The 115343-nt window shown below is 41.5% G+C and carries 107 protein-coding genes, 2 CRISPR repeat arrays and 1 riboswitch (2 of these 110 cut by a window edge); of the genes, 26 read left to right on the top strand and 81 right to left on the bottom strand.

Features of this window, described 5'->3' with window-relative positions; translation table 11 throughout:
* From BN1609_RS04415 to BN1609_RS04510, 20 genes are all read right to left on the bottom strand, one after another.
* Nucleotides 1-943 carry the 5' portion of a prolyl oligopeptidase family serine peptidase gene (locus tag BN1609_RS04415; RefSeq protein WP_088840551.1) on the bottom strand. The gene continues 293 nt to the left of window position 1, outside the view, so 943 of the gene's 1236 nt are visible here — the first part of the coding sequence; its start codon is at nt 941-943; its stop codon lies beyond the left edge, outside the window.
* Between the two features lie 354 nt (nt 944-1297).
* On the bottom strand, nt 1298-1528 hold the full coding sequence (locus BN1609_RS04420) for a KH domain-containing protein (protein WP_088809530.1): 231 nt from the start codon (nt 1526-1528) through the stop codon (nt 1298-1300).
* 15 nt (nt 1529-1543) lie between these two features.
* The gene (gene rpsP, locus BN1609_RS04425; protein ID WP_088809529.1) at nt 1544-1816 is read right to left on the bottom strand and encodes a 30S ribosomal protein S16; all 273 of its coding nucleotides are present in this window, start codon (nt 1814-1816) and stop codon (nt 1544-1546) included.
* Nucleotides 1817-1894: 78 nt separating this feature from the next.
* Nucleotides 1895-3532: a poly(glycerol-phosphate) alpha-glucosyltransferase gene (locus tag BN1609_RS04430; protein WP_088816137.1), complete on the bottom strand. Its 1638-nt coding sequence runs from the start codon at nt 3530-3532 to the stop codon at nt 1895-1897.
* 54 nt (nt 3533-3586) lie between these two features.
* Nucleotides 3587-6625, bottom strand: a complete 3039-nt coding sequence (locus tag BN1609_RS14050; RefSeq protein ID WP_369821882.1) for an Lmo1799 family Asp-Ala repeat surface protein — start codon at nt 6623-6625, stop codon at nt 3587-3589.
* Nucleotides 6626-7371: 746 nt separating this feature from the next.
* Nucleotides 7372-8730: a signal recognition particle protein gene (ffh, locus tag BN1609_RS04440; protein ID WP_088809526.1), complete on the bottom strand. Its 1359-nt coding sequence runs from the start codon at nt 8728-8730 to the stop codon at nt 7372-7374.
* A gap of 11 nt (nt 8731-8741) precedes the next feature.
* Nucleotides 8742-9074, bottom strand: coding sequence for a putative DNA-binding protein (locus BN1609_RS04445; protein ID WP_088809525.1), 333 nt, complete (start codon nt 9072-9074; stop codon nt 8742-8744).
* Nucleotides 9075-9173: 99 nt separating this feature from the next.
* Entirely contained in the window at nt 9174-10160 is a 987-nt protein-coding gene (gene ftsY / locus BN1609_RS04450; protein ID WP_208611162.1) for a signal recognition particle-docking protein FtsY, read from the bottom strand.
* A gap of 14 nt (nt 10161-10174) precedes the next feature.
* The gene (gene smc / locus BN1609_RS04455; protein ID WP_088825433.1) at nt 10175-13735 is read right to left on the bottom strand and encodes a chromosome segregation protein SMC; all 3561 of its coding nucleotides are present in this window, start codon (nt 13733-13735) and stop codon (nt 10175-10177) included.
* A gap of 16 nt (nt 13736-13751) precedes the next feature.
* Entirely contained in the window at nt 13752-14444 is a 693-nt protein-coding gene (gene rnc / locus BN1609_RS04460) for a ribonuclease III (protein WP_088809522.1), read from the bottom strand.
* Between the two features lie 214 nt (nt 14445-14658).
* Nucleotides 14659-14892 carry an acyl carrier protein gene (locus BN1609_RS04465; RefSeq protein ID WP_007476458.1) on the bottom strand — a complete coding sequence of 78 codons (234 nt, stop codon included), beginning with the start codon at nt 14890-14892 and terminating at the stop codon, nt 14659-14661.
* Between the two features lie 92 nt (nt 14893-14984).
* The gene (gene fabG / locus BN1609_RS04470) at nt 14985-15728 is read right to left on the bottom strand and encodes a 3-oxoacyl-[acyl-carrier-protein] reductase (protein WP_088809521.1); all 744 of its coding nucleotides are present in this window, start codon (nt 15726-15728) and stop codon (nt 14985-14987) included.
* Nucleotides 15725-16663: an ACP S-malonyltransferase gene (gene fabD, locus BN1609_RS04475; protein WP_088809520.1), complete on the bottom strand. Its 939-nt coding sequence runs from the start codon at nt 16661-16663 to the stop codon at nt 15725-15727. Before fabD ends, fabG begins: the two co-directional genes overlap by 4 nt.
* Nucleotides 16660-17667, bottom strand: a complete 1008-nt coding sequence (gene plsX, locus BN1609_RS04480) for a phosphate acyltransferase PlsX (RefSeq protein ID WP_088809519.1) — start codon at nt 17665-17667, stop codon at nt 16660-16662. The genes fabD and plsX overlap by 4 nt, the downstream gene beginning before the upstream one ends.
* Nucleotides 17668-17672: 5 nt before the next feature.
* Nucleotides 17673-18254 carry a transcription factor FapR gene (gene fapR, locus BN1609_RS04485; RefSeq protein ID WP_088809518.1) on the bottom strand — a complete coding sequence of 194 codons (582 nt, stop codon included), beginning with the start codon at nt 18252-18254 and terminating at the stop codon, nt 17673-17675.
* 154 nt (nt 18255-18408) lie between these two features.
* Nucleotides 18409-20457 carry an ATP-dependent DNA helicase RecG gene (gene recG / locus BN1609_RS04490; protein WP_088840552.1) on the bottom strand — a complete coding sequence of 683 codons (2049 nt, stop codon included), beginning with the start codon at nt 20455-20457 and terminating at the stop codon, nt 18409-18411.
* The gene (gene sdaAA / locus BN1609_RS04495) at nt 20450-21340 is read right to left on the bottom strand and encodes an L-serine ammonia-lyase, iron-sulfur-dependent, subunit alpha (protein ID WP_088809516.1); all 891 of its coding nucleotides are present in this window, start codon (nt 21338-21340) and stop codon (nt 20450-20452) included. Before sdaAA ends, recG begins: the two co-directional genes overlap by 8 nt.
* A 24-nt stretch (nt 21341-21364) precedes the next feature.
* Nucleotides 21365-22027: an L-serine ammonia-lyase, iron-sulfur-dependent subunit beta gene (sdaAB, locus tag BN1609_RS04500; protein ID WP_088809515.1), complete on the bottom strand. Its 663-nt coding sequence runs from the start codon at nt 22025-22027 to the stop codon at nt 21365-21367.
* 16 nt (nt 22028-22043) lie between these two features.
* Nucleotides 22044-23699 carry a DAK2 domain-containing protein gene (locus tag BN1609_RS04505; RefSeq protein ID WP_088809514.1) on the bottom strand — a complete coding sequence of 552 codons (1656 nt, stop codon included), beginning with the start codon at nt 23697-23699 and terminating at the stop codon, nt 22044-22046.
* A 15-nt stretch (nt 23700-23714) separates the two neighbouring features.
* Complete coding sequence (locus tag BN1609_RS04510; RefSeq protein WP_088809513.1) at nt 23715-24080, bottom strand: Asp23/Gls24 family envelope stress response protein; 366 nt, start codon at nt 24078-24080, stop codon at nt 23715-23717.
* Nucleotides 24081-24366: 286 nt separating this feature from the next.
* Here BN1609_RS04510 and rpmB point away from each other — a divergent pair, with 286 nt between their 5' ends.
* Nucleotides 24367-24555 carry a 50S ribosomal protein L28 gene (rpmB, locus tag BN1609_RS04515; RefSeq protein WP_036096174.1) on the top strand — a complete coding sequence of 63 codons (189 nt, stop codon included), beginning with the start codon at nt 24367-24369 and terminating at the stop codon, nt 24553-24555.
* Between the two features lie 175 nt (nt 24556-24730).
* On the opposite strand, the gene BN1609_RS04520 is transcribed toward rpmB, so the two are convergent.
* From BN1609_RS04520 to BN1609_RS04580, 13 genes are all read right to left on the bottom strand, one after another.
* Nucleotides 24731-25090, bottom strand: coding sequence for a hypothetical protein (locus BN1609_RS04520; RefSeq protein ID WP_088809512.1), 360 nt, complete (start codon nt 25088-25090; stop codon nt 24731-24733).
* A gap of 2 nt (nt 25091-25092) precedes the next feature.
* Nucleotides 25093-25740 carry a thiamine diphosphokinase gene (locus BN1609_RS04525; RefSeq protein ID WP_088816262.1) on the bottom strand — a complete coding sequence of 216 codons (648 nt, stop codon included), beginning with the start codon at nt 25738-25740 and terminating at the stop codon, nt 25093-25095.
* 58 nt (nt 25741-25798) lie between these two features.
* On the bottom strand, nt 25799-26455 hold the full coding sequence (gene rpe, locus BN1609_RS04530; RefSeq protein ID WP_088809510.1) for a ribulose-phosphate 3-epimerase: 657 nt from the start codon (nt 26453-26455) through the stop codon (nt 25799-25801).
* Nucleotides 26455-27330, bottom strand: a complete 876-nt coding sequence (rsgA, locus tag BN1609_RS04535; RefSeq protein WP_088816261.1) for a ribosome small subunit-dependent GTPase A — start codon at nt 27328-27330, stop codon at nt 26455-26457. The genes rpe and rsgA overlap by 1 nt, the downstream gene beginning before the upstream one ends.
* 14 nt (nt 27331-27344) lie before the next feature.
* Complete coding sequence (gene pknB, locus BN1609_RS04540; RefSeq protein ID WP_088838967.1) at nt 27345-29327, bottom strand: Stk1 family PASTA domain-containing Ser/Thr kinase; 1983 nt, start codon at nt 29325-29327, stop codon at nt 27345-27347.
* Nucleotides 29324-30082, bottom strand: a complete 759-nt coding sequence (locus BN1609_RS04545; protein WP_088809507.1) for a Stp1/IreP family PP2C-type Ser/Thr phosphatase — start codon at nt 30080-30082, stop codon at nt 29324-29326. Before BN1609_RS04545 ends, pknB begins: the two co-directional genes overlap by 4 nt.
* A gap of 17 nt (nt 30083-30099) precedes the next feature.
* Nucleotides 30100-31425 carry a 16S rRNA (cytosine(967)-C(5))-methyltransferase RsmB gene (gene rsmB, locus BN1609_RS04550; protein WP_088825429.1) on the bottom strand — a complete coding sequence of 442 codons (1326 nt, stop codon included), beginning with the start codon at nt 31423-31425 and terminating at the stop codon, nt 30100-30102.
* Nucleotides 31426-32367 (bottom strand): methionyl-tRNA formyltransferase, encoded by a 942-nt coding sequence (fmt, locus tag BN1609_RS04555; RefSeq protein WP_088809505.1) that lies wholly within the window; start codon nt 32365-32367, stop codon nt 31426-31428. It lies immediately after the preceding gene.
* Nucleotides 32368-32378: 11 nt separating this feature from the next.
* Entirely contained in the window at nt 32379-34781 is a 2403-nt protein-coding gene (gene priA / locus BN1609_RS04560) for a primosomal protein N' (protein ID WP_088840553.1), read from the bottom strand.
* A complete protein-coding gene (gene coaBC, locus BN1609_RS04565) occupies nt 34778-35983 on the bottom strand; it encodes a bifunctional phosphopantothenoylcysteine decarboxylase/phosphopantothenate--cysteine ligase CoaBC (RefSeq protein WP_088816257.1) in 1206 nt (401 codons plus the stop codon). The genes priA and coaBC overlap by 4 nt, the downstream gene beginning before the upstream one ends.
* 268 nt (nt 35984-36251) lie before the next feature.
* On the bottom strand, nt 36252-36455 hold the full coding sequence (gene rpoZ / locus BN1609_RS04570; protein WP_088809649.1) for a DNA-directed RNA polymerase subunit omega: 204 nt from the start codon (nt 36453-36455) through the stop codon (nt 36252-36254).
* Nucleotides 36456-36460: 5 nt separating this feature from the next.
* Complete coding sequence (gmk, locus tag BN1609_RS04575; RefSeq protein ID WP_088809502.1) at nt 36461-37075, bottom strand: guanylate kinase; 615 nt, start codon at nt 37073-37075, stop codon at nt 36461-36463.
* 21 nt (nt 37076-37096) lie between these two features.
* On the bottom strand, nt 37097-37972 hold the full coding sequence (locus BN1609_RS04580) for a YicC/YloC family endoribonuclease (protein ID WP_088809501.1): 876 nt from the start codon (nt 37970-37972) through the stop codon (nt 37097-37099).
* Between the two features lie 123 nt (nt 37973-38095).
* Between BN1609_RS04580 and BN1609_RS04585 the strand changes: the two genes are divergently transcribed.
* Nucleotides 38096-39808: an NFACT RNA binding domain-containing protein gene (locus BN1609_RS04585; RefSeq protein ID WP_088840554.1), complete on the top strand. Its 1713-nt coding sequence runs from the start codon at nt 38096-38098 to the stop codon at nt 39806-39808.
* 223 nt (nt 39809-40031) lie between these two features.
* A CRISPR array of direct repeats spans nt 40032-40520; the repeat unit is 30 nt; unit sequence GTTTTAATCTATGTATTGTGAAATGTAAAT.
* Between the two features lie 56 nt (nt 40521-40576).
* Here the strand turns inward: BN1609_RS04585 and BN1609_RS04590 are convergent.
* From BN1609_RS04590 to BN1609_RS04640, 11 genes are all read right to left on the bottom strand, one after another.
* Entirely contained in the window at nt 40577-41722 is a 1146-nt protein-coding gene (locus BN1609_RS04590; protein WP_255377310.1) for an ABC transporter permease, read from the bottom strand.
* A 1-nt stretch (nt 41723) separates the two neighbouring features.
* Nucleotides 41724-42830, bottom strand: coding sequence for an ABC transporter permease (locus BN1609_RS04595; RefSeq protein ID WP_088809498.1), 1107 nt, complete (start codon nt 42828-42830; stop codon nt 41724-41726).
* A 15-nt stretch (nt 42831-42845) separates the two neighbouring features.
* On the bottom strand, nt 42846-43784 hold the full coding sequence (locus BN1609_RS04600) for an ABC transporter ATP-binding protein (protein ID WP_088809497.1): 939 nt from the start codon (nt 43782-43784) through the stop codon (nt 42846-42848).
* Between the two features lie 83 nt (nt 43785-43867).
* Nucleotides 43868-44986: a sensor histidine kinase gene (locus tag BN1609_RS04605; protein ID WP_088809496.1), complete on the bottom strand. Its 1119-nt coding sequence runs from the start codon at nt 44984-44986 to the stop codon at nt 43868-43870.
* Nucleotides 44983-45630 (bottom strand): response regulator transcription factor, encoded by a 648-nt coding sequence (locus BN1609_RS04610; RefSeq protein ID WP_088816251.1) that lies wholly within the window; start codon nt 45628-45630, stop codon nt 44983-44985. Before BN1609_RS04610 ends, BN1609_RS04605 begins: the two co-directional genes overlap by 4 nt.
* A gap of 12 nt (nt 45631-45642) precedes the next feature.
* On the bottom strand, nt 45643-46815 hold the full coding sequence (locus BN1609_RS04615; protein WP_179946623.1) for an N-acetyldiaminopimelate deacetylase: 1173 nt from the start codon (nt 46813-46815) through the stop codon (nt 45643-45645).
* A 5-nt stretch (nt 46816-46820) separates the two neighbouring features.
* Nucleotides 46821-47531 carry a 2,3,4,5-tetrahydropyridine-2,6-dicarboxylate N-acetyltransferase gene (gene dapD / locus BN1609_RS04620; protein ID WP_088809493.1) on the bottom strand — a complete coding sequence of 237 codons (711 nt, stop codon included), beginning with the start codon at nt 47529-47531 and terminating at the stop codon, nt 46821-46823.
* A 38-nt stretch (nt 47532-47569) separates the two neighbouring features.
* On the bottom strand, nt 47570-48451 hold the full coding sequence (locus BN1609_RS04625) for a LysR family transcriptional regulator (protein ID WP_088809492.1): 882 nt from the start codon (nt 48449-48451) through the stop codon (nt 47570-47572).
* Entirely contained in the window at nt 48448-48900 is a 453-nt protein-coding gene (cbpB, locus tag BN1609_RS04630; RefSeq protein WP_088809491.1) for a cyclic-di-AMP-binding protein CbpB, read from the bottom strand. The genes BN1609_RS04625 and cbpB overlap by 4 nt, the downstream gene beginning before the upstream one ends.
* Nucleotides 48901-49054: 154 nt before the next feature.
* Nucleotides 49055-49285 carry a YkuJ family protein gene (locus BN1609_RS04635; RefSeq protein WP_088809490.1) on the bottom strand — a complete coding sequence of 77 codons (231 nt, stop codon included), beginning with the start codon at nt 49283-49285 and terminating at the stop codon, nt 49055-49057.
* A gap of 227 nt (nt 49286-49512) precedes the next feature.
* On the bottom strand, nt 49513-49734 hold the full coding sequence (locus BN1609_RS04640) for a hypothetical protein (protein WP_088809489.1): 222 nt from the start codon (nt 49732-49734) through the stop codon (nt 49513-49515).
* Nucleotides 49735-49944: 210 nt separating this feature from the next.
* Between BN1609_RS04640 and BN1609_RS04645 the strand changes: the two genes are divergently transcribed.
* The 3 genes from BN1609_RS04645 (at nt 49945) to BN1609_RS14055 (ending at nt 53123) form a co-directional block, all read left to right on the top strand.
* The gene (locus BN1609_RS04645) at nt 49945-50355 is read left to right on the top strand and encodes a YkyB family protein (protein WP_088809488.1); all 411 of its coding nucleotides are present in this window, start codon (nt 49945-49947) and stop codon (nt 50353-50355) included.
* A gap of 44 nt (nt 50356-50399) precedes the next feature.
* The gene (locus BN1609_RS04650; RefSeq protein WP_088840556.1) at nt 50400-51557 is read left to right on the top strand and encodes an aminotransferase class I/II-fold pyridoxal phosphate-dependent enzyme; all 1158 of its coding nucleotides are present in this window, start codon (nt 50400-50402) and stop codon (nt 51555-51557) included.
* 357 nt (nt 51558-51914) lie between these two features.
* Entirely contained in the window at nt 51915-53123 is a 1209-nt protein-coding gene (locus BN1609_RS14055; protein ID WP_240310304.1) for an immunoglobulin-like domain-containing protein, read from the top strand.
* A 63-nt stretch (nt 53124-53186) separates the two neighbouring features.
* On the opposite strand, the gene BN1609_RS04660 is transcribed toward BN1609_RS14055, so the two are convergent.
* Entirely contained in the window at nt 53187-54047 is an 861-nt protein-coding gene (locus BN1609_RS04660) for an NAD(P)-dependent oxidoreductase (RefSeq protein WP_088816249.1), read from the bottom strand.
* 13 nt (nt 54048-54060) lie between these two features.
* Nucleotides 54061-55092 carry a YdcF family protein gene (locus BN1609_RS04665; protein ID WP_088809485.1) on the bottom strand — a complete coding sequence of 344 codons (1032 nt, stop codon included), beginning with the start codon at nt 55090-55092 and terminating at the stop codon, nt 54061-54063.
* Between the two features lie 148 nt (nt 55093-55240).
* On the opposite strand from BN1609_RS04665, the gene BN1609_RS04670 reads away from it, so the two are divergent.
* On the top strand, nt 55241-55948 hold the full coding sequence (locus BN1609_RS04670; RefSeq protein WP_088809484.1) for a DNA alkylation repair protein: 708 nt from the start codon (nt 55241-55243) through the stop codon (nt 55946-55948).
* Between the two features lie 563 nt (nt 55949-56511).
* Nucleotides 56512-56940: direct repeats of the CRISPR family, unit length 30 nt; unit sequence ATTTACATTTCATAATACATAGATTAAAAC.
* Between the two features lie 189 nt (nt 56941-57129).
* On the opposite strand, the gene cas2 is transcribed toward BN1609_RS04670, so the two are convergent.
* The 9 genes from cas2 to BN1609_RS04715 all read right to left on the bottom strand — a co-directional run bounded on the left by cas2 (nt 57130) and on the right by BN1609_RS04715 (nt 66143).
* Nucleotides 57130-57408: a CRISPR-associated endonuclease Cas2 gene (gene cas2, locus BN1609_RS04675; protein ID WP_088816248.1), complete on the bottom strand. Its 279-nt coding sequence runs from the start codon at nt 57406-57408 to the stop codon at nt 57130-57132.
* A 4-nt stretch (nt 57409-57412) separates the two neighbouring features.
* Entirely contained in the window at nt 57413-57808 is a 396-nt protein-coding gene (locus BN1609_RS04680; protein ID WP_088816247.1) for a CRISPR-associated endonuclease Cas1, read from the bottom strand.
* Between the two features lie 23 nt (nt 57809-57831).
* Nucleotides 57832-59988 (bottom strand): CRISPR-associated helicase/endonuclease Cas3, encoded by a 2157-nt coding sequence (locus BN1609_RS04685; protein WP_088840557.1) that lies wholly within the window; start codon nt 59986-59988, stop codon nt 57832-57834.
* 55 nt (nt 59989-60043) lie between these two features.
* Nucleotides 60044-60799 carry a CRISPR-associated protein Cas5 gene (gene cas5 / locus BN1609_RS04690; RefSeq protein ID WP_205408885.1) on the bottom strand — a complete coding sequence of 252 codons (756 nt, stop codon included), beginning with the start codon at nt 60797-60799 and terminating at the stop codon, nt 60044-60046.
* A complete protein-coding gene (gene cas7i, locus BN1609_RS04695; protein ID WP_088840558.1) occupies nt 60777-61637 on the bottom strand; it encodes a type I-B CRISPR-associated protein Cas7/Cst2/DevR in 861 nt (286 codons plus the stop codon). The genes cas5 and cas7i overlap by 23 nt, the downstream gene beginning before the upstream one ends.
* The gene (gene cas8a1 / locus BN1609_RS04700) at nt 61634-63304 is read right to left on the bottom strand and encodes a type I-B CRISPR-associated protein Cas8b1/Cst1 (protein ID WP_088840559.1); all 1671 of its coding nucleotides are present in this window, start codon (nt 63302-63304) and stop codon (nt 61634-61636) included. The genes cas7i and cas8a1 overlap by 4 nt, the downstream gene beginning before the upstream one ends.
* 20 nt (nt 63305-63324) lie before the next feature.
* Nucleotides 63325-64044: a CRISPR-associated endoribonuclease Cas6 gene (gene cas6, locus BN1609_RS04705; protein WP_088840560.1), complete on the bottom strand. Its 720-nt coding sequence runs from the start codon at nt 64042-64044 to the stop codon at nt 63325-63327.
* Nucleotides 64045-64158: 114 nt separating this feature from the next.
* Entirely contained in the window at nt 64159-65877 is a 1719-nt protein-coding gene (gene ptsP / locus BN1609_RS04710; protein ID WP_088809476.1) for a phosphoenolpyruvate--protein phosphotransferase, read from the bottom strand.
* The gene (locus BN1609_RS04715) at nt 65877-66143 is read right to left on the bottom strand and encodes a phosphocarrier protein HPr (protein WP_007472257.1); all 267 of its coding nucleotides are present in this window, start codon (nt 66141-66143) and stop codon (nt 65877-65879) included. Before BN1609_RS04715 ends, ptsP begins: the two co-directional genes overlap by 1 nt.
* A gap of 391 nt (nt 66144-66534) precedes the next feature.
* Here BN1609_RS04715 and BN1609_RS04720 point away from each other — a divergent pair, with 391 nt between their 5' ends.
* Nucleotides 66535-66726 (top strand): DUF2187 family protein, encoded by a 192-nt coding sequence (locus BN1609_RS04720; protein WP_088809475.1) that lies wholly within the window; start codon nt 66535-66537, stop codon nt 66724-66726.
* 57 nt (nt 66727-66783) lie between these two features.
* On the top strand, nt 66784-68277 hold the full coding sequence (locus tag BN1609_RS04725) for an NAD(P)/FAD-dependent oxidoreductase (RefSeq protein ID WP_167373842.1): 1494 nt from the start codon (nt 66784-66786) through the stop codon (nt 68275-68277).
* 5 nt (nt 68278-68282) lie between these two features.
* Here BN1609_RS04725 and BN1609_RS04730 read toward each other — a convergent pair whose 3' ends face one another.
* The gene (locus BN1609_RS04730) at nt 68283-69080 is read right to left on the bottom strand and encodes a DUF422 domain-containing protein (protein ID WP_088816240.1); all 798 of its coding nucleotides are present in this window, start codon (nt 69078-69080) and stop codon (nt 68283-68285) included.
* Nucleotides 69081-69233: 153 nt separating this feature from the next.
* Between BN1609_RS04730 and BN1609_RS04735 the strand changes: the two genes are divergently transcribed.
* Both BN1609_RS04735 and BN1609_RS04740 read left to right on the top strand, forming a co-directional pair.
* Nucleotides 69234-69845 (top strand): CPBP family intramembrane glutamic endopeptidase, encoded by a 612-nt coding sequence (locus tag BN1609_RS04735; protein ID WP_088809472.1) that lies wholly within the window; start codon nt 69234-69236, stop codon nt 69843-69845.
* A gap of 186 nt (nt 69846-70031) precedes the next feature.
* Nucleotides 70032-72185 (top strand): ATP-dependent Clp protease ATP-binding subunit, encoded by a 2154-nt coding sequence (locus tag BN1609_RS04740; RefSeq protein ID WP_088838978.1) that lies wholly within the window; start codon nt 70032-70034, stop codon nt 72183-72185.
* A 38-nt stretch (nt 72186-72223) separates the two neighbouring features.
* Here BN1609_RS04740 and BN1609_RS04745 read toward each other — a convergent pair whose 3' ends face one another.
* The gene (locus BN1609_RS04745) at nt 72224-72706 is read right to left on the bottom strand and encodes a methylated-DNA--[protein]-cysteine S-methyltransferase (RefSeq protein ID WP_088825421.1); all 483 of its coding nucleotides are present in this window, start codon (nt 72704-72706) and stop codon (nt 72224-72226) included.
* A 123-nt stretch (nt 72707-72829) separates the two neighbouring features.
* On the opposite strand from BN1609_RS04745, the gene BN1609_RS04750 reads away from it, so the two are divergent.
* The 3 genes from BN1609_RS04750 to BN1609_RS04760 all read left to right on the top strand — a co-directional run bounded on the left by BN1609_RS04750 (nt 72830) and on the right by BN1609_RS04760 (nt 75510).
* Complete coding sequence (locus BN1609_RS04750) at nt 72830-73879, top strand: acyltransferase family protein (RefSeq protein WP_088838980.1); 1050 nt, start codon at nt 72830-72832, stop codon at nt 73877-73879.
* A gap of 28 nt (nt 73880-73907) precedes the next feature.
* Nucleotides 73908-74282: a DUF4064 domain-containing protein gene (locus BN1609_RS04755; RefSeq protein WP_088809468.1), complete on the top strand. Its 375-nt coding sequence runs from the start codon at nt 73908-73910 to the stop codon at nt 74280-74282.
* An 82-nt stretch (nt 74283-74364) separates the two neighbouring features.
* Complete coding sequence (locus BN1609_RS04760; protein WP_088840561.1) at nt 74365-75510, top strand: VanZ family protein; 1146 nt, start codon at nt 74365-74367, stop codon at nt 75508-75510.
* Nucleotides 75511-75548: 38 nt separating this feature from the next.
* Here the strand turns inward: BN1609_RS04760 and BN1609_RS04765 are convergent, their stop codons facing one another.
* From BN1609_RS04765 to BN1609_RS04790, 6 genes are all read right to left on the bottom strand, one after another.
* A complete protein-coding gene (locus tag BN1609_RS04765) occupies nt 75549-76874 on the bottom strand; it encodes a TrkH family potassium uptake protein (RefSeq protein ID WP_088809646.1) in 1326 nt (441 codons plus the stop codon).
* 43 nt (nt 76875-76917) lie between these two features.
* Nucleotides 76918-77697, bottom strand: coding sequence for a TerC family protein (locus tag BN1609_RS04770; protein WP_088809466.1), 780 nt, complete (start codon nt 77695-77697; stop codon nt 76918-76920).
* 99 nt (nt 77698-77796) lie between these two features.
* On the bottom strand, nt 77797-78564 hold the full coding sequence (locus BN1609_RS04775; RefSeq protein WP_088809465.1) for a TerC family protein: 768 nt from the start codon (nt 78562-78564) through the stop codon (nt 77797-77799).
* Between the two features lie 28 nt (nt 78565-78592).
* Nucleotides 78593-78747: riboswitch (yybP-ykoY riboswitch) on the bottom strand.
* Nucleotides 78748-78818: 71 nt separating this feature from the next.
* Entirely contained in the window at nt 78819-80387 is a 1569-nt protein-coding gene (locus BN1609_RS04780) for a peptide chain release factor 3 (protein WP_088809464.1), read from the bottom strand.
* A gap of 102 nt (nt 80388-80489) precedes the next feature.
* Nucleotides 80490-80960 (bottom strand): glutathione peroxidase, encoded by a 471-nt coding sequence (locus tag BN1609_RS04785; protein ID WP_088809463.1) that lies wholly within the window; start codon nt 80958-80960, stop codon nt 80490-80492.
* An 18-nt stretch (nt 80961-80978) separates the two neighbouring features.
* Nucleotides 80979-82031, bottom strand: coding sequence for a M42 family metallopeptidase (locus BN1609_RS04790; protein ID WP_088809462.1), 1053 nt, complete (start codon nt 82029-82031; stop codon nt 80979-80981).
* A 130-nt stretch (nt 82032-82161) separates the two neighbouring features.
* Between BN1609_RS04790 and BN1609_RS04795 the strand changes: the two genes are divergently transcribed.
* Nucleotides 82162-83637: an LM6179_1298 family efflux MFS transporter gene (locus tag BN1609_RS04795; protein WP_088809461.1), complete on the top strand. Its 1476-nt coding sequence runs from the start codon at nt 82162-82164 to the stop codon at nt 83635-83637.
* A 129-nt stretch (nt 83638-83766) separates the two neighbouring features.
* Here the strand turns inward: BN1609_RS04795 and BN1609_RS04800 are convergent, their stop codons facing one another.
* Nucleotides 83767-89658, bottom strand: coding sequence for an immunoglobulin-like domain-containing protein (locus tag BN1609_RS04800; RefSeq protein ID WP_255377314.1), 5892 nt, complete (start codon nt 89656-89658; stop codon nt 83767-83769).
* Nucleotides 89659-90011: 353 nt separating this feature from the next.
* Nucleotides 90012-90989 (bottom strand): phosphate acetyltransferase, encoded by a 978-nt coding sequence (gene pta / locus BN1609_RS04805; RefSeq protein WP_088810498.1) that lies wholly within the window; start codon nt 90987-90989, stop codon nt 90012-90014.
* Nucleotides 90990-91274: 285 nt separating this feature from the next.
* On the opposite strand from pta, the gene BN1609_RS04810 reads away from it, so the two are divergent.
* The 3 genes from BN1609_RS04810 to BN1609_RS14060 are packed head-to-tail and all read left to right on the top strand — an operon-like array spanning nt 91275 to nt 93667.
* Complete coding sequence (locus BN1609_RS04810; RefSeq protein WP_088810499.1) at nt 91275-91505, top strand: FeoA family protein; 231 nt, start codon at nt 91275-91277, stop codon at nt 91503-91505.
* Entirely contained in the window at nt 91498-93486 is a 1989-nt protein-coding gene (gene feoB, locus BN1609_RS04815; protein ID WP_088810500.1) for a ferrous iron transport protein B, read from the top strand. Before BN1609_RS04810 ends, feoB begins: the two co-directional genes overlap by 8 nt.
* Before the next feature lie 19 nt (nt 93487-93505).
* Nucleotides 93506-93667 (top strand): FeoB-associated Cys-rich membrane protein, encoded by a 162-nt coding sequence (locus BN1609_RS14060; RefSeq protein WP_088815722.1) that lies wholly within the window; start codon nt 93506-93508, stop codon nt 93665-93667.
* Nucleotides 93668-93759: 92 nt separating this feature from the next.
* Here the strand turns inward: BN1609_RS14060 and BN1609_RS04825 are convergent, their stop codons facing one another.
* Genes BN1609_RS04825 through BN1609_RS04835 form a run of 3 tightly spaced genes read right to left on the bottom strand, consistent with a single transcriptional unit; the run spans nt 93760 to nt 95527 of the window.
* The gene (locus BN1609_RS04825; protein ID WP_088810501.1) at nt 93760-94833 is read right to left on the bottom strand and encodes a low specificity L-threonine aldolase; all 1074 of its coding nucleotides are present in this window, start codon (nt 94831-94833) and stop codon (nt 93760-93762) included.
* A 27-nt stretch (nt 94834-94860) separates the two neighbouring features.
* A complete protein-coding gene (locus BN1609_RS04830) occupies nt 94861-95274 on the bottom strand; it encodes a hypothetical protein (protein ID WP_088810502.1) in 414 nt (137 codons plus the stop codon).
* A 16-nt stretch (nt 95275-95290) separates the two neighbouring features.
* A complete protein-coding gene (locus tag BN1609_RS04835; protein WP_088810616.1) occupies nt 95291-95527 on the bottom strand; it encodes a helix-turn-helix domain-containing protein in 237 nt (78 codons plus the stop codon).
* A 125-nt stretch (nt 95528-95652) separates the two neighbouring features.
* On the opposite strand from BN1609_RS04835, the gene BN1609_RS04840 reads away from it, so the two are divergent.
* The 3 genes from BN1609_RS04840 (at nt 95653) to hemQ (ending at nt 98265) form a co-directional block, all read left to right on the top strand.
* Complete coding sequence (locus tag BN1609_RS04840; protein ID WP_088810503.1) at nt 95653-96384, top strand: NADPH-dependent oxidoreductase; 732 nt, start codon at nt 95653-95655, stop codon at nt 96382-96384.
* A 63-nt stretch (nt 96385-96447) separates the two neighbouring features.
* Nucleotides 96448-97395: a mannose-6-phosphate isomerase, class I gene (manA, locus tag BN1609_RS04845; protein WP_088825416.1), complete on the top strand. Its 948-nt coding sequence runs from the start codon at nt 96448-96450 to the stop codon at nt 97393-97395.
* A 114-nt stretch (nt 97396-97509) separates the two neighbouring features.
* Nucleotides 97510-98265, top strand: coding sequence for a hydrogen peroxide-dependent heme synthase (gene hemQ, locus BN1609_RS04850; RefSeq protein WP_088840563.1), 756 nt, complete (start codon nt 97510-97512; stop codon nt 98263-98265).
* An 84-nt stretch (nt 98266-98349) separates the two neighbouring features.
* On the opposite strand, the gene BN1609_RS04855 is transcribed toward hemQ, so the two are convergent.
* The 3 genes from BN1609_RS04855 to BN1609_RS04865 all read right to left on the bottom strand — a co-directional run bounded on the left by BN1609_RS04855 (nt 98350) and on the right by BN1609_RS04865 (nt 102454).
* Nucleotides 98350-100767 (bottom strand): lectin like domain-containing protein, encoded by a 2418-nt coding sequence (locus BN1609_RS04855; protein ID WP_159458324.1) that lies wholly within the window; start codon nt 100765-100767, stop codon nt 98350-98352.
* Between the two features lie 215 nt (nt 100768-100982).
* Nucleotides 100983-101978, bottom strand: a complete 996-nt coding sequence (locus BN1609_RS04860) for an aldo/keto reductase (protein WP_088810507.1) — start codon at nt 101976-101978, stop codon at nt 100983-100985.
* 83 nt (nt 101979-102061) lie between these two features.
* Complete coding sequence (locus BN1609_RS04865) at nt 102062-102454, bottom strand: MerR family transcriptional regulator (RefSeq protein ID WP_088810508.1); 393 nt, start codon at nt 102452-102454, stop codon at nt 102062-102064.
* Between the two features lie 312 nt (nt 102455-102766).
* Between BN1609_RS04865 and BN1609_RS04870 the strand changes: the two genes are divergently transcribed.
* Complete coding sequence (locus BN1609_RS04870) at nt 102767-105772, top strand: Ig-like domain-containing protein (protein WP_088840565.1); 3006 nt, start codon at nt 102767-102769, stop codon at nt 105770-105772.
* A gap of 116 nt (nt 105773-105888) precedes the next feature.
* Nucleotides 105889-106020 carry a DUF2004 domain-containing protein gene (locus BN1609_RS14170; RefSeq protein WP_117612571.1) on the top strand — a complete coding sequence of 44 codons (132 nt, stop codon included), beginning with the start codon at nt 105889-105891 and terminating at the stop codon, nt 106018-106020.
* Between the two features lie 71 nt (nt 106021-106091).
* On the opposite strand, the gene BN1609_RS04875 is transcribed toward BN1609_RS14170, so the two are convergent.
* From BN1609_RS04875 to BN1609_RS04905, 7 genes are all read right to left on the bottom strand, one after another.
* The gene (locus BN1609_RS04875; protein WP_088810509.1) at nt 106092-106358 is read right to left on the bottom strand and encodes a hypothetical protein; all 267 of its coding nucleotides are present in this window, start codon (nt 106356-106358) and stop codon (nt 106092-106094) included.
* A 4-nt stretch (nt 106359-106362) separates the two neighbouring features.
* Complete coding sequence (locus BN1609_RS04880; protein ID WP_088840566.1) at nt 106363-106731, bottom strand: hypothetical protein; 369 nt, start codon at nt 106729-106731, stop codon at nt 106363-106365.
* A gap of 4 nt (nt 106732-106735) precedes the next feature.
* On the bottom strand, nt 106736-108001 hold the full coding sequence (locus BN1609_RS04885; RefSeq protein WP_088810511.1) for a hypothetical protein: 1266 nt from the start codon (nt 107999-108001) through the stop codon (nt 106736-106738).
* A 1-nt stretch (nt 108002) separates the two neighbouring features.
* Entirely contained in the window at nt 108003-108404 is a 402-nt protein-coding gene (locus BN1609_RS04890) for a DUF1310 family protein (RefSeq protein WP_088840567.1), read from the bottom strand.
* Between the two features lie 724 nt (nt 108405-109128).
* Nucleotides 109129-109512: a DUF423 domain-containing protein gene (locus tag BN1609_RS04895; protein WP_088815523.1), complete on the bottom strand. Its 384-nt coding sequence runs from the start codon at nt 109510-109512 to the stop codon at nt 109129-109131.
* Between the two features lie 12 nt (nt 109513-109524).
* On the bottom strand, nt 109525-109797 hold the full coding sequence (locus tag BN1609_RS04900) for a YwdI family protein (RefSeq protein ID WP_088815723.1): 273 nt from the start codon (nt 109795-109797) through the stop codon (nt 109525-109527).
* Nucleotides 109798-109800: 3 nt separating this feature from the next.
* Nucleotides 109801-110358 (bottom strand): maltose acetyltransferase domain-containing protein, encoded by a 558-nt coding sequence (locus BN1609_RS04905; protein WP_088840568.1) that lies wholly within the window; start codon nt 110356-110358, stop codon nt 109801-109803.
* A gap of 153 nt (nt 110359-110511) precedes the next feature.
* Here BN1609_RS04905 and BN1609_RS04910 point away from each other — a divergent pair, with 153 nt between their 5' ends.
* From BN1609_RS04910 to BN1609_RS04920, 3 genes are all read left to right on the top strand, one after another.
* Nucleotides 110512-111378 (top strand): Cof-type HAD-IIB family hydrolase, encoded by an 867-nt coding sequence (locus BN1609_RS04910; RefSeq protein WP_088815525.1) that lies wholly within the window; start codon nt 110512-110514, stop codon nt 111376-111378.
* Between the two features lie 17 nt (nt 111379-111395).
* Nucleotides 111396-112211, top strand: coding sequence for a pyridoxine/pyridoxal/pyridoxamine kinase (gene pdxK / locus BN1609_RS04915; protein ID WP_088810516.1), 816 nt, complete (start codon nt 111396-111398; stop codon nt 112209-112211).
* A gap of 159 nt (nt 112212-112370) precedes the next feature.
* Nucleotides 112371-112934 (top strand): DUF420 domain-containing protein, encoded by a 564-nt coding sequence (locus BN1609_RS04920; RefSeq protein WP_088810517.1) that lies wholly within the window; start codon nt 112371-112373, stop codon nt 112932-112934.
* Nucleotides 112935-112966: 32 nt separating this feature from the next.
* On the opposite strand, the gene BN1609_RS04925 is transcribed toward BN1609_RS04920, so the two are convergent.
* The 3 genes from BN1609_RS04925 to BN1609_RS04935 all read right to left on the bottom strand — a co-directional run bounded on the left by BN1609_RS04925 (nt 112967) and on the right by BN1609_RS04935 (nt 114945).
* Nucleotides 112967-113869 carry an alpha/beta hydrolase gene (locus BN1609_RS04925; RefSeq protein WP_088840569.1) on the bottom strand — a complete coding sequence of 301 codons (903 nt, stop codon included), beginning with the start codon at nt 113867-113869 and terminating at the stop codon, nt 112967-112969.
* A 78-nt stretch (nt 113870-113947) separates the two neighbouring features.
* Entirely contained in the window at nt 113948-114676 is a 729-nt protein-coding gene (locus tag BN1609_RS04930) for a metallophosphoesterase (RefSeq protein ID WP_088810519.1), read from the bottom strand.
* Between the two features lie 65 nt (nt 114677-114741).
* A complete protein-coding gene (locus BN1609_RS04935; RefSeq protein WP_088810520.1) occupies nt 114742-114945 on the bottom strand; it encodes an Lmo0654 family protein in 204 nt (67 codons plus the stop codon).
* A 177-nt stretch (nt 114946-115122) separates the two neighbouring features.
* Here BN1609_RS04935 and BN1609_RS04940 point away from each other — a divergent pair, with 177 nt between their 5' ends.
* Nucleotides 115123-115343, top strand: the 5' end (the start) of a protein-coding gene (locus tag BN1609_RS04940) for a DUF975 family protein (protein WP_088810521.1). It continues 622 nt past the right edge of the window; 221 of the gene's 843 nt are visible here — the first part of the coding sequence; it begins with the start codon at nt 115123-115125; the stop codon falls past the right edge of the window.

A 115343-nucleotide genomic window follows, 5' to 3' on the forward strand; every position in this document is an offset into this window, starting at 1 on the left:
GATACATATAGCCAGCAATTGGCATCGCAGCCGCGAAGAAATTAGGATTCTCCGTTAACATTTTCCAAGTTCCTGTCGCTCCATTGGAAACACCTGAAATATAAATTCTTGATGTATCAATATCGTCATTTTCCGAAACTACTTTATCAATTAGTTTTTTCACTTGTTCCGTCTGCCCTTTACCGAACCAGCCTTCGCGTGCTTCGTCCCATGGAACTTGCGGTGCTAGAACGTAACTAGGCGTTGTTTGTTGGAAAGACATTCCTGAAAAAGTTTGCGGTCCATCTGTACCGAGCAATTGCATTTCATTGTCCTCACCGCGTTCACCTGAACCGTGAAGATAGACAACAAGTGGTTTTTTCTCACTACTATTCTCCCCTACTTCCGGAGAAAATAGACGATATTGCATTTTATTTTTGCCATCTTCAAATGTGCCCGCTTTAAACGTATCTAAAATAGGCGTTTTAATTTCACTAATTTTTAAAGCATCGGTTGCTGCATATTTCGTGCCTTTAGCCGATTCAATTTCGTCCGTTTGTGCAACTGTATAAGTTAAGTTTGCGCGTGTATTAATAAATTTCTCAATATCGAACACGAGTGTGCTCGCATTGGCATCATTTGGATTTAATTCTAGTACAACATATTTCCCTTTTTCACTAGGTGTGCCCGCTGTTTGCTCTTCGCTCGTATATACTGCTTGAATAGTACGACTCTTTGCTCCTGCAAAAACAGAAAAATCAGATGTCGCCAATTTATTGCCATTTATTTCTTCAGGATAAGTTAAGATGACGGCTGAGCCAACTTCTCCTTTATCCACAACTTCTGTCACTAGTTCCACTTTTTTAGCATCAATTTTCTTTGCGGCTTCTTCAGTTGATGAACAAGCTGCTAGGCTTAAGCTCGCCAAAACCAGAAACGCTAATGAGTACCATCTTTTTTTCATCCTTAAATCTCCTCTTTTCGCTCTCATTCTAAAATAGTCAACCGCAACAAAAAACAGGCAAAACCTCTTCACGATAGAAAACTACCGAAAAATTGGTTTTGCCTGCCGCACAGTAACAATCCACTATTTGATTATAGCTTAGCACAAATAGAAAGCGATTACAAAAGGCGTTTTTTCCTATTTCAAAAACTGATTTTCGCTCATTTACTAAAAATAATTATAATAAATTACATCGTATATATTTAAAAGTAATGAAATGCACAATATAAAAAGTAATTTTAAGTAAAAAGAGCTAGGCGTATTAACCCATCCAGAGAACATAAAAAGAACTCGGTTTCACCAACCGAGCTTCTTTTATTCGATGATTTCAAGGCGTACCTTTTTGGCATTTTTAGCGCCAGCTGCGTAAACGAGCGTCCGAATTGCTTTTGCGATTCGACCTTGTTTACCGATAACTCGTCCCATATCATCTTTCTTCACTGTCAATTTATAAAAAACAGTGGAATCTGTTTCTTCGATTTGAAGTAAAACATCTTCCGGATGGTCAACAAGTGGTTTTACGATGGCGATAATCAAATCTTCCATTCGCAGGCCCCTTCCTTATTTCCCTAATTTTTGGTTATGGAATTTCTCCATGATGCCTTCTTTAGACAAAATGTTACGAACAGTGTCAGAAGGTTTTGCACCATTATGCATCCATTTTAAAACTGCTTCTTCATTGATTTTAACTTCAGCAGGGTCTAGTAAAGGATTGTAAGTTCCTAGTGTTTCGATCGAACGACCGTCACGTGGGAAACGAGAATCCGCAACTACGATACGGTAGAAAGGTTTTTTATTAGAACCCATGCGTTTTAGACGAATTTTAACTGCCATGTTTATATACACCTCCATAAAGTCTTACACAAGTATATATATTACCAGTAAAGGATTTGTTTGTAAAGTGTTTTTTCTTTACAGAGTAATTTTTTCTGCATTTTCCTGGCAAATTAACGCATAAAATTTCGCATAACCCGAAATATTGTGCTCCACATCGTCAATCCGAACGCGAAACGAGTGATGCCGAATAAAAAAACTGTCCGTAATACGTGCCGGATTTTTAAAGTACATGGCTACTTCTGGATAAAACAATCCGTTTAATTGGTAGTCGGCACGCTTTTGAATGACTTCTCGCAAACGTTCTTTTGAAAACACACTTTCCAAAGGGCGATTCATTTCGAGTTTTCCGTATAGTTCATGGGCGGCAAGTGTCAGTTCGAGGAAGGTAGGAAAAGTCGTTTCACGGTGGTAAATAAAATCCAAGTTATCAAACGCATTTTGCATGCCGAACAAAACGTATTTTTCATCTGGAATGTAGGTTGCGATTTCATTTGCCGCATAGCTTAGCCAGTGATCGTGGTTGCGCCAATAGTTTTTTGCAATGAAGTTTTGAAATGCGCTCTCCGCACCTCTTAAATACGCCTCGTTTTTGCTCACGCCGTATAGACGTAGCAAGCCTAGCACGGCCTCGCCTTCGTAATAAATAATCCGAAACGGATCTTTCACTTCCATAGTTGGGGCATGCAAGACGTGTGTGAAACTGCCATCCTGTTCTTGTAGCCGTAAGATTCCCCAGGCGAGTTTTTCCGCAAGCGGAAGGTCTTCATGATTTTTCGTAAGTGTCATATATTTTGAAAAAGCAAGCAGTGCGGCAGCGTTCGCCCCGAGTTTTATTTCGCGCAGCTCCGGCTCGGTCACATACGCAAAATCTTCTTTTTCAAGGATAAAATTTTGTTTTAAATAAGTGAGGGCACGAATTGCGGCCGCTAAAATCGTTTGATTTCCTGATACTTCATACGCTTCCAGCATCGAATATGTCGTACTCGCATGGCGCAGCGTATTGTAGTGCTTAATCGTTTTATCGAAGCAAGCAAAATACCCATAATGGAATTCACCTGTTTTTTTCACTTGTTTAGCTAAATAAATCCCCGCATTTTCAACGATTTGCTTCACTCGCTGTTCAGTCAATTGTTCCTCTCGAACCCCGTGAGCTAATTCATCTGTATGTAACGTAAAAACGTCTTTCCCATCAAAAAACCAACTGTACGTGGAAAAGGTTGTCACATTCGTATAACCGTTAAGTTGCAACGGTTTTCCGTGTTTTCCCGCTTGAATCAAATAGCGATTTAAATTTTCCAGATTTAAACAAACGTCTTCTTTCCCGGCTTTTAAAACCGCATTCCCGTTTAATTCTTGCTCAAGTAAAGCTTGTTCAAATTTCTTATCAAAACAAATACCTTTGCGATAGTAATTTTTTTTCGTCTCTAAAACTTCTTTATTCCACACATGCAGAGGAAAATCTTCGTAATTAAATGCGACGTCAACTTTAAATGACACCAAATCATCTGTTTGATTTTTCTTAAGTGCTCTTAAAATATCGTCCATCAAACTTCGAAGTGACATACGACTAATATTGATTACTTTGGCGCGCTTGTTTTCATACCCGAGTGAAAGAAAACCATTCCATTTCATTTCGTAGGTCATGTTATCTTTTGAAAGCAACGTTTCCATAGCGCTATTTTCAATTTTTTTAAAAGCTGTTTCAAATGGCATCTTAAAAACTCCTTTAGAAATCTCCCCGCTCATTTCGAGCGGGAAGAATCATCATTATTTATTCGCTTTTCTACGTTTTCTACTAAACAACCCAGCTAAAGCAGCGAGCATTCCTGCACCAATCCACGGTGCTGCTGAACTTGCTTCATCTCCTGTTGAAGGAAGCGAAGAGTTCATTGCCATTCCACTACCAGATAACGTACCATCGCTATTCGAATACGTAATCGATGTTCCGCCACCAGATGATGTGTTGGAAACATTCGTTGGTAATGGAACACCTCCTCCACCCGTCTCAACATCATTTGGTTGAACTACCGCTAGTAGTGTTTCACCTGTTTTCGTTTGACCATCATAAACGGCTTTAATTGTAAAACCTAAAATATCGCCAGCTTTCAAATCTAAACCATTTGGAATGTTAAGAGTAAAATCTCCGTTCGCAGAAACCGGAATTTCAATCGTTGAACCATCCGGCAAGGTAACCACAATAAAGAATTCTGTGCCATCAGGTGCATCAGCAATGGCATCTTTTACCATAGATTTGATATCTTTATACGGAATTGTCCCTCTAACAATCTTATCCCCCGCATGAATCGGCTTAACAGACGGCCGATCAACCAAGAAATCCCTCCAGTCAATGTCAACATCGGCGTCGGCGTCAGCATCGGCATCAGCATCGGCATCAGCGTCAGCATCGGCATCAGCATCAGCGTCAGCATCGGCATCAGCATCGGCATCAGCGTCGGCATCAGCGTCAGCATCGGCATCAGCATCGGCGTCGGCATCAGCATCGGCATCAGCGTCAGCATCGGCGTCAGCATCAGCGTCGGCATCGGCATCAGCGTCAGCATCGGCATCAGCATCGGCATCAGCGTCGGCGTCGGCATCAGCATCGGCATCAGCATCAGCATCAGCATCGGCATCAGCATCGGCATCAGCATCGGCATCAGCATCGGCATCGGCATCAGCATCAGCATCAGCGTCGGCATCAGCGTCAGCATCAGCATCGGCATCAGCGTCGGCATCAGCGTCAGCATCAGCGTCGGCATCAGCATCGGCATCAGCGTCAGCATCGGCATCAGCATCAGCGTCAGCGTCGGCATCAGCGTCGGCATCGGCATCAGCATCGGCATCGGCATCAGCATCAGCATCAGCGTCGGCATCAGCGTCAGCATCAGCATCAGCGTCGGCATCAGCATCGGCATCAGCGTCAGCATCGGCATCAGCATCAGCATCAGCGTCAGCATCAGCGTCGGCATCGGCATCAGCATCGGCATCAGCATCAGCGTCAGCATCGGCATCAGCATCAGCGTCAGCATCGGCGTCAGCATCAGCGTCAGCATCGGCATCAGCGTCGGCATCAGCATCGGCATCAGCATCAGCGTCGGCATCAGCATCGGCATCAGCATCAGCGTCAGCATCGGCATCAGCGTCAGCATCGGCATCAGCATCGGCGTCAGCATCGGCATCAGCGTCAGCATCAGCATCGGCGTCAGCATCAGCGTCGGCATCGGCATCAGCATCAGCGTCAGCATCGGCATCAGCATCGGCATCGGCATCAGCATCAGCGTCAGCATCGGCATCAGCATCGGCATCAGCATCAGCATCAGCGTCGGCATCAGCGTCAGCATCAGCATCAGCGTCGGCGTCAGCATCGGCATCAGCATCAGCATCAGCATCGGCGTCAGCATCGGCATCAGCATCAGCATCAGCATCAGCATCAGCATCGGCGTCAGCATCGGCATCAGCATCAGCATCAGCATCGGCGTCAGCATCGGCATCAGCATCAGCATCAGCATCAGCATCAGCATCGGCGTCAGCATCGGCATCAGCATCAGCATCGGCGTCAGCATCGGCGTCGGCATCAGCATCGGCATCAGCATCGGCGTCAGCATCAGCGTCGGCATCAGCATCAGCATCAGCGTCGGCATCAGCATCAGCATCGGCGTCAGCATCAGCGTCAGCATCGGCATCGGCATCAGCATCGGCATCAGCGTCAGCATCGGCGTCAGCATCAGCATCGGCGTCAGCATCAGCGTCAGCATCGGCATCGGCATCAGCGTCAGCATCGGCATCAGCATCGGCGTCAGCATCGGCATCAGCGTCAGCATCAGCATCAGCGTCAGCGTCGGCATCAGCGTCAGCATCAGCATCAGCGTCGGCATCGGCATCAGCATCAGCGTCAGCATCGGCATCAGCATCGGCATCAGCATCAGCGTCGGCGTCAGCGTCGGCGTCAGCATCAGCGTCAGCATCGGCATCAGCATCGGCATCGGCATCAGCGTCGGCATCAGCATCAGCATCAGCGTCAGCATCGGCATCAGCATCAGCGTCAGCATCAGCGTCAGCATCGGCATCAGCATCAGCGTCAGCATCAGCATCGGCATCAGCGTCAGCATCGGCATCAGCATCGGCATCACCTACATCCGTAACCAATGTTCCACTCGCTGCTCCAGTTGTGAATAAGTCTACATCTAAAAAGTTATCCCCACTAATTGCTGCGAATTCTAATGTACCATCAGGTGAAGCTGGGAGTGCCATTATTCCTAAAGCTGCTAAATCAATTGTTAAAACAAATGTATTAGTTGCTGCTACACCAACAGAAGCCAATCCATGATCAATTTGCGCCCCTATTGCGTTGTGCGTAGTATCAAGTAATAAATCATTTCCCGTTACCGTTCCAGTATGTGGCGGAATTCCAATTGGTCCCACTTGAAGAAGTGGAATACTATAAGATAATGTTGTATTTGCTCGAATAGCTGGGTTAGTCAATAAACTACTTAATTCATCAGGGAGTTGAAAATACGTATAATAAGTATCTACTAGGCCTATCGATGCTAGTTGTGTCCCTGATAAAGTGAGTGTCAATTTACCATTTGCATAAACTGGATTTAGTTCTGCGTTCCCCAATAAATCAACAGTCGCTGCATCGGCTTTTATCCCCCCTAATTGAATGGTAGAATTTAGCCCATCCAAATTAAGCGAAACTGGAGAAACCATCATTGTTGTGGTTGTAACCAGTGCCGCTATTAACTTTGCTTTTCTCGCTCGCTCATCATTCAATCTTTTCTTATAGTTGACTTTATTTCTTCCCATCATTTTTCCCCCTATCGCCGTATCCCTTCGGCGAGTATTGAAAATCCATGAAAGGGCCCCCTATGTTTATCACAACTGTTCATAAAAATTTGCGTATGCTTCCCTTAACATCTACAAAGACCGAACAATTTCTTTGTCTGAAAACACGATATTAATTTTTCAGAATTATGCACCCCTCCTTCGCCTGACTACTGGATTCTCTAGTTGATTATCTATAATATAATGAGTAATGTGAAAAAAATAAAGTAAAAAGTAGCTTTCTGATAAAAATAGTTCTTTTGGTTCTTATTGAATAAAAAGTTGGATAAAATCAGGATTTTAAATACAGTCGATAGTCTTTAGTCCCTTTAGCTCATAGTAATTTGGATACAACTAAAAAGAAGTAGATTGCACACCTACTTCAAATCCGTTAATTTTTTTCAAAAAAACAAGTTTCTTCATTCGTGAAATAATTCACGTCTTAAGTTTCATAGCAAGCGAACAAAAAATGTATCAGCTTTAGAGCTAAAATTTTTTGTCGTTCGTATTAACTGCTCTAAGTATTTTAGTACTCTCAAATTAACAAACTTACTAAATAATGTTACATTGCCAAATATAGAATTGGCTATTCCGCTTTACGAGCAAAAAAGAGTTAAGGAAAATAGACAAGCAAAAAATCCAGTAATTATGCCATTTTTGAAAATGGATTTCACTGGATTTTTGCTTGTTTTTATTTATGTCACAGACTCTTTTTTGCTTTAAGATTTTTAAAACGGCATTTTAAAATTACCAAATGGATTTTTCCCTTTTTTACCTTTTCCGCCCATGCCGCCGGACATTTGTTTCATCATTTTTTTCATTTCATTGAACTGTTTGAGGAGGCGGTTTATTTCCTGAATTGGACGGCCACTTCCTCTTGCAATTCGTTTTCTGCGACTTGCGTTAATGATATCTGGATTGTCTTTTTCCATTTTTGTCATGGATTTAATGATGGCTTCGATATGACCAAGTTGCTTATCATCCACTTGCATGTTATCTAGGCCTTTCATTTTGTTAGCGCCGGGTAGCATCTTCAGGAGTTCATCAAGCGGGCCCATTTGCTTCACTTGTCCTAGTTGTTCAAGGAAATCATCAAGCGTCATGGAGTTTTCTTTCATTTTCCGCTCCATTTCACGCATTTTTTCCTGATCCACGTCAACTTGAGCTTTTTCAATAAGAGAAAGAACGTCACCCATTCCTAAAATTCGTGAAGCCATTCGGTCCGGATGGAAGGTTTCTAGGGCTTCCATTTTTTCACCCATACCGACAAATTTGATTGGCTTGCCGGTTACGGCGCGAATCGAAAGCGCGGCACCACCGCGGGTATCGCCGTCTAGTTTGGTTAGGACAACGCCGGTTACGCCGAGTTGCTCGTTGAAGCTTTCAGCGACATTGACCGCATCTTGCCCCGTCATGGAATCCACAACGAGTAAAATTTCTGCAGGATTGGCTACTTCTTTGACGTCTTTTAGTTCGCCCATCAATTCGGCGTCGATATGAAGGCGGCCGGCTGTATCGATAATTACGTAGTCTAAATGTTCTTCTTTCGCTTTTTCAATAGCTTGTTTCGCAATTTCGACAGGGCTCACTTGGTCCCCTAGGGAGAAAACGGGGATGTTCAGTTGCTTGCCTAGTGTTTCAAGCTGTTTAATTGCCGCTGGACGATAGATGTCTGCTGCAACTAAAAGCGGTTTGCGATTTTGTTTTTTGCGGAGTAAATTTGCCAGTTTCCCTGTTGTCGTCGTTTTACCGGCACCTTGAAGACCGACCATCATCACAACTGTTGGCGACTTCTCAGCCACAGCGATTTTACTTTCCTCACCGCCCATTAAATTAGTTAATTCTTCTTGGACAATTTTAATGACTTGTTGGCCTGGTGTGAGGCTTTTCATTACGTCTTGACCAACTGAGCGTTCACTTACTGTTTTAATAAAGTTTTTGACCACTTTAAAGTTAACGTCTGCCTCAAGTAAGGCTAAACGGACTTCGCGCATCATTTCTTTTACATCTTGTTCGGAAACTTTTCCTTTTCCGCGGATTTTATTCATCGTTTCTTGGAGTCTGCCTGCTAATCCTTCAAAAGCCATCTTTTTTCCTCCTAATCGATTTCTTTCAATTCTGTTAACATTCGTTCGATATTTTTATCAAAAAAAGGTTCTTTTTCGAGTTGTTCGGAAAGTTTTTTAAGAAGTGCCTCACGGCGAATGTATTTTTCCAACATGCCTAGTTTTTTTTCGTAGTTTTCGAGTCCTTCTTCAGTTCGCTTGATATTGTCGTAAACGGCTTGACGACTTACTTCAAACTCTTCAGCGATTTCACCGAGAGAAAAATCATCTAAATAATAAAGTGAAATATACGCTTTTTGTTTTTCTGTGAGTAAACCTTGGTAGAAATCAAATAGTAAATTCATTCGAGTCGTTTTATCGAACAAGCGAAACACCTCTTTCTCCCTTTTAAGATTACGTGTTTAGTCAAAGAATGTCAACTAAACAGACGAAAAATGCGACCTCAGAATTAGGCCGCATTTCGTTTATTTTTCTGCATCGATAACATCGGCGAAAAGTCCGTAAACATATTCGTTTGCATCAAAAGTCTTGAGGTCGTGAATGCCTTCGCCGAGTCCGACAAATTTAACGGGAATCTCCAGTTCATTTCGAATGGCAATGACGATACCACCTTTCGCGGTGCCGTCAAGTTTCGTGAGCACGATTCCAGATACGTCGGTTGCTTCCTTAAATTGCTTGGCTTGCACGAATGCATTTTGTCCGGTTGTAGCATCTAAGACGAGCAATACTTCATGCGGCGCGTTTGGAATTTCACGCGTGATGACACGCTTTACTTTTTCGAGCTCATTCATTAGGTTGACCTTATTCTGAAGTCGGCCTGCCGTGTCGCAAAGTAAAATATCGGCATTTTTCGCCTTAGCAGATTGTACCGCATCAAAAATCACTGCCGCTGGATCTCCGCCTTCAGCGTGTTTAATTATATCTACGCCTGCGCGTTCGCTCCAAACTTCAAGTTGGTCAATCGCGCCAGCACGAAAAGTATCACCCGCAGCAAGCACGACTTTTTTGCCTTCTTCTTTGTATTTATGCGCCAGCTTGCCAATTGTAGTTGTTTTCCCTACACCGTTCACCCCGACAAATAAAATAACCGTTAAGCCGTCACTTTGCACATTGACACGTGCATCAAACTCTTCCTCGCCTTCGTAAATCGCAACAAGCTTCTCAACGATGACCTCTTGCACTTCTTTTGGATCGCTAATATTGCGCAGTTTTACCTCATGTTTCAGTTGATCAACAAGCTCCATCACCGTTTCAAAACCAACGTCAGCACCAATTAAAACTTCTTCAATGTCTTCGAAAAAGTCATCGTCCACTTTACGGTAGCGCGCCATGATTTCATTTAATCTTCCTGAAAAACTTTTACGCGTTTTGCTTAAACCTTCTTTATATTTCTCGGTCGTTTCCTCGTTTTGACCGCTCATTTTTTCTTTTAATTTTTTGAAAAAAGTCATCGCATTGTTCTCCTTTATTTGATTAATTCTGCGGTTTCCTCTAGACGAACAGAAACTAGTTTCGAGACACCCGATTCTTGCATCGTCACGCCATAAAGGACGTCAGCCTCTTCCATCGTTCCTTTGCGGTGTGTGATAACAATAAATTGTGTGTCTGCTTCAAAATTTTTCAGATAGCGACTAAAGCGCGTCACGTTCGCCTCATCTAGTGCCGCCTCCACCTCGTCCAGAATACAAAACGGTACTGGACGAACGCGAATAATCGCGAATAATAAGGCAATCGCCGTTAGCGCACGTTCTCCCCCAGAGCGGAGCGATAAATTTTGTAACTTCTTGCCAGGAGGTTGCGCCACGATATCAATCCCCGTCGTTAGCAAATCTTCCGGGTTAAGAAGCACAAGTTCCGCGCGACCGCCGCCGAAAAGTTCAGGAAATGTAATGGCAAATTCATGTTTAATCGCCTCAAAACTTTCACCAAAACGTTTTTTCACTTCCTCGTCCATTTCGTCCATCACTTGGAACAGTGTTTCTTTCGCGTTTAATAAGTCTTCTTGCTGGCCTGTCAAGAATGTGTGACGCTCATTAATGCGGTCAAATTCTTCAATCGCGCCAATATTCACCACACCAAGTTCATCAATCGAGCGTTTCAAAAGCCGCACTTTGCTTCTAAGCGTTTCTATATCAAATGCTTCGATGCGCTTTTCTCTGGCCGCTTCTGGAGTCAACATGTAAGCCTCTTGCAAGCGCTCCGTGCGATTTCTGACGTCCACTTCCGCTTTCCCAATTTGAATTTCAGCTTTATTTTTTTGCTCTAAATAAAAACTCGCCTGATTATTCTTCTCCGCGATACGCGCCTCCAAATCAGCAATTTCCGCCTGAAGTTCCGCTTTTTCGCTGCTCAGCGTTTCAATTTGCTTGGCTACCGCTTCTTTTTGCGACCTCGTACGTTCGATTTGCTCACTAGCTTCCGTTTCGCTCGATAAGACGTTTGTTAAATTATCTTTTAGTGTCAACAATTTATTTTCGAGTTCTTCTTTTTGCAAGTAATTTTCATGAAGCGTTTCCTCGACACGACTCACGTCCGTTTTGGCCTGCTCAAACTCCGATTTCTGCACCGCAATTTTTGCTTTCAAATTGGAGAGCGTTTCCTCATCGGATTTCAGTTTGCTTTCGGCAACTTTACTTGCCTCTATCATCGTGGCGATTTCGGCATCCATTTCGGTAATTTTTGTTTCAATAGTAGCATTTTTCTGTTCTAATTCGGCTTTTTTCGCCTTTAAGCGCGTTTCTTCATCTGCCGATTCTTGCGTTTCTAAATCGTACAAGGAAAGTTGCTGATTCAGGCGTTCTAGCGCTTCTTGTTCGCGCGTTCGCTTGCCTAAAAGTTCTTGTTCGCGAAGTCGTAAGTTTTCTCCAACTAAACGCGTTTCTTCTAGCTCGTCTTGTTTTTTGTGCAAACTTTCCTTTAAATTTTTAACAACCGTTTCTTTTTCGCGTGTTTCGGTTTCGAGCTCGGCAATGGTTTTCATGAGCGTTTCAAGCTCACTCTTGCGCGTGATAATCGATGATTTCCCTTGTTTCGTCGCCCCACCGGTCATTGAACCACCAGCGTTTACGACGTCACCATCAAGCGTGACGACGCGGTAGCGATAATTAACGAGCTTTGCAAGTTGCCCAGCGCCTTTTAAATCCTTCGCGAGAATTGTCGTTCCGAGTGCATTTAAAATGACCGGTTCAATTTTCGTGTCATAACTCACCACATCGCTCGCTAACGCAACGAAAGATGGTTGATTTTTAATCATATTTCGCGTCGCATCAGGTAAATGGCGCGGCTGAATCGTGGATAGCGGCAAAAAGGTGGCGCGCCCAGCGTGCGTTTTCTTTAAAAAGCCAATTCCAGCACGCGCCGCCGCATCATCTTCCGTCACAATATTTTGCGCACTCGCGGAAAGCGCGATTTCAAGCGCCTTTTGGTATTTTTCTGGGATTTCAACAAGCTCAATTAATGCGCCAATAATTCCCGGAAGTTCATGTTTCGCTTTTAAAACTTCACGCACGCCTTGGTAAAAGCCAGCATAATCGTCTGCGAGCTCCTCTAGCGTTTCCTTACGGGACTTCATTTGTTGCACTTTTTCATAATGGCGGTACAGATCACGTTCGCTCGTTTCAAAACGAGCATTTTGTTTCGAAAGGGTCGCTTTCACTTCCTGATAAATTTCGAGTTGCTCATTTAACGCCTCTTTCAGCTCATCAAGCGCTTTGGTCGTTTCTTCTTCTGCCGCATTTAAATCCGTGCGCCCCGTCAAATGCTTCTTATTTTCATTTTCGAGCTTTTCTAACCGTATCGCCATTTGCGCAAATTCGCGGTCGATGTAGCCTAAATCGTTACGAATCGTTGTCTGTTCATATTTTAATTCAAATAAATCACTCTTGCGGCTTTCAATCGCCTCTTCCGAAACATCCGCGTATTGCGCCATTTTTTTCGTGATTGCGGCCTCTTCTTCCGTCATAACGCGAAAAGCCGTTTCCTTCGCAAGCAGCGCGTCAAGCAGCACTTGTTTCTCTAGCTCAAGCGTCTCGATTTTACTCTGAATAAGCTCGAGCGTTTCCGCGTGAGCCAGCTCATTTTCATTCCCGTGCTTTTTACGCTCTAAAAATAAATTCCGCTCGCCCTCAAGCTGTTCCAACCGCTCCGTGCTCGTTAACAACTCCGCCCGACTCACTTCGAGCGTTTCCTCCATTTTGCGCAAAGCATCTTTTCGTTCAAAAGCGCTTGTTTCTAGTTCGCTTGTTTCTTCTCGAAGTGCAATAAGCGCCGTCTGATTTTCCTGAAAATTTGTGCGCCACGAACTAAGCGTTTCCGTAATCGTCTCAATTTCCGAACTTAAAAGCGTGACTTCGAACTTTTCGAGTTCCTCCACTTGATACAAATAATCCTTGGCAATGGAAGCTTGCATTTCAAGTGGTTCCAGCTGCCCATCTAATTCGTATAAAATATCTTGCACGCGATTTAAATTTTCTTCCGTTTCAAACAATTTATTTTCCGCTTGTTTTTTGCGGTTTTTATATTTCAAAACACCAGCTGCCTCTTCAAAAATTGAACGACGCTCTTCCGGCTTACTATTTAAAATTTCATCGATTTTCCCTTGCGAAATAATCGACATCGATTCGCGCCCAAGCCCAGAATCCATAAATAAGTCGACAATATCTTTTAAACGACAACTTTGTTTGTTAATCAAAAATTCGCTATCGCCGTTTCGGTAAATCCGCCGCGTCACATAAACTTCGCTATACTCAAGCGGCAAAAAATGATCGTTGTTGTCTAAAACGAGGGAAACTTCCGCAAAATTGATTGGCTTACGGGTATCGCTACCCGCAAAAATAACATCGCCCATTCGACCGCCGCGAAGACTCTTCGCAGATTGCTCACCAAGAACCCAGCGAATCGCTTCCGTAATATTACTTTTTCCACTTCCGTTTGGCCCGACAACCGCCGTCATACCCGGTACAAAATCAATCGCCACTTTGTCCGCAAATGATTTAAAGCCATTCATTTCAAGTCGTTTTAAAAGCACGCAAGAATCCCCCTTCCTAGTCTACGCGCAAAACTTGCCGTATCGCATACTCTGCCGCATTTTGCTCTGCCTGTTTTTTTGTTCGCCCCGTCCCTTTCCCGAGGACTTGCCCGTTCACAACAACTTGCGCTTCAAACGCTTTGTTATGAGCTGGCCCTGTTTCGCCTAAAATATCATATTGAATAAGGACGTCGCGGTCCCGCTGCACAATTTCCTGCAACTGCGTTTTAAAATCAACCGTTTGCATATAAATGCCTGTATCGATTTTCGGAAAGACAAGCCGTTCTAAAAAGCGAATGACCGCCTGAATGCCGTTATCCAAATAAAGTGCGCCAATAAAGGACTCAAAAACGTCAGCGAGGAGCGCTGGTCTTGTTCTGCCTCCCGCTTTTTCTTCTCCTTTTCCTAAGCGAATGTATTTCGAAAAATGGACCATCTCGGCAAATTCAACGAGCGACGGCTCACACACGATTGCAGCGCGCATTTTCGTCATTTGTCCTTCTGCCATATCAGGGTATTTTTTAAATAAATAATCAGAAACAGTAAGTTCTAGCACGGCATCGCCTAGAAACTCAAGTCGCTCGTTATCTTGTAATTCTTCATGTCTATGTTCGTTCACATAAGAAGAGTGTGTAAATGCGGTTTGCAAAAGCGCCACATTCGCGAAGTCAAACCCCACACTTTCTTGTAATTCTTCCCATCTATTCATCAACTTGCTCCTCTCCAAATCTTTCTAGCGTCGTGACAAATTGTCATTCGTCTAGCTGTTCGGCGTTAAATTCACAAGTTCATTTTCTAAACAGCCTAAATTTAGCTGCTTAGAAAATGAACCTCAGTCGAAAAAGAGGCTGCCTAAAATCGTTTTGCTCGCGCCGAGGCCTGAACAAAGCGACTAAGACACCCTCATTTATCTCGTCACATTATTATGCATTTGCCTCTATGTACTTCACTGCGTCACCAACTGTAGCAATTTCAGCAGCGTCGTCATCAGAGATTTCAACTCCAAATTCGTCTTCAAGTTCCATTACAAGTTCAACAACGTCTAGGGAATCAGCACCTAGATCATCTTTGAAGGAAGCTTCTAAAGTTACTTTGGATTCTTCGACACCTAAACGGTCAACGATGATTTTTGTAACTTTTTCCAATACTTCTGCCATTATTACTTCACCTCCCTCCAAGTATTATAAAGTATTTCACGCGTGGCGTAAACTATTATTTTATCAGACTCCTGACAAAGTCATTAAATCCCTTACATGCTCATGCCGCCGTCGATAGAAAGCACTTGACCTGTAATGTAGCTAGACTCATCACTCGCCAAAAATTTCACTGCATTTGCGATATCTTTCGTTTTACCATACGCCCCGAGCGGAATTTGCGCAAGCATAAGCTCTTTTGTGTTTTCATCTAGTTCGTCGGTCATTTCAGTTTCGATAAAACCAGGTGCGACAGCGTTGACGTTAATACCCCGTGGCGCTAGTTCACGCGCAGTCGTTTTCGTCAAACCGATCATGCCCGCTTTACTTGCCACGTAGTTCGCTTGACCAGCGTTACCGATAATCCCAACGACAGAAGTCATGTTGATGATTTTCCCAGCGCGCTGCTTCATCATCGTCCGCGCAACTGCCTTCGTGCAAAGAAATGTCCCTTTTAAGTTGATGTTGATGACATCGTCCCATTCGTCTTCTTTCATACGCATGAGTAAATTATCGCGTGTAATTCCAGCGTTGTTGACCAAAATGTCAATACGACCGAAACGATTCGTGACTTCTTTAAAGAAAGCTTGCACTTCTTCTTCACTCGAAACATCAGCCTTCATCGCTTCCGCTTCCACGCCGAATTCGCTCACTAAATCAAGTGTTTCCTTAGCCGCATCAGCGCGGCCGCCGTAGTTGAAGAAAATATTTGCGCCTTCTTTTGCAAGCGCCAAAACGATTTCGCGACCAATGCCACGTGAGCCACCTGTTACAACCGCAACTTTTCCTTTTAATGTCATGCTAAATCCCCCTTTAGTGCTTGCGCAACTTCTTGAATGCTCGCCGCGTCACCTGCCGCAAGAACCGTCACATCGCGATTAATTTTTTTAATCAAGCCAGAAACCACTTTTCCAGCGCCAATTTCAACAAACGTATCCACGCCTTTTTCGATAAGCGCTTCAATTGTTTGCTCCCATTTAACTGGCGAATAAATTTGGGCAACCAATTTCTCGTGCAAGTCTGCTTCATTTGTCGTAAAGGCCACATCAACATTATTTACTACGGGAATAAAGCCAGTTTTAAATGTCACTTGATCAAGAACTGCGCCGAATTTTTCGGCTGCTGGTTTCATAAGCGCCGAATGAAACGGCCCGCTTACAGCAAGTGGCAAGACGCGTTTCGCACCGCGCTCTTTAAGACGAGTGGACGCTTCTTCAATGCCCGCTGCCGTACCAGAAATAACAATTTGTCCAGGGCAATTATAGTTGGCGATTTGAACCGGCTCACTAATTTCAGCAAGCTCAGCCGAAATTGCATCTGCATCAAGACCAAGTACAGCCGCCATCGCACCTGCTCCGTTTGGAACGGCCGCTTCCATCAATTTGCCACGTTCATGTACTAAAAATGCCGCATCCGCTTCATCTAAAAAGCCCGCCGCAACCAGTGCGCTATATTCGCCAAGGCTGTGCCCAGCAACAAAATCAGCTTTCACACCATACGTTTCAAGCGCACGTAAAATCGCAACACTTGTTGAAACTAAAGCAGGTTGTGCATTTTCTGATTTTGTTAAGCGTTCGATAGGTCCTTCTTGAATGATGTCCGTTAACGAAAACCCTAATTTTGCGTCCGCCGCGTCGTACACGTGTTTTGCTTCAGGATACGCCTCTCTAACGTCCATTCCCATACCTACTTTTTGTGACCCTTGTCCCGGAAATACAAATGCAATTTTACTCATGACTCGCTTCCTCCTAATTTCCCTTTATCAATTTCGGCTTTAATCGTACCAACCATATCTTTTTGTACCATGTCGCGCGCTTGGCGAATCGTTGTGAAAATCCCGTGCGCATTAGACGAGCCGTGCGCCTTAATAACTGGTGCTGAAACGCCGAATAAACACGCACCGCCGTATTCGCTATAATCCATTTTCGCTTTCAATTCGAGCAAGTCCTTTTTAAGTACGCCCGCAGCGAGTTTATTTTTAAATCCGTTCATCAAACTCATTTTTAGCATCGAGAAGAAAGCCGCACCAGTGCCTTCGAGGCTTTTTAAAACCATGTTGCCCGTGAAGCCGTCTGTTACAACGACATCCGCCACGTCCATGAGCAAATCACGTGACTCAATGTTGCCGATAAAGTTGTACGCCGTTTGTTCTTTCATGAGGGCGAACGCTTTTTTCGTCAGCTCGTTCCCTTTCGTTTCTTCCGTACCAATGTTTAACAGCCCAATACGCGGTCGTTCGATTTTCCGCACTTTTTCCGCATAAACCGAACCCATCAGCCCAAACTGCAACAAATGCTCAGGCTTCGCCTCCGAGTTCGCGCCAAGGTCAAGCATCACAAACCCTTTTCCACTTATTGTAGGTAAAGTGGGGGCTAGTGCTGGCCGGTCGATTCCCTTGATTCGTCCAATGACGAAAAGCCCAGTGGACATGAGCGCGCCTGTGTTCCCAGCTGAAATGCAAGCATCCGCTTGACCATCTTTCACAGCTTGTGCCGCAAGCACCATCGAAGAATTCTTCTTACGTTTGACCGCCCGCACTGGTTCATCATCACTTTCAATTTTTTCATCTGTATGTATAATCTCTACGCGCGTTTTATCCGTTAAAAATTCTAAAATTTGTTTTTCATCACCAAAAAGCAGAAACTCAAGATCTTTAAACTGGGCTACTGCTTGCATAACACCAAGAACAATTTCTTTTGGTGCATTGTCACCGCCCATTGCATCGATTGCTATTTTCATTATCGTCAGTCCTTTTTATTTTTTTCAGTGGCGTGATACATTTCAAACTTTCCTTTTAAAATAATTTCATCACCCACATAGCTTTTCACATCTACAATTGTGATGGATCTTTCGTTTGTTTGCGGCCTGACAGTTGCCTTCGCAATCACTCGCTCACCTTGTTTCACTTGGCGAACAAACCTAACCGTTGCTTGCGTTGTGAGCGCTAAGTCATTTGGAATGACCGCTGTTGCGAGCGAATTGGCTTGCGCGAACAAATGATGACCACGCGCAATTTGATTTCGTTTAAACACGTGTTCCGAGCTTACATCAAATAATGAAATGGCACTTTTACTTGGTTTAATGTCAATAATTTCGCCGATAACTTCTTCAAGCGGGATACTTTTCACAGAATCTGAGTAGTTTTCGCTAGCAACATGCTTGATGCGCTCACGAAGTTCTGGGATAGAGAGCGCCACGCGGTCAAGACGGATAGTTTGCACACTCACATCAAATTCCGTAGCAAGTTCCTCATCCGTAATAAACGGGTTGGACGCTAACACGTCTTGCAACTTTGTTTGTCGCTCTTTCTTTGAATATTTTTTCATTCAGGCTACACATCCCTTTATTTTGTGATACTAATACCTGCTACTAAATTTTGAATAGACGAACGCACATTTTTCCTTCTGCCACCTTTTGAAAAACTCGTACGCTAATATGTTATAAAAAAAGCGCCTTACTTGCAAGTTTTTTCTATAAAACCTAATCGAGCTTTTGCTCAGAAAAAACGCCAAGTTCGTCTAAAATTTCGTTTAGTTTCTGGTATTCCGGGTTTTCGAGCATATTTTTTTCGGTCATTAAAACGAGTGCATCTGTACGCGCTACTTCTAAAACGCGGTAGTCGTGCACCATGTCTGCGACTTTAAATTCCGGAATGCCGCTTTGTTTCTTGCCAAAAAAGTCGCCTGGTCCGCGCAGTTCTAAGTCACGTTCGCTAAGTACGAAGCCGTCGTTCGTTTCGGTCATGATGGTCATGCGTTCTTTCCCGACTTCGGTTTTAGGATCGGCAAGCAGGATACAATACGACTGACTGCTACCGCGGCCGACCCGTCCGCGCAATTGGTGGAGTTGTGACAAGCCAAACCGATCTGCGTCGTAAATGACCATCATTGTCGCGTTGGGCACGTTTACGCCGACTTCGACAACCGTGGTGGACACGAGGCAATCGATTTTTTTATCATAAAAAGCACGCATGAGCGCCTCTTTGTCGGCCGGCAGAAGCTTTCCGTGCATGAGTCCTGGCGTATGACGACCGCGCCATTTATTTTGCAGTAAATTATAAAAATCGACTGCATTTTGCACATCTAGTTTTTCCGATTCCTCGATGAGCGGACAAATGACGTAGGCTTGATGTCCTTTTTCGATTTCTTTTTCGATAAAACCGATGACGCGTTCTAACATGTCATGTTTGACCCAAAACGTTTCAATATTTTTGCGCCCTGCTGGCAGTTCATCAATAATCGAAACGTCCATTTCGCCAAAAGCCGTAATCGCAAGCGTCCGCGGAATTGGGGTTGCCGTCATAAAGAGCACATCTGGATACTCGCCTTTTTCGCGGAGAATGCGCCGCTGATCCACGCCAAAGCGGTGCTGTTCATCAGTAATGACAAGGCCTAGGCGATGATAAATCACTTCGTCTTGAATGAGCGCATGCGTCCCGACTAAAATATCAATTTCACCCGTTTCGAGTAAAGCTAAGAGTTCCTTGCGCTTTTTGCCTTTCACACTACTCGTCAAAAGTCCGACCGTAATATCGAATGGCTGAAGCAACTCGACAAGCGAATCCGCATGTTGTTCGGCTAAAATTTCTGTTGGTACCATGAGCGCGCTCTGAAAGCCGCTTTTTGCCGCCGCAAACATCGCAATGCTTGCCACTACCGTTTTTCCAGAACCAACGTCCCCTTGCAGGAGGCGATTCATATGCAGATGCGATTTTAAATCCCCGCAAATCTCATTGACAACGCGTTTTTGAGCGTCGGTAAGCGGAAATGGCAGCGCGTCAATGTATGCACGCAATTCTTCGACATTGTAGTCAATCTGAATGCCACCAGAACGCTCGCGCTCAATTTTACGGAAATACTGCATCTTCAATTGGAAAAGTAGAAACTCTTCGTACACCATTCGGCGACGCGCCTGCTTCAAGTCATCATCGTTTGTTGGAAAATGGAGTTTGGCAACCGCCTCGTAGCGACCGATTAATTGGTACTTGTCGAGCAATTCTTGCGGCAAGATTTCTTCGATGTCACGCCCAAATAGCTCAAACGCATTTTTCAAATGTTTTTGAATGGTCTTGTTGCGCATATTGCCCTTTAGACGGTAGACGCCCTCCAAACTCTCTTCGGTAGATTTTTGGCCGCTTTGAAATTTGCTAGCCGTAATTTGCGCACGATTTTTGTCCCATTTACCGGAAATTGTGACCGCATCTCCAAGCGCCACCTTGCTTTTTAAATAGGGCTGGTTAAAAAAGTCGACTTTTAAAATTTGACCGTCTGCCGATAAACGAAACGATAGCTTTGATTTTTTTCGACCATAAAAAGCGACGGTTGGTTCGGTTAAAACTTCACCATAAACGGTGATGCGGCTTCCGTTCTCTACGACGGACAAATCCCGCATGCGATAGTCTTCGTACCGATACGGGAAGTTCCAAAGCAAATCATATATCGTTTGGATACCGAGTTCGCGAAACGTTTTCGCGGTTTCTTCACCAATGCCTTTTAGTTCTGTGAGTGGAATGCGCGAAAGCTTACTCACCGATTCCTTCTGGCGACAGGCCGAAGATTTTCGCTTGAATCATTCGACCGGTTGGAGTTGCCGCCAATCCTCCTTCTGCTGTTTCTCTTAAGCTGCTAGGCATTTGAAGACCAACGCGGTGCATCGCTTCGATGACTTCATCACACGGAATTCGGCTTTCAATTCCAGCAAGCGCCATATCGGCTGAAATAATCGCTTGTGAGGAACCTAGCGCATTGCGTTTGACGCAAGGTACTTCTACAAGGCCAGCAACTGGGTCACAAACAAGGCCGAGCATGTTCTTCATCGTCATGGCCATCGCATGGGCGGACTGCTCGGGCGTACCGCCTGCTGCTTCAACTACGGCCGCTGATGCCATCGCACTTGCCGAACCTACTTCTGCTTGACAGCCACCTGCCGCGCCGCTTATAAACGCATTGTTGGCAACGACGAAACCGAATGCGCCAGCGGTAAACAAAAAGTTCACCATTTGGTCGTGCGTTAAATTTAGGCGCTCCTTTACCGCGAATAAAACGCCTGGAACAACACCTGCGCTGCCAGCTGTGGGCGTTGCGCAGATAACTCCCATCGCCGCGTTCACCTCATTCGTCGCAATCGCTTTTGCTACAGAATCCAAAAGAACTTCTCCGGATAAAAACTGTCCTTTTTGGATATACTCTTTCATTAAGACGGCGTCACCGCCAGTTAAGCCTGTAGTGGATTGAACGCCCTTTTCACCTTCTAAAATGGCGTCTTCCATCACTTGAAGATTTTTTGCCATCGCCGAAGTGACTTCCGCACGGCTTAAGCCGGAAACGTTCATTTCGCGCTCAATCATAATTTCAGAAATCGGTTTCGCTTCCCGATTTGCTATGTCCACGAGTTCTTTCACTGTCCGGAACATCTTATCTAACTCCTTCCAAAAGACCTACAAAACGATACTTGCCACTTGGAAAATGCCGTCTAGTTTGGCGATTTCAAGCGTAAGTGATTCATCCACTTGTTGGTCCACTTCAATGACCATGAGCGCGTCATCGCCTTTTATTTTGCGTGACACTTTCATTGCGCCAATATTGACTTCATAATCCGCAATAATTTTCGTAACCGAGGCAATAATGCCGAATTTATCTTCATGTAGCACGAGCAGTGCTGGCGCAGTACCCGTAAACTCCAGCTCAAACTCATTAAGGCGAATAATTTCTACTTTTCCGCCGCCAATAGAGGCGCCTACGAGCGTCATCTGCTTCATCCCATTTTTCAACACAAGTTTAACGGTGTTAGGGTGGGGTGCTTCTTCTGTTTCTTCAATGAATTGAATGTGCATGCCCCACTCTTCAGCGAGTTTTGGCGACTCTTTCATGCGCGGGTCGTCCGGCAAGAATCCGAGAAGTCCGCCGATGAGCGCAACATCTGTGCCGTGTCCTTTATATGTTTTAGCAAACGAACCATAAAGATGAATTTCAACTTGGGCGGGCTGTTCACTAAAGACGCTTCTTGCGATGGCGCCAATGCGGCTCGCGCCTGCTGTGTGGGAGCTTGACGGGCCAATCATCACTGGGCCAATGACATCAAATACACTATTAAATTTCACGAGGCACCTCTTTTCTTTATTCTACTGAAAAAATATACGGGTAAACGGGCTGTCCGCCTTCATGGATTTCAAATTCTACATCGCTAAACTCTTCTGTGATGCGCGTTTCAATTTTGGCTGCATCTTCTTCTGATACACCTTCGCCTAAAATAAGCGTCACAATTTCGCTATCTTCATCTAGCATTAAACGAAGCGTTTCAACGGCCGTATCTTCCAGTCCAGCTTGACTAATTTTAATCGCACCTTCTACCATGCCAATATAATCACCCTTTTTAATGTCCACGCCTGACACGCTTGTATCACGAACGGCTGTCGTCACTTGGCCACTGGCAACATCTTGGATCGCCTCTTTCATCTGCCCAACATTTGTGCTGAAATCCGCATCAGCTTGGAAAGCGAGCATACTTGCTAGACCTTGCGGAATCGTTTTCGTAGGAATCACTTGCACATGCTCTTCGCCTAGCAATGCCGCCGCCTGATCCGCCGCCATTAAAATATTTTTATTGTTTGGCAAAACAAAAACTTGTTCAGCATTCGCCGCTTTAATTGCAGCCACGATATCCTCTGTGCTAGGGTTCATCGTTTGACCGCCTGAAAGTACATTTGCTGCCCCAAGGCTTTCAAAAAGGGCTTTCATTCCGTCACCTGCTGAAACCGTCACAATTCCAAACGGCGTTTTCGGTTTCACATCTTCATTTTTTCCGACAATCGCATCATGCTGCTCGCGCATATTCTCCACTTTCATTTTAATCAAGCTACCGAACTCTTGACCGTAATTAAACACATCGCCTGGATGCTCAGTGTGCACATGAACTTTTGCCACTTCATCATCTGAAACGACTAAAAGCGAATCGCCCATCGTACTCAAATGATTGCGGAATTCCTCTTCATTGAATGCTTTTTGTCCGGGTTTATTTTCATTAATGCGCACCATAATTTCCGTGCAATACCCGTAAGTAATATCCTCAGTGGACATGAAATCTTGCACGTGTTTATGGTGTTCAGCATTGACGAGTTCATTCATGGAAGCCATATAATTTGGCACCTCCATTTTTCCAGTTAGCGCACCGTAGAATCCTTCATAAATAATCATAAGCCCTTGGCCGCCGCTATCTACAACGCCTACTTCTTTTAAAACTGGCAATAAATTTGGCGTATTATCCAGTGCAATTTTGCCTTTTGCAATAATTTCCGCCAAGACCACTTCAATCGTAGCCTTTTCCTCCAAAGAAGCTTGTAAGCCAGCTTTTGCCGCCTCGCGCGCGACAGTTAAAATCGTTCCTTCGACCGGTTTCATAACAGCTTTATATGCGGTTTCAACGCCTTTTGCGAAGCCTCTTGCAAAGTCTTCTGGCGATAATGTTTCTTTATTTTCAACAGCTTTTGAAAACCCTCTAAAAAGTTGGGATAAAATAACGCCAGAATTTCCTCGCGCGCCCATCAAGAGTCCCTTCGCTAAATTAGCACTGACGGCTCCGGCATTAGTTTTGTCATTCGCCGAAACTTCCACTGCGCCACTTGTCATCGATAAATTCATATTGGTTCCAGTATCGCCGTCTGGGACAGGAAAAACATTTAAAGAATCAACAAAATCAGCATTTTTTGATAAATTTTCCGCTCCCATCGCAATCATTGTTGCCCATTTTTCTCCATCTAACTGATAAGTATTCAAGTTAAATAATCCTCCTTAGTCCTCGTTTAGCACTTTAACACCCTGCACATAAATATTAACTGAATCAACAATTAAACCGAGTGTTTTTTCTAAAGTATATTTGACGCGATCTTGCACGTTATAGGCTACTTCTGAAATTTTCGTTCCAAAACGAACAATGATGTACATATCAATATGAAGGCTATCTTCTTCTTTTCTAACGATGACGCCTTTTGTATAGTTTTCTCTTCCTAAAATGTCTGTTAAGCCGTCGCGAATTTGGTGTCTGCTTGCCATGCCGACAATCCCAAAGTTTTCTTCTGCCGCCCCACCAGCAATTGTTGCAATAACTTCATCTGTAATATCTACTTTGCCGAGTTTTGTTTCTATTTCAAGTGACATTTTAACTCCTCCTCACACATTCTTTCACTTTCGTTCTACGTTTTTATCCGTTCGCATCTATTTTACTATAATCCATGAGTGATTGAAAGTATCTGTTTTTTCACCTTATTAATTTCAAGTCCTCCTGCTGTCAAGTAAAAAAACTTAGCACTAATTTCGCGCAAACACTTGCAAGAAACATCTAGGTATGATAAATTATTCTAGTGTATGAAATTAACAAAAGATGTTTTCTGTCTGTCTTGATATAAACGTCTTATGAGAACTTCTGGTAAGGAGGGGTTAAGTTATGGCAAAAGAATGCGTAATTACAGGTCGTAAATCTCGTTCTGGTAACCGTCGCTCGCATGCGATGAATTCAAGCAAACGTACTTGGAAAGCTAATCTTCAAAAGGTTCGTATCCTCGTAAATGGTAAACCGAAAAAAGTTTGGGTTTCTACTCGTGCGCTTAAATCTGGTAAAGTAGAACGCGTTTAATTGAAGCAAGATAAATGCAGCGATTCCATTCGGTGCATTTTTTCTTTTCTTTTTGTAAAACGCTTACAAAAAAACACTGGTACATAGATAAAAAATAAGCCTAAATTCAGTGAAACCCATTTTTAAAGATGGCGTTATGACTAAATTTAGACTTATTTCTTTTACAGAACAAATGTTAACTATGCCCAGACTCTTTTGGTAGATTATCACTTACTGATTTTGCGAGCACTCCGCAAATAATCATAAACATACCTGAAAAAATATGTAGGAAAATAAAGGCGGGAACGCCGCTTACAAACAAAATCGGAATGGCGATTTTGTATTTTTTTTGCCATAAAAAGCTGTATCCAACAACGAAACTCGCAAAAAAGATGATGCTTGCGATAAACATAAGCATGATTGGCACTTTTAAATCAGCCGAATAGTTTCCTGAGAAAACATTTTTTGCGGAGACGACTTCAATGTAAAAGCTAAACAAAATCGCGAGTCCTCCGAAAATAAGTGCTAAATTTCTTTTATTTTTCCAAAATGGCATTTTTACTCATCCTTACTTTGTGTCATTAATATCAAGCCGGTTTGAAACGAAAAAGCGGCTTTGGATTGGTTAAATTCATTGCTCGACAGCGCCCTACCAAACGGGAAATCGGCATTTTCTAACGGATATTTAAACCCTTTTAAAGTTAAACCGCTGACGTTTGACATGGTCGTAAAGGCTACATATTTTTTGTCCGCCTGTTTGACAAGCGTATACTCGCCAGGCGCATACATTTTCATGTAATTGTAGCGGTCAATCATTTCAACGAGCGGAATTGCATCAAAAAACTTTGGTTGTGCGAGCATCATTAAATTCGCCAGTAAATGGTCCATTCGGCCACCTGTCGCGCCGAAAATACGAATTAAGTTGGGCTCCATTGCAATTGCGGCTTCTAATCCGATTTCCGTATCGGTTTGATCTTTTTCAGCTGGAAAAACGCGTACGTCTGCTACTTTTGTTTTTAAGTCGGCAAGTTCCGCTTTCGTTAGCGAGTCGAAATCTCCTAAAGCTATTTCAAAGGGGATATTTAAATCGAGCAGGCGTTTTGCCCCACCATCGACGCCTAGCCAAGTGCTTTTTTCGTTCGTATAGGGTTTTAAATCGGGCAGTTCAGACGCAGGACCGCCGACCATAATGTTGACAATTTTCATCGTTTTCTTCCTTTCCAAAAAAGAAGCAATAGGTGTACTTAAGCCTATTGCTCCCCTTCTAGTTTCCAACGACAACGCGGAGATTATCCATTGGAATTTTACGATCTTTATTTCCATAAATGTAGCTTCCAGCAACGAAAACATTAGCGCCAGCATCTAAGCATGCTTTGGCTGTTTCACGATTAACGCCACCGTCCACTTCGATTTCAATATCGAGTCCTTTTTCATCAATCAACGCTTTAAACGCCGCGATTTTTTCTAGCACTTCTGGAATAAAGCTTTGCCCACCAAATCCCGGGTTGACGGTCATAAAGAGAACCATATCAAGCTCATTTAACACGTGGAAAAGCGTGTCAATGGGTGTTGCGGGATTCAGTACGGCAGCCGCTTTCACGTCGAATGAGCGAATGTGTTGGAGCGTGCGGTGCAAGTGCGTGCATGCTTCAACGTGGACAGAAATGTAATCGGCGCCAGCTTTTGCAAATTGCGGAATGTAGTTATCTGGGTTTTCAATCATTAAATGGACGTCAAGCGGCAATTTGGTGCGCGGTCTAATTGCTTTTACGACATCTGGACCAAACGTAATATTAGGAACAAAATGGCCGTCCATCACATCAATATGCAAATAATCGGCGCCTAAGCGTTCTACTTCGGCAATATCTTTTTCCAAATTCGCAAAGTCTGCGCTTAAAATTGAAGGTGCAATTTTTCCCATCATGAATACCTCGGCTTTCTATTTTTTAATTCCGTTAAAATTTGTAAGTAATGCTCATAACGAAAATCGGCAATTTCATCTTCTAAAACAGCTGTTTTCACCGCACAATTGGGTTCATTTTCATGTAAACAACCGCGAAATTTACAGCCAGAGCGCCGATCTTCAATTTCTGGAAAACAAAATTGTAAGTTTTCAGGCTCTAAATTATCCCATTCAATGGAACTAAATCCGGGTGTATCGGCGATAAAACCATCACCAATTGGCAAAAGCTCTACATGTCGTGTCGTATGCCGACCGCGGCCGAGAGAAGTTGAAATTTCCCCCGTCTGCAAAGTTAAATCAGGATTTAATTGATTTAAAAAGGTCGACTTACCAACACCCGATTGCCCCGCAATAACCGCGGTTTTTCCGTGAATCAAGTCCAAAATAGCAGCTTTATCAACATCGCTCCCAGTCAAAAATACCTCGTATCCAGCATTTACATAAATATCGCGGTAATTTTCAATGGCTTTTCTTTCTTCTTCTGTGGCTAAATCCATCTTACTGATGCCAATCACCGGACGAATATCTTCTTTTTCAATCGCAACTAGAAAGCGGTCGGTTAAATTGGTGGAGAAGTCCGGTTCCACTGCTGAGAAAATGAGGATAGCAATATCAATGTTCGCAACAGGCGGACGAACTAATTCATTTTCACGAGGTAAAATATCTAAAATATAACCGTCCGTCTGATTATCCGCTTGAAAAGTGACGTCATCACCAACAAGAGGCGTTAGTTTTCGTTTTCGAAAGTTTCCTCTTGCTCTCGTTTGATAGACCGTACCTTCATGAAACACGTAGTAAAAACCACTTAACGCTTTAATAATTTGTCCTTCCAGTTTTACGACCTCCTTTAATTCGGATAATCTACCGTACCTTCATCAATAGTTTCATCATCACGCAAAATTTTATAGCTTCCTTTTGAACCTTCTTCAATTTCAAACGTAATCGTAACACTTGTATTTTCGGTAATATCTAGTTCGCGATACGGGGTTGACATCGAATGATTTTTATCATCAATATAAATTTTAACATGTTTTGGTTTCGGCGAGTCGCCGTCGCCGCCTGAACCTGCATCACCATACGGAATTTGAATCGTTTTTGTCACGCTTTTTACTGCTTTTTCTTTCGGTCCTTTGGAAATCACAACATTCACCGTTGATCCGGCGTTTATCGTCGTACCTGCGGCAGGTGACTGCGAAATCACTTGTCCTTTTTCAACCGTATCGCTGTTTTGTTCTGTTGTTTGGATCGTAATTCCGACCGAGGAAGCATAGTCATCGAGTGCTGTTTGATTATAGCCGCGTAAATCTTTTAATGTAATTGGTGCTTTACCGCGACTCACCATTAGCTCAACATCTGTATCTTTCGCCACAACATCCGTTCCAGCAGCAGGACTTTGCGAGATTATCATCCCTGCTTCTACGGTATCGCTATATTCTTCTTTTTTCGAAACGGATTTAAAGCCCTGTTCTTTTAAAACTGTTTCCGTATCCTCATAGCTCCTACCAGAATAATCTTCCATCGTGACTTTTTTAGAGCCGATACTAACATAAAGTGTTATTTTAGCACCTTTTTCTTTCATTTCCCCAGCTTCAGGGTCGGTATTGATAACATCTCCATCTTTAACAGAATCGCTATTCTTTTCAATGGTTCTTCCAATCGTAAACCCTTCTTTTTGTAGCAAAGAAATGGCTTGTGATTCGGTTTTACCACTAACATCTGGCACTTCAAATTCTGTTGGATTTTTTCCGAGCAACCAAAGCGTTAAAATGATTCCTGCAAATAGCAAAATGACGCCAAAAACAATCCAGAAAATTTTCTTTTTCTTGCTCATTTTTTTCTTCGGCTTTTTCCCATCCGCGTCGCCTTCTTTGATTGCCTCTTCTTCTGCAAGCGGCGTTTGTGTGACGGTATCATCTAAGTTGCGCATCGCGTTTTTCGTCGCAATAATGGGAATCGTTTTTGTATCCCCGTCGTCCGTGTTCGGAATAAATTTAGGCTCGTTCAGGCGGTCTTCATTTAAACAAGTTTCTAAATCTTCTTCCATTTCTTCAGCAGACTGGTAGCGGGCAGCAGGATCTTTTGCCGTTGCTTTAATAATAATATTTTCCAAGCTTTGCGGGATAGCAGGATTCGTCTCTCGAACAGACGGAATGCTTCCCTGTAAATGTTTAATCGCAATGGATACAGCGGATTCCCCGTCATAAGGAACTTGTCCGCTTAGAAGCTCATAAAGCACAATTCCGAGCGAATAAATATCTGATTTTTGAGTCGCCATGCCGCCGCGCGCTTGCTCGGGAGATAAATAGTGCACAGAGCCGACAAGCGAATTGGTTTGCGTAATTGAGGTTTCCGAAAGCGCCATCGCAATTCCGAAATCCGTAATTTTCACAACTCCATCATGGTCGATTAAAATATTTTGCGGTTTAATATCACGGTGAATGATATGATATTTATGCGCTGCCGAAATGGCTGAAACAATTTGCTTCATAATTTCAACGGCTTCATCAAATGGAATCGGGTGTTTTTCTTGAATGTATTGTTTTAAATCCATGCCTTCCACGTATTCCATAACAATGTAGTGCAAATCATTTTCTTCACCGACATCATAGATGCCAACAATATTGGGGTGCACTAAACTTGTTGCTGACTGCGCCTCACGCTGGAAGCGACGAATCAAATTGCTTTCATCAGCTAAATCAATTCGCAAGATTTTCACTGCCACATCGCGGTCTAAAATCATATCGTGTGCTAAAAATACATTAGCCATTCCGCCGCCGCCAATTGGGCTTAAAATTTTATATCGTCCGCTTAGTCGTTTTCCAATCATCATGATGAGTCACCCCCTTTTCTTACGTTATCCCGTTTAAGTAGTAACACGGTAATATTATCTTCTCCGCCGTTTGCGTTTGCTTTCGTAATAAGCGAATCAGCTTTTTCAGCAAGTGTTCTTTTGCTGGTTAAAACTTGTCGCATTTCTGCCTCCGAAATCATGTTGCTTAGCCCATCTGAACAGAGTAGCAAAATATCTTCTGTTTGAAATGGTGTAATAAACGTATCCGTGTCAACAAAACCTTCCACGCCTAATGCGCGAAGTAAAATATTTTTGCGTGGATGATTTTCCGCGTCTTCTTTCGAAATTTCACCTTTGCGAAGAAGCTCGTTCACAAGTGAATGGTCTTCCGTAATTTGCACAAATTTCTCGCCTTGAAGCAAGTAACCGCGGCTGTCACCAACATTGGCAATGATGGCTTGACTTCGCGTGAAAATCGCAGCGACTAGCGTCGTGCCCATTCCTTTTAGCTCAGGTTCCTTTTCTGCTTCTGCGGTAATGACGCGATTGATTTTTTGAATCACAATGCGAAACCAGTCTTCCACATCATTCGCGTGTAAAAATTCTTCTGTTTCCTGCCAAGCTTCACTAAGAAGTTTAACGGCCATTTCTGAGGCAACATCACCGGCGCGATGACCGCCCATTCCATCTGCAACTATGACAATTGGATTCCCAGTTTTATTTTCAAAAACACCACCGTTATCTTCATTATGGTGTCTGATTCTTCCTCTGTCCGTTCTAAATTCAACTTGCATAGTTTCTCTCTCCAATCTTAAGGGCGCCGTTTGAAACTCGCAACATAAAATCCGTCGCTTCCAAAATCCGTCGGTAAAATTTGTAAGTCATTGCCCGTCTTTAAATGTTCTAACGATTTCGGGACAGTAACCGATTTCGCCTCAAACTCTGGATGCTTCTCCAGAAATTTCTGCACAACTTCGGCATTTTCTTCCCTGTCAATCGTACAAGTACTATACACTAATATACCATTTTCTTTAACAAGTTGGCTAACTTCATCTAAAATTGCGAGCTGAATTTCGCTAAGTCGCGCAATATCATCAGGCTTTTTACTGTATTTAATATCTGGTTTTCGTTTTAGCACGCCAAACCCAGAACAAGGTGCGTCCACTAAAACGCGGTCAAAACTTTTTGTTTCGAATTCGCTTGTTGCACTTCTCGCATCTAAAGCGAGCGTTCGCACGTTTAATAAATTCAACCGACTAGCCGCACTCGCTACGAGTTTCGTTTTATGAGCGTGGATATCAAGCGCCATCACACTGCCAGTCCCGTTCATCTTCTCCGCAATATGCGTGGTTTTTCCCCCAGGAGCCGAACACGCATCTAAAACGTCCAAGTCGTCCGTAAGCTCGAGCGCATAGGCCACAATCATCGAACTTTCGTCTTGAATGGTACATTTTCCGGTTTTAAAAGCGTTCGTATTTGCGATGCTTCCTTTTTCAATCTCCAGGGCCTCTGGTATAATCTCCGACACTTTTGCAGAAATTCCTTGGTCCGCAAACTCTTTTACGAGTGACTTCGGATTGGTTTCAGTTACATTCACACGTACCGTTTGATTTGGCGGAACTAAAAAGGCCTCTCCAAGTTCAAGTGCGCGCTCGTACCCAAATTGTTTGATAAAACGTGCTGCAAGCCATTCTGGCAGGCTAACTTGAACGCTAAGTCGCGTCACGTCGTCTGAAATCGCATCAATGGCTGGTACGCCTCGGCGAATGATGTTGCGCAAAACGCCGTTCACAAATTTCGTTACGCCATCATGACCGCGCTTCCGCGCAATTTCACCAGCTTCGTGTAAAATCGCATGTTCGGGAATTTTATCCAAAAATTGCATTTGATAAACTGACAACCGCAGCAAATTTTGCACCCAATCTTCTGGCGTCTTTTTCAAAAACGGCTCAAGGAAAAAATCAAGCGTAATTTTCCGTTGAATTGTCCCGTAAACTAGTTCTGTCAAAAGCCCTCTATCCGCTACATTTAAATCTTGTTTTTTTAAAGCATCATTAATAAGTAAATGGCTATAAGATCCTTGATTTTCTACTTTTTCAATTAGTTCAAGCGCAATTTCACGAACTTCTTTTTTCATTTAATCACCAAACCTAACTTCCTTTGAAATATTTCGGAGCGTTCCTTGAATAAACGCATTCGCGTCCATTTTCGGCTTCCCAAAAGGTTGAACAATTTCTGGCACGACAAGATTGCCATCACCGCACACAATGCCAAATGTTGATTTTGTGAGCAGCACAAAACTTCCCGGCGAAAGATCAGTTTGCTCGCTAGATAGATGCGCCCGCCAAATTTTAAACGGTTTTCCTTCAAACGTCGTGTACGCAACTGGAAACGGCGAAAGCCCGCGAATATGGTTCCACACAACCCGCGCTTCTTTAGAAAAATCGAGTTTTTCCTGTTCACGCGACACATTGCGTGCAAACGTAACCTTTTCCGGATTTTGCGGCACCGCGTTTATCTTCCCTGCCAAAAAGTCTGGCAACGTATCCATTAAAAGTGCCGCGCCAAGCACTGCTAATTTTTCAAACATCGTGCCCGTATCATCTTCGTCCGTAATTGGCATACTGCGCTGCGCAATCATATCGCCGGCGTCTAGTTTTTCCACCATGTACATAATCGTCACGCCCGTTTCCGCCTTCCCGTCCATGACCGCATAATGAATCGGCGCGCCGCCGCGGTACTCTGGAAGCAGTGAAGCATGCACATTAATCGCGCCCTTTTTAGGTAGCGCAAGCAAATTGTTCGGCAAAATCTGCCCATAAGCCGCTGTCACGAGCAAATCCACATCAAGCGCGAGTAAGGCGTCTAATTCTTCTGATGCACGCAATTTTTCAGGCTGGTAAACAGGAATGCCGAGTTCGTTTGCCGCAACCTTAACCGGTGGTGCCGTTAAAACGCGTTTTCGTCCGAGCACTCGGTCTGGCTGAGTTACGACGGCAACCACGTCATATTTTTCAGCTAAATTTTTCAAAACGGGCACCGCAAAATCTGGCGTCCCCATAAAAATAATTTTTTCCATTTTTTCACTCCTTACATCAGAACGTACGGCTCCACATCAATTGAAATCGCAAGTCCTTTCGCTTGTTCTTTTTGGTAGTGTTCAAGTAGCATCTTAAGCTCCTCTTTCAAAGCTGGTTCTTGTTTATATTTAATCATGCACTGGTAGCGATACTTATTTTTAATCCGACTGATGGTACTTGGAACTGGCCCTAAAATAATCGAATCCCGCCCAAGCTTAGAGCGCAAGTAGCTCGCCATGTCTTGAATCGTTTTTATCACTTTCCGCTCGTCTTCGTGACTCACGTTAATAAGCGTCAGGAAGTAGAACGGCGGGTATTCTCCGCGGCGGCGCATCAACATTTCGTGACCGTAAAAGCCGTGGTAGTCATGCGTTTTCGCGTACTGAATGCTGTAATGCTCAGGGCTATAACTTTGCACAACCACTTCTCCGGGTAAAACATGCCGCCCAGCGCGTCCACTCACTTGCGTGAGCAACTGAAATGTTCTTTCGGCTGATCTAAAATCGGGTAAGAACAGCATCGTATCAGCATTTAAAACGCCGACAAGGGTAATGTTCGGAAAATCAAGCCCTTTGGCAATCATTTGCGTGCCAAGCAGAATATCAGCTTCGCCATTTTGAAAGCGCGAGAGAAGCTTTTCGTGCGCCCCTTTTTTGCGCGTCGTATCCACGTCCATTCGAATGACGCGCGCCTCGGGAATTAATTTCGCAAGGCTTTCCTCCACTTTTTGCGTGCCCGCCCCGAAGTAACGAATGTGCTCGCTCTCGCATGATGGGCATTTCATTGGGACGCGCTCTTCGTGGCCGCAGTAGTGGCATTTCATTTTATGTGTCGCTTGATGGTAGGTAAGTGAAATATCACAATTGGGGCACTCCACCACATATCCACAGTCGCGACACATGACGAATGAGGCATATCCCCTTTTATTCAAAAGCAGGACGGTTTGCTCTTTTCGTTCGATTCGTTCTTTGATTTTTTCGAGCAGTGTGCGTGAAAATTCTGTGCGGTTTTCGCTACGTAGTTCTTCGCGCATGTCTACTACGTGCACTTCTGGCATTTCTTGTTTGTTGATTCGCGTTGGAAGCTCTAGCAAGCTGTAGACGTTTTTTGTTGCGCGCGCATAGGATTCGAGCGACGGCGTGGCGCTACCGAGTACAACTGGGCAGCCGTGACGTTTAGCCCGCCAAATGGCAACATCGCGCGCGTGGTAACGCGGATTATCTTCTTGCTTGTACGTTGCCTCGTGCTCCTCATCGATAATAATGAGCCCCAAATTTTCAAAGGGTGCAAACACGGCCGAACGCGCGCCAACAACGACTTTCGCTTCTTTCCGCTCAATTTTTCGCCATTCATCATATTTTTCACCGTGCGAAAGGGCGCTGTGCAAAACCGCCACCGCGTCGCCAAATCGACTTTTAAACCGCTCGACCATTTGCGGCGTCAAGGAAATTTCTGGAACGAGCACAATGGCTTCTTTTCCTTTTTGTAAAACTTCCGCAATGGATTGCAAATAAATTTCCGTCTTCCCGCTTCCTGTTACGCCGTGCAACAAAAAAGTTTCTGGGCTTGCTTCATTTGCCGAAAGCAGAATCCGGTCGCAAGCCGTCTGTTGTTCCTCAGAAAGCGAGAGCGGCGTTGTCCGTTCAAACTCGCGACTCTCATAAGGGTCCCGGCTCACAATTTTGTCTGCAAGACTAAGCGCGCCCTGTTCAACTAGCTTACTAATAGCCTGTTGGCTCACACCAAGCTCTTCCTTCAGCTGCTTGACGGGCACAAATTCCGCATCGCTAGTTTCAAAAAACGCGAGCAATTTGGCCTGCGCTTTCGCATTTTTCGGCAAATCAGAACGCGCATCATGCAACTGACTTAGCGACAATTCACATTTAGCAACACGCATTTTTTTATTCGTCACTTTGTTTTTCACAGCATGCGCGAGTTCAATTTGGCCACTGCGCAAATATTTCTGTACGCTTTTTAAAATGCCACGCGCCTCTAGTTCTTTAAACGGCAACGTTTCATATCCTTCAAAAAGCCGCTCTAATTCGTCGTCTTCCGTATCAAGTCGTACCACGTATTTCTCATATTTAGCCCGAAGAGCAGCCGGCAACATCGCCTGATACACCGAAACGCGGAACGCGAGCGTTTCTTTCGCGAGCCAGTCGCCCAGTTCAAGCAGCTCCTCATTTAAAACTGGCAGCACGTCCATCACCGAGTCAATCGTTTTAAGTTTCGTAACATCTGCCGCCTCGCCTAGCTCAACAACAAAGCCTTGCACCTTCCGATTTCCAAATGGCACAGAAACCCGCGTCCCGACCATCACAAGGTCAACCAAATTTTCCGGCAAAACGTAATCAAACGGCCTGTCGACTTGCATCGCCGGAACATCTACAATCACTTTCGCAATTTGAATCATTCGTTCGGCTCCAATCGGTCCGCAATTCGCTTCACAATTTCTTTCGCCACTTCACTTTTGTCTAAAAGGGGGTAACTTTCTTCGCCGCCATTTGCCCCGTAAATCGTCACAATATTCGTATCGGTGCCAAACCCCGCACCCGCGTCTGTTATATCATTCGCCACAATAAAGTCAGCGTTTTTAGATTTTAATTTCTTAAGCGCATTTTCGCGCACATTTTCAGTCTCCGCCGCAAACCCAATAACCACTTGCGCGTCTGATTTCGTTTCACCAACGTCAGCCAAAATATCCTTCGTCCGCTTCATCTCAACCGTGAAGTCGCCCGGTTGCTTTTTAATTTTCTGCTCGCTCACCCGCTGCGGCGTATAGTCCGCAACTGCAGCCGTCATCACAAATGCATCTTGTTTCGCCTGGTTTTCCTTCACCGCCGCATACATCTCCTCAGCCGATTCCACGTATAAAACGTTCACGCCAGGTGGGACTAAACGCTCACGTGCACTCGTTACAAGTGTTACATTCGCTCCGGCGCGTTTTGCCACCTCTGCGACAGCAAAGCCCATCTTCCCTGTTGAATGGTTCGTAAAGTAGCGGACGGGATCTAGTTTTTCGCGTGTCGCACCGGCTGTTACGAGCACGTTTTTCCCTAAAAGTATCGTTTCATCTTCTAAAAAAAACTCACGAATGCGCAGAACGATTTTTTCAGGCTCCTCAAGCCGCCCGCGGCCAACATAGCCACAAGCAAGGTACCCTTCTTCTGGCTCGATAAAGCGCACGCCGTCTGCATAAAGCTGGTTAATGTTTCGCACGACCGCCTTGTGCTGAATCATATGCACATTCATCGCTGGTGCCACCCAAACCGGAGCTTCTGTCGCAAGAAGCGTTGTCGTCACCATATCATCTGCTTGCCCGTTCGCCATTTTTGCAATAATATTCGCGGTTGCAGGTGCGACAATCACAAGGTCAGCCCAGTCCGCAAGATCAATATGCGCCACCACTTTCGAATTTTTTTCATCAAAAGTGTTTGTATAAACATCATTTCTGGATAAAACTTGAAAAGAAAGCGGAGGGACAAATTCCATCGCATGCTCCGTCATCATCACTTTCACATTCGCGCCTGCCTGCGTCAATTTACTTGTAAGGGCAACCGCCTTATAAACCGCAATGCCGCCTGATACCGCTAGTAAAATATTTTTTCCATTCACTTTGATTCACCTCAAGTCCACATAATCCTTTTTATTATAACATGTTTTGGCAAGGAAGATTACGCTTGCGTTTTTGAAAATAAAAGAGCGCCCCGCAATTACTTTTGGGCACTCTTTTGTCACGGGTGAATAGCTCATCTGGATACGATTATTTTTCATGTATAAAAAAATACACTTATCTAGTACACATAAAAAAGCCCAAGTTTCTAATCTCTTTTAATAGTTTCTCGTACAAAAAAAGCGAATGACTTCTCATTCGCTTTTCGTTTTATTCAGCGTCTTTCGCAATTACTAGTTTGCCAGCGTGAACTTCTTCCAGTGCTTTTCCAACATATTTATGAGATTCGTAAGTGGGTAACGAGCCTGGGTCGTTTTCTGCTTGCATCGCTCTAGCGCGAGCAGCCGCAACAGTTACTAAAGAGTATTTTGAATCAATTTTTAACAGTAAATTATCAATCGATGGGTATAACATCATAATTAAATCTCCTCCAACATATTTTGATAGCGGTGAATCACACGCTCCGTTTTTAAATGTTCTGTTTCGACAATGCCTTTAATTTTGCGGACAGCGTCAAGGACGACGTCATTTACGACCGCGTAATCATAGGAAGCCATCATTTCAATTTCTTCTTTAGCGGTTTTCATTCGCGCTTCGACGACTTCGAGCGTTTCTGTGCCGCGACCGATTAGGCGGTTTTTGAGTTCGCCGAGATCTGGCGGTGTTAGGAAAATGAAAACACCTTCTGGCATTCGTTTTTTCACTTGCATCGCGCCTTGAATCTCAATTTCTAAAAAAATATCGATGCCGTTAGCAAGCTTTTCCTCGACATAATCGAGCGGCGTCCCGTAGTAGTTGCCAACATATTCGGCGTATTCGAGCATTTTGCCGTCAGCGATAGCTTGCTCAAACTCCTCGCGGCTTCTGAAATAGTAGTCAACCGCCTCTTGTTCGCCTTCGCGCGGCTTTCTCGTTGTCATCGAAATCGAGTATTCGAATTTCGTTTCCGGGTCCCGAAAGACCGCTTCCCTTACCGTTCCTTTGCCAACCCCACTCGGTCCTGAAAGAACAATTAAAAGGCCTCTTTCCGTCATTCCCTTACCTCATTTCTAAAGTCATTCCACATTTTGGACTTGTTCACGAATTTTTTCAAGCGTCGTTTTCATTTCCACGACATTCTCAGTAATCGTTATCGACATCGCTTTCGACCCAATCGTATTCACTTCCCGGTTCATCTCTTGAATTAGGAAATCCAGCTTTCGCCCCACTGCGCCTTCTTGCGTAAGTATACTATAAAACTGTTTCAAATGGCTATCCAGCCGTTCGGTTTCTTCGTTAATGTCGGCTTTTTCTAGGAATAAACCGAGTTCCGTGAGCATCATGCGCTCGTCAAATTCGGCTTCCGCGAGTTTTGCTAGCCGTTCCTGAAGACGCGCTTTATATGCGGCTTCCATCTCTGGAATCGCCTGACGCACCGCAAGCATGCACGACTCGAATGCCTCTAAGTGCGATTTAAAATAGAGCGCTATTTCAGCGCCTTCTAAACTGCGCATCTCATCAAGCCTTTTTGTTGCCCCGTGAACTGTTTCTAAAACAAGGGCTTCAAGCGCCGAGTCAGCCTCGCTACTTTCACGAACTTCAAGAAAAACAGGATCCGCTAAAAAGTCACGCATCGTCAAGCTTTCCGAGAACTCATAACGCGCTTCCGCTTGTTTCAAGAACCGGTAATACTCGTCGGCCAGTTCAAAGTCCACCGCCAAGTGATGCTTCGCAATTTGTGCCCCTTCAAACGAAATAAAGCACTCCACTCGCCCGCGCTTTAAAACCCCCGAAAGCGTCTTTTTAAGCTTTGTTTCGAGATAAGCGAATTGCCTAGGCATGCGAAAAACTGCCTCAAAATATCGATGATTGACGGCCTTTAATTCAACCGTCACCTTACAATCATCATTTTCTTTCGTTTTTCGACCGAAACCTGTCATGCTTTTCACCATAAGATTCGCCACCTCTTATACTAGTTTCATCTAATTATTATAGCAAAGCTCGTGCTACTTGCATAGTTAAACTTAAAATTGTGATACAATAGTACGTAACAAACAAGTAAAGGAAGAATAAAAATGGCATTTGATGCAATGTTTTTAAAAGCTATGACCGAAGAAATTAAAGAAGGCGCGGAAAGTGGACGCATTATGAAGATTCATCAGCCGTTTCCGCACGAACTTTTGCTTTATATCCGAAAAAACCGCGAAAATAAACGCCTGCTCATTTCAGCGCACCCAAGTTATGCGCGTGTGCAGTGGACGACAGATGTGCCCGAAAATCCACCGAATCCGCCGATGTTTTGTATGCTTTTGCGCAAACATTTGGAAGGCGCCATCATCGAGGAAGTTAGGCAGGAGCCGAATGAGCGGATTCTCGTGCTTGGGTTCCGCGGAAAAGACGATATTGGAGAAAATCGTTTTTTAGATTTGTATATTGAAATTATGGGGCGTCACAGCAATTTAACGCTTGTGGATCGTCAAAAAGGAACGATTATTGATTGCATAAAACATATTAGTCCTGCGCAAAATAGTTACCGGACACTACTTCCGGGCGCCGAGTATATTTTACCGCCTAAGGCAAACAAAATCGACCCGTTCACGGTTTCTACGGCTGATTTGGAGACATTCATTTCGCCAGAGGAAGATTCGGCCAAAGCTCTCGTGAAACATTTCGCGGGTTTCAGCCCACTTCTCGCTCTGGAAATTGTCCACCGGGCGGGTGACGCTAGTCCAAATTCGCTACAGTCTGCCTTCTTTTCTGTTTTGCAGGAAATTCCAACCTTTTTAGGCCAAAAAGCTGTGCCGCATACTTTCGTGCGTAACGAGAAGGAAGATTATTATTTTATGCCGCTAGCGCTTGAGGCTCATGCGAAGCGTTTTGATTCTTTGAGTGAATTGCTCGATGCATTTTATAGCGGGAAAGCGCGGCGTGACCGCGTCCATCAAATGGGGCATGATTTGGAGCGTCTTTTGGCGAACGAACGGGCGCGCAACGTTTTAAAGATTGAAAAACTGGAAAATACGCTTGTTGAAACGGAAAAGGCTGACGAGTTCCGCATTCAAGGCGAACTGCTTACGGCGAGTTTATACAAAATGGAAAAAGGTATGGCAAACGTGACGGTGCAAAATTTTTATGATGAGGCCTTGCCAGATGTGACAATCCCGCTTGATACACGCCTAACGCCTTCACAAAACGCCCAGCGCTATTTTACGCGCTACCAGAAACTGCGTAATGCTGTGGCGTACGTCGAGGAACAAATCGCACTGACGCAGGAAGAAATCGCCTACTTGGATAATGTTCTTGCACAACTGGAAACGGCCGGCCCGAGCGACGTAGAAGAAATCCGGCAGGAACTCGCCGAACAAGGTTACCTTCGTTACAAGAAACCAAAAAACAGCCGTCAAAAAAACGCTGCGCCCAAACTCGAAAAATACACCTCAACAAGTGGCCTACCGATTTTAGTCGGAAAAAACAACAAACAAAACGAATATTTGACGAATAAACTCGCAAAAAACAACGAACTGTGGTTCCACGTCAAGGATTTGCCTGGTTCGCATGTTGTGATCCAAGACCCGAATCCCGATGAAACAGCCATCGAAGAGGCCGCCATGATTGCCGCTTATTTCTCAAAAGCACGTCTATCAAGCACCGTCCCTGTTGACGCAACGCTCGTCAAGCACGTGAAAAAACCAAACGGCGCCAAACCCGGCTATGTCATTTACGATAATCAAACGACCTATTTCGTAACGCCTGACGAAGAAAAAGTCCAAGCATTAAAAAATAAATGAGCCATTGCCCCGGTATGATGTGTATCGGGGTTTTCTGTCGATGTTCGGTAACGTAAAATTGCTGGGGGAACGACAGAAAGTTGGGAATCATTGGGAGAGTAGGAGAACGAGGAGATAATGGAACAATCAATTCGTTTTTCCATCCCATTTTCCACCCAAAAATCTAGGGTCGACAGAAAACCACTTTTGAGCTATGATGAGAGTAGAGCTCGAGAGGGTACCAGTTTTAATCTATGTATTGTGAAATGTAAATACGTACTCTTCATCTTTTGTGAAACATGAGAATTCGTTTTAATCTATGTATTGTGAAATGTAAATGACAAAAATGGTAAGTTAGTACTTGGTTATATTTACGTTTTAATCTATGTATTGTGAAATGTAAATATTGGTCTGTGGGATGAAATGAATGGAACTACTCAGTTTTAATCTATGTATTGTGAAATGTAAATTCTCATGACAGAAGACAAAGAATATCAAGCGGAAATGTTTTAATCTATGTATTGTGAAATGTAAATAATTCCAGTTTTTCGTTTTTTTGAGTGATGACATTGTTTTAATCTATGTATTGTGAAATGTAAATTTCTTTCGCGGACTGTTCAATTAACCGCGTTGTTTTGTTTTAATCTACGTATTATGAAATGTAGATTCTGTCGTGACCTTACTTTCAAACTCATTCGCCGCTGTTTCAATTTATGTATCATAAATTCTAATCCCATTAAAATCCCCCGCCAAAATAAAAACTCTGGTGGGGGATTTTTTATGTTTGGTTTAAACAAATGACCGTAGTTCCTTGTTTTTTGCGAATTTGTAGCTGGCAATGCTGAAAAATAGGAGGGTGTAGCCGAGTAAAATGATGATGTTTAAACTTAAATCGGCAAGTGTTCCGTTTTGTTGGAGTTTTGAGACGGCGTCCATCACCCAGTATTGCGGCATGAAAGCGGCGATTTTTTGCATGATTTCTGGCATGATAGCAATCGGAATTAGCGCGCCAGAAAGTAGCGTTGAAATCGTGAAAATCGTCGTTTGCATCGCTGAAATACTCCTTCTGCTTCCTGCGACAAAGCCGAATGCGAGTGACAGCACGACCGCCATCAGTGAGAACACCGCAAGGATTGCAAATAAATCAACGTATGCAACACCCGGATTAATCCGGAAGGCAAAACGCATTGCAAAGAGACAAATCAGCACCTCAACAAGCACAATCACATAGGCGAAAAGCGCATTGCCAAGCAAATACTTTTTGCTGGAGAGCGGCGTGGACATTAAGCGGTAAAACGTCCCTTCCTCCTTTTCTTTTAAAATGAGCTCCCCGAGACTGCCAGCTGCATAAAGCAGCATCATGCATAGAAAGCCAAGAATTTGGGCCGACATCATCTTTTCAATGTCCGATTGATCCTTTAGGTCGGTGTTTTCAATCGGTAATTTTGAAGCGTCATACGTTTTGACCGTCTGCTCAAAATTTGCTTGCCCGCCTAGTTTCTCCAACTTCAAAAGTTTATTAATCTCATTTGAAAGTAGCATTTTGGTCGTGTTTATCGTATTTTCGCCTTGAATCGACTCAATTTTAAAGTCGCTCGCCGTTTGGTTCGCTAAACTATCATTAGCACCTTTTTGAATTAAAATGAGCGCATCCAGCTGGCCGCCAATTAGTTCGGCTTTGCCTTTTTCATAGGAAACCTCTTTCATGCCGGCGTTATCTTCTTTTAAAAATGTCACCAATTGATTCGTATACATACCCGAGTCCTGATTCACTACACCCAGTTTTAAAACTGTCGTGTCATTCATCTGTGTGCCGTAGGAAAAAAAGTAAATTAAAATACTCAAAATTGGAAGACCTATAATCATAATCATACGGACTTTTGATTTCTTTAATACGTCCCAATTATGTTTGAAAATCCAACCCATTTGTGCCATCTTAATACACTTCCTTTCGCTTTTGCGTTATAGCAATGAGGCCAATAAAGAGAATGGCAAAGCCGACATTAATTACAATCGGCATGATAGCCGCGGAAAGTTGTCCGTTGTAAAGAATATCGCGAATACTAATGTTCGCCCAACCAATTGGGGAGAGCTTTTGAATTGTCGGACTTATCATCGGGAAGTAAGCCCCGCCTAGGAAAGCAAAAATTTGGACAATAATGCTCGAAACGGCAGCCCCTGCTGCATTACCGTTAGATAGAACGTCAATCGCCATGCCAAATGATACGGAGAACAAGGCGAGGCTGAAATAAACGGCCGCGATGATGAGGACCGCACTCCCCCAGTTCACGTCAAAGAACAATTGGGAAACCGTCATAAGCAAAACTAAAGAAATCGCTTGAACGACCAGTTCACCAATGAAATTCCCCGTAATCGCCACTTCTTTTCTAAGCGGCGCAATGAGCAAGCGAATATCCGTATGTTTCAATTTCTCAATTCGAAACGCGTTCACACCAGACATCATACCAAACATCATCGTCATGCCGATGAGCGCAATCGCATAGTACTGGAAAGACGACACATTATCGCTCGTTTTCAGTTTTTGGACCGAAATCGCGTCTTTAGGTACGTCGTTTAAAGCCATGACGCCATTCATTTGTGTAGGATTCACTTTTGCCGTCGTCACAGCGAGTTGATATTGCGACGCGAAAGCATTGATATAGCCGTCCAGTCGCGCTTTTTCAACCGTCCCGGGGCTGTTTGTCACAACGCGCAAATCATTTTCCTTCACCTGAATGAACGCTGTCGCATCACCGTTTTTCACCTTCGCCTCACCAGCTTTAACCCCATCGACTTGTTTAAAAGTAACGCTCTTCGTACTTGCTTCATTCGCAAAAGTTGCAAAGGCTGTATTCATGTTGGCGTCTGCCTGAAGGGCGTAGACGATGTTCATCTTGCCTAAATCGCTGTCGTCAGTAAACGCGTTTTGAAGGACGCTGCCGAGTACGAAAATAAGCGCGATTGGAAAAATGAGCATGAAAATGAAGAAGCTTTTATCGCGCAGTGAAAGTTTCACTTGCTTTTTGATGATGTGAAATAACATTTTGACAGCCCCCTTCTAATCACGCAATTTTCGCCCAGTTAAGTTTAAAAATACAGTTTCCAAGTTGAGCGTTTCTTGATTAATTTCCAAAATATCGATTTTATGTTGCAGTAAAATGGCCAAAATCGAGTTTAGCGTGTTCACTTCGCTACTTGATGTGATGTGAAGCGAATTTGTTCCGTTCCACGTCACCGCCTGAACGCCCGAAACCCCTTCGATGTCTTTTGTCGTAACACTTGCGTCTTGATCCACGATAATTTCCATTTCTTTGACGTCCGTCACCAAACTAATGAGCTGTTCTTCCGTGCCTTCTGCAATGACTTTCCCGTGGTCAATAATCGCAATATAGTCGCAGATTTCCTCGACTTCTTCCATATAATGACTCGTATAAATAATGGTTGCCCCATTTTCATTCAGCTTTTTAATCGAGCGTAAAATATAATTACGAGACTGCGGGTCAATACCAACTGTCGGTTCGTCCATAATGATAAGTTCCGGACGATGCGCAATAGCACAGGCAATGTTCAAACGACGTTTCATACCGCCTGAGAATGCTTCTGGACGTCCTTTCGCTTTATCCGTTAAGCCAACAAAACTAAGCGCCTCATTTGCCGCTTTGTCAAGTTCCGCGCCGCGCAAACCGTATAGCCCAGCAAAAAATTTAACGTTTTCAAGCGCCGAAAGTTCATTATAAAGCGAAATTTCTTGCGGCACGAGGCCAATCTTACTTTTAATCCTCAAGCCGTCTTGCCCTTGCTGCTCTCCGAAAATCGTAATATTACCGCTCGTTTTTTTAATTAAGCCACATAAAATGCTAATCGCCGTACTTTTCCCAGCGCCGTTAGGACCGAGCAAACCAAAAATTTGCCCCTTCTCAATCGAAAGCGTGAGCCGGTCAACCGCAATCGTTTTATCAAATTTTTTCGTTACTTCATTTATTTCAACGATTTTCATAATGTACCTCCTCGTTTTCTCTATTATAAAAAAGAAGCGAGGACTTTGCCTAGTGCAATTCCTCACTTCTTCGCATGAGATTTTCACGAAATTGGGATTAAAGTAATGATAGAGAAGCCGTCCTCACCTTGAAAAATCACGTTACCGCCTAGTTTCGCCGTTCTTTCTTCCATACCTAGTAAACCTAAATGTTTAGAAATAACTTCTGCGCCGACCCCGTTATCACGTATTTCAAAACGAGCAACTTTATTCAATACAACAAGATTCGCTTCAATGCGCGTCGCGTCGCTGTACTTTAACGAATTTGTTAATGCCTCCGTCAAGTTTTGTAAAAATACATACCACATCGGTTGGGTAATTTTAGCCAATGAACCTTTCGCATAAAAAAGCGTTTGACATTTATACTTACTTTCAAATTGGGACAGCTCATTTTTAAGCCGCGTAACCCCTAAACTTTCCTGCGCAGGCTTTGTTTCCTTCAAAGTCTTCCGAATTTCCTCGATGCCTGCTTGGCTAATTTGAATCGCATTGTTCAAAAGGAGCGCCGCCTGGTCAACATCTTTGTAAAGAATCGCCTTGCAAGCCTCAAGCTGAATGAGTCCGCCAGAAAGCGAATGCCCCAGCTCATCATGAATACGGTGCGAAAGCGCGTTTCGCTCCTCTAATTTGGCAAGGCTCGTCTCTTTCATCATTCGCGTTTCAAGTTGATCCATTTTCCCCCGCACATTTTCCAGTTGAATCCTAAGCGCTTCATTCGTCTCCTCTTTCCGTAGCAACATGTAGGACTGCTTATTTAAAATCATATAAAAAATGAATGCAAAAGCCGCAATCCATAAATAAAGCGCACTCATCTGGAAATCACGCAAAAAAAAGAGCGGCAACATCGCGATAACCGCGTATAATGCGTAGACCGAAAAACTCCATTTTTCCCCCTGTAAAAAAAGCGAAAAAACAGCAAACGGGAATAAATAGAGCAAATACGGCATGATGAGAAAGCCAAAAACCAAAATACTGCCGCAAAGCAGCACAATGAGAAAAATTCGCGCACGCCGCAGAGTAAAACTTAGTAAAGTCAGCGATAAATACAATAATATCGCCAGCAAATAACAAGCGTTTAAAAAAGCCGACAACTCTTGTATAAACACAAATAACAGCAAGAAAAGCGAAAAAACCACATCAATTTGGATTTTATAGGCATTCATTCCGCATCCCCATTTCCGCTACCCGTGAAATACAAAATCGCAATCTGCGTCCGGTGTGAAAGCCCCAGTTTCCCAAGCAAAGCCGAAATATTGTTCGCAACCGTCCCCTCTGAAATAAAAAGGAGTTTCGCAATTTCCCGATTCGACAGCCCTTTCGCTACCGCTTTCACAATATCCTTCTCACGTTCAGACAGCCCCATCGCATCAAGATCCGCATACGCCGTCTGCTTCGCCTGATTCACCGCGCGCAACTTATCCCAAATTTCCGCCTGAATAATACTCTGCTCCTGCATCACACTACAGATGGCATTCACAATTTTTTTCGGATCATTATTTTTAAGCAAATAGCCCTTCGCCCCGTTTTGAATCGCCTCCAAAATAAACGCGTCATCATCAAAAGTCGTTAAAATAATCACCTTCGTGTCCGTCTCCTGCGCAATTTTTTTCGTCGCAAGAACACCGTCCATAACAGGCATCCGAATATCAACAAGCGCCACATCAACCGCATGCTCCAAGCAAAATCGGTACGCCTCTTCTCCGTTCTGGACCGTGCCCACAACCTCCAAATTTTCCTCCGTATTCAAAATAATCTCTAAACCGCCCGTAATAAACGAATTATCGTCCGCTAAAAGGACACGAATCATATGCAAAACCCCTTATTTTTCAGATAAAAACTTCGTTAAAACAGAAATCGCAAACGGAATCGCATCTTCTTGTGGATTTAATTTAGCGTGGTGCAAACCGTACGGTGAGTCCACCCCGAGCCAAAACATACAACCCGGAATTTCCTCCAAGAAATACCCGAAGTCTTCGCCCGTCATTGCAGCCGGCGCCTCAATAAACGCCCCTTCAAACTCGCGATTTAAAAAGGCAATAAACTGTTCCGTTTCCTCCGCATGATTGTAAACTTGGCAGTAATCCGATCCCGGTGTGAACGTAATTTCGCACTGAAAAGCTTCTTCCATGCCGCGTGCAAGTTGTCTTAAACGCGTCCAAATCACGTCCATCGTTTTCTTCTTCGCCGTCCGAATCGTCCCGTCTAGGTGCGCCACCTCAGCAATAATGTTTTGCGCATCGCCGCCTGAAATTTTTCCAACCGTTATAACGGCCGCGTCCATCGGGTCGATATTCCGACTGACAATCGTCTGCATTTGCGTCACAAAATGACTCGCACAAACGACCATATCATTCGCAAGATGCGGGTACGCCGCATGCCCAGCGCGCCCTTTAAACGAAATAAAAAGTTCCGATGTGTTCGCAAAAAGAAGACCAACTTTTGTCGCAATTTGCCCCACTTTATACTCTGGCGCAATATGTAAGGCGTAAATTTCGTCAGGCCAAAATGCTTTAAATTCTTCGCTTTCTAAAATGGGCAAAGCCCCGCCAGGACCTTCCTCCGCAGGTTGAAAAATAAAAACAAGATTTTGTTCAGGCTGACTCGTCGCAAAGTGCGTCAAACACCCTAGCGCAATGCTCATATGAACATCGTGGCCGCATGCATGCATCGCTCCAGCGTGCGTAGACGCAAACGGCAGACCCGTTTTTTCAGCTAGCGGCAACGCATCCATGTCCGTCCGGTACCCAATTGTTTTCGCACCAACTCGCCCCGTGACGCGAACAAAAATCCCCGTGCGCCAAGTTTGTACCTCAAGGAACTCTTGATTCAGTCCCGCAATATAATCGAGCAAGTATTTCTGCGTTTTATGCTCCTCAAAACCAATTTCCGGAATCTGGTGTAAATCCCGTCTAATCTCAATAAAACGATTCACGAAAAACCCTCCTTTTCTAAAAGAAAGAGACGTGCCAAATGAACACGCCCCTCTTTTCATTTGATTTAAAGTTGTCGCAAGCCTTGCATAATTTCGGTTTTCGATGCCGTTTTCGCATCAAGTTCTTTTAAGACACGTGCTGGAATGCCGGCTACAACTGTTCCCGGTGCAACGTCCTTCGTCACAATCGCGCCAGCCGCAACGACTGCGCCTTTACCAATTCGTACGCCTTCAAGGACAACGACATTTGCCCCGATGACAACATCGTCCTCCACGATAACTGGTGTCGCAGAAGGTGGTTCAACAACACCCGCAAGTACTGATCCCGCCCCGATGTGACAGTTTTTGCCCACTGTTGCGCGTCCGCCAAGCACAACGTTCATATCAATCATCGTACCGTCTCCAATGACAGAGCCAATATTAATGCTAGCCCCCATCATGATAACCGCATTATCTCCAATTGTCACTTGGTCGCGAATGACTGCGCCTGGTTCAATACGCGCATTAATATTTTTTAAATCAAGCATTGGAATAGCTGAATTGCGACGATCGTTTTCCACTACATAATCCGCAATATGCGCCTCGTTTTTAGCAAGAAGAGGCTCAATGTCAGCCCATTCACCAAAAATTGTTCCCGCATTACCCGTAATAAACGTTTTAACTTCATCGGGGAAAGCAATTTTGTCTAAATCCCCTTTCAAATAAACTTTGACTGGTGTTGATTTTTTACTGTTTTGAATAAAAGAAATAATTTGATGTGCATCCATTTGTTCCATATTTAAACGCCCCTTTTTTATTTTTTAGTTTGCCATAGCTAGCGGCTTGTTTCAAGAAATTGATTTGTCACTTCTAGGAAAGCAGCAACTTGCGGTAATTCAAGCGATTGTTCATACGTCAGCAAATTGGTATCCCGCCCGAGTTCTGTCCCGTCCTTTTCAGTTAGCGGAATACGATTTACGACCGCATCGATTTCTTGACTCATTGTCACCTCAGGTAAAATCGCAAAACCAATTCCGTTTATCGCCATTTGCCTCGATGTTTCAATTTGATCCATCAACATGACTTGTTTCGGCAACTTCGAAAAGTTTCGCTGCCAGTAATCCTGAATCACTTGATAATAGTTAGAATCGCTCCGGAATTGAATAAATGGCCGATTCGTTTCAAAAACATCTTCAATTCGTTCAATCTCCTGATCCACTAAAATAAGCCGGTCCGTAAATAAATGCCGCTTCACACTTTTCCACGGCGTACTGCCACGCACAATCCCTAAATGTACTGAACCAGAAGCAAGCAATTCATGGACATCGCTACTCCAACCCGTTTGCAGTGAAATCGTCACATCGGGATATTTCTCTGTGAACATTTTTAACACCCGCGGCAGCCACATCTGCGCCACAACACTTGCACAAGCAATTCGAAGCGTACCGCGCACGACACCTTCCATCGCCTCTAGCCGCTCCTGAATTTCATGCTCTCTAGCAATGACACTCGCCGCATGTTTGACAATCGCTTCCCCTTCTGGCGTTAAAAGCAAGCCTTTTTGTGTGCGAATAAAAATCTTCGTATTCCATCTGCTTTCAATCGTCTGCAAACGTTGCGATAAAGCCGGTTGACTCAAAAAAAGTTTTTCCGCACTACGACGCATATTCAGTTCATCAGCTAGACAAACAAGCAATTCATATTCTGTGACAATCATTTTTCGTCCTCCAACGGTGCATGAATAAAGCGATTCACCTGTTTTAAAATAATTCTTCGCGTAATAATCCCTTGAAACTCATTTTCCTCATTGACCACACATAAAAATGGATTATCTACAAGCAAGCTTACGACACGTTCCGGATTAATTGCCCCTTTAATAACAGGAAATTCCGTTTGCATCGCATCTTCAACTTTTAACGTTTCAAGCTTTTCATATTCAATTCGCTCAAGGCCTAAAATCGAATCTGTAATACGTGCAGCACTAATCAGTCCGTGCAATTTAAATTCGAAATCAAGCACTGGAATAGCTGAATAGCCACATTTCGTAAGCACTAAAAGCGCATGCTCCAAATTATTCCCTACCTGTACATGGGCAACCTTCTCAGCAGAAATCATACTTTCTTCGAGCTTATCTTTGAAAAAATAACCTAATCTATTTGAAATCACGTGGAACCCTCTTCTCAATTAAATTCACGTTTTATCTCTCTAAAGTAAGTGTCTCATCACTCTTATTCTAGCATAGAAAAACAAGAATTTCCTCTATTGTTGCGCAAAAAAAAATAACTAGAACAGATTCCCCGTTCTAGCTACACCTTACAAATTAATTTTCTTGTAACGCTTCAAAAATCTCAATTGCTGTCATATCAATATCATCAAATTGATATTTACTGTTTAATTCATAAATTTCGACTTCAAACGAATTAGACGCTCGAAAGTATTTCACTTCACAGATTACCTTACCGTCTTTTTCAAAACGACGTGCTTGCGTTTCAGAAGCTTCATCCTCCTGCATCGCGTTTAAACGTTGAATAATTCCTAATAACTGAGACATCGCTTATTCTCCTCTCAAAAATCCACCTATACGAAACAAACTCGCAAGACCACTAAATTAATACTATCAAATTTTAGCGCATATAGCACCTATTAAGCAAGTCATCTGTAAAAATTCAGAAAAAGCAATTTTCTTTGAATAAAATTTGCCACAACGAGCTGTTTAGTTTTTGTGCGCGCTACAGCGTTTTAATCAAAATAAAAACCTAGTGCGAAAAGCAACCAGGTTTATAAATCGTTGTTTTGATTTTCCGTAATATCCAGCTTCGTTTTAACAGCGCGCATGATTGTCTTGTGGCGATTAAAGCCCTTCACACAAATCGTTTCGCCATTTAAAGTCGCGTAAACTTCCCCCCACGAACCAGTCGGGTTAAAACCGTAAGCATGTATTTTCAAAAGGCCATCTTTTGTTGGAAAAAAGAACGCCTCGTATTTGCCAGCTTTTGTCATGTGCGCTTCCCCTCTCAAACCACTTCCAATTGAAAATGATTATCATTATTAAAACTATTTTACGGTAAAAAAGCAAAATATGCAATAACAAAATGTAAATATTATCAGATTTTTTCAACTTTTGATTTGTGTTATCAAATTGTTTCGTTATAATTAAATTATTATACTCAATTGAAATTTTCTGATTACATGCAAAAAGGGGGTTTTCATTTGAACCAGACGAAACAAATTGCCGAAGCCATTTTTATCGTTAACCGTCATAGTAAAGTCGCCACCAACCCGGCTTACTTGTACAAGCTAAAACAAGCCGCCATCACCAAATTGCTCTCAGATGGCCATGCCGAAAAAGTCGGCTTGCAATATTCAAAAAATCCAAAAAACTGCCGCCAACACTCGCTCGTGCTGGTCAAATGTGGCGATTTCCTTTTCCATATCCCGCCCACAAAAAACGATTTAAAAGAGCTGCATCACCTCGGCGAGCAGGTTCGTTTACAATATAAGACCAAAACATCGTTGTCATTAAAGCGCGCCAAGTATTGCCTCGAAGCCTATACAAATATAAAGCCAGACACAGCAACTCAACCTACTATTTTTGAAAACAGTAGCCCCTATTTCCGCTAAAATATGATATGATGAAGCAGAAAAAGAAAGAAAGGGTGAAGCTTATGCCTAAAAATATACGCCCCGAACTGGCTGCCATTCAAATTAGCGGAATTCGCCGTTTTAACAATGAAATTGCGAATATTGAAGGCATTATGAAATTAACACTTGGCGAACCAGATTTCGATACTCCAGAACATGTCAAACAAGCCGCAATAAACGCTATTCAAGATAACTTTACAAACTACACAAACAATGCCGGCATGCCTGAACTTGTTTCCGCCGCCGCTGATTATTTTAACAAAAAATACGCGCTAGGTTTCACAAAAGAAGAAATCATCGTCACAATTGGCGCAACCGAAGCCATTGCTGTGGCACTCGAAACGATTTTAGAACCAGGCGATGAAGTCATTTTGCCTGATCCCATCTACCCTGGCTATGAACCGCTCATCAAATTGATGGACGCCGTTCCGGTCAAAGTCGACACGACGGAGTCAGCGTTCAAATTAACCCCGTCGCAATTAAAACGAGTCCTTTCTGACAAAACAAAAGCACTTATCTTGCCCTACCCGTCGAATCCAACTGGCGTAACGCTAACGGAAAGCGAGCTGAGAGAGCTTGCAAACGTCCTAGAAGGCACGGGAATTTACGTCGTCGCCGATGAAATTTACAGCGAGCTAACTTACGAGAAACCGCATACGTCCATGCGCCCGATGCTACCAGAGCAAACGATTGTCATCAACGGACTATCGAAATCGCACGCGATGATTGGCTTTCGCATCGGCTTCCTCATGGCACCCAAACCACTGCTTACAGAAATGCTGAAAATCCACCAGTACACCGTAACTTGCGCTTCTTCGATTAGTCAAAAAGCTGCGCTTCAAGCGGTGACAAAAGGTGAAAACGATGCTTTGCTGATGCGCTCAGAATACAAAGTCCGCGCCAAGTTCGTGCAGGATCGCCTTGTGAAAATGGGCTTTCAGGTCATCCCCCCAGACGGCGCATTTTATTTTTTCGTCAAGCTACCCGATTTGGTCACTGAAAACGCGTATGATTTCGCTTTGAAACTAGCTAAAGAAGCCAAAGTAGCAGTCGTGCCCGGCAATGCCTTTTCCGAAAAAGGCGACCGCTACTTCCGTTTATCTTATGCCGCTTCACTTAATAAACTCGCGCTTGCAACGGAAAATATGGCTAAATTTATGGAAAAAAATTATTCTATTTAAAATCGAGATTGTTACATAAAAACAAGCATAAATTCAGTAAAAAACATGTCTCCAGATGATATTATTACTGAATTTATGCTTATATTTTGTTACCTAATAAAACGATTATTTAAAGGCGATGACAATCTTATTAATAAAAACGCAAACTAATAAAAATTTTGCATCAATAAGCAATATTTATTGAATTGTATTTTAAAAGTGGTTATAATTTGCTTGTATTCTTAATATTTGGAAAGAATACACATTTTTTGAGGGGGGAAGGCATATTACTTAGGTAAAATAGTCACAAAAATATACTATATAGACCCTTTCTTTAGTTATCCCCTTGGAAACAAGGAATCAAAAGGAGGAAGAAAGATGAAGAAAAAAGTACAATTTGTGACCGCATTAGCTACAGCAGGAGTGTTCGTTTTAGCACCCGTATCTACTAATTTTGAGAACGCTGTCCCAACAATTCAGACAGGGGACCAAAAAGCTAGTGCTGCAACTATTGATTTACTTAAAGATGCCCATTTACAACCAACTTATCAAAACGGGAAATTACAATTAACACTTACAGGACAACAGCTGGCGAATATTGGCTTAATTTCCGAGTACTACACATACTTTACTTTGCCTACCGAACTTACGTCATTACTAGATTCACCTGAAGTTCGCGCAAATACTACACTTTCATACTCTATACCAATTCTTTCTATAGGACCAATCGGATTGCCACCTCATCAAGGAACGGTCACTGGCGATCAATTAATCATTGATAAAGAACATCAGTCTATTGGGGCAAAAATCAATCATGGTCTAGCCTCAGTTGGAATTGCGGCAACAAATAACTTCACACTAACTATCGATTTAGCAAGTTTAGGTATTTCTCAATTGCCTTCATCTCCAGATAGTCAATTGGAATTTGCTGCACTAAGTAGCGACACCCTTTTAAACTTGAACCTACTTGGAAATCCAAATGCGGCACAAGCCTCATTAGAAACTACACTTCCTGATCAAGTAAAACCGACTATTAGTGCCACAGATAAAACGATATCCGTCGGAGATAATTTTGATCCAAAAGCAGGTGTAACAGCTTCCGATGACCGAGATGGAGATATTACCAATAAAATCGAAGTCGTTTCAAACAATGTTGACACAACTAAAGCAGGTACGTATGACGTCACATATAGCGTAACAGATTCTTCGGGTAACACTGAAACCAAAACGATTATCGTTACCGTGCAGGACGATTGGGAAAATTTCCAAATTGGGAAAATAACATCAGTCAATCCTATTAATACAGCATCTACTAGCATTTCTGGTTATACCACTTATGATGACACTTCTCAAATTCCTAGTGGGACAAAAATTTATGCTAATGCCGTCTTCGATACTCAAAATGGCTATACAAACACAATTATTACTGAAATTGAATATAAAAATGGTTACTTCAAGATTCCCGTACCAGACAATGTTAAATGGCAAGAAGGAGACACTGTTCCCGTTTATCTTACAGCGGTGAATGCTAACCGCACTAAGAAAAGCGAACCATTTCTTGCTCCTGTTTTAGCAGAGCCATTTTAAAAACGTATACTGAATAAAAAGACATCCCGTAATGAACCTGAAATAGGTTTTACGGGATGTTTTTTAATTATAATATTTAATTAGCGCCTGCGTTCCCGCTTCGCTAAGACCACGTTCAGCGAGTGTTTGATACATTTGTTCAGCTAAAGTTAAACCAGGTAAGTCAATCCCCATTTTTTTTGCTTCATCAATTGCGATTCGCATATCTTTGATAAAATGTTTAATGAAAAAGCCCGGTGAGAAATCATCTTTTAGAACGCGTGGGATTAAATTGCTGAGCGACCAACTGCCTGCCGCCCCACCGGCGATGGATTTCAAGACGCGTTCAGGATCAAGTCCTGCCTTTTCTGCATAAAAAATCGCCTCTGTGACGCCTATCATATTCGAGGCAATCGCAATTTGATTCACCATTTTCGTATGCTGGCCAGAACCAGCACCGCCTTGTAAAATGATGCTTTCGCCAAGCGCCTCAAAAATCGGTTTGGCGCGCTGGAACGCCGACTCGTCCCCGCCGACCATAATACTAAGCGTACCGTTTTTCGCGCCAATATCCCCACCTGAAACAGGGGCATCTAAAACTGCAATGCCTGCCTCTATACCTTCCGCAGCAATTTGTGCAGCTAGTTCTGGTGAGGAGGTCGTCATATCAATCGCGAGTGTGTCAGGTTGCATCGTTTCTAAAAAGCCGCCCTCGGATAGGTACAACTCTTCGACGTCGCTCGGATAGCCAACCATAGTAATTAAAACGTCCACCGTAGCCGCTAATTCAGCTGGGTTGTCATGCCAAGTCGCCCCTTCATTTAGAAGCTCCTCTGCTTTGGATTTTGTTCGCGTATAAATATGTAAGTCAAAACCCGCTTTCAGCAAATTTCGAACCATGCTTTTTCCCATCACACCAATACCAATAAAACCAATTTTTTTCATCGAAACTCCTCCTCTATAAAAATGAAATAAGAAATAGCACTAGGAACATAAGCAAAATCAAGCCGACAATCATTAAATTTAATTTTTTATGCATCATCACAACCGCAATAAATTCGCGCATTAAAGCGCTTGGCATGTAATAGAAGGCCGTCTTTGAACCAATTCCTTGGCTCTTTAAACCCGCTTTCTTCGCATAAAGACCTGCTCGAAACAAGTGAAAATTGTTCGTCGTGAAAATGCTGTTATACTTCGGCAAAATCGCGTCCATTTTCGCCTTCGAAAAGCGCATATTTTGCAGCGTATTCACTGATTTGTCCTCCATCATGATGTAGTCCTCGGGAATCCCTTTTTCAAGCAAATAAAGCCGCATCGCGTTCGCCTCAGACGTCAGTTCGTCCTCACCTTGCCCACCAGATACGATCATCGTCGCTTGTTTCCCCTTTTTTTCAAGCTGTTTTTTGTAAAAAGAAATCGCTTTGTCTAGCCTGCTCGCAAGTAATGGTGGGACCTTATCACCAATTAAGCCGCTTCCGAGCACAATGATAAAATCTTGGTTGTAGCGCGGGAAATTGTATTGATAGACGAAACAAGAAATTAAAAACGTCACAAAGAAAAACGTGAAATACGTTAAAATTGTAATAATCGCTGCGTAAAGGACCGCAAGTTGCGGAATCGAAATTACTGACCCTTGTGCGATGCCCCAAATAAACAAAGCTAACAACCCTAGACCAGCGAACATCGGCAACAAGTTAGCAAGCCGCTTCCCTTCTTTTTTCATCATCGTACGCCCATTCATTATAAGCCCGAAAATAAGACCGAAGAAAAAGAACGGAATAAGCAAAAAGAGAATAATCGCAACCCCCGTCACTATAACCCGAACGAGATCAACTCGGTCTGAAACCGTCAAAACGACATAAAGAATTGACAACAACAAGAAAAACAAACCAATTGTCAAAAATATCCCGTTACTAATTCTACGCCTATCCCACACGTAAAGCACAGCAAAAACCATTAAAAAAACGGCCGCAAAGAAAGCAAAAAACATCGTTTCATCCCCTTTTTATTGTTCCCATTCATTATAACTTTTCATGCTTTATTTCGCTACACTCAGCTTCTTTTTTGTGAAGCCCAGCTAGCTTTTCCAAAAAACCTTCGTTATACTGAGGATAAACGCTATAAAAAGGAGGAACAACATGAATCTTGAGTCGGTTATGAACGAGCTCGCGGCGCTAGGGAGTGAGCAGACGAAGAAGACTTTGCTACGTCATGATGTGAACGAGCCATTGTTCGGTGTGAAAATTGGAGATATGAAAAAACAACTTGTGAAAAAAGTAAAAGCTGCGAATTTGGCACACGCCCTTTTCGAAACCGGAAATTATGATGCACAGTATTTAGCGGGCTTAACGTGTGACCCAAAGCAACTTACAAAAGAAGATTTGCTTCACTGGGCAGAAATTGCCAATTCGAAAAGCATTCGTGAAGCAATTGTCGCAAGCCTTGCAGCAGAAACTCCGTACGCTACTGCCCTCGCCAATTATTGGCTTCACGAGGCACCAAAAGAACTTGAAAGCACTGGCTGGAGCTGCTACGCAAATTACCTTTCCATCGCGAAAGACGAAGAAATCAATAAAACCGAAGTGCTTCATTTGTTAGAAAAAGTCGAAAAAACAATCCACGACGCAAGAAACAACGTCAAATACACCATGAACAATTTTGTTATCTGCACCGGAACCTATTACCCACCCCTTCTTTCGCAAGCGGAATCTGTTGCCAAGAACATCGGCACAGTCTATGTGGATATGGGCAACACCGCGTGTAAAGTCCCCGTGGCATCTACGTACATTCAAAAAGTCATCGAAATGGACCGCATTGGCAAAAAACGCAAACGCGCCATTTGCTGAGCATAAAAAAAAGAGTGCTTTTAGGCACTCAAGTAAGGTTAATTCCAACTAAAAACAAAAAGACCCTAGCCAAGATAAGATGGCTAGGTCAAAAGGTTGAACAGCTCGTTTTGTAATTAAAGGAATACTTATGATGAGGCATACAGTGTTTTCCTCATCACAAGTAATATCTTACCAGACTTCACCGCCATTTTCTGTAGACATTTTTTGAACAATCGCGCAAAAATAATCCCCTTTTTTGTTCATTTTGAAGAAAGCTAGTGCGGATTATTACAAAAACAGCGGGTTTTACCCATTTTATCCCCGCAAACAAATTGCATATGCAATCACTATACAAACACATATAAAAGCAAAAATCATTTCCGCAGATGCACTGCGCTTCTAATGATTTTTGCTTTTTTAGAATGTGTAGTTTTGTAGTTAAAAAAACTAGTTTCCCAATGCTAAATTGCAGCCATATTTCATAATATGTAGACTAGAATACCACAAAAATGCAGAAACTGTAGTTTTTATGCACGGATTAAAACTTTATGTATGGAACACCCTAAAAATACGCCTCCTGTATTTCCATCTCACAATGCATAGATTAAAACACTGCCGAATTGGGCCAGATACGTTCTGATGTGGATTTACATTTCATAATACATAGATTAAAACAAATAGAAGCTTTAAAAGAAATTGTAGAAGAAGCGCATTTACATTTCATAATACATAGATTAAAACGTGTCTTTCTCGGCGTATCCCCAACCGTCAACTTTTGTATTTACATTTCATAATACATAGATTAAAACAATTCAAAGTTTTAAATCAAAATACGATCCAAATTACATTTACATTTCATAATACATAGATTAAAACATGTTCGCGCGCGTCGTTCGCTTGGTCTAAATCCCTCATTTACATTTCATAATACATAGATTAAAACTGAAACATGGCAAGTTATAAAATATTAAAAAGATTTAATTTACATTTCATAATACATAGATTAAAACAGGTACCCTCGCGAGCCCTACTCCCATCTTACCTCAAAAAGGCTTTTCTGTCGACCTCTGATTTTCGGGAGTTATTTTTCAAGTTTTCCTTAGTTTCACAAACAAAAAAACTTGTTATCCATTCTGCCAGAACGGATAACAAGTTTTTGTCGACCCCCAGGTGTTTTTACGCTATCTAGCATCGACAGATTAGAAAAAATTAGATGTCTTACTATCTTCAAGACCTAAAAACTCTTTTTCTAGCCACTTTTGATTGCGACTATTAAAAATAATGACAGAGTCCATCTCTTTTCGAATATGTTGATTAAGTTCAAGCTTTAGTTGCATGAGAAGTGCTGGTGTAACCTCCCCTTCAAAAACGGACTTTTGAATGTGTGTTAAATATTTTTTACAAGTTTTAAAAATCTTACGCGCAACTTTCGCACTGCCCTCGCCATTTGGAATATCATAGATTAAGATAATATACATAAAATCACCACCACATCTTAAAACCTTGATAAGGCTCATCTTCCATTAAAGTTTTAACAATTTTATAACATTCCAGACGAATTAAGCGACGGTAGGAAACATTTCGCTTTAAATCTCGATGACGAAGTGTTTCTTTTAGCCTTTCATCATACGCTTGTAGCACTTTCTTTTGACCACTCGGTTTCATATAATAGAAATTGGCTTTTTCCTCAAAGTCGCCCTCCGTAATCGTATTTTTATTCAACAAAGAAAAAATTAATCGATCACCTATTATATGTTCCAGAGTAAAACCGTAGTAATTAAAAATATGTACGGGAATCTTTTTCTCTGCTAAATAATTTAAACACTTCGTATTCGTCGTAACCTCACCAAACAAATAAATATCCCGTGTCAGCTCAATCTTCTAATTCGCATTATGCCACCTTAGAAAAACTGAGTTTCTTTCTCCCTTTCTTTTCGTGTCACGCCAATTTCTTTATCATACAAGCACTCCATAATATTAAGCCGTTTATATTCTGACAGTTTAAAGGTATCGCTCTCCGATTTATCATACCAATACGCCGGAACATCCACTTGCAAATCCTTTATTTCTTCCCATAATTTCTGCCTTTCAAGTTTGCCAAAAGCATTTTGATATTTTTCCATAAGCATATTATTTTCCTCAAAAATCTTTCTCGGAATAACCGACACCGATTGAATATTGCGGAATAACTCTCTTGCCTTTTGCTTATCTAGTTCATACGCGCACATATCCTTCAAGTATTTAATATTATTTTCAAGCTCTTCATTATACATCGTCCCAGCTAACTTCTCATACGAATAAACCTCATCAATCAGCCGCATCTTCTCGCACTCCAACAATTTCCCATCAAGCCCAGAAATCGCTTCTTTAGAAAACTTAAAAATGTCCTTATCAACAACATAACCAACACCACTACACCATTTCTCACCACCATCATACACAAAAATATTGTTTTCAGCCGGATTTTCGCGTTTTCTATAACAACGTCCCATTCTTTGAAACAAACCATTTATGTCAGAAAGCTCCGTAAACAACAAATCGAAGTCAATATCTAACGAGGCTTCCACGACTTGTGTCGCGACCCAAACACCCGTAAAATCCGCTTCTAGCTCTCCGTCACTAAAAATAGCTTCCTCTTTTTGACGGCGATCTCCGCGAATAAATTGGCTATGGAACAAATGGGTATTAATGCCAGCATTTCGTATGGCAGTAAATATTTCTTTCGCTTTTTGCACCGTATTGCAAATGACTAAAACTCGTTTTCCAAAAGAGTGCTCTAAAATATCTTGAATATCTATTTCGCGGTGCAACACACGTATTGAATGGCGAAATACGTCAGTAATAAACGGTTTTTCTGGCATAGTAAACTCAAGATTCTCCTGTTTCATGTAATGCGTAACAATTCCAGGCAAAGTCGCTGTTAAAATCGCAAATTTGCCGCCAAAATCTTGAATATACTTAAGCCCAATGACAACATAAGCAAGCAAATCAGGTGAATACATCTGAACTTCATCTAAAATCACTTTACTATAAGATAAAGTTGCAAGTTTATGCTCAAAACCCGGATAGCGATAAACAATATCAAATATCTGATCTAATGTGCAAATAGTAAGCGGTAGCGACAATTGTTTCGTCCGCGTCATATATTCATCAATATCATGTTCTTCTTCATCTAACAAATAGCGCGAAAAAATATCCGAATGCAATAAACCAACTTTTTCAGTCGTATTCTCGGTCGAAATTTCCGTTTTCACCCGTTCATAAATACTATTTATCGCCGTTTTTAGCGGTAAAGTGAAAAAGCCTTTTGCATCGCCTATCCATAAAAGCCCTGCTTCCGTCTTACCCATTCCAGTCTGCGCCACCACAACGACATTCTCATTTTGATGCGCATACATAAATTTTTGCAGCGGATTCCACTCTAAAATCTCTTTTTCATCTTTCCAAGCCGCCAAATCCCGCTCCAAAAACTTATTTTCCCATTCAACCGGCACGCCAGCACTAGCCGCATAATCAATCCGATTCAGCAAACCTTTTAAGAGGACGTATTTTTTAAAGTTATCATAATCATTTTCAAAGGTTAGTTCCCCCACAGCGAAAAATTCTGTTTCAAGTTCATCTGCGGGTTCAATTGGTTGCTCCCATTTCGTATAATCAAAATTTGCCGCAGCTTCTTTCAGCATTTTAAACCCTGCTTCAATATCTTTTGTTTTCCCGTGAAATTTTCGTTCATGATGATAAGCAATCGCTTGAAAGACAACTTTAATATCATTTTTGCTATACCCAAGCTCTTCCAGACGCTCTAAGTCAATAAAAGCTAAACTTAAATAACCGTGAGGAATCTCATTTTCTAATTTCTTTTTACCTGAAAATAATTTAGCTTGAAATAAGTCATTCATCTTACCAAAATCATGCAATAAACAAACGTATCGTAACAAATACCAATCAATTTTGATATCTGGATAATTAGCTTTTAAGATATCATAATTGCGTAGTAATTCATCTGTATGCTCTTGAATCGTTTCTTTTGGATTTGATTTCGCATAAAACGTCCTCATATTTTCCCTCCAAATTTTAAAAGCGGAGAATCTCAAAATCCCCCGCTCCTCTTTTTTATACAAAAAACACTAAATATCCGTCCGAATCCACCCAGAAATCACGTTTTCGCATACCACGAAATTCCGACATATAAAATACATCTTTTTTATTCCATCTACGGAAAATTTTAGGTTTTTTGGCAGTTCCAAAATTTTCTAACACATAGTTCTTTGGTAAACGATAACGCGTTCCGACCTGTTCTAAACCGTATAATTCTGTCCGCTTCACATCAGTTTCACTCTCAACTGGCACATAAGCCCCGTAATTTTCCGGCAAACCAGCTTGTTTGGAAAGTGTTTTCACATCAACATCAACTTCCTTCGCTTCTATAATCGTCGCAATATCCTCACGACGCCCAAGCGACGGATACTCTTTCGGCCGGCTAAACGCATCTAAAATCACTTCAAAATCTTCTTCTTTTTTGGGTAAAATATGAAGTAAAAGTTCAACGTCAACTAATAGCTCCGCTGTCGCAATACCCCGACCAACGCCTAGCCCATTAACATCAATTTGATGCCGCCCTTTCTCAAAACTCATACCAGATTTAAATTCATAACGCGTATATAAATCGTTCACTTTTGAAAAATATTTTCCTTGCACACTAATATCCATCTCATGATACGACTCAAAACCAGCCAGCGCATGAACCATGCCAATCACCGTTGAAAACGGCGGAAGCGGATATGTTTCCTTCAACTGGAAACTAGTCGGCTTTTTGTAATTCACAAAATCCTGCCAAAGCTTCACCCTAATTGCTTTCATAATACGCACTTACTTTCGATTTTAAAGCATCAAAAAAGACGGGAACAGCTGTCGCATGCCAAGTTTCACGAATCTCCGTTTCATTATCAAAAATCCCTTTCAAAACACCTGAAAGCGTATCTTGGCGCATCGCCTCAGGCAAGACATCATCGGAAACCGCAACCTTATTTTCCTTCACAAAGACTTCATTTTGGAAAATTGGATTTTTAATATCGTACACGCCACCAATAATAAATAACGGTTTTAAATCCTCTCGGCGACCACGAATATCACGATATAAAAATTGAATCGTATCAAGCAACTTGTTCACCCGGCGCGCCTTTTCCGCATTATCAATTTGAATTTCCCCATCAATCCCAATTTGATCCAAATCCATTGTGATTGTGTAGCGATAAAAAGAACGATGAATTTCCGACTGCGCAATATTCATATGCTCCCCAATTTTATCCGCTTGACCTTTATTTGTTAAAAAGTCTAAATCGCCTTTATATGTTTCCATTGATATTGCATTCGAAAGACGAACTTTCGCATTACGCTTTTGGCCACTCGTCCCTTTTTCCGTTTTCATATAACCAAAAAAATCAATTTCTGGATATTTATTAATTTGTGCATTTGCGTCAAATTGAATCACTTTTTTATCGCCACTACCTTCTGCTTGAACTGGTGCAGTCTCCTCACCAAGCTGTTCAATCATATTGTAACGAAGCGCTTGACGTGAGATGTATGTATATAAATCACCATTATCACGTGAAATTTTCTTCAGTGCCGATACATTCCCAATTGATTCCCCGTAATTTGCACTTTCTGCTTGAAAAATAATCGTTGCTGTTAATCCTTTAGTTTTCATTTTGCTTCCTCCTTATTGTTCACATTCGTCTCACCGATTAATCCTGTCAAATAGGCATAACCAATCGTTCTAAAATTATCATCATTATCAAAAATCCGTAAGAAAATCTTTGGTACTTGTTTATCTACAGCAGAATAATTTTTAAGTAAAATATCCATAAACAAGCCACGATTCACTGTTTTAACCGCGTTAAGCATCTGATGCGCAATACCTTGTATTTTTTGATCTCTTTTGCGAGATTTTAAATCTTCCTTGAAATAATAGGCATTAGCGCGTACTTTCTCCAAATCTTCAAGCGTAATTGTTTGCGACATATTCCCCGCTCCTCCCGTAAAATAACTATTCATTTTAAGCACAATCATAATATGATGACTATAATAAAATAATTGACCATAATTCGCGATTTTATAATAAACAAGCTTATGAATTAGCAAAAATAGGTTTTGATTATCGAGCAAGTTTTTAATGACTTCCTGAAAGAGATACAACCTATCGTTACCATCTTTGAAATTCATTCCAATTAAACTTTTCAGTTCGTCCTCAAAACGATTCATCAATTCAAGGACTGGTTTAGATAACAAATTAAAGCGATAGTTTTCATTTTCATAACGAACAACTTGAATATCAGCTAGCTCATAACGATGCTTTTCAACTTGCTTCTCTTGTACCAGCGAAACAAGGACGCGATAAACGGATTTATTTCTATCATCTAGCCCTGTACTTAAGTCATTTTTCATGGCTTGATTCACATGAACCATCTCTTTAATATTCGCATTGCTGTTAATAAAAATTCCCTCGCGTTGAATAAACGTAAAACCAGCAGGCATACACGCATAAACAAGTCTACAAACTGGACACATCGCCAAATCATTATCTTGATTCCAAATATGCGATGCTTTCCTCGCAACATCAAACCCTGTATTTGTTAAAAAAGAGTAGTCTAGCTTTAAATCTTTTATTTTCGCGTCACAATTGGCACAGTGATACTTATATTTCGTTTTATCCGCCTCTAAATAAGCTTTTGCTGGTTCTACAAAATGATTTTCAAAGTCAATGTAGAAATCTTTCTCTTTCGTATTGCGATTCAAAAAAGAAACGCCTTCCCAATTATTTTTAATTAACGTATAAACGACATTCTTCCCTGCCAAATATTTCCGACCTTTTTCTGATGAGGCGTAATCAATGAGCTTTGTCAGAACCTCGAAGTTTTCTTTTACTTGTGGCAGAATATCTGCCTTAACCTCACTAAAAACGTCTTTCTTTTTCAAATTAATCGGTTTTAAAGTTTTTATTTCTATTTCTGGATCAAAGTCTGTGTCAATTAGTGAAAAAGCAGCTTTATAGCTAGCGCTTGAAAAGTAGTATTTTACTACATTTTTGATATAAAGATTTAAATTTTCTAAATCTTTTTCTGAAAAATTATCAAATTGATTTTCTTCAAACTCAGTTATTTTTTCTTTATATGACACAATCCTATGCCAAGGTAAAACTTTTTCATATGTATCAATCAAATAATCAAAATACTTTTTGGAGAAGTCTTCTAACAATTCCCGATTGACTGACACTCGCTGATTATCAATGTAAGTTACATTTTCCTCACCTACAATGTTAATAAATCCAGAAAGAGCTGAATTAAAAGCCCAATCTGATGTTTCAAATTCCAACATATGTTTTCACCTCCTGTAGCCTAAACCTCGACGAAACCGAAACCTATACCCGTGTTTGAGCCTACTCCATTTCGCAACATTTCGTTCAGCAAATAAGCTTTCCCAAAAACGCCCATCGTCCCGATTGAACAAACTACTTTCATTCCATAAATATCCACTACAGTTTTCTTCATTTGTCGTGTATCAAATTGCAAATCTTGAATATCTTTTTCAATATAACTCCCGTATTTCTTACGCAATTTTGTACAAAGATTACTTTTTAATGTTGCCTCAAAAGCATCATCAGCAAAATAATAGAATGTATCTTTGTACGTTTCTCGATTATGTGACTTAATAATAAGCGGTGACAAGAATTTAAAATACGCTTGCTCCTGATGGATATCAGGCACAGAAACAATTTGAATATCCTTTATTACTAGCTGATTATTTTTAGTGAAATTCAATTTCTTATTACGAAGTCCGCAAAATGCATTATAGAAATTGACACATAGTTCTGTATTGCCCGTTGAAAAATTGAATACGCCTTCATTTGAACCCAACTCAATCATATCCGTTTTAAAAACTGGGTTATGCAAGAACACCGAAAATGTGTAATCTTTTTGTCTATTTGAATGAAAAAGTTCATCAAAAAGTTGTGGATTTTCTTTTTCTAGTCCCATTTTCATAATGCTCAAAAACTTTCTCCGATAATCTCTCGGAATTTCATTTTCTGTAAATTGAAAATTGACTTTTAATCTCATTTATATCCCTCCTCCCTCACTTCATAATAACATATCACATAGAAAAGTTCATTCACTTATTTTCACCATAAAAAGAAACTAGAAGCATCATCGCTCCTAGTTTCTCCATTCAGCTTATTCAGCTGTATATTTTTCAACAAGCTCAACAACTTCTTCAGCTGTTGCTTTGTTTAGTGCTTCGTCAGCAAGTTTAACCATTTCAGTTTGGTCAAGACGTTTGATAAGGGAACGAGATTTCAAGATGCTTGAAGCACTCATTGAGAACTCATCAAGGCCTAACCCAAGTAGTAATGGAATCGCTGTTTGATCCCCGGCCATTTCCCCGCACATACCAGTCCATTTGCCTTCTTTGTGAGAAGCATCAATGACGTTTTTAATTAAACGTAAAATGGATGGGTTATACGGTTGATATAAGTAGGAAACGCGTTCGTTCATACGGTCTGCCGCCATTGTGTACTGGATTAAATCATTCGTACCAATGGAGAAGAAATCAACTTCTTTAGCAAATTGGTCCGCAATCACTGCAGCTGCTGGGATTTCAATCATAATACCTAATTCGATGTTTTCATTTACGTCAGTTCCAGCCGCAACTAATTTTTGTTTCTCATCAAGTAAAATTGCTTTCGCTTGACGGAACTCGCCAACTGTTGCAATCATTGGGAACATGATTTTCAGTTTACCGTGTACGCTTGCACGAAGTAACGCGCGAAGTTGCGTACGGAACAAGTCTTCATTTGCAAAGCAAAGACGAATTGCACGGAAACCTAAGAATGGGTTCATCTCTTCAGGTAATTCTAAATACGGAAGTGTTTTATCTCCGCCGATGTCGAGTGTACGAACAACAACAGATTTCCCTTCCATACCTTCAAGAACCGCTTTATACGCTTCGTATTGTTCTTCCTCAGTTGGGAAGTTGTCACGCCCCATATAAAGAAATTCAGTACGGTATAAGCCTATCGCTTCGCCGCCGTTCGCTACAACACCTTCTAAATCGTTAGGTGTTCCGATATTAGCAGCTAGTTCAACGTGTTTACCATCTTTAGAAACAGTTTCCTCATTTTTAAGTTTTTCCCACTCTGCTTTTTGAGCCGCAAAGTCAGATTGAACTTTTTTATAATGAGCCACTTGTTCTTCAGTTGGATTGACAATCACATTTCCTTCTAAACCATCAATGATGATTAATTCACCTTCTGCTGTATCAGCGGTTACCTCTTTCGTTCCAACAACAGCTGGAATTTCAAGAGAACGCGCCATAATCGCAGAGTGAGAAGTACGACCACCAATGTCAGTGACAAAGCCTTTAACAAAGTTACGGTCTAATTGAGCCGTATCAGAAGGTGTTAAATCACTTGCCACAACAACCACTTCTTCATCGATTAAAGCTGGGTTCGGAATCGTCACGCCAAGTAAGTGTGACAGGACGCGTTTTCTAACGTCACGAATATCTGCCGCACGTTCACGCATATATTCATTATCCATGGATTCAAACATCGAAATGAACATGTCCGTAGTTTCCTGAAGAGCAGCCTCAGCATTTGTCTTTGTTGATTTAATACTTTCTTCAATTGGCCCAACAAGTTCTGGGTCATTAAGAACAAGTAGATGTGCATCAAAAATTTGTGCTTTATCTTCACCTAAGCTTTTCGCCGCTTGCTCACGAATTTTAGTCAGTTCAGATTTAGAAACATCTACCGCGCTTTGAAAACGTTTTACTTCGCTTTCTGCGTCAGCCACTTCAGATTTTCCAAAAGAAAGATCCGGTTCAACGAGCAGATAAGCTTTCGCAATGGCAATCCCATCAGATGCTGCGATCCCTTTCAACTCTTTTACCATTATTCAGCCAAGCCTTCTTTCTTAAGTACCTCAGTTAAACCTTCAATAGCTTCTTTTTCGTCGCTACCTTCAGCATGAATCGTAATGTCAGCACCTTTACCGATACCTAAAGACATAACACCCATGATAGATTTAAGGTTTACTTTTTTGCCTGTATATTCAATTTGAATATCAGAGCTGTATTTGCTTGCAGCTTGCACCAACAAAGTCGCTGGACGTGCGTGAATTCCTGTTTCATCGATTACTACAAAACTTGCTTGTTCCATAATTACATTCTCCTTTGTAAAGAAATTTATTGTGACCTTTTTCACCAAAATGATTTCTCAGCAAAAAAGGCTATCCCTCAATTAAAAAGAGTACCATGTTTTTGCATCGGTTACAACCATTTCTTGATATTTTTGGCGTAAAAAAATCGCTACCCTTTTATTTTAGCTGAATTCCTTTCGAAACGCAATTTTCCAGTAGTTCCACCGGGCAATTACAGTTTAATAAAACACATTTTATAGCTAATATCGATATTTTTTTAACAATCATTTTCTTGAGAATCCCCAGTGAAACCGTATTATTTGCAATTATTGTGAATTTAGTGCAAACTAGGAGTTAATTTAATAAGTGAAAGAACTTGTTTCCACCTCAAATGTATGGGAGTGATAATAAATGGCTAAAGCAAATGTTGGCGATATTATTGAATTTAAAGATGGACTCACAGGAATTGTAGAGAAAATTAATGAAAACTCGGTTATTGTTGATTTAACCTATATGGAAAATTTTAACGATCTCGGCATTGAAGAAAAAACCGTTGTCAATCATAAAAATTACAAAATTATTCACTCGTCTAAAGAAGATTAAAAAATGGCGCATTAAAACCGCATTATCGGTTGGCGCTTTTTTAATGCCAAAAATAAAATGGGAGCTGAACAAATTGTGAAAAAAGAAAAAATTGCCATCATAGGTGCTGGACCAGGTGGGTTAGCTGCTGGCATGCGCCTTTCTTCAGCTGGCTACGAAGTCGATATTTATGAAAAAAACGCTTTTATTGGTGGGCGTACCAGTCGGCTTACGCTAGGCGATTATAAATTTGACATTGGCCCTTCTTCCATTACAATGCCACACACCTTAACTGCTCTTTTCATGGAATCAAACCGCAATTTAGAAGATTACGTCACACTTGTCCCCGTAGAACCTATGTACAAGCTTTTCTTCAATAATGGGCAAACATTTTCACCCTATCACGACCAACTTCAAACCATCAGAGAACTGAACGAACACTTCCCTAATAATGAGAAAAACTATTTACGCTACATGAATGAAAATGCGAAGAAGTCACTCTACCTCGCGCCGCTAATGATGTCTAGCCTTTCTTCACTTTGGGACTATTTCAAACCTACCATGCTGCGCGCACTTCCAAGCCTTTCCTTAGGTCGCAATTTGGCAGATGAAACTTCGCGTTTTTTCACCGATGAAAATTTGCGACTAGCCTTCTCCTTCCAAGTTCGCAACATGGGCATGAGCCCGTCTACAACACCAGGCATGTATAGCATCATTCCATTTTCCGAATTTTATTACGGCCTGTATCACCCAATTGGTGGGCATAGCCAGCTTTTCAAAGCCATTTCAGACGTCATTCTCGAAAATGGTGGGCGCATTCATTTAAATGCGGAAGTCGAACATTTTTCATTCCACAACAAACAAATTGATGGCTTTACACTTAAAAGCGGTGAGCACATTCAGGCGGATAAATATATCATTAATACCGACTATGCCTATACGATGACCGAACTCATGCATGACACGCCGCCACCTAAAAACTTGACGAAAAAGAAATTTTCTACAAGCGCATTTATGATCTACTTGGGACTTAATAAAACTTTCCCTTTGGAACATCAGTCCGTTATTTTCCCTGAAAACTACAAGCAATATGAAGATGAATTAATTCATTTGAAAACTTTACCAGAGGATTTTACCGTCTACGTCGTGAACCCTTCCGTTTCCGATACAACAATGGCACCAATTGGTCATACGGCACTCCGGATTATGGTTCTCGTTCCAAATAATGAAAGCCAAATCAATTGGGACAAAGAACGCCAAGCTTTCGAACAAAAAGTGCTCTCAGTTGTTAAAGAACGGCTTCATATTCCCGATTTAGAAGAACATATTGTCGAAAAAAAGGTGCTTACGCCGAAAGAATGGGAGAACGATTTTCATCTTTACCAAGGGGCCATTCACGGCTTAGTTCGGAGCATCAAACAAACTGGTACGGGGCACCCTGTGCATCGCTTGCAGAAAAAATTTCCTAATTTATTTGTCGTTGGCACAAGCGCCCATCCGGGAACAACCTTACCCTATATTATTGAAAGCGCCAATTTTGTTGCCGAACAAATCAAAAAAACGAAAACATGATGTTATCACGTTTTCGTTTTTTTTGATGTGAAATCTGGTTTTGTTTCCAAGCTTAAGTAATAACAAATTGTAAAAATCACATTTGCAATTAGTCCTACCACTATCGTTGCCCAAAGATCTGCATATAGTGATAAAAAAATGAAGAAAGCTAAAATAATCCAATAGACCACAACAATTTCAGATTTTAAATTGGGATATTTCAAATTCTCCCAACGATTTGTCAAACTTAAAATAAAGTAAATCATCAAATGGAGAATTAATCCTAGCAAAAACCAATCCGTGATATCCGAAAATTGTAAAATCGTTAAACCATTTCCGAGAAAAGGCAATTGTTTAACTTGTGTGGAAATCGGCTCAACAAGCACTTCAAAAACCATCACCATCGTCGCCGCAATAACCGCGTACATCCCGCCGCGAAGCCAATCAATATTTACTTTCAGCGTAATTTCGCGTGCGATAACGTGCGTCCCCGCGATTAAACCTATCCAAATAAAGCCAAATGTAACTGGAATTCCTTTTATCATAAAACCATAATTAAACGTATACATATCATCCGCAAAACTCAATTGCATCCATTCAATACAAGTTGTAACCGCAAAAATTAAAATGGTAATAGCTGTCCCAAGTCCTTTCCCGTACTGAACGATGAAAAACACCATCGCAAAAATCCCAGTAAATATAAGAAAGATGGAATGCACACCCGTTATTTTTGATGGTAGGACACCGATTGAAATTAATAAAATGCTTCCTAGAAACCAGAAAATATATAGCCACAATAGAAATTTATAGTTTTTTTCTAACACATCAACACTCCTCTATTGCTAAAAAAACAAAATCTTTGTTTCATTATAACAAAATTCGCCGACAAAAGCCGTTTAAAATATGTTTTGTTGCGAAATTAACCATTTTCGATTAAAGTATGGTATAAAGAAGAATTTTTAAGAGGTGTTTTTGTATTGAGGAGCAACAGAATAGATTTCAAGCTAATTACCGGGCTTCTACTAGCAGCCATCCTGATTTTCATCACGTATCAATTTTCAAAAAGTTTCTGGTATATGTACGGAGCAAGCATGTTATTTTTACTCAGTTTTTGTATTTTCAATGTTGATTTAAGAAAGAAATTTTCCATATTCAAAGGTATTTTACCAGCTATTTTTTCAGCTATCATTTTATATATTATTTTTTATATAGGCGCATTTATTTTTAAATTCTTACCCTTTGGTTTAAATTCAGCCGTACATAGCGCGTTTAATAAATACGCAACAGATAACTGGTTAGTGTGGATCTTACTTGTCATCGCCATTGTCCCTGGTGAAGAAATTTTTTGGCGCGGTTTCGTTTTAAAAAGATTGCTGGATTCATATGCGAATTGGTTCGCCTTACTCGTTTCATCGATTTTATCAGCCTTGTTCGTCGTCGCAAGTGGTAATATTGCCATGGTCATTGCCATTTTCGTGGCTTCCCTCTTCTGGGGTGCCTTGTACATTTGGCGACCCAGCTTACTTATGTTATATATGTCACATCTCCTATTTGCATTTTTATTACTTTCTGCGTTGCCAATCTATTAAGCATCCTTTTGGGGTGCTTTTTATTTTTGACTAAACGCTAAATTTTTGTTTGTTAGTTACAAAAAATACGAGCAAAATGCTTGAAAGTCAGAAATGGTCAGTGTATACTAAGAACATAAGGTCAAATATAGTCAAAGTCAGTTGACCTGAAATTGATTCTTATTGTTAAAAGGAGGAAATCAATTTATGTTATGTCAAAACTGTAATCAAAATGATGCACGAATTCAACTTTATATGAATGTAAATGGAAAGCGCGTGGAGATGCCACTATGCGAATCTTGTTACGCGTCACTTAAAAATAATCAAGCAAACTTCATGCAAAACGGAGCTTCTCCGCTTGATGATTTTTTCCGTCAAATTAGCGGGAATATGAATCAAAACGGGGCGACAGCCCAAAGAGGAAGCCAAGTTCAAACGGAAACTAGGCAGGGCGGATCAGGCTTGCTTGATGAATTTGGAACGAATCTTTCACAAATGGCGAAAGATGGCAAATTAGATCCGGTGATTGGTCGCGATGACGAAATCAAACGGACAATTGAAATTTTAAATCGCCGCAATAAAAATAATCCCGTTTTAATTGGGGAACCTGGGGTCGGTAAAACGGCTGTTGTTGAAGGACTGGCAAGAGCGATAGCGGCAGGTGCTGTCCCTAACAAACTTTTAGACAAAGAAGTGATTTTACTTGATGTGGCTTCGCTCGTTTCTGGTACGGGGATTCGCGGGCAGTTTGAAGAGCGCATGAAGCAGCTTATCGCGGAACTTTCTGCACGCACGAACACCATTTTATTTATTGACGAGGTGCACACGATTGTTGGCGCGGGCTCTGCGGAAGGCTCGATGGACGCTGGAAACATTTTAAAACCAGCCCTTGCTCGCGGTGAGCTTCAAATGATTGGCGCGACAACGCTAAACGAATATCGCAAAATCGAAAAAGATGCGGCGCTTGAACGTAGATTCCAACCTGTGATAGTAGATGAGCCGAGTACAAGCGCAACGCTCACGATTTTGGAAGGCTTGAAGGAAAACTACGAGAACTTCCATGAGGTCGTTTATTCGAAGGAAAGCTTAGAAGCGGCAGTAACGCTTAGCGCGCGCTATATTCAGGACCGGCATTTGCCGGATAAAGCCATCGACTTAATGGATGAAGTCGGTTCAAAATACAATTTAACAATTGAAAAATTGGACGAAAAAACGGCAACAGAGCGACTTAATCGACTTGAAGCCAAAAAAGATGCGGCACTGCAAAAAGAAGATTATGAAGAAGCAGCTCAAATTCGCGATGAAATTTCACGGTTGTCGGAAAATAAAATGCGAGTGGGTATTTCGGAACGTCCTGTAATTCAGGCGTCGGATATTCAGGCGCTCATCGAAGAAAAAACAGGTATTCCAGTTGGCCGTCTCGAACAAGACGAGCAATCGAAGTTGAAAGACTTGGAAGCTCATTTAAACAAAAAAGTAATCGGTCAAAAAGATGCGGTGAAAAAAATTACGAAAGCAATCCGGCGTGGTCGGGTTGGGTTGAAGCAAAAAAATCGCCCAATCGGCTCCTTCCTCTTTGTCGGCCCAACTGGGGTCGGTAAAACAGAACTTGGTCGCACACTCGCGAATGAACTTTTCGGTTCAGAAGATGCGATGATTCGCCTTGATATGTCTGAGTTCATGGAAAAACACAGCGTTTCAAAACTTATCGGCTCGCCTCCAGGCTATGTTGGTCACGAGGAAGCTGGTCAGCTTACTGAGAAAATTCGCCGCAACCCGTATAGCATTTTACTTCTTGATGAAATGGAAAAAGCGCACCCTGATGTTCAGCATATGTTCCTCCAAATTTTGGAAGATGGCCGTTTGACGGACTCTCAAGGAAGAACAGTTAGCTTTAAAGACACAGTCATCATCATGACGAGTAATGCGGGAAGCGGCACAAAAGAAGCCGCAGTTGGTTTTAACCATACCAATGATAAACTCGAAAAAGGTAGCGACCTCCTAGATCGTCTTGGCTATTACTTCAAACCTGAATTCCTAAACCGTCTCGATAGCGTTATCGAATTTAATAGCCTTGAAAAAGAGGACTTAATGCAAATTGTCAGCCTTATGCTACAAGATTTAAATGACATGCTGCAAACACAAAACATGGAAATTAGCGTACCTGACGATGTGAAAGCAAAATTAATCGACCTCGGCTATGATGCAAAATTTGGCGCTCGTCCGCTAAGAAGAACCATTCAAGAACACTTGGAAGATGCTATTGCCGATGTGCTCATCGAACAACCTGATGTGACTGAACTTATTGCCCAACTTGATGAAAATGGAGCCATCACAATCGGCACAAAAGTAACAGCTTAATTTAAAAAGGAAATCCTTTTTTGGAGGATTTCCTTTTTTTATGACCAAAAATCAGTTTTATGGTTCATTTCAAATTCTAACAACCAAATTTTCTTCGCATAATCCGCACCATTATAGCCACCAAGTTGCCCGCCTTCTTGCACGACACGATGGCACGGAATGATAATCGGCAGCGGATTTTTTCGGTTTGCTTGTCCAACTGCTCGCACTGAAGAGGCATTTTGAATATGACTCGCCACCTGTTTGTATGACCAAAAGTCACCATACGGAATTTCAGTGAGCGCCTCGTAAACAGCCTGTTCAAACGCCGTGCCACTCAATTTAAAGTTAACTTGAAATCGTTGTAACTTTCCTGAAAAATAGTCCGTAAGCTCTGTTACGAGCTCATTCATAACGCGATTTTCTTCTGCCGTTCCACTTTCATTTTGGACTTTATCGTCGTAAGAAATCTTGATAACATGGCTATTTTCAACGGTTAAGTACAGTAATCCAATTGGCGACTCAAAAATTCTCTTTTCCATAAATTAGCCCTCCTTTGTAATAGCAAAACAATAATTTGTTAGTATTTTGTCAGTTTATTGTTACAGCGGTATGGGAAAATAACTATAGACTTTTTATGTAGAAAGGACCGTGTGGTGAAATTTATGGATACGATAAAACAAAGTAAACCACGGGATCACTATTTCGACAACGCAAAATTTATTTTAATTTTTCTTGTTGTTTTTGGTCACCTCTTACAAACTTTTGTTGCTGAATATGCGAGTGTACGTGTATTATACATCTTTATTTACACTTTTCATATGCCGGCATTTATTTTAATATCGGGGTATTTTGCAAAAGGCTTTAAAAAGCCTGGATATTTCATGAAAACGATGAAAAAGTTAATTTTACCCTATGTCTTCTTTCAACTTATTTATTCGATTTTCTATTATTACTTACTCGGTCAAGACAGTATTTCACTTACCTTACTTGACCCTGAATGGTCACTTTGGTTCCTACTTAGTTTATTTTTTTGGAATATATTCTTATATGGCTTCACAAAATTAAAACCGAGCGTAAGCATCTCACTCGCCATTTTAATTGGTCTTATCGCTGGTTATTTTGACATGATTGATGGCTATTTAAGCTTATCTCGCACATTTGTATTCTTTCCGTTCTTTTTAATCGGCTTCTTCATGCAAAAAGAACATTTTAAGAAATTACAAACGCGTTCAGCGCGCATTGCCGGCAGTTTTATTATGCTTGCCATTATTACGTTCATTATTTTTAACCCAGATTTAAATGAAAACTGGTTTTTAGGCTCCAAACCTTACGCCAGTTTCGTTGACGTCAAAACGTTTGGGCTCCTCATCAGATGCGTGATTTATGGCATTAGTTTCCTTTCCATTGCTGCATTCCTTACTTTTGTTCCGAAAAAGCGATTATTCTTTACAAAATGGGGTAAAAATACTTTATACGTGTACCTTCTGCACGGCTTCTTTATTAAAATGTTTCGGGAAGGAAGCTTGTCAGACTTTAATTACACGTCAAAAACATTTGTCCTCTTGTTGGCCATCTCATTCGGCTTAACTGTTATTCTATCGAGCAACATTGTCACCACGTTCGTTCAACCAATTATTGAACTTCGAATGAGTCGACTCAAAACCGCTTTTTTTAGATTAAAAGAAAAAATATTGCCTAGTGAGGGGTATTAACAATTGGAACGTCTAAGGAGGAATAGACATGGCAAATCGCAAACCTGAAGTTATTCTTGGTCTTATTGGATCAATTATCGGATTAGGGGTCGGCATTTGGATTATCAATTATGGGGAAGAAATTACAGCTTATATTCAAACATTTACGTATTTATCTGGCAGACTTGGGGATAGCGTCACACAACTTGGCTGGATTACTTTAATTGCTTCCGCTATCGCACTTATTGGAACATTATTTATCGGTAAAGCTCCTAGAAGCTGGGGCGTTATTATTTTCCTAATTGGGTTAGCTTTATTTTTCGTCATCGGAACATCTTGGGTAGTATCTGGTATTTTACTCATGTTAACGGGACTCATGGGTATGTTCAGACGCCCTGTGCCAAAATCTTGGAACGCCAAATAACAACTAATATTCAGGCGGATGATAAACGACGAATTGCCGTTTGTCATCCGCCTGTTTTAACATTTCTTAAAGGGGAACCAACATGACCTATTTATTTCCAGTTAAAATCGCACTTATACTCTTTCCATTTTTAAGCATTCTATTAACCATACCGTTTGCCATTTATTCTTATCGCAAATTCGGCAGCATCACTTTCATGCGTGTCTTTGTCTTATTTACGCTCATTTTCTATTTAATGGCGGCTTTTTTTATGACCATCTTGCCACTGCCCGACATGGCTGATGTAGCAAATTCAAACGCGCCTGCACCACAGCTCATTCCTTTTCACTTCATTGCTGATTTCATCAACCAAACGGTGCTCGTCATCACCGACCCGTCCACCTATTTGCCGGCGCTCACTCAGGATGTTTTTATTCAGCCATTATTTAACATTTTCCTACTTCTACCACTTGGTGTATATTTACGCTATTATTTTCGGCTTTCAATTGGTAAAACGACACTCATCGCGTTTCTGCTCTCCTTCTTTTTTGAGATCACTCAATTGACCGGACTCTTTTTCCTTTACCCCCACGCTTACCGCTTGTTTGACGTGGACGATCTCATCTTAAATACAGTCGGCGGACTCATCGGCTATGCGCTCGCCCCGCTGTTTACGTTCTTTTTACCTTCGCGGGAAAAAATGGACCAAACGAGTAGTGCGCGTAGCACGCGCGTCAGTTTCGTTAGACGGTTTTTGGCTACCTTTATTGACTGGTTCCTTTTGAATGTCATGACAGGACTCTTAACCTGGCTACACCTGTTACCTTTTTCTGAAATCAGCTCATCTGGCTCCGACTACTACAAAAAAATCATTTGGCAAATCCTTCTTATTTTCCTTTATTTCATTGTCCTGCCAAGTTTGACAAACGGCTTGACCATTGGAAAATGGATTGTGCATATTCGCATTGTACGCATTGGCGAAAGTCGCGTTAAATTGAAGCATCTTCTCGTTAGATACGGTCTGCTCTATTATTTAGTCGGTGGTCTTATTATCATTCCACTTAACGAGCAAATTCCGAAAATCACCACACCACAACTCACGCTCGTTTTATTCGCCATTTCCGCCGCAACCGCCCTTCTATTTGCCATTCATATTAGCGCTAACTTTTTTGCGCGAGACAAGCGATTGTTTTACGAAAAAATGAGCCGCACAACCGAAGTGAGCACGTATCGACCAAAACCAACCTAAAAAAGCCGTTTTGCAGTGAGCAAAACGGCTTTTTAAAATTAACCTGTAATAATTTTCTCTTTCGGCAAGCGAATCGCATTTTTCGGTTCGCTTTTTTTCCGCAAGCTAAGCATGGAATACATAATCCCAACGCGGCCAATGAACATGAGAATAATAATAATGATTTTCCCAGCGACACTTAAATTCGGCGTTAAACCTAGCGAAAGTCCGCACGTTCCAAATGCCGAAAAAACTTCAAAAATAATTTCAATAAGCGTGGCTCTTTCCGTCTGCGCCAGCACAATGACGGCCGTTAAACATAAAATCGTCGCAAAAATAATGACAGCAAGCGATTTTCTAACATCTTCCTGATGCAATTCGCGTCCAAAAATATAAATGTGATTGCGCCCACGAATGACCGAATAAAGGAACAAAATCGTCACCGCAAACGTTGTCGTTCGAATACCGCCACCAACAGAACTCGGCGATGCCCCGATGAACATTAAGAACGAAACAAATAGCAATGTTGGAGCCGTAAATGCGCCGCTATCAATCGTTTGTAGTCCAGCACTTCGAGAGGTTGCCGACAAGAACATTGAATTAAAGAAGCCCTCACTCAGGCTAGCATTTTTAAATAAATGCCCCGCTTCCATGCCCCAAATAAGTAGCCCACCACCAATTAAAAGCACCAAATACGTGAGCGTCGTAACCTTCACAAACAGCGAGAAGCGAAACGGATAGAGCGTATTTTTTTCGAATAAAAAGCGTCGCGTTTCAAGCAGAACAGGGAAACCAATTCCTCCTGCGACAATAAGCAAAATGGCGATAAACTGCACGAAATAATCATTCACAAACGGAATTAAAGAAGACCCCGTTATATCGACACCTGCGTTTGTCACGAGCGACACCGAATTGTAAATCCCTTGGAACAGCGCCTCCCCAATTGTTGGGAAAAACGGGATGAAATAGAGCCCTAAAATGACGGCACCGATAATTTCAATCCCAAAGATGAGAAATAAAATTTCACGCAACATCCGAACCATACCACTCATCGTATATTGGTTCGTATCCGTCATAATGAGTTGCCGCTGCTTAAGCCCGATTTTCCGCCGCAAAATCAAGTAGAAAAAAGTGCTGAGCATCATCACGCCGAGCCCGCCGAGTTGGAAGATTCCCATGAGCACCCAAATCCCTGCCGTGCTGTAAGAAGCGCCGACATCGACTGTCGCGAGCCCCGTCACACTAACCGAGCTGGCCGCAAGAAAAAGCGTGTCGAGAAAAGACACATGCACACCCGGTTTTTGAGTAAAAGGGAGACTGAGAAGAATCGTTGAAATCGTCACCGCGAAAAAATAGTACGTGATAATAATTTGAACGGGCGTCATGCGCGATAAGATAATTCTTATTTTATTTTTGATTGTTCGGTTTTCAAGATAGAGTTTTCTTTTGTTGTTTTTCTTTTTTTCTAGCAATGATATAACCACCTATACCAATTATTAGCATAACCGACCAAAATGTCAGCTTCCATGCAGTTGAATCTGGGAAATCCTCTGGTAAAATACCAACTGAAGGGTGCGCGAGTGTATACACACCTAGTTTAACACCCACCCAACCTACGATTAGAAAAGCAGCCGTTTCAAGCGTTGGATAGCGTTCTAGTAATTTGACAACTTGTGTTGCCGCAAAACGAATGACGATTAAGCCAGCGAGTCCGCCGAGGAACATCACGATGAATTGCCCGCCGTTCATACCACCAATAGTGAAATCGCCTAAATCAGGCAATGTCATCGCAAGCGCGGCCGCAGCAAGCATCGAATCGAGCGCAAAAGCGATGTCGGTTAATTCAACGCGCATCACGATACCCCAAAATGACACAGGCTTATCCTTGTCTTCCTCTTTTGTTTTCTTTTTGCCATCTTTACCGCGTTTTAAGTCTATCATATGTTTAATTGCTAAGTATAATAAATAAATTGCGCCAATAGCTTGTATTTCCCATATTTTAACCAAGAAAGAAATTAAGAAAAGCGCAATAAAACGGAAAACAAAGGCACCGACTAAGCCGTAAAACAGGGCTTTCCGCTGTTTTTCGTGCGGTAATTTTTGAACGATAACCGCCATAACAACAGCATTATCTGCGGAAAGTATTCCTTCCAGTGCGACGAGTACGAAGAAGACCCATACGTACTCTGCTAATATTGAAACATCCATTCCTTCACCCCATTTTTTTCTATGTACAGATAAGAAGGCTGCACATGAAACGTACATACCTTCTCATTTTATACCCTTATTCAAAAATTGTTAAGCGTTTTATTGTTCTGATTGCGTTTTTTTCTTTTGTTTAATTGAAATGAGCCAACCCCAGATAATAATTAAAATCATCACGCCCCAGAAAATTAGTTTCCAAGTAGTCGATTCAGGGAACTCATGTGGGATAATGCCTAGGCTTGGATGCGCTAATGTATAAACGACTAATTTTACGCCTACCCAGCCCACAATTAGGAAGGCAGCTGTTTCAAGAGATGGATAATTTTTGAGTAGCTTCACAAATTGTGTTGCGGCAAAACGAATGATGATAAGGCCGACTAAACCACCGAGGAACATCACGGCAAACTGCCCTGTGTCAATACCCCCAATTTGTCCCCAACCCGTTTTAGGAAGTGTGATTGCAAGCGCTACAGCAGCAAGCATGGAGTCAATCGCAAACGCAATATCTGCAACCTCGACTTTAAGCACCGTCATCCAGAAACCTGAACCTGACTTTTTCGCTTCTTTTTCATTATGATCGCTTCCTCTTAGATGCTTCACAATGTGGCTAATTGCAATGTACAAGAGATATGCGGCTCCAAGCGCCTGCACCTGCCAAACATTTGCGAGGAAGGAAATTAAGAAGAGAGCAGCAAAACGAAAGACGAATGCGCCCATTAGACCGTAAAAAAGCGCCCTTTTCTGTTGTTTTTCTGGTAAATGTTTGACCATAACTGCCATCACGACAGCATTGTCTGCGGCTAAAATCCCTTCAAGTCCGATTAGGACGAGTAGTACCCAGCCGTATTCTAAAAGCATTGCAGTGTCCACTAAAATTCCTCCTTTGATTTTGTTCTTTTGACAAGGCCGAGTAAATAAAAAACGAGACCTCACCCGTTACGGGCAAAGGTCTCGCTGACATGTGACATGTTAATAAAACCGATGGACGCTTGTCCATGTAATGACGATTTTATCCCGGTCCGAAAACCAGTGCTACTCCCCTTTGACTATTGTCAAAAAGATATATAATTGAACTCTACTAATTGACTATACCATGTTTGTAAAAATAAAGTCAATCTATTTTTTTAAAGTAATGATGTGAGTTCGATATCGGGATTTTTATCCTTAAACCAATTGATCGCAAATTCATTTTCGAAAAGGAACAGCGGCGCATCAAAACGGTCTTTCACGAGCATACTACGCGCAGTTGAAAGTTTCTCATCCACATCTTCCTCGCGAATCCAACGGGCGATTTTCTTCCCAATTGGCTCCATAATAATTTCCGAGTTATATTCATTACGCATCCGATGTTCGAACACTTCAAATTGAAGTTGACCAACGGCGCCAATAATATAATCTTCCATGCGCCACGTTTTAAACAATTGAATGGCACCTTCTTGAACAAGCTGTTCGACACCTTTATGGAAATGTTTTTGTTTCATAACATTTTTCGCGGAAACACGCATAAATAACTCCGGCGTAAATTGCGGTAACTTTGGAAACTCAATAGTTTTGCTGCCGCTTGAAATCGTATCGCCAATTTGATAATTTCCTGTATCATATAAACCGATAATATCGCCAGCTACAGCGCGCGACACATTTTCCCGGTCATCGGCCATAAATTGCGTGGAGTTTGCAAGTTTCATTTGCTTGCCAGTTCGCGTTAAGGTAACACCAATGCCACGCTCGAATTCGCCTGAACAAATTCGCACAAACGCAATGCGGTCGCGGTGAGCGGGATTCATATTCGCTTGAATTTTAAAGATAAAGCCTGTGAAACTCTTATCTTCGGCAGCAATTTCCCCTTCATTCGTCTCGTGAGCGCTTGGCGACGGAGCAAATTCAACAAACGTTTTTAAGAACGTTTCCACCCCAAAGTTCGTTAAAGCACTTCCGAAGAAAACTGGCGTCAGTTCACCTTTTGCAATTTTTTCGCGACTAAATTCATTTCCTGCCTCATCTAAAAGCATAATTTCTTCCAAAGCTTGGGTGTAGTAACTTGAGTTTTGAATCTCGTGCGCCTCTTTCAAATCGCCTTCATCGTTTAGTGGCAAGAAAGTTTCGTCTTCCCCCGCCCGGTAACGCTCAACAACGTGATGATAGCGATCATAAAGCCCCATGAGCTCTTTCCCCATACCAATCGGCCAGTTCATCGGGTAAGATTCAATGCCAAGCACTTCTTCTAATTCCGACAAAAGTTCAAGTGGCATTTTCCCTTCACGGTCCATCTTATTCATAAACGTAAAAATTGGAATGCCGCGCATCCGACAAACTTTAAATAGTTTAATTGTTTGAGCTTCAATCCCTTTTGCGGAATCGACAACCATGACAGCCGCGTCAACTGCCATAAGCGTCCGGTACGTATCTTCACTAAAATCGGAGTGCCCAGGTGTATCCAAGATGTTAATACGGCAATCCTGATAATCAAACTGCATGACCGAACTCGTGACGGAAATCCCACGTTGCTTTTCAATTTCCATCCAGTCACTCGTCGCATACTTCCCTGTTTTTTTCCCTTTTACAGTACCCGCTGAACGAATCGCGCCACCGAAAAGAAGTAACTGCTCGGTAATCGTTGTTTTCCCCGCATCTGGATGGGAAATAATCGCAAATGTTTTACGCGTTTCGACTTCTTTTTGTAAACCCTGACTCATGATTCCATTTCCTCCTCGACTTCTTCACATTTTTATAGTATATCATAGGAGGCAAAAAAAAAATACGACTAAAATCAATTAGCCGTATTCCTATTTAAATCCTTATTTCAAAAGGGCCGCTTTAATATTTTCTTCGATGTTTTCAGGTTTTGTTTTAGAAGAAAAGCGTTCGATAATATTGCCATCGCCATCGATGAGGAACTTTGCGAAATTCCATTCGATTTTCTTTCCGCCTGTTTCAGCAACGAGATACTTGTAAAGCGGATTGGCATCGCGACCTTTGACTTTAATTTTCTCAAACATTTGAAATGTCACGCCGTAATTTAACTGGCAAAATTCCATGATTTCCTCATTCGTACCCGGATCCTGCCGCAAAAATTGATTGCACGGAAAGCCTAAAATTTCCAAGCCGTCCTTTTGATACGTTTTGTATAGCGATTCCAGCCCCTCTAATTGCGGTGTCAAGCCACATTTGCTGGCTGTATTCACAATTAACAGTGTTTTTCCTTCATAAACAGATAGTGGAATTTTGTGACCGTCCATCGCGACTTCTGTAAAATCGTGTACGTTCATCGTTTTACACCTCCAAATTTACTTGACCATCTCACTTAAAAGATAGTGGTAAAGCAGCTTTTCCGTGTGATAGAGCGAATCGCGGTGCGTCCGCTCGTATGCGTGGCTAGAGTCAATCCCTGCCCCAATTAAGCCGTGCACGATGTCGTTCCCCGCGTGAATCGCTGCACTGGCATCCGACGCGTAATACGGATAAATATCCACTTTATATGAAATATCATGCTGTTTCGCAAGCTCCACCAAGTTTTTTCGAAAACCGTAGTGATACGGCCCGCTACCGTCTTTCGCACAAATCGACACCGTGTACTCATCAGTTGCCTGCCCGTCACCAATCGCCCCCATGTCGACCGCCAAATATTCTACAACCTCAGCCGGAATGTTCGAATTACCGCCATACCCGATTTCTTCATTATTTGAAATTAAAATATGGGTCATATACGGCAGTTTAACCCCCGTTTTTTGAATATGTTCAATGAGGCGCAGCAGCATGCCAACACTTGCTTTATCGTCCAAATGGCGCGACTTAATAAATTCATCGTTTACAATTTCGGTTCGCGAATCAAACGAAACAAAGTCACCCACTTCAATGCCTAGTTCGCGAACCTCTTCCTTAGACGTGACGCGCGCATCAATTCGTACTTCCATGTTGCGTTCATTTCGCTCCGCCGTGCCAGCATCTTTATACACATGTACCGAAGTTTGATGCATCAAAATTGTTCCGCTAAATTTTTTCCCATCCGAGGTTTCAATCGTACAATATTCCCCTTCAATCGCATTGAAACGAAAACCGCCAATTAAAGAGAGCGACAAGCGGCCATCTGCCTTTATTTCTTTCACCATCGCACCAAGTGTATCTACATGTGCCGTCAACATTCGATGCTTTTCCGTATTTTCACCAGGCAGTGTCACAATTAAACCACCTTTATGATTTAAGCGGGTGCTCACATCTAATTCCGCTAAGTCTGCAGCAATTTTCGCAATAATTTCGCGTGTATTCCCAGTTGGACTTGCAATTTCAGTTAGTTCTTTAATTTTCAACATCGTTTCAGTCGTATTCGGTTCGTAAGTCAATTCCATTCCTCCTTTTATTCTCCTTCATTATAATCCTTTCCAAAGAAAAAGGCACAAATGATGAATTCTTTGACAAAAAGCCGTTTAATTATGCTATAATTCAGCTTGACACGAAAGGGAGGTAAATCTTGTGGAAGAAACAAAAGTGAAAGCCGTCACAGTCGCCGTTTTTGTGGCAACTTTTATGGCAGCCATTGAAGGAACGATTGTCAGCACAGCCATTCCAACAATCGTCAGCCAACTTGACGGCATCGAACTTATGAATTGGATTTTTTCAATTTATTTACTAACTTCCGCCGTTACAGTTCCCATTTACGGGAAATTATCGGACTTATATGGAAGAAAAATGATCTTTATTATCGCAACGCTCATTTTTTTAGTGGGCTCCACACTTTGCGGATTTGCCACAAATATGGAGCAACTTATTATTTTCCGTGCTATCCAAGGAATCGGCGCAGGCGGAATTTTACCGCTAACAATGACAATTATCGCCGACATTTATCCTTTTGAAAAGCGCGCCAGAATACTCGGATTCATGGGTTCCGCATGGGGAATCGCTGGCGTTTTCGGTCCACTTCTGGGTGGTTTTTTAGTGGATCAATTATCATGGCACTGGATTTTCTTTATCAATGTTCCTGTTGGAATTTTGACGATTTTCTTAGTCTGGCTTTATTTAAAAGAAAATGTTGCAAACGAAAACCTCCCCATCGATTTCCTTGGTATATCGCTATTTACGGTAGCACTGCTTGCACTTTTATTCGCCTTACAGCGCGCCGGAGAAACGCTAAACTGGGGCGAGCCACTCGTTTTAATTTTACTTGGGCTAGCAGTTGTGCTCTTTATCTGCTTTTACTACGCCGAGAAACGGGCGAAAGACCCTATCATGCCTTTTGTTCTGTTTAAAAATCCGGTCGTGCTTATCGGAAATTTAATTGGCTTCTTCATTAGCGCCTTTTTGATTGGTATAAACGTTTACATTCCCATGTGGGCGCAAGGTATGCTTGGCCACGGCGCGACAATTGCGGGGCTCATGATTGCCCCACTTTCGATTACTTGGATCATCGGTTCATTTGTAGGCGGAAAACTGCTAATGAAAATCGGCAATCGCCATACAGTTGGCCTTGGCATTTTCATCACGGTTTTGAGCGGACTAATCCTAGCGATTTTCCCAGCGAGCACGTTAGATATCTACTTTTATTTAAATAGCGCCTTAATGGGCTTAGGTTTTGGTATTATCTTCACTACGACCATGGTCACCGTCCAAGACGCAGTGCCTCGCTATCAGACGGGTATCGCCACAGCTTCTAACACTTTATTCCGAACAGTGGGTCAAACGATTGGTGTTGCGATTTTTGGTACAATTTTCAACTCGATTCTTGCCTCACAGTTTGCGGCAAATGCGACGGCAGGTGTGGACAGAAAACATTTAAATCTGTTGATTAGTCCAAAAACAGCTGGTCAAGTGGACGAGAGTCTAATCAATCCCCTTCGCTCGATTTTGTATGAAGGTCTTCATATCGTCTTTTGGACTATGTTTTTACTGGCTGTTATCAGCTTTTTCCTCCATTTTATTTTGCCAAAAAAACATATTTCTGGGGAAAATTAAAGTTATACATTCAGATTGAAAAGAGCAGCTCAAGTTGAGCTGCTCTTTTTGTTGTTCAAATAGAAAAAACAGCAAAGAACTCTTTGAAAAGTTCTTTGCTGTTTAGTTTGCTTAGAAACATTCAGTAATTTATCGAACCGTTACTGGTGTTTCAACAAGAATATTGTTCGCTCCGCCATAACCTATCATCGAAACTTGCATACCTGGTGTTTTCAGTAAGGCTTTCGCATAATACGTAAACGAACCATCTGCATTTACTGGAATTTTAGATTTAACGACACCTTCAACTTTAAGCGCAATATATTTCACACCATTTGTTGATGTTCCTGTGACATTACTTGAAGTTCCAATCGTAAAGACATCTGTTGTTAACGTTGCTGGAGCAGTTGGTGGGATCGTCACTCTATTAGAAGCCACCACATCTCCACCTGCAGTATAACCTTTCATTACGATAGTATCCTGGTCACTTGTGACATAACGGCGAATATAGTAATCATATGTGCCTGAACCGTCTACTGGGATTCTAGATAGTTCTGTGTCATTCACGGTTGCGGAAATATATTTCACATTTCCAGAATACGTGCCGACTACTGAACTATCACCAAGGTTGTAAGTCTGTGCAGTAATCGCTGATGGACCAGTTTGACCGATGTTTACTGGAGTAGTTTTCGCAATTTCATTTCTTGAATTATAGGCATTCATTACAATTCGATCTGTATCACTTGTGACATAACGGCGAATATAATAATCATATGTGCCTGAACCGTCTACTGGGATTTTAGAAAGTTCTGTGTCATTCACTGTCGCAGAAATGTATTTCACATCTCCAGAGTACGTACCAACTACTGAACTCTCTCCAAGATTGTAAGTCTGTGCAGTAATCGCTGATGGACCACTTGGATTGATTCTTACTGTAGTAGTTTTCGCAATTTCATTTCTTGAATTGTAGGCGTTCATTACAATAGTATCTGTATCGCTTGTGATATAACGGCGAATATAATAGTTATATGTGCCTGAGCCGTCTACTGGGATTTTAGAAAGTTCTGTACCATTCACTGTCGCAGAAATGTATTTCACATCTCCAGAATATGTTCCAATTACTGAACTATCACCAATACTATAATTATTCGCTGTGATAGCACTTGTCGTTTCAGAATCACTCACTCGGACAGGTGCTTCCGCTACTTGGACACTTGCGCTATTATACGCAATAATGGATACTACATCTTCTTCAGATGTGATATTTGGTCGTGCATAGTATGAGTAAGTGCCACCTGAAACTGGGATTTTACTTAATACTGTGCCATTGACTTTCAGCGCAATGTATTTCACGCTTCCTGTATACGTTCCTGTAACATATTTATCTTGGTACAAGACAAAATTATTTGCTGTAATAGTACTATCGCCTGGTGGGTTAAGAATTACATTGACTTGTTTTTCATCCACTACAACGCCTGCGACATTGTACCCTTTCACAGAAACCGTATCACCCATCGCAATCTTGCCTCTAGAGTAATAGCTCCACGTGTTCGCATCTTTTACAGGGGTTTTCACGTATTCTGTGCCATTCACAACAAGGGAAACATATTTCACACTTCCTGTGAACGTTCCTTGTACGTAAGAATCTGTTGAAACGGCGAAATAGTTCGGATTAACAGTTAAGCTACCGATTAAACTTTCTGGTCCGAATAAGGTTACTTTCTTACGCGAAATTTCATCGCCTTCAGAATTGTAACCAATCGCATAAACTTCATCTGTTGCCGCATTTGTAATGTTTGGTCGTGCATAATATTGGAAAGTTCCATCTGCCGCAACTGGAATTCTAGAAAGAGTCGTTCCGTTTACAGAAATGGCGACTTTTGTTACAGAACCTGTATAGGTTCCTTTCACATATGCATCAATTCCCACAACAAAGCTATCTGGAGCTACTGCCCCAATTTTTAATTGTCCATCTTTTAATGTTACTCGTTTACGATCCAGTTCTTTATTCGTTGAATCTAGACCTACAAGATAGACTGTTTGTGTTGTACTTGTAATGTCATTTTTCGCATAGTACTCGAAGCTTCCCGTTACAGGAATAGTAGATTTTCTAGTGCCATCTACTTCCAAGTAAACTTTCGTCACATCGCCAGCTACTTCCGCTTTAACGCGTGTATCATAACCAACATAGTACGCATCTTTCACCGTCACCGTTCCATTTGAAGCTCGTGTAACGGTTGTGTTCGCACTTGCTGATTTCCCATTTTTCGTTGCGGTTGCAATGACAACAGTACCTGCCGCTTGTTTTGGAATGGTAATGCTGTAATGCCCACTAGCATCTGCTTTTCCTGTTGCAATCGTAGTATTACCTACTTTAATAACCATATCTGCATTCGGTTCTGCCGTTCCTTCTGCTTTTGTAGAATCAGAATCTAAGGCATTAATTGTCGTTGGCGCAATATTACCTTGTGTAACCGTAGTATTCGCACTTTCTGTTTTGCCTTTCGCTGTTGCACTTGCCGTTACGACCGTTCCAACCGCTTGTTTCGGAATAGTCACACTGTATGTGCCATCAGAAGCTACTGTTCCTGTTGCAATTGTGTTTTGTCCTACTTTAATGACAAGACTTGCATTTGGTTCTGCGGTTCCTTCTGCTTTCACAGAATCCGTTGTAAGTGAGTTAATCGTCGTTGGTGCAATATTACCTTGTGTGACGGTTGTATTCGCACTTGAAGATTTACCATTCTTCGTTGCGGTTGCTGTCACAATGGTTCCGACTGCTTGTTTTGGAATCGTAATGCTGTAATTTCCGTCTGGACCTACTTGCCCTGTTGCAATCGTCGTTTGACCGACTTTAATCACAAGACTTGCATTTGGTTCTGCGGTTCCTTCTGCTTTCACAGAATCCGTTGTTAAGTTACCAATTGTTGTTGGTGCAATATTACCTTGAGTAACCGTTGTACTCGCACTTGAAGTTTTTCCATCTGCTGTTGCCGTTGCCGTTACAATGGTTCCGACTGCTTGTTTTGGAATGGTCAGGCTATAATTTCCGTCTGATCCTACTTTTCCTGTTGCAATCGTCGTTTGACCGACTTTAATCACAATATCAGAATTTGGTTCTGCGGTTCCTTCTGCCTTTACAGAGTCCGTTGTTAAATTATTAATGGTCGTTGCTGCAATAGGTGTCCCTGCTGTTACTACAGTTGTAGCACTTGAGGTTTTCCCTTTTGCTGACGCTGTTGCTGTCACACGTTCGCCTTCTGCTTGTTTTGGAATCGTAATCGTGTAGCGACCATCAGAACCTACTGTACCAGTTCCAATTGTTGCACCTGCTTGATTTTTAATGACAAGACTCGCATTTGGCTCAGCTGTTCCTTGTGCCGTTGTGGAGTCAGCTGTCAATGAATTAATCGTAGTTTGTGCAATACTCATGTCAATAACAGGTGTAGATGCACTCGATGTTTTCCCTTTTGCACTTGCAGTTGCTGTCACAACTGTTCCAGCTGCTTGTTTTGCAATTGTCATGCTGTAAATACCATCAGAACCTACTAGGCCGCTGGCAATTTGATTATTATTTTGATCTTTAATGACAATTATCGCATTGGGTTCTGCATGACCTGTTACACTTGTTGAATCTGTTGTCAGTCCGTCAATAGTTGTTTGTGCAATATTCATATCACTAACAATGGTCATTGCACTCGATGTTTTTGTTCCAACTGTTGCAGTCGCGCTTACAACAGCATTTGCTGGTTGTTTTGGAATTGTTAAACTATAAATTCCATCAGAGCCCACTTTTCCTGTCGCAATCGTGGTTTGACCAACTGTAATTGCAATGTCGGCATTCGGTTCAGCCGTTCCTTGTGCCGTTGTGGAATCCGTTGTCAACGCTTGAATCGTTGTTTGCTCAATTTCTCCTTGAGTGACCGTTGTGTCCGCACTAGCCGATTTATCTGCTTTCGTTGCTGTTGCAGTCACAATAGTTCCGACAGCTTGTTTTGGAATCGTTAAGCTGTAATTTCCGTCTGGACCTACTTGTCCGGTTGCAATTGTCGTTTGACCGACTTTAATCGCAATGTTAGCATTCGGTTCAGCTGTTCCTCGTGCCGTTGTGGAATCCGTTGTTAAATCACCAATCGTTGTCGGTGCTAGCTCTCCTTGAGTAACCGTTGTGCTCGCACTGGATGATTTACCATTTTTCGTTGCCGTAGCTGTAACAACTGTTCCAACTTCTTGTTTTGGAATTAAAAGCAGGTACGTACCATCTGAGCCTACGCGACCGCTTGCTAATTGATTATTATTTTGATCTTTAATCACAATTGTTGCATTTGGTTCTGCATTCCCTTGAGCTACCGTAGAATCCGTTGTCAAAGCACCAATCGTTGTCGGTGCTAATTCTCCTTGAGTCACCGTTGTGGTAGCCGTATTTGATGTTACACCATTTTTTGTTGCCGTTGCTTCGACAACTGTTCCAACTGCTTGTTTTGGAATCGTAATGCTGTAGTGACCGCTAGCATCTGTTCTCCCTGTCGCAATCGTTGTTTGGCCGACTTTAATCGTCATGTCCGCATTTGGCTCGGCTGTTCCTTCGGCTTTCACGGAATCGGTTGTTAAATCACCAATTGTTGTTGGAGCAAGGTTTCCTTGCGTTACCGTTGTTGATGCCGTATTTGATGTTGTACCATTTTTTGTTGCCGTTGCTTCCACAACTGTTCCAACTGCTTGTTTTGGAATCGTAATGCTGTAATGACCACTAGCATCTGCTTTTCCTGTTGCAATTGTTGTTTGACCGACTTTAATTGTCATATCCGCGTTTGGTTCAGCCGTTCCTTCTGCTTTCACGGAATCGGTTGTTAGACTGTTAATTGTCGTTGCGGCAATCGCTCCTTGAGTAACTGTTGTGGTTGCCGTATTTGATGTTTTGCCATTTTTTGTTGCCGTTGATTCGACAACTGTTCCAACTGTTTGTTTTGGAATCGTAATGCTGTAATGACCGCTAGCATCTGCTTTTCCTGTTGCAATCGTTGTTTGACCAACTTTAATCGTCATATCCGCGTTTGGCTCGGCTGTTCCTTCGGCTTTCACGGAATCTGTTGTTAGATTATCAATCGTTGTTGGTGCTAGGTTTCCTTGCGTTACCGTTGTTGATGCCGGATCTGCGTTTACACCATTTGCTGTTACATATGCCGTCACAACTGTTCCAGCTGCTTGTTTTGGAATGCCAAATTGATATGTGCCATCCCCTGATACTTTCCCTGTAGCAAGTTGATTGTTATTTTGATCTTTAATAACAATGTCTGCATTCGGTTCTGCGGTTCCATTCACACTTGTTGAGTCTGTAGTTAAACTATTAATAGTTGTTCTTTCTATGTCACTTAAGTCAACTATACTAAGGTTACTAATTCGAACTGTACCAGTTGTTGTTTCCAAAGAAACGGATGTTGAATTAGATGTTGCTACAAATTCACCTGTTTGCTGTGATCCAGATGCGCCAACCCAAGTACCTGGGTTCGGTATATTCATCCAAAGAGGTAATGGATTGTATAAAGCTTGGTGTACAGCAGAACCATCATTGACAACTACCGCAACATTATTGTTCCCATCTACATTAGTTGCAGTATATGAGATTTTATAGCGATGTCCTGGAACTGTGGTAAACGCACGTCCAATCCCCATAGATTTCAACATTTGTGGTGAGCTAAGTTGTACTGAACCATTTCCTTCGAATTTAGTACTCATACTATACACGCCAAAATAATCCCAGCTATCCCCAGGATAACTATCCCAGCTAGCATATTTTGTGTCATTAATAGTATTAGCCGCTGTCCAATAAATTGGCGTCCAGTAGTTTTTATTATCGAAGTTAGCAGCAGCCCCCAACAAGTTTGTAGATGTTGACTTTAGGTTGGTTAATTTTGTTCCTTCTGATCCAGTGCTAGTGCCACTAGCAACTACATTGAACGGAAGTGCTGTTACAAGTGTAGAAGCTACCATAGTTGCTGTAATCGCGCTGATAGTCATCTTTTTTAATTTAGATTTCTTCATGTTCACGTTGTTTATTCTCCTTTTTCATGATATTTTATTGATGCAAAAGCTAGAAAGGCACACTTCACTATGCTCGATATGTCTTTCTGCAAAATTCATAATTTAAATTTCGTTTTCCTCCTTCCAGTTTCGCACTCATTCATATTAGCACCTAAAAAATAGTTAAGTTGGATATAAAAACTGTTTTTTTTCTATGTTTTTTGTAATTTTTGTGACAATTTACAAAAAACGAGCAAGTTTAGTATCAAATCCACAAAATAAACGATTGCAAAAAAAAGGTTCTATGCTTGATTTTCAAAGCATAGAACCTTTTAATTAATTTTACTTCTCTTTTTTTCATTTTGACTTAATGTTTATTTACTAACTGCTTGAGCTGCCGTAATAAGTGCAAGATTGTAAACATCTTGTGTGTTACAACCACGAGATAGGTCGTTCACCGGTGCATTTAGTCCTTGTAGAACGGGACCTACTGCCTCAAATTTTCCTAAGCGTTGCGCAATTTTATATCCAATATTTCCCGCTTCTAAACTTGGAAAGATGAATACATTGGCATCGCCTTTAATAACGGATTCAGGAGCCTTTTGCGCAGCAACCGATGGTACGAACGCTGCATCAAATTGGAATTCACCATCAAGTGTCAATTCTGGCGCATTTTCCTTCGCTAGTTTAGTTGCTTCTGCAACTTTTTCAGTTTCCTCAGACTTTGCCGATCCTTTTGTCGAAAAGCTGAGCATGGCAATGCGCGGCTTGATACCAAAAATTTGTGCAGTTTCTGCACTTACAATGGCATTTTCTGCTAAGTCAGCAGCTGTTGGTGCGATATTAATGGCGACATCGCTAAATAGGTAACGTTCCGCATCACGCACCATAATCATCGCACCAGCTACTTTCGAAATACCAGGTTTTGTTTTAATAATTTGAAGTGCCGGGCGAACTGTATCCCCTGTTGAATGAATGGCACCACTTACTAAACCATCTGCATTTCCAGTGTATACAAGCATCGTTCCAAAATAGTTTGGATCTTGTAGCAACTTACGCGCGTCTTCTTCTGTTGCTTTTCCTTTACGACGTTCGACAAAGGCTGCCACGAGTTCATCAAATAATGGATCCGTTTCTGGTGTTTTCACTTCGATTCCGTCGACTGAAACACCAGCATTTTTTGCAGCTTTTTCAATTTCTGCTTTTTGGCCTAATAAAATAGGAGTAATCGCACCTTCTTCGGCAAGGCGTGCTGCTGCTCCAACAATTCGCTCATCTTTTCCTTCTGGAAGGACAATACGAACTCCTTTTCCAGCAACTTGTTCTTTAATACTTCTCAATAAATCGCTCATTTCCTTTTATTCCTCCAATTTCACACAAATTCATTTTCTTTTCTTATCATACTATAAAATGTATGAAGTTAACAGGAAAAGCCATAAAAAAACGGATTTTTGCGTCATTTATCTGTACTACAATTTTTTCTAAACTGTATGAATTCTAGAGAGTTATTTTTACACTAAATATCGCTTTCTTTATATTTTTTTTAAACAACCATTTACTTTTTGAGATATTGTGATAAAATGAACTTAATTGATAATGATTCTCAAACTCATTTTGAACGATGGGAGGAACGATGCATGCGACTCAATGAACTTTCAACCGGCGAACGCGGTAAAATTTCTGCTTTAAATGTTTCCAGCTCTATGCTCAAAAGACGTCTGCTGGCGCTTGGTTGCATGGAAGGCTGCGAACTATGTATGAAACAAAAAGGCTTTTTAGGCGGTCCTTGCACAATTGAAACAAAAGGACAGTACATTAGTATTCGAAGTTGTGATGCTTGCGAAATCGTGGTGGAACGAAATGGCTAATACATATTGTTTACTCGGAAACCCTAATACTGGTAAAACATCGCTTTTTAATGCGCTGACTGGTTCATACGAATACGTCGGCAATTGGAGTGGCGTGACTGTTGAAAAGAAAGTCGGCACATTAAAAGCGGAAAAAGGTAAGCTCATTGATTTACCGGGCATATACGATATTCATCCTATCTCGCGTGACGAAACTGTTGTAACGCGTTTTTTAATAGAAGAAAAATTTGATTCGATGTTAAATATTGTTGATGCAGCGCAAATTGAGCGGAATTTAAATTTAACGATTGAATTGCTCGAATTTGGGGCGCCTGTCGTAATGGGACTCAATATGGTCGATGTGGCGCTAGGCCGTGGGATCAAAATTGACATTCCGAAACTGGCGAGGGCGCTCAAAATACCGGTTTTGCCCGTCATCGCACGCTCCGGCAAAGGGACAGAAGAAATTCTTGCCACACTGACCGACGAAAAAGCCACGCGAAATCATTCGCTAAAGCTACCTTACGCAAAACCAATCGAACGGGCCATTCAAGACCTTTCTGCTCTTTTGGAAAACACGGCTCCGCGTAAGCATTTGCGCTTTTTCGCGCTCCAATTTCTCACTGCCAATCCTGTGACCGAAAAGCATATTCAAGATGAGCCTTTTTATTCGGCGGCCGTACAGATTCGTGAGGAAACGGCGATGAAACTTACACGCAGCATTGAAAGTGAGATATTCGAAACTAGACGTGCTTTTATCCAAGATATTTGTGTGGAAGCGGTCACCTACACGGGAACTAACGTGCCACTTTCAGATAAGCTTGACCAAATTGTGACCCATCGTTTTTTCGGCATTCCCATTTTCCTTGGTATCATGTGGCTGATTTTTCAAATTACATTTACATGGGTTGGCGTGCCGCTCTCTGATTTGCTTGACGGGTTTTTCAGCGGTCCACTAACAGATTTCACCACGCAATTTTTGGCGTCCTTGGGTACAAGTCATTTTTTAATTGATTTAATCACAAACGGTATTATTGCGGGTGTTGGCGGTGTGCTCGTGTTCGTTCCGCAAATTTTGGTGATTTTCTTCTTTATTTCGCTGCTTGAAGATTCTGGCTATATGGCGCGGATTGCGGTTGTGATGGACCGGATTATGGAAATGTTTGGGCTAAACGGCAAAGCCTTCATTCCGATGATCATTGGCTTTGGCTGCAACGTTCCAGGCATCATGGCGGCTCGCTCCATCGAAGAATCCAAAGAACGTACATTGACGATTTTGATTACGCCATTTATGTCGTGCTCTGCGAGACTTCCCGTCTATGCGCTATTTGTCGGTGTTTTCTTTGCGCAGTATCAAGCGCTCGTTGTGCTCTCGCTTTACGTCATTGGCATTGTGATGGCGCTTCTCATGACTAAAATTTTATCCAAAACGCTACTTAAAAACGATAATTCGGTTTTTGTCGTTGAACTGCCACCGTATCGTTTCCCTTCATTCAAAACGCTATGGCGCAGCACATGGGAAAAAGGCAAAGGTTTTTTGAAAAAAGCAGGCACGTTTATTTTTGCTGGTTCGGTCATCATTTGGTTGCTCAATTACGCTGGCCCAGGCGGGTTTGATGTTCCGATGGGCGAAAGCTTTCTCGCTATGATTGGCGGCTTTTTAGCGCCTCTTTTGGTTCCCCTCGGTTTTGGCACTTGGCAAGCCGGCGCAACTTTAATTCCGGGGTTTTTAGCTAAAGAAGTAGTGGTTTCAACGATGGCGATTATTTATTCAGTTGGAGAAGACAGCCTTGGGAGCGTTGTTAGCGCATTTTACACTCCGCTTTCTGCCTACTGTTTCATGTTGTTCATCTTGCTTTATGTCCCCTGCCTTGCGACTGTTGCGGCCATTCGGAAGGAAACGGCGTCATGGAAATGGACTGCATTCGCAACGCTCTATCCGCTATTAACTGCCTACGTAATTGTTCTTCTTGTGTATCAAATTGGAAATCTATTTATTTAAGAAAGGGCTTGAATGTGCTATGGCTATTTTTGTTAATCTTTTGCTTGGTGGACTTATATTCGGTTATACGATTTTTGCCCTTGTTCGCTTCACAAAAAAGAGCAGACAAGGAAAATGTGCAGCTTGTGAGCTTGAGAAAACATGCGAGTCTGAAAATGAGCTACCCACACATCTAAAATAATTTTTTCTATGAGAAAATGCTAAAAAGCAACACTTTTTCCCCTTTGAACTTGGAGAGAAAGGTTGCTTTTTTTTGTAAAATTTAAAATATGATTAGCGAAGTTCGGAAAACAATTCGTCCAGCTGGTCATTTGGGATTTCCAAATAGGCGTCACCTATCGGGATTTCAAACGTGCATGTGTGACTTCCTTTTTCAAGCAAATAGCCGGTCACACCAATATCGGTTTTGGACTGGGCAATCGCAATTCGCTTCGCCACATCTGCTAGCGGCGCATCAAATTGCACGTGGAACATGTTTGAAACAGGGATTTCTGGAATGGTTTTCACATCTGTAAGCGCATTGAAACGAGCGGCAAGCTCCTTCGCTTTTTCAAAATACAGCGCCATTTTAGTTTTGCGTTTTTCAAAATAGTAATCGGCCGATAAAATGTACGGGTACAAACTGATTAGATCCCCACCGTAACGCCGTTTCCATGCTTTAGCTTGCTTGAGAAAATCAGTTGGGCCAGCTAAAATTGCGCCGGCAATGCCGCCTATGCCCTTATAAAAGGAAATGTACACGGTATCAAACAGCGCACAAATTTCGCTCGCTTCTTTTTGGTAAAAAGGCAATACTTCAAAAAGGCGTGCACCATCTAAATGTAACGCAATGCCGTTTTGTTTGCAGTATTCGGAAATTTGAACGAGTTCTTCAAAACTTGGTAGTTGCCCGCCAATTTCCCTTTGAGGAAGCTCGAGTAAAACGCAGGCTACTTTTTCACCCAAAGTTTGAATGTCTTCAAGTGTTGGTACGCGGTCTTGTTCGCAAAGTAGCGCGGTTTCAATATTGTGAAGCTTTTTCAAGCCGTCTGCCTCATGGATTTCCAGATGAGCGAGCGGGTGATAGGCAACGCGCGGTATGTTTTTTTCATCCGCCCAAATTCTAAGCGCAATTTGCTGTGCCATCGTACCGCTTGGGAAGAAAACTGCTTGTTCCAGACCTAAAACCCCTGCCATTTTTTCTTCAAAATTTGAAATCAACGAACCTGTACCGTAAATATCGCTCGCAGTTTCCCCGTCCACATTTGCGATGACTTCTTTTAAAACGGAGATGTCGCGTGGCCCATTATTCGCTAATTTAAAAGTTGTTTCCTGATAAGTTTCTTTTAAATAATCTGGTTTTTCCACTTCCAGCCCTCCTTTTAAAATTCAATTTTATTCAAAAAACTGCAAAGTGTAGCCATCAATTGTTTCTACTTGGCAGAGCTTTGTTTCAAAATCGGCGGCAGCGTGTAAGGTGACTTTCTCCCAGCCACTGTTTATGACGTGAGCGTGCAGTTTTTCGATGCCTTGCACTTTCATGAAAGCGACGGTACCGCCTTTTGGTTCGCCGTATAAAAGATGGAAGCCAGTAAATGGTGCGATATGTAGGCTTTCAAATTCACGCGGGAGGTCAAACGCACAGCCATATGTGCCGCTTCCATTTTCGTCGCGCTCATCAATTTCGCAGTACCAACCGAGTGTTTTGGTGAACCAAGCGATGGTTTCATCCATGTTGGCGGTGTAGTAAACAGGACCGGTTTCCTTTACTACAAACCCTCTTTCTTTAAATTTATTCCAATCTTCCATGGTTTCATCCCCTTTTTTAATGTTCATACGGGCGATATTTTTTGCGTAATTCGGTCTGGTTTGCCAAGCGAGTTTCGATATCTATTCGGTGGAACAGTAGGACATTTCCTTTGCGAATGTGCGGAATAATGTTGCGTTTCGCAAGAGACTGTATGGCTTGCTTCGTTACGCCTAAAAATTTAGCGGATTCTTCTGAAGTTAAAAATGTTTCTTCTAAAAACAGCCGATCTTGTTCTTGTTTGCTTATTTCCAAGACGTTCACACCCTTTCTCTCTTCTAGTGTAGAAAAAATTGGCATTTTTTTCAAGTATAGCGTTAACATTTCGCTTGAAGAAAGCTATACTTGAAGAAGAAATTGATTTTGGAGGAGGATTTAATTTGAATAAAGTCATTGAGCAAATGTTAAGCCACCGTTCGATTCGCAAGTACATACCTGGAAAAAGTATTCCTGAGACCGATTTAGATTTAATTATCCGCGCGGCTCAAAGTGCACCATCTTGGATTAATGGGCAACAATATTCCATTGTCGGGGTAAAAGACGCTGCACGTAAACAAAAGTTAGCGGAGCTGACGAAAAATCCATATGTGGCGGAATGCTCCATTTTTCTTGTATTTGTTGGGGATTTTCATCGTGCCAATTTGGCGAGCGCGAAATATCAGACGGCATTTAATGCGAAAAGCGACGAAGACTTACTGCTTGTTGCCGCAACTGACGTTGGTTTAGCTTGTCAAAATGCGCTAACGGCGGCTGAAAGTCTTGGCTACGGGACGGTTTGTATTGGTGGAATTAGACGTGAGTTTACGGAGGTCTCCGAATTTCTTGGGCTACCTGAAATGGTGATTCCAATTGTTGGGCTTTGTGTGGGCTATCCGGATACCGAATCCGTAATCCGACCTCGTTTACCTAAAGAAGCTGTTTATTTTGAAGAAACCTACCAAACAGACACTTTACCGCTGCTTGAAAAATATGATGTAACGATTATTCCTTATTCCGAACGTGAAGGTTCTATTGGCTATACGGAACGCATTGCTAAATTTTATGCGCAACCTTATTTTACCGGCATTCCAGAAGGGTTGAAAAAACAAGGATTTTTAGGCGGAAATAAGTAGCATTTAACTTTTAATTGGTATATACTTTTGTAGAGATTACATATTTAACCGAGGAGGTTCACGATGAAAGAGGCTTTATTTTTAAACCCTGTTTTTCAAGACCGCATTTGGGGCGGCACAAAACTGCACGATTACTTCGGATATGATATTCCGTCTGACAAGACTGGCGAGGACTGGGCTATTTCTGCGCACCCGAATGGTCCATCCACTGTCAAAAATGGCGAGTTTGCTGGGAAAACACTCATCCAACTATGGACAGAACATCCGGAACTTTTTGGAAATCCGAAAGACCCAGTTTTCCCCCTACTAACAAAGATTTTGGATGCAAATTCGGATTTATCCGTGCAAGTTCACCCGGACGACGCGTATGCGAAAGTGCATGAAAACGGCGAGCTTGGAAAGACGGAATGTTGGTATATTATTGATTGCGCGGAAGGCGCGGAGCTGATTTACGGGCACCATGCGAAGTCTAAAGATGAATTTGTGAAAATGGTTGCGGACGGCGAGTGGGACAAGTTGCTACGCAAGGTGAAAATCGCGCCGGGCGAGTTTTACTATGTTCCAAGTGGGACGATTCACGCGCTTGGCACTGGCACGCTAGTTCTTGAAACGCAACAAAGTTCGGATACAACTTACCGTGTGTACGATTATGATCGTAAAGATGCGGACGGCAACACGCGCGAGCTTCATCTAGAAAAAGCCATCGACGTCACAAAAATTCCGCATCACGATGCATTACTTGATATTCAGGTTGAAAAACGAGACGGAGTAACCGTTACGACTTTTGTGTCAAACGACTTTTTCAGCGTTTACAAATGGGAAATTGACGGCACTGCGAGATTTGATGCGACGGCGCCATATACGCTTGTAAGCATTTTAGACGGCGCTGCTGCGCTTACCATTGACGGGGCTGAAACGCCTGTTAAAAAAGGCGACCACTTTATTTTGCCAAATGCAATCAATTCGTGGGCGCTAACTGGGTCAGCCACAGCAATTGTATCGACACCTTAACACTTCAAGCGGCTGGAATTTATTCCAGCCGCTTTTTTCTAAAACAGAAAAAAAGACTTTCGAATTTGGCTATGATACACTTATTTTAGTGACATAAGAAAGGTGTGAAACCTAATGAATGAAGCAGTAAAAACATTAGATGGCTGGTACTCTTTACATGATTTCAGGGCGGTAGATTGGACGTCTTGGCGAGAAACTTCTACGGCTGACCGCGAACGGATTTTAACGGAATTTAGCACATTTTTAGCGAATTTAGAAGTGACAAAAAACATTGGATCTGGCGAACAAACGCTGTATACGATTTTAGGGCAAAAAGCTGATTTTGTATTTTTTGTTCTTCGGGAAACTTTAGAAGAATTAAATGCGGTGGAAAACGAATTCAATAAGCTCGCGATTGCGGATTATTTAGTCCCTACATATTCCTATATTTCAGTTGTGGAGTTAAGCAATTATTTAGCCTCACATATGGCGGGTGACGAGGATCCGTATCAAAACAAACATGTCCGCGCCCGGCTTTATCCAAAATTACCGAACAAAAAACATATTTGCTTTTATCCGATGAATAAAAAACGCGATGGTGCGGATAATTGGTACATGCTCCCAATGAATGAGCGCCAACAACTTATTCGCGATCACGGTCAGATTGGCCGCAGTTACGCTGGAAAAGTGAGCCAAATTATTGGCGGATCCATCGGCCTTGACGATTACGAATGGGGCGTCACTTTGTTTGCGGACGATGCACTTGACTTTAAGCGAATTGTCACGGAAATGCGCTTTGACGAAACAAGTGCACGTTACGGCGAGTTTGGCGCATTCTTCATTGGGAATTTATTGCCGCATGAAGAGATTGAAAGATTTTTTATGATTTAATAAAAGAAGCAAAAATCAGGCGAACAAGCCATTTTCCATGGTTATCACCTGATTTTGCTTCTTTTTTTGTTCATTATAATTTATTTATTTTTGTGGCGCGATAAAATTTGTGACTGTATCAGAATCATAAAAATAACGATTTAATTTTACATTTTTACTTAAATCCAGTTCCGTTAAAAGATTCCGATGCAAATAAAGTTCATAGAGTTCCACATTATTCCGCAAATCAATTTTAGTTAGCTTATTGTACTCTAGATATAGGAATTTCAATTTAAGATTTTGACTAAGATTTATCGAAGAAAGATTGGCATTGTTTAAATGTAGCGTCCTAAGATTAGGCAATCTTGATAAATCAAGTGAGCTGAGTGAAGGGGTACGTTGCACATCTAAGAAGTCCAGTTTAGGCAGGTATGGTAACGTCAGTGAATAAACTGGGTTCCCTCCCATACTAATCCCTCTTAATTCGGTATTATTGCTCACATTAATAGTCGTCAACTTGTTATTATGAATCCAAAGATTACTCAATTTAGTATTTTTACTAACGTCTAGATTGCTTAACTGATTTCCGCCAGCAACAATATATGTTAAGTTCGTATTCTTACTAACATCCAACTGTTGGAGCTTATTATAACTTAAGGAAAGATAATCAAGCGCTGTGTTCTGGCTTAAATCAAGATTTGTCAATTGATTCTTATACAAATTAATTCGAACTAATTTTTTATTCTGCCTTAAATCAAGTGTAGAAAAATTATTATTTCCCAAATCTAAATAGGTTAAATTTAGATTCTTACTGAGATCAATTTTTTCAAGTTTTTCAGTTCCCCCATAAAAGATTAAGTGAGTTAGATTATTTAATCTTTCAATCCCTGTAGCATCGGAAACTTTATCATCTACACGTAGTTGCGTAATTTTACCAGCATCCTCCGTAGTAAAATTATCTTCTACAGATTTATTCAACTGCCGAGCAATTTCATTTGCTAAATCCGCATCTAAAAAGACATCTTTAATTTTTTCTTGGGTATTGTTTGTAGTTGTATAGACGTTTGTGTAAAAATTACGAGCTATTTTGTCATCCCAAATAATCGGTGAAGAAGCTTCATACCAGCGCATACTCGCTTGATTAGTGGAGATTGAGAAGAAACTTGTTCCAGATTTCACAGAATTACGCGGATAACTTACTTCTTCGTGATTGGACATCGGGATTGGCAATGTTGAAACTCCACTTGGTAGCGAAAACTTAATCACAACCGCATACTTATCATTACTTGTGATTGGTACAGGTTCACTTAATTTAATTGTTTCAAAACCAGCGTCTGCCTTTACTCCTCTTGCAACAAGCTTTAAGTTAGTGAATGATTTATCCGAACTGTTTGGATTAATATAAATTTCGTACGGTGTATCATATTGAAGTGTATTAATCGCAATCGCTTCAATGGATTCTTTTGAATCATTAGGTGCATCAAAAACATTGGCAATGTACGTATCCGTTGTTGAAGTATACCAACCGGTCAGTGCAAATTCTGCCATAGCAACCATATTATCGTAGTTCTGGCTCGTTTCCATTTGTTTTGCACCGTACATAACAGAAGTTAAGATATAAGCATCTTCATAAGACACATAGTAGTAACCTTTATCCCCCCAATTGGTTCCCCAGCTATTTCTAACAATAAAGGCCCCATTATTTTGAGGTCTAACATTTGACTTGAAATTTTCTTTACTATAATTATCATCATATCCAACAATTAAAGTAGAATGATCAATGGTAGTATAGTCACTTTTAGGTACATATACTGCGCTTGTTGTACTATTTATATACTCTTGAAGATATTGCCCATCCGCCTTCCACTGGTATGTGAGTCCACCATTTTTCACAAGATGTTCTTTAATTCTTTTCACCTTTTGATTTTGCTCTTCAACACTTGCTGTTACATAAAGTCCTCCAATCAGATTTATTCCTTGTTGATGAATAAGTGGCTTTTCAGATAAAACATTTAAAGAAGGTAAATACGATGCATTCGTATTATATGGCATTTTATTTTCAGAAACTGGTAGCTCCCAATTCATCGCTTCGTAGAGAGCCATAGTCTCAAATCCTCCACCGCCTAAAGTACGATTATATGCTTTTGGGTTATTTCCAATTATTCCGTCTGCATCTTTTGCCGAATAGTAGTCCGTATAAAGTTCAGAAAGGTCATAGGGTACGCCAAACTGTTTTAAAGCAGCCGTTTCAATAGAAGCATTTGAAGAGAACGACCAACAAATGTTTCTTGTTTGCTGATCTTTAACTGATGTGTCTCCTCCAGTTAAACGAGGATCATACTTAGTCGGTAAAGGCGTTGACCTAAGTAGTTGTTTTGGTTTAGGTTGCTCATAAACCCCTATTGGATCTTTTAATGATCCTGTTGGATATTCCCTCGCATCAACTTGGTTTCCTGGCAATAACAAAAATAAACTTGCAAAAATAAAACTAATTCCCGCTAACAAACGTAAAAACTTTTTCATAGTCTCCTCCTTAATTGTATTTTCCATGTTGTTTCTGTCTCTTTTTCTCCCTTTCCATATTATTCTGCCAAAAGAATACTTCAAGCAGTCAATTTACATTATAATATAAAAAATAAAATTCTGAAAGTTATTTTATAAACAAATCTGATTTTTATGCAAAAATGCGAGATTCTAAACACTGAACCTCGCACATTACTATTTATAAAATTATTTGTCTATTTTTGATTTGGAAGCGCCCCAACAACTGGATGAGGTATATAATGTTCCTCTAAAAATGCCATATCTTCTGATGTTAGTTTTAAATCTAGCGCCAAAACAGCACTTTCTAAATGCCGTTCTTTTTGTGCGCCCACAATTGGTGCGGTGATTTCTGGTTTATTCAGCAACCATGCTAACGCAATTTGGTCGCGCGAAACCGCGTATTTATTCGCCAGTTCGGCGACGCGCTCAATAATTCCGATGTCCGCTTCCATCATGCCATCATATTTAGAACTTTGAATCGTATCAGTCGCTGAACGCTCCGTTTTTTCGGAAACATCACGCGTAAGGCGACCAGATGCTAGCGGACTATACGGCGTTAGCGCTATGTTTTCATCTTCACAAAATGGAATCATTTCCCGCTCTTCCTCACGATAAATTAAATTGTAATGATTTTGCATGGATACAAATTTAGTCCAGCCGTTTCTTTCTGCGATGCGTTGTGCTTTTTGGAATTGCCATGCGTACATGGCACTGGCGCCAATATAGCGGGCCTTTCCAGCCTTCACGACATCATGCAAAGCTTCCATCGTTTCTTCGACAGGCGTAAATTGGTCGAAACGATGAATAATATAAAGATCAACATAATCGGTTTCTAGCCGTTTTAGGCTATGGTCGATTTCAGTTAGGATTTCTTTGCGAGAAAGTCCACCACTATTTGGTTGCCCCGGGCGCATGGTTTGATGCACTTTTGTCGCGAGAACAACATCGTCGCGATTTGCAAAATCTTTCAGTGCACGCCCAACAATTTTTTCGCTTTCCCCAAAAGAGTAAATGTTTGCCGTATCAAAAAAGTTGATGCCGAGGTCGAGCGCTTTTTTGATGATTTGGCGGCTATCCGTCTCACCAAGCACCCATTTGTGAATCCACTTCTCTGCATCACCAAAGCCCATTGTACCTAGACAAATTTTTGATACGTCCATACCAGTATTACCAAATTTCACATACTCCATTTCGACTCCTCCTTTACTCCCCTATCATAAAGCTTGAAGTGAACTCTAAGTCAAGCGTTTTTGTAAAAAAAATAAACAAAATTTCAAACCCTATTTACTTCAAAGCTCCGCAATTTGTTTTCCGCAGCTCGCACATGTCCATAATTTTCTAATTTAAACTGCAAACGGCTTATCGCCTCTTGAAGTTCCGCGGCTTTCGCTTCTAGTTTTTCTTTTTGCTCTTGGATTAAAGCTATTCTCGCGTCAACCGTCGAATCACCTTGCCGGAATAACGATAAATACTCTACCAATGACTCAATCGACAAACCAGCTCTCCGCATCTGCCGACTAAAGACAATCCAACGAATGTCGTCCTCATCAAATTCTCGTATTCCATTACCATTCCGCTTCACCGGCGCAATCAAACCAATTTTTTCGTAGTACCGAATTGTGTCCGCTGAAACACCTGTCACTTCACTTACTTTCTTAATATTCATCGGCTCATCTCCTTCTCCCATTTAGTTTATCGCATTTGCTCCCAGTTTCGTCAACTGATAGCAATTATACCTATAAAAGTTATTTTTTTATCAAAACAACGACGTAAAAGATAATTATTATAATGTTTTTAAAATATTCTAAAAAATGTATTTTATAATACTTTAAACTATGTTATGCTATAAATGTAAATTTCTTCTTAATATCAGCGTTTTAAATTAAACTATTCCTTCAATTCGCCTTAAATATTAATGGTTTTTCAGAAACATTTGTTTCTTTAAGACATAAAAAATTTGCACAGGGGAGTGCTGAAAATGGAAAGAAGAACAAAAAAGAGAGTTTCATTTTGGCTTATCTTGATATTACTACTCTCAATGATAATCCAACCAGCAATACCAGAAACACACGCTTCAGCAGTAACGGGAAAATATTTAAATCAAGGCAACACCATTGAAGACATCGTCACAAAGTGGAATGCTTGGAAGACCCCTACGTCAACAAATAGTCCATATTTAACTGCACCAAGCTTTGTAGCACCATACAATCAGCAAGGAGTCCTGACACAACAAACATTGCAAAATGGCATCAATATGACTAACTTTAGTCGTTATTTAGCTGGCGTCCCTAGCAATGTTACACTAGATGCCACATTAAACGATCAAGCACAAGCTGGAGCTTATCTTTTAAGTGTGAATAATTCAGGACTTAATCACCGACCAGATAATGAAAAAGGGATGGCTGAAGCTTCATATGAAAAAGGAAAAGCAGCCACCAGTAGTTCAAATTTAAGTACAGGTAGTAACAATGACACGGTCGCTGGTCTATCAGTGATAAGTTACATGAAAGAAGGAGAAAGCAATCTTGCTACAATGGGGCATCGCCGCTGGATTCTTAACCCGAAATTGGGAAAAGTTGGTTTTGGAGCAGCAACTAGTCAAACCAATGTGACCTACTCAGCGATGAAAGTATTTGATACATCTAATACTACCGCCCAAAAAGATTTTGTATCTTGGCCGTCTGCTGGTTATTTCCCAGTAGAAATGTTTGACAATCTCCAAAGTAATCGTGGTCAAGCATGGACCATTTCACTAGACCAAAATATTTATGGAGCTAATTACTCTGATAGTGTAGAAGTAAGTATGACCAATAAGAAGACAGGTGTTGTCACTAGATTCTACAATGGCATGTCAGCTGGTACAAATGGCAAACACTTCGCAATCGAGAAAGCCAACTATGGTACACCATATTGCATCATTTTCCGTCCTGAGCAATCAGTTATTAATGTGGGAGATGAGTATCAAGTTACTATCTCTGGACTTAAAAATCCGAGTGGAGTAGCAAAACCTAATATTTCATATGATACGGCTTTCTTTTCAGCAGAAAATCCGAACAAAACAAGAGCGCAGTATCAAGTAACCGCCGAAGTGGATAAACCAGTTATTACTACTTCATCTTATGTGACATATAAAGTCACTGTAAAGGATCCAGATGGGCGAGTCATTCCCAATGCAGAAATACGCTTTGATGCAGAACAAGTAGGTTACTTCTACCGAGTTTATACAAATGATTCGGGTATCGCAACACTCTCGCTTAATGTATCTGATACAAAAATACAAGGCTTTAAGGTGCTGGCCTCAACAAATGATAATTATATCTTTGATAACTACCTAGGGAATATAACTGTCACGAAAGGAACTGCAGTTACAGGAGTATCAGTTTCCCCAACCACTTCAGCTATCAACGTTGGGAGTTCTACTCAGCTATCGGCGACTGTTCTACCTAGTAATGCAACAAACAAAAACGTCACATGGCAAAGTAGCAATGCGGCTATCGCATCTGTTGATTCAAACGGACGAGTTACGGCTATTAAACCTGGGACTGCTACAATCACAGTCACGACAGCAGACGGGAATAAAACAGCAACAGCATTAATTACAGTTAACCCAATTGCTGTAACAGGTGTCAGCCTTTTACCAACGTCAAGTACGATTAATGAAGGCAGTTCAGTACAATTAGCAGCAACTGTTTCCCCTAGTAATGCATCAAACAAAAATATCACATGGCGAAGTAGTGATACAACAGTTGCCACTGTAGACGCAACTGGTCGAGTAACTGGTATTAAGTCTGGGACTGCAGTCATTACGGTCACGACAAATGATGGGAGTAAGACGGCTACTGCGACGATTACTGTTCAAAACCCGAGTGTCATTCCAACGAGTGTCACGATTTCTCGGACGGGGTATTCATTTGAAGTAGGTGACTCCTATCAAGTTCAAGCCTCAGTCAAACCGGACAATGCAACCAATAAATCGGTTACTTGGGCTAGTTCAAATCCAAATGTGGCCTCGGTAGACAGTAGTGGCGTTGTCAGAGTACTTTCTCCTGGGACATACCAAATTTATGCAACGACAAATTCTGGCGGGGTAAGAAGTAACACTCTAAGCGGACAGGCTTATCCAAGACTTCAGCGGTTCGACATCAGTCAAACTAACGTTGTTTTAGAACGGGGGCAATCGGTTACGGTGAATGTCACACCTTATCCGGAAGGTGCTCAAGCAATGGGAAGTTTAAACAATAGTAATCCCTCTGCTGCTAGTGCGCAAATGGTAACTAATAATCAAGTTGTGATTCATGGGCTAAGTGTGGGGACAACAGCGGTAAAAGCATATGCTTTGGATTATAGTGAGCGTGGAACTATTAACGTTACGGTTGTTGATAATAAAGTTAACCCAACAAAGATTAGCTTAAAAGCGATTGGTAAAAACAGATGTGAGCTTGTTGGGGATTCTTATCAACTGGAAGCGACAATCGAGCCTAGTAATGCGACTGAGAGAAACATTAGTTGGACGAGTTCAAACCCTAGTGTTGCTTCAGTTGACCAAAATGGCCGTGTTACATTACTTTCAGCTGGAAGTTACACAATTTACGCAACTTCAACAGCTAACCGTTCTGTTTCTACTTCCTTCCAATCAACGGCTTATTTGCCAACAGAACGCTATGATTTAAGCAGAAATAATCTTGTTTTGAGGGTTGGAGACGTGGTTGAACTACAAGCAAATCCGTACCCTGCTGGTGCTGCTAACCTAGGGTCGATTGGTAATATTGATTTATCGATTGCAGAAGTTTTATTTACGGGGGCTAATAAATTTAAGATTTTTGCGCTAGGCGCGGGAACTGTAGAGATGAAGATTTATACGTGTGAGGGGCTCGTAAAAGAAACGATTCATGTAACTGTGCTTCCTGCTAATAATCTTTATATCAGTCCGTTTGACGGTGCTTCAAATTCTTTCCCGGGGCTAGATAATCAAATAAAGCAATAATCAACTTCTATTTTAATATGGTGTAATCCTATTAAAATAGAAGCGATGACAATGATAACCCTTAGTACACAACTACTTGGAACTCTCTCTTTTGAAGAAAAGGAAGGTTTGTCTGAATTGCGCCAGATTCAGAAAATGAGATTGACGCTACTCTTGATCTCATACTTCCCGGAGATGTTTCAGACGAGCTTCTAGTTGTGAGGTTTAAACGAAATATGGATATTTATGATATTTCGCATGAAAGTTAATTCTAAAAGCCGTATTCCCTTGTGGAATACGGTTTTTAACATAAAAAAAGCGGTCGCTCCCCGCCAACGCTTCAAATATCGTTACATTTATTTCTAGTGTTTTCTAGTGCTTTTTGTGCTGCTTTGAACCAATTACCTTTAATAGCACTTTTAAGTTTCTCTATATGTTTCTTGTCATTATTTTTAAAGGTTTCCGTCTTTTCTTTTTCCGCTTCTTTCGTCAACTGTTCCCGATTTTCAGCCGATGCAACTGCGTGACTTGCTATAAAGGTAGTAATAAGTGATTTCTCTAGTTTCTTTCTCGCATCGCCTAACATGTCCCCGATTGAGTTGCTCATGTTGTCATTCCTCGCTTTCTCTGTCTATCTTCATTAAATTATCTTTAAAGCATCCTATATCTTTTCTATACTGTGCTTCTATATCTTCCCGTTGTGCCTCAATCTTCTCTAATTCCTCACGCATCATATGAATAGCTTCATCATGTGTACGAGTTATCATATTGTATCCGTGTGAAAGCGGGGGAATCGTTTCGGGGGCATAGTTTGAAATCATAAAACGTAAACGTTCGGCTTTTACATCTAGCGTTTTTAAAAATTGATTGCCAGCATGTCGCATGTCTTCTTCTACTGCTTCTAATCGCCTCATTTGTCGCTTGTAATCGTCTTCTATATCGTCTATACGTTGCATGATTGTCCTTTTTGATAATTCCAAAGTCTCATCCCTCCGCGATTTTCCGCGCTAATTCTCGATCTTTTTCTAGCACTTCATTAATTGCCTGTTGAATTTGATTAATTATATCATTATAATCCTGTTCGATTTCTTTGAGTTTCCCTAGCTTTTTAGTACGTTTTGCGATTGGCTTAAGCTTTATTTTTGCCTCTGTTGCCCCACCGTCCGAAAGCGCGCCGATAATTTCAGTTTCTGATAGTGAGTCCCCTAAGCTTCTAGCATCCGAGTGCGTTTTCTGCCAAAGTTCACTTGCGTTTTCCATATCTTTTTTGTATAGTTTTTCCAGTTCCTCACACATTTGCTTTGCTTCCATTTGCATTGTTCCAACACGGATAAACGCTTCTGATGCTTCAAGGTACTTTTCTTCTGATGATGACAAGTCGCCACCAGCTCCTAATTTTTTCTTTAGTTTTGCAAGATTTTTCAGACCTTCCGCTTGAAGTATTGCGGCTTTTTTTCTGTTCCCTGCTTTGGTTAGTTTTAAATTTCCATTTTTGTCAAATTGATAACCGCCCCACATATGTTGCTTGCCCATATCCCCTACATCTTTTCCATCTACAAATAACACATTTCCTATTGTAGGTTTATTCTCCCCGTAACCTAGCGCAATCAAGTCAAGTTGATCGGTATAGATGAATCCTTTGTTAGAAGCTGTGAAAGCGTCTGCTATTTTCTTTTGGTCGGCATTTAGAAGATTATAAACATTAGGACATTGATAAAGATATGCACCTGTTATTCTTTTAAGTTGCTTCTTGCTTAGGTTTGCGACTGCGTATTGTCCGTTCATTCCACCAAGTGAATGTCCATATATATTAATTTTTGCATTCGGATAAGTTTCAAGCGTTTTTTTCAAAGTATTCGCTGAACTTTTTAACTGTGGGGTACCTCCCCCTTTTCCCACTAAAACCATTGCTGCTGCAGGAACATCATTCTGCAACCAATCCGCTGCAAAGTCGTTATTCACTTCAGGTGCGCCCCACGATAGTTCATTAGGGGCAGTGGAGCCGCGGTATAAAACAGTTACTTCTTTAACTTTCTCACGTTCTGAGAGCGAGGAATTGGCTGTTACTTTATTTTTCCCATTAGTAACTATGTATGTTTGTTCGCCTGTTGCTTTGTTGTTCACTTTTTCTGAAAGTGTACCTATTTTTCTTCCCCCGTCGATTTTTATAGGCTTTCCAACGTCCATATTTTTATTATACTGCTGTTTTGCAATCTGAACTCGGTTCTTTTCTGTGAGCATAGTTGCCATTTCAATTCCCTTCTTTCTCTAAAAGCCTTTCTAGTTTTTCAGAGGTTCCACCCGCATCATCGCTTAATTCACCTCTATCACTATCTTTGCTTAATATAATATCGATTACTAAGTCGCTGTCGTTGTTAATGATTAAGTTAACCATTATCCCCCCCATAGGATTTTCTTCTATACTACTATCATCAATTTTGTATGTGTATATAACTCCTTCACTTGTAAAAGCTTTAGGATCATTATACATTATTGTTTTTTTATAAACTTTTTCCGCTTCTTTACTATGTACAATTTCCATCATTTCCGCTTCTTCGTTGTTATTCATATGTTTATCAACTCCCATTTTTATACCGATTACAATAGCGATTAATAGTACTATACTTATAATAATTATTGACGTTTTTTTCATTCTACCCCTCCTTTTACTCGACTAAAAAGTCTCTCCGGACATACTATTTATCTTACCAAATACGTCGATGCAGCTAAACAGTTACTTGTTCAAGGACAATCCGCAGCCTATTCATTCTACCATGTGAACGATTATAAATACTTGCATTGAACATGATTTTAATGAAACTACAGCGCTTTAGTTAGATTCCATTCATAAAAACGTCTCTTGTTAAACCACAAGAGACGTTTTTCGAATTCAAACAATCAGCATAAAAGTTGAAAACCAAAGTTCTGTTGGTTAATGTATTGCATACTTGTATCATAAGTTTTCACGGAATCTCGGGCTCTACGAAGAGTCATCCTGATTTTTCTAAAATAAAACCCTCTCCAATATTATGTATTTTTCTTACTATTTCAATATACCATACACTATTTTTAGAAGCTATTGATAGCTCATTGTACTCACTTATTTTTCTACCAACTCTAGGACAACCACTCCATCCTCAAAAAATCAGCAAAAAAAGACGCCATAGGCTTAGACAAGCCGCATAGCGCCACAAAAAGGGAGTTTAAGGTAAGAAAGGATAACTTATCACTAAAAAGGGAGAAAAAGTAAATAAGTTATCGTTGCTTATGCTAATTAAATACCCCGCAAAAATAGAAATAATCCTCTTTTTTTAAATGTTTATATTAAAATTTTATGACGAAAGACTTTTTTTTGAAATAAAATGTTGGTTTCCTTTTTAAAATGAATGGTAACCGGGACGCGATTTTGCAGCTGCGATGATAAAACAAAGCCAGCCGGAAATAAAACAAACGCCGCCAATTGGTGTGATGGCTCCTAAAAACGTGATTTTAGTGATGCTCAAAACGTAAAGGCTGCCTGAAAATAAAATGATGCCTGCAGAAAATAGTATTATCGCGGCGCTAATAAGACGGCTGTTTAGTTTTTCTTGGACGACGCCGCAAATTAAAATCGCTACAGCGTGAAACATTTGATATTGAACGCCCGTTTCATACGTGGCCACGTGGCTGCCTAAAATATCCTTTAGCGCGTGCGCACCGAAAGCGCCAATCATGACGGCAAGCATCGCAAAAATGCCGCCCGTTATAAGACCTTTTTTCATCGTTCTCCCCCTTTAAAAATCAAACAGCGAATCACCATTCGCACCGTCTGACATATCGAGTTTTTTTCCTTGGTTTAAAGCCGGAGGGACAGCTGGTGTACTCTCGTGCGGAATGTGCGCCGCATCATTTTGGGGCGCGACATCCGTTTTAGTTTCAGAAAGAGCCAGTTCTGTGAGAATTTTCAATGTGTGCAGATGCGCGTTTTGTTCAGCGCCGCTTAGCTCCTTCGCCTGACGTAGCTCTTCCTCCATTTTTTGAAATAACGCCTGATCTGAAACGTTCACCATTTAAACTCCTTTGACTTCTTTAATAATGCCCGCTGGGTTGCCGCCGATGACAACATTGTCGCCGAAACTTTTTGTGACAACGGCGCCTGATGCGACAACGACGTTATTGCCAAGTGTCACGCCGGGATTAATAATCGCGCGTCCGCCAATCCAGGCGTTATTGCCGATTTTAACGGGCTTACCTAATTCGAGCCCACTATTTCGTTCGGTCGGTTCAAGAGGATGCGTCGCGGTATAAATGTGCACGCCAGGCGCGAGCATGCAATTATCACCAATATGTATTTCGCACACATCAAGCATGACGCAATCAAAATTCGCGAAGAAATTTTCGCCAAGATAAATATTTGAGCCGTAATCAACGCGGAGTGTCGGTTCTAAAAATACTTTTTCACCCGTTCCGCCGAATAGGCGTTTTAAAAGTTCAGTTCGCGCTGCTGCGTCTATTGTATCATTGATTTCGCGAATGAGTTTGCGTGCGCGTGCGCGACCATGCGCGAGTTCATAGTTGGACGGATCATACAATTCGCCCGCAAGCATTTTTTCAACTTCTTTTTTCAAATTCTAGCACCTCTTTCCACTATACTTCACGCTTTATTATAGCTAACTTTCACGGGGGACGCAAAATGTGGCGCTTTTTAAACAAGACAACTGCATTTTTCTTTAAAAAGTGCTATGCTAGAGGAAGTGAAAACACTAGGAGGATTCTTATTTATGATTAAAGTTATTGCTTCTGATATGGACGGTACGCTACTAAATTCCGACATACGTGTTACTGAGGAAAACGTAAAAGCGATTGAATTTGCAAGATCTAAAGGCATCCACTTTGTTTTATGTACGGGGCGGATGTACGATGATGCGATGTCGCTTATTCACAAAGCGAATTTGTACGCGCCGGCCATTTGTATGAACGGCGCAGAAGTGCGCGATGAACACGGTAAAATTTTGTTGCAACATACGCTCGACAAAGATATTTCGAGAAAAACATTTCAAATTCTTTCTGATTTAGGAATGTACACGGAATTGTTTACTGATATCGGGCCGATTTCGACAAACAAAGAGCAAGGTAAAGAATTTTTGATTGAAATGTATCGCAAAATGCATCCTGACAAGCCCGTTCAATCGATTAGCGAACAAATTGAGGAGCGCTTTCAAGCGAAAGACGTTCATGAAATTACGGATGTCAATCGGGTTTTTGAAAACGAGGAGATGAACATCTTGAAATTCATTTCGTTCTCGCCAAACCCTGATATTTTAACTCGAGCAAAAAAAGAACTAAGTGTGTCGAATGAACTTGCGATTACTTCTTCTTTTTCTGACAACATTGAAATCACGAATCGCGCGGCCCAAAAAGGCATTTCGTTACAATATTATGTGGAGCGCCTCGGCGTTTCGCTTGAAGAAACATTTGCGATTGGCGACAATATGAACGACCTTTCGATGATTAAAATGGCAGGTTACAGTGTGGCGATGGGCAACGCAGAGCCGGAAGTCAAGAAACGCGCCAAATATGAAACCACCACCAATGATGAGCACGGGGTTGCGGAAGCCATTTATAAAATGCTCGAAGCAAATGATTAATTTTGGAGGAATTTAAAATGACGATTAAAAAAACTTTAACTATTGCTGGTTCTGATTCTAGCGGCGGCGCTGGTATCCAAGCTGATTTAAAGACATTTGAAGAATATGGAACTTTTGGATTTTCTGCACTCACAACGATTGTGACGATGGATCCAGATAACAACTGGTCACACGGTGTGACACCTATTGATGCTAAGCTTGTGCGGGAGCAGCTCAAAACGATTTTATCGGGTGGTCCTGTTGATGCAATGAAAACGGGGATGCTAGGCTCGGTGGACATTATTAAAGCGACTCGCGAAGCCATTCTTGCACACGATTTAACCAATATTGTCATTGATCCGGTGATGGTTTGTAAGGGCGAGGACGAGCTTATTCAGCCGGAAAATGCGGCGGCGATTCGTGATTTATTGCTGCCGGTTGCGACAGTGACAACGCCAAACTTATTTGAAGCGGGGCAGCTTTCTGGTCTTGGAAAACTGAAAACGGTTGAGGATATGAAGGCGGCGGCTAAAAAAATTCATGAACTTGGTGTAAAATATGTGGTCATTAAAGGTGGCAAAGCGCTTGAGAGCGATAAAGCGATTGATTTAATGTACGACGGCAATGATTTTACGATTTATGAAGTGGAAAAAGTTAACACAAACTATAACCATGGTGCTGGTTGTACGTTTGCGGCGGCGATTACTGCTGGTCTTGCGAAAGGTTTGTCTGTTCCTGATGCGGTTGCTAAGGCAAAAGATTTTGTCACTGCTGCTATTCAAGGCGGATTTGCTTTGAACCAATTTATTGGCCCGGTTTGGCATGGTGCTTATAATAAAGCGGAAAATCGTTAAATTGTAAGGCTTAATTTCTATAGCTAAACGAAACGTAACAAGCAAAATAGACTGATGACAAATGGTGAAGATTGCCGTTTATCAACAGTCTATTGTTTTTTTATTTGACGTAATCATGTATAATGAATTTGAACTTATTTTAAGGGGGATTTATTTTACATGGAGCAAAATAAAGAGAAATTAACGCCTGCTGCAACGGATAAAAATTATTTTTGGCCAATTATGATTTTTTCTGCTGTGGCTGTCATTATTATTTTATTACTTTTCTTTTCACCAATTGGTTATCAAGGTGCCGTTCATTTTGACTTAACAATTTTCCCAAGAATGAATGCGATTTTTAATAGCTTCACTTTTGTCTTCTTAGTCATTGCACTTTGGGCAATCATTGTGAAGAAAAATATTAAATTGCATCGTGGCTTCATTTTAGCTGCTTTTACTTCAACGCTATTTTTCCTCGTTTCCTATTTAACATTCCATTTTCTTTCGGCTGAAACGAGTACATTTGGTGGGACTGGCTTTGTTCGCCCGATTTATTTCTTCATTCTTATTACGCATAGTTTTCTTGCTGCGGTTGTTGTGCCACTTGCGCTGTTCGCGCTTGTCTGGGGCTGGACGATGCAAGTTGACAAGCATAAGAAAATTGTTCGTTGGACGATGCCAATTTGGTTGTATGTTAGTTTAACTGGTGTTTTAGTGTACTTATTTATGGCGCCTTATTATTAAAATAAAGGACGTAGCCACTTGGCTACGTCCTTTTATTTTTCAACATTTGGAACGGTATCTAAGTTTGAACCGTTATCTTTTTCCATTCCGTCTGGTAAATCCCATAAAAATTGACTTAGCAACGCGTCTACTTCAAAGCTTTCATGTAAGCCGCTATGCGTCACATTTGTTCCAGAAATTAGGCGTTCTTGGTAATTCGCTTTTGGAAAAAAGTTTCTTGCATAAAACACACTATCCACTTGTACAAGTCCGTCTGTTCCTGTATGATTTTGATCTCCAGCAATGGCGAGCATTTGAATAGTTTTAGGAATCCTCGTTTTATTTTTTGCGAGGTTTTTAAGTGCATCTGATCCAGCTTTCAAATCATGGGCGGCTGGATCTTTTTGCAACTTAAAGTAGTCCGCCCTATCTATGCCATTAAAAGGCGTCGCAATCGCAATAAACTTTTGTGGCACGGGGTACGCGGCATCTACTGGCGTATTTTCAAGATAGCTTAAAATGGCAAGCCCTCCCATGGAATGGCCGACTAAATTGACTGTTTTAATATGCTCTTTTTCCCGAATGTATTTCATCGCATTTTGGAGCCATAACGTTTGCTTGGAAAGGCTCGCCCGGTTATCTTCAAATAAAATTTGTACCGCTGAATCGCCGTTTTTATATTGGCTATCCAGATGACCTCTTATCTTTAATTGACCGTTTGGCTTAATCATGATTTGCATGGCGATTTGTTTAGTCCGAGAGTCGCTTCCTATTCGATTTAATAAATGACCAAATGAGTTCGCCGTTCCTTTATAGCCATGCACAAAAACTGTTGGAATAATCGTTTCCTTCACTTTTGCTTCTTCTTGTTGTGTTTTTACATATATAACGCCGAAAATGGCGACTATAGAAACAAAAAACACGGCCAGCAAACTTATCACGGTTGCTTTCCGCATAAAGACACTTCCTTTTAACTAGAATGAGCCTATTGTAGCAAAATATATAGAAAACCGCTATCCATCAAACGATTCACTTTATTTTGTTTCAAAAGGCTCATTTTTTCCAACTCGATATAATTTCGTTACGGCGTGTTCTTCCACGACGATAGCATTCAAACTGCCGCCAAACACAGCTCCGCCATCAATTCCTAAGCGCGTTTGATCTTTTGAAATCCAAATATTACTCGAGCCATCACTATGTAAATTTTGAACGGGTGTATGTCCGAAAATAAATACTTTTCCTGTTCGGTTCTCGCCAAATAAAAACGGTTCACGAATCCAGTAGAACTGTTTTTCTGCCGTCTTATGCCAGTCGGGAATCGTTAAATCTACCCCCGCATGAACAAAAACGTACTGCTTTTCCTCATGGTATAAAGGGAGATCTTGAATAAACGCGATTAGCTCGCCTGACTCCTCCATGACGCGTTTGCTAAGCTCATCAGGTGTGATTTTTTCCTCGATATTTTCCCGTAGCAGTGATTGAATCGTCTCCATACCGCCTTGGCTAATGTAATACGCCATTTTTTCAGCTGGTTCTTTCAACCAATCAAGTAGCATTTTTTCATGATTGCCAGTTAAAACGATAACATCATGTTCTTCTGATAATTGCTTAACGAGCCTAAGGACTGCACCTGGGTTTTCACCGCGATCGATTAAATCCCCTACAAATAAAAGGCGTTCCTCTTCACGATTCCAGTTTTCAAGGATTTTCTCAAGCAAGCCTATTTCACCATGCACATCGCCAACAACAAAAATCGGTTTCATTCATGTTCACCTCTGTTTCAAACAAAAACGTCCGATTAGAAAGAAAAAGGACGTTTTTTGCCTATTTATTCAATCGGATCTTTTTTTAAGTGTTTTTCAATTTTTTTAATTTCATGCCTGATGCTGCTAAGCCTTACTTCTGCAGCATTCATTGGACCGTTTTGCAACTGCGGATCTTCAAAATCACGCGAATCTGCAACTAGATTCTGATATTCATGTCTAAGGTCTATTAAGCGGTCCTCTAATTCTTTACGTTCATCTTCTTTCACAAACGACACCTCCATCAAAAAATCAAAGACTAACTCTCCTTTTCCCTAAAAAAAGAAAAACAATCCTATTTTTCCGATAATTTAGAAGAAATTTCAATTTGCTAGCCTTTTGCTGTAACTCCTTAGTAGAATATGCTATTTTTAATACATAAACAATAGAAAAAGGAGAGATTTTTTATGTTAACAAATGCAGAAATGCGGCGTGCTGCAAAAAGTGCATTACAGGGACATTGGGGAATATCAATTGGTGTTTATTTGCTTAGCATGATTATTACTGCAGCAGTATCAGCCGCGATAGGCTGGATTCCAGTTATTGGTTGGGTAGCTGGCATGCTTATTACCGGACCAATTACGATAGGTGTAACTTGGTTCTTCTTAGCGATTAGCCGACAAGATGA

Origin of the sequence: Listeria sp. ILCC797 (assembly GCF_900186185.1) — a bacterium.
Taxonomy (GTDB): Bacteria; Bacillota; Bacilli; order Lactobacillales; family Listeriaceae; genus Listeria; species Listeria goaensis.

What these genes read in the sequence shown, in the direction of transcription:
- BN1609_RS04640 (WP_088809489.1), bottom strand. Translation starts at nt 49,734, where the DNA reads ATGACAAAAGCTGGCAAATACGAGGCGTTCTTTTTTCCAACAAAAGAT.
- rpsP (WP_088809529.1), bottom strand. Translation starts at nt 1,816, where the DNA reads ATGGCAGTTAAAATTCGTCTAAAACGCATGGGTTCTAATAAAAAACCT.
- BN1609_RS04670 (WP_088809484.1), top strand. Translation starts at nt 55,241, where the DNA reads ATGAATCTTGAGTCGGTTATGAACGAGCTCGCGGCGCTAGGGAGTGAG.
- ffh (WP_088809526.1), bottom strand. Translation starts at nt 8,730, where the DNA reads ATGGCTTTTGAAGGATTAGCAGGCAGACTCCAAGAAACGATGAATAAA.
- BN1609_RS04765 (WP_088809646.1), bottom strand. Translation starts at nt 76,874, where the DNA reads ATGACGCCCGTTCAAATTATTATCACGTACTATTTTTTCGCGGTGACG.
- plsX (WP_088809519.1), bottom strand. Translation starts at nt 17,667, where the DNA reads ATGAAAATAGCAATCGATGCAATGGGCGGTGACAATGCACCAAAAGAA.
- fmt (WP_088809505.1), bottom strand. Translation starts at nt 32,367, where the DNA reads ATGGAAAAAATTATTTTTATGGGGACGCCAGATTTTGCGGTGCCCGTT.
- BN1609_RS04625 (WP_088809492.1), bottom strand. Translation starts at nt 48,451, where the DNA reads ATGATTGTCACAGAATATGAATTGCTTGTTTGTCTAGCTGATGAACTG.
- BN1609_RS04635 (WP_088809490.1), bottom strand. Translation starts at nt 49,285, where the DNA reads ATGTCTCAGTTATTAGGAATTATTCAACGTTTAAACGCGATGCAGGAG.
- pknB (WP_088838967.1), bottom strand. Translation starts at nt 29,327, where the DNA reads ATGATGATTGGAAAACGACTAAGCGGACGATATAAAATTTTAAGCCCA.
- BN1609_RS04760 (WP_088840561.1), top strand. Translation starts at nt 74,365, where the DNA reads ATGACCTATTTATTTCCAGTTAAAATCGCACTTATACTCTTTCCATTT.
- BN1609_RS04720 (WP_088809475.1), top strand. Translation starts at nt 66,535, where the DNA reads ATGGCTAAAGCAAATGTTGGCGATATTATTGAATTTAAAGATGGACTC.
- BN1609_RS04890 (WP_088840567.1), bottom strand. Translation starts at nt 108,404, where the DNA reads ATGAAAAAAACGTCAATAATTATTATAAGTATAGTACTATTAATCGCT.
- BN1609_RS04895 (WP_088815523.1), bottom strand. Translation starts at nt 109,512, where the DNA reads ATGAAAAAAGGTCTTATAACGGGCGGCATTTTTGCGATGCTTGCCGTC.
- BN1609_RS04910 (WP_088815525.1), top strand. Translation starts at nt 110,512, where the DNA reads ATGATTAAAGTTATTGCTTCTGATATGGACGGTACGCTACTAAATTCC.
- cas6 (WP_088840560.1), bottom strand. Translation starts at nt 64,044, where the DNA reads ATGAGATTAAAAGTCAATTTTCAATTTACAGAAAATGAAATTCCGAGA.
- rpoZ (WP_088809649.1), bottom strand. Translation starts at nt 36,455, where the DNA reads ATGTTATACCCATCGATTGATAATTTACTGTTAAAAATTGATTCAAAA.
- gmk (WP_088809502.1), bottom strand. Translation starts at nt 37,075, where the DNA reads ATGACGGAAAGAGGCCTTTTAATTGTTCTTTCAGGACCGAGTGGGGTT.
- BN1609_RS04465 (WP_007476458.1), bottom strand. Translation starts at nt 14,892, where the DNA reads ATGGCAGAAGTATTGGAAAAAGTTACAAAAATCATCGTTGACCGTTTA.
- BN1609_RS04740 (WP_088838978.1), top strand. Translation starts at nt 70,032, where the DNA reads ATGTTATGTCAAAACTGTAATCAAAATGATGCACGAATTCAACTTTAT.
- hemQ (WP_088840563.1), top strand. Translation starts at nt 97,510, where the DNA reads ATGAATGAAGCAGTAAAAACATTAGATGGCTGGTACTCTTTACATGAT.
- BN1609_RS04780 (WP_088809464.1), bottom strand. Translation starts at nt 80,387, where the DNA reads ATGAGTCAGGGTTTACAAAAAGAAGTCGAAACGCGTAAAACATTTGCG.
- BN1609_RS04920 (WP_088810517.1), top strand. Translation starts at nt 112,371, where the DNA reads ATGGAGCAAAATAAAGAGAAATTAACGCCTGCTGCAACGGATAAAAAT.
- rpmB (WP_036096174.1), top strand. Translation starts at nt 24,367, where the DNA reads ATGGCAAAAGAATGCGTAATTACAGGTCGTAAATCTCGTTCTGGTAAC.
- BN1609_RS04810 (WP_088810499.1), top strand. Translation starts at nt 91,275, where the DNA reads ATGCGACTCAATGAACTTTCAACCGGCGAACGCGGTAAAATTTCTGCT.
- BN1609_RS04870 (WP_088840565.1), top strand. Translation starts at nt 102,767, where the DNA reads ATGGAAAGAAGAACAAAAAAGAGAGTTTCATTTTGGCTTATCTTGATA.
- pta (WP_088810498.1), bottom strand. Translation starts at nt 90,989, where the DNA reads ATGAGCGATTTATTGAGAAGTATTAAAGAACAAGTTGCTGGAAAAGGA.
- BN1609_RS04725 (WP_167373842.1), top strand. Translation starts at nt 66,784, where the DNA reads ATGGGAGCTGAACAAATTGTGAAAAAAGAAAAAATTGCCATCATAGGT.
- fapR (WP_088809518.1), bottom strand. Translation starts at nt 18,254, where the DNA reads ATGAAAAAATATTCAAAGAAAGAGCGACAAACAAAGTTGCAAGACGTG.
- BN1609_RS04860 (WP_088810507.1), bottom strand. Translation starts at nt 101,978, where the DNA reads ATGGAGTATGTGAAATTTGGTAATACTGGTATGGACGTATCAAAAATT.
- BN1609_RS04885 (WP_088810511.1), bottom strand. Translation starts at nt 108,001, where the DNA reads ATGGCAACTATGCTCACAGAAAAGAACCGAGTTCAGATTGCAAAACAG.
- BN1609_RS04595 (WP_088809498.1), bottom strand. Translation starts at nt 42,830, where the DNA reads ATGTTATTTCACATCATCAAAAAGCAAGTGAAACTTTCACTGCGCGAT.
- fabG (WP_088809521.1), bottom strand. Translation starts at nt 15,728, where the DNA reads ATGACATTAAAAGGAAAAGTTGCGGTTGTAACAGGTGGCTCACGTGGC.
- cas7i (WP_088840558.1), bottom strand. Translation starts at nt 61,637, where the DNA reads ATGAAAACTAAAGGATTAACAGCAACGATTATTTTTCAAGCAGAAAGT.
- BN1609_RS04525 (WP_088816262.1), bottom strand. Translation starts at nt 25,740, where the DNA reads ATGAAAATTGTCAACATTATGGTCGGCGGTCCTGCGTCTGAACTGCCC.
- BN1609_RS04770 (WP_088809466.1), bottom strand. Translation starts at nt 77,697, where the DNA reads ATGGATGTTTCAATATTAGCAGAGTACGTATGGGTCTTCTTCGTACTC.
- BN1609_RS04600 (WP_088809497.1), bottom strand. Translation starts at nt 43,784, where the DNA reads ATGAAAATCGTTGAAATAAATGAAGTAACGAAAAAATTTGATAAAACG.
- BN1609_RS04685 (WP_088840557.1), bottom strand. Translation starts at nt 59,988, where the DNA reads ATGAGGACGTTTTATGCGAAATCAAATCCAAAAGAAACGATTCAAGAG.
- fabD (WP_088809520.1), bottom strand. Translation starts at nt 16,663, where the DNA reads ATGAGTAAAATTGCATTTGTATTTCCGGGACAAGGGTCACAAAAAGTA.
- ftsY (WP_208611162.1), bottom strand. Translation starts at nt 10,160, where the DNA reads ATGACTTTTTTCAAAAAATTAAAAGAAAAAATGAGCGGTCAAAACGAG.
- sdaAA (WP_088809516.1), bottom strand. Translation starts at nt 21,340, where the DNA reads ATGTTCCGGACAGTGAAAGAACTCGTGGACATAGCAAATCGGGAAGCG.
- rnc (WP_088809522.1), bottom strand. Translation starts at nt 14,444, where the DNA reads ATGAATAGATGGGAAGAATTACAAGAAAGTGTGGGGTTTGACTTCGCG.
- BN1609_RS04605 (WP_088809496.1), bottom strand. Translation starts at nt 44,986, where the DNA reads ATGAATGCCTATAAAATCCAAATTGATGTGGTTTTTTCGCTTTTCTTG.
- manA (WP_088825416.1), top strand. Translation starts at nt 96,448, where the DNA reads ATGAAAGAGGCTTTATTTTTAAACCCTGTTTTTCAAGACCGCATTTGG.
- pdxK (WP_088810516.1), top strand. Translation starts at nt 111,396, where the DNA reads ATGACGATTAAAAAAACTTTAACTATTGCTGGTTCTGATTCTAGCGGC.
- BN1609_RS04855 (WP_159458324.1), bottom strand. Translation starts at nt 100,767, where the DNA reads ATGAAAAAGTTTTTACGTTTGTTAGCGGGAATTAGTTTTATTTTTGCA.
- rsmB (WP_088825429.1), bottom strand. Translation starts at nt 31,425, where the DNA reads ATGAAAAAAGAAGTTCGTGAAATTGCGCTTGAACTAATTGAAAAAGTA.
- BN1609_RS04650 (WP_088840556.1), top strand. Translation starts at nt 50,400, where the DNA reads ATGCCTAAAAATATACGCCCCGAACTGGCTGCCATTCAAATTAGCGGA.
- dapD (WP_088809493.1), bottom strand. Translation starts at nt 47,531, where the DNA reads ATGGAACAAATGGATGCACATCAAATTATTTCTTTTATTCAAAACAGT.
- BN1609_RS04865 (WP_088810508.1), bottom strand. Translation starts at nt 102,454, where the DNA reads ATGAATATTAAGAAAGTAAGTGAAGTGACAGGTGTTTCAGCGGACACA.
- BN1609_RS04930 (WP_088810519.1), bottom strand. Translation starts at nt 114,676, where the DNA reads ATGAAACCGATTTTTGTTGTTGGCGATGTGCATGGTGAAATAGGCTTG.
- BN1609_RS04715 (WP_007472257.1), bottom strand. Translation starts at nt 66,143, where the DNA reads ATGGAACAAGCAAGTTTTGTAGTAATCGATGAAACAGGAATTCACGCA.
- BN1609_RS04580 (WP_088809501.1), bottom strand. Translation starts at nt 37,972, where the DNA reads ATGGTGAAAAGCATGACAGGTTTCGGTCGAAAAACGAAAGAAAATGAT.
- BN1609_RS04750 (WP_088838980.1), top strand. Translation starts at nt 72,830, where the DNA reads ATGGATACGATAAAACAAAGTAAACCACGGGATCACTATTTCGACAAC.
- BN1609_RS04585 (WP_088840554.1), top strand. Translation starts at nt 38,096, where the DNA reads ATGGCATTTGATGCAATGTTTTTAAAAGCTATGACCGAAGAAATTAAA.
- BN1609_RS04660 (WP_088816249.1), bottom strand. Translation starts at nt 54,047, where the DNA reads ATGAAAAAAATTGGTTTTATTGGTATTGGTGTGATGGGAAAAAGCATG.
- BN1609_RS04520 (WP_088809512.1), bottom strand. Translation starts at nt 25,090, where the DNA reads ATGCCATTTTGGAAAAATAAAAGAAATTTAGCACTTATTTTCGGAGGA.
- BN1609_RS04610 (WP_088816251.1), bottom strand. Translation starts at nt 45,630, where the DNA reads ATGATTCGTGTCCTTTTAGCGGACGATAATTCGTTTATTACGGGCGGT.
- priA (WP_088840553.1), bottom strand. Translation starts at nt 34,781, where the DNA reads ATGATTCAAATTGCGAAAGTGATTGTAGATGTTCCGGCGATGCAAGTC.
- BN1609_RS04785 (WP_088809463.1), bottom strand. Translation starts at nt 80,960, where the DNA reads ATGAACGTACACGATTTTACAGAAGTCGCGATGGACGGTCACAAAATT.
- BN1609_RS04420 (WP_088809530.1), bottom strand. Translation starts at nt 1,528, where the DNA reads ATGGAAGATTTGATTATCGCCATCGTAAAACCACTTGTTGACCATCCG.
- BN1609_RS04925 (WP_088840569.1), bottom strand. Translation starts at nt 113,869, where the DNA reads ATGCGGAAAGCAACCGTGATAAGTTTGCTGGCCGTGTTTTTTGTTTCT.
- BN1609_RS04510 (WP_088809513.1), bottom strand. Translation starts at nt 24,080, where the DNA reads ATGTCACTTGAAATAGAAACAAAACTCGGCAAAGTAGATATTACAGAT.
- BN1609_RS04665 (WP_088809485.1), bottom strand. Translation starts at nt 55,092, where the DNA reads ATGTTTTTTGCTTTCTTTGCGGCCGTTTTTTTAATGGTTTTTGCTGTG.
- BN1609_RS04800 (WP_255377314.1), bottom strand. Translation starts at nt 89,658, where the DNA reads ATGAAGAAATCTAAATTAAAAAAGATGACTATCAGCGCGATTACAGCA.
- BN1609_RS04615 (WP_179946623.1), bottom strand. Translation starts at nt 46,815, where the DNA reads ATGAAAAGAGGGGCGTGTTCATTTGGCACGTCTCTTTCTTTTAGAAAA.
- BN1609_RS04755 (WP_088809468.1), top strand. Translation starts at nt 73,908, where the DNA reads ATGGCAAATCGCAAACCTGAAGTTATTCTTGGTCTTATTGGATCAATT.
- BN1609_RS04545 (WP_088809507.1), bottom strand. Translation starts at nt 30,082, where the DNA reads ATGCAAGTTGAATTTAGAACGGACAGAGGAAGAATCAGACACCATAAT.
- feoB (WP_088810500.1), top strand. Translation starts at nt 91,498, where the DNA reads ATGGCTAATACATATTGTTTACTCGGAAACCCTAATACTGGTAAAACA.
- rpe (WP_088809510.1), bottom strand. Translation starts at nt 26,455, where the DNA reads ATGGGAAAAATTGCACCTTCAATTTTAAGCGCAGACTTTGCGAATTTG.
- BN1609_RS04430 (WP_088816137.1), bottom strand. Translation starts at nt 3,532, where the DNA reads ATGCCATTTGAAACAGCTTTTAAAAAAATTGAAAATAGCGCTATGGAA.
- BN1609_RS04830 (WP_088810502.1), bottom strand. Translation starts at nt 95,274, where the DNA reads ATGGAAGATTGGAATAAATTTAAAGAAAGAGGGTTTGTAGTAAAGGAA.
- cas2 (WP_088816248.1), bottom strand. Translation starts at nt 57,408, where the DNA reads ATGTATATTATCTTAATCTATGATATTCCAAATGGCGAGGGCAGTGCG.
- BN1609_RS04875 (WP_088810509.1), bottom strand. Translation starts at nt 106,358, where the DNA reads ATGAGCAACTCAATCGGGGACATGTTAGGCGATGCGAGAAAGAAACTA.
- BN1609_RS14050 (WP_369821882.1), bottom strand. Translation starts at nt 6,625, where the DNA reads ATGGGAAGAAATAAAGTCAACTATAAGAAAAGATTGAATGATGAGCGA.
- BN1609_RS04590 (WP_255377310.1), bottom strand. Translation starts at nt 41,722, where the DNA reads ATGGCACAAATGGGTTGGATTTTCAAACATAATTGGGACGTATTAAAG.
- BN1609_RS14055 (WP_240310304.1), top strand. Translation starts at nt 51,915, where the DNA reads ATGAAGAAAAAAGTACAATTTGTGACCGCATTAGCTACAGCAGGAGTG.
- BN1609_RS14060 (WP_088815722.1), top strand. Translation starts at nt 93,506, where the DNA reads ATGGCTATTTTTGTTAATCTTTTGCTTGGTGGACTTATATTCGGTTAT.
- cas8a1 (WP_088840559.1), bottom strand. Translation starts at nt 63,304, where the DNA reads ATGTTGGAATTTGAAACATCAGATTGGGCTTTTAATTCAGCTCTTTCT.
- BN1609_RS04745 (WP_088825421.1), bottom strand. Translation starts at nt 72,706, where the DNA reads ATGGAAAAGAGAATTTTTGAGTCGCCAATTGGATTACTGTACTTAACC.
- ptsP (WP_088809476.1), bottom strand. Translation starts at nt 65,877, where the DNA reads ATGGTAAAAGAGTTGAAAGGGATCGCAGCATCTGATGGGATTGCCATT.